At 71.4% G+C, this 112,725-nt stretch carries 106 protein-coding genes and 2 pseudogenes (1 of these 108 only partly in view); 46 read left to right on the top strand and 62 right to left on the bottom strand.

The window, feature by feature from the left end:
* Positions 1–157: the final stretch of a threonine aldolase family protein gene (locus ASD93_RS00540; RefSeq protein WP_056117580.1), read on the top strand. Its footprint begins 914 nt before the window's first position; 157 of the gene's 1,071 nt are visible here — the last part of the coding sequence; its start codon lies off the left edge, out of view; its stop codon occupies positions 155–157.
* 87 nt (positions 158–244) lie between these two features.
* Here ASD93_RS00540 and ASD93_RS00535 read toward each other — a convergent pair whose 3' ends face one another.
* The 8 genes from ASD93_RS00535 to ASD93_RS00500 form a co-directional block, all read right to left on the bottom strand.
* On the bottom strand, positions 245–1,789 hold the full coding sequence (locus tag ASD93_RS00535) for a hypothetical protein (RefSeq protein WP_056117578.1): 1,545 nt from the start codon (positions 1,787–1,789) through the stop codon (positions 245–247).
* Positions 1,790–2,098: 309 nt separating this feature from the next.
* Positions 2,099–4,012 carry a M3 family metallopeptidase gene (locus ASD93_RS00530; RefSeq protein WP_056117576.1) on the bottom strand — a complete coding sequence of 638 codons (1,914 nt, stop codon included), beginning with the start codon at positions 4,010–4,012 and terminating at the stop codon, positions 2,099–2,101.
* 263 nt (positions 4,013–4,275) lie between these two features.
* Positions 4,276–4,944: an NUDIX hydrolase family protein gene (locus tag ASD93_RS00525; RefSeq protein WP_056117574.1), complete on the bottom strand. Its 669-nt coding sequence runs from the start codon at positions 4,942–4,944 to the stop codon at positions 4,276–4,278.
* 120 nt (positions 4,945–5,064) lie between these two features.
* Positions 5,065–6,654 (bottom strand): dipeptide ABC transporter ATP-binding protein, encoded by a 1,590-nt coding sequence (locus tag ASD93_RS00520; protein ID WP_056117572.1) that lies wholly within the window; start codon positions 6,652–6,654, stop codon positions 5,065–5,067.
* Positions 6,651–7,508, bottom strand: a complete 858-nt coding sequence (locus ASD93_RS00515) for an ABC transporter permease (protein ID WP_056117570.1) — start codon at positions 7,506–7,508, stop codon at positions 6,651–6,653. Before ASD93_RS00515 ends, ASD93_RS00520 begins: the two co-directional genes overlap by 4 nt.
* A complete protein-coding gene (locus ASD93_RS00510; protein WP_056117568.1) occupies positions 7,505–8,461 on the bottom strand; it encodes an ABC transporter permease in 957 nt (318 codons plus the stop codon). Before ASD93_RS00510 ends, ASD93_RS00515 begins: the two co-directional genes overlap by 4 nt.
* 30 nt (positions 8,462–8,491) lie before the next feature.
* Entirely contained in the window at positions 8,492–10,135 is a 1,644-nt protein-coding gene (locus ASD93_RS00505) for an ABC transporter substrate-binding protein (RefSeq protein WP_056117566.1), read from the bottom strand.
* Positions 10,132–11,811: an amidohydrolase gene (locus ASD93_RS00500; RefSeq protein ID WP_056117565.1), complete on the bottom strand. Its 1,680-nt coding sequence runs from the start codon at positions 11,809–11,811 to the stop codon at positions 10,132–10,134. The genes ASD93_RS00505 and ASD93_RS00500 overlap by 4 nt, the downstream gene beginning before the upstream one ends.
* 161 nt (positions 11,812–11,972) lie before the next feature.
* Between ASD93_RS00500 and ASD93_RS00495 the strand changes: the two genes are divergently transcribed.
* From ASD93_RS00495 to ASD93_RS00485, 3 genes are all read left to right on the top strand, one after another.
* Positions 11,973–12,650 carry a TetR/AcrR family transcriptional regulator gene (locus ASD93_RS00495; protein ID WP_162253375.1) on the top strand — a complete coding sequence of 226 codons (678 nt, stop codon included), beginning with the start codon at positions 11,973–11,975 and terminating at the stop codon, positions 12,648–12,650.
* Positions 12,651–13,006: 356 nt separating this feature from the next.
* Positions 13,007–13,660, top strand: a complete 654-nt coding sequence (locus ASD93_RS00490; protein ID WP_056117560.1) for an alpha/beta hydrolase — start codon at positions 13,007–13,009, stop codon at positions 13,658–13,660.
* 250 nt (positions 13,661–13,910) lie between these two features.
* Positions 13,911–15,743, top strand: coding sequence for an ABC-F family ATP-binding cassette domain-containing protein (locus ASD93_RS00485; protein WP_056117559.1), 1,833 nt, complete (start codon positions 13,911–13,913; stop codon positions 15,741–15,743).
* 45 nt (positions 15,744–15,788) lie between these two features.
* On the opposite strand, the gene ASD93_RS00480 is transcribed toward ASD93_RS00485, so the two are convergent.
* Positions 15,789–16,799 carry a hypothetical protein gene (locus ASD93_RS00480; RefSeq protein WP_056117557.1) on the bottom strand — a complete coding sequence of 337 codons (1,011 nt, stop codon included), beginning with the start codon at positions 16,797–16,799 and terminating at the stop codon, positions 15,789–15,791.
* A 26-nt stretch (positions 16,800–16,825) separates the two neighbouring features.
* Positions 16,826–17,842 carry a hypothetical protein gene (locus ASD93_RS00475; RefSeq protein WP_056117555.1) on the bottom strand — a complete coding sequence of 339 codons (1,017 nt, stop codon included), beginning with the start codon at positions 17,840–17,842 and terminating at the stop codon, positions 16,826–16,828.
* A 125-nt stretch (positions 17,843–17,967) separates the two neighbouring features.
* Here ASD93_RS00475 and ASD93_RS00470 point away from each other — a divergent pair, with 125 nt between their 5' ends.
* From ASD93_RS00470 to ASD93_RS00400, 15 genes are all read left to right on the top strand, one after another.
* Positions 17,968–18,150, top strand: coding sequence for a PspC domain-containing protein (locus ASD93_RS00470; protein WP_056117552.1), 183 nt, complete (start codon positions 17,968–17,970; stop codon positions 18,148–18,150).
* 61 nt (positions 18,151–18,211) lie between these two features.
* Positions 18,212–22,966 carry a DNA glycosylase AlkZ-like family protein gene (locus tag ASD93_RS00465; protein WP_056117550.1) on the top strand — a complete coding sequence of 1,585 codons (4,755 nt, stop codon included), beginning with the start codon at positions 18,212–18,214 and terminating at the stop codon, positions 22,964–22,966.
* Positions 22,959–23,756: a DNA-formamidopyrimidine glycosylase family protein gene (locus ASD93_RS00460; protein WP_056117548.1), complete on the top strand. Its 798-nt coding sequence runs from the start codon at positions 22,959–22,961 to the stop codon at positions 23,754–23,756. The genes ASD93_RS00465 and ASD93_RS00460 overlap by 8 nt, the downstream gene beginning before the upstream one ends.
* Positions 23,757–23,835: 79 nt before the next feature.
* A complete protein-coding gene (locus ASD93_RS00455; protein ID WP_157536827.1) occupies positions 23,836–24,318 on the top strand; it encodes a hypothetical protein in 483 nt (160 codons plus the stop codon).
* Between the two features lie 15 nt (positions 24,319–24,333).
* On the top strand, positions 24,334–24,945 hold the full coding sequence (locus ASD93_RS00450; RefSeq protein WP_056117544.1) for a hypothetical protein: 612 nt from the start codon (positions 24,334–24,336) through the stop codon (positions 24,943–24,945).
* Complete coding sequence (locus ASD93_RS00445) at positions 24,942–26,024, top strand: hypothetical protein (RefSeq protein ID WP_056117541.1); 1,083 nt, start codon at positions 24,942–24,944, stop codon at positions 26,022–26,024. Before ASD93_RS00450 ends, ASD93_RS00445 begins: the two co-directional genes overlap by 4 nt.
* On the top strand, positions 26,015–26,653 hold the full coding sequence (locus ASD93_RS00440) for an ABC transporter ATP-binding protein (protein WP_056117539.1): 639 nt from the start codon (positions 26,015–26,017) through the stop codon (positions 26,651–26,653). Before ASD93_RS00445 ends, ASD93_RS00440 begins: the two co-directional genes overlap by 10 nt.
* Positions 26,650–27,723: an ABC transporter permease gene (locus ASD93_RS00435; protein WP_056117537.1), complete on the top strand. Its 1,074-nt coding sequence runs from the start codon at positions 26,650–26,652 to the stop codon at positions 27,721–27,723. Before ASD93_RS00440 ends, ASD93_RS00435 begins: the two co-directional genes overlap by 4 nt.
* A gap of 273 nt (positions 27,724–27,996) precedes the next feature.
* Positions 27,997–29,169, top strand: coding sequence for an ABC transporter ATP-binding protein (locus ASD93_RS00430; protein WP_056117535.1), 1,173 nt, complete (start codon positions 27,997–27,999; stop codon positions 29,167–29,169).
* A 69-nt stretch (positions 29,170–29,238) separates the two neighbouring features.
* Positions 29,239–30,423, top strand: coding sequence for a spermidine/putrescine ABC transporter substrate-binding protein (locus ASD93_RS00425; protein WP_056117533.1), 1,185 nt, complete (start codon positions 29,239–29,241; stop codon positions 30,421–30,423).
* Positions 30,416–31,366: an ABC transporter permease gene (locus tag ASD93_RS00420; protein ID WP_056117531.1), complete on the top strand. Its 951-nt coding sequence runs from the start codon at positions 30,416–30,418 to the stop codon at positions 31,364–31,366. The genes ASD93_RS00425 and ASD93_RS00420 overlap by 8 nt, the downstream gene beginning before the upstream one ends.
* Positions 31,363–32,283, top strand: coding sequence for an ABC transporter permease (locus ASD93_RS00415; protein ID WP_200950562.1), 921 nt, complete (start codon positions 31,363–31,365; stop codon positions 32,281–32,283). The genes ASD93_RS00420 and ASD93_RS00415 overlap by 4 nt, the downstream gene beginning before the upstream one ends.
* A gap of 64 nt (positions 32,284–32,347) precedes the next feature.
* The gene (locus tag ASD93_RS00410) at positions 32,348–34,003 is read left to right on the top strand and encodes an amidohydrolase (protein WP_056117529.1); all 1,656 of its coding nucleotides are present in this window, start codon (positions 32,348–32,350) and stop codon (positions 34,001–34,003) included.
* 201 nt (positions 34,004–34,204) lie between these two features.
* On the top strand, positions 34,205–35,638 hold the full coding sequence (locus ASD93_RS00405) for an NAD(P)/FAD-dependent oxidoreductase (protein ID WP_056117527.1): 1,434 nt from the start codon (positions 34,205–34,207) through the stop codon (positions 35,636–35,638).
* Complete coding sequence (locus ASD93_RS00400; RefSeq protein ID WP_056117525.1) at positions 35,635–35,985, top strand: cupin domain-containing protein; 351 nt, start codon at positions 35,635–35,637, stop codon at positions 35,983–35,985. Before ASD93_RS00405 ends, ASD93_RS00400 begins: the two co-directional genes overlap by 4 nt.
* Before the next feature lie 155 nt (positions 35,986–36,140).
* Here the strand turns inward: ASD93_RS00400 and ASD93_RS00395 are convergent, their stop codons facing one another.
* Positions 36,141–37,805: a PucR family transcriptional regulator gene (locus ASD93_RS00395; RefSeq protein ID WP_321163602.1), complete on the bottom strand. Its 1,665-nt coding sequence runs from the start codon at positions 37,803–37,805 to the stop codon at positions 36,141–36,143.
* 128 nt (positions 37,806–37,933) lie between these two features.
* On the opposite strand from ASD93_RS00395, the gene ASD93_RS00390 reads away from it, so the two are divergent.
* The 3 genes from ASD93_RS00390 to ASD93_RS00380 all read left to right on the top strand — a co-directional run bounded on the left by ASD93_RS00390 (position 37,934) and on the right by ASD93_RS00380 (position 40,624).
* Positions 37,934–39,340 carry an aspartate aminotransferase family protein gene (locus ASD93_RS00390; protein ID WP_056117523.1) on the top strand — a complete coding sequence of 469 codons (1,407 nt, stop codon included), beginning with the start codon at positions 37,934–37,936 and terminating at the stop codon, positions 39,338–39,340.
* A 162-nt stretch (positions 39,341–39,502) separates the two neighbouring features.
* Entirely contained in the window at positions 39,503–39,910 is a 408-nt protein-coding gene (locus ASD93_RS00385; protein ID WP_056117521.1) for a transferase, read from the top strand.
* A 135-nt stretch (positions 39,911–40,045) separates the two neighbouring features.
* Positions 40,046–40,624, top strand: coding sequence for a thermonuclease family protein (locus ASD93_RS00380; RefSeq protein WP_056117518.1), 579 nt, complete (start codon positions 40,046–40,048; stop codon positions 40,622–40,624).
* Between the two features lie 4 nt (positions 40,625–40,628).
* On the opposite strand, the gene ASD93_RS00375 is transcribed toward ASD93_RS00380, so the two are convergent.
* Positions 40,629–41,027 carry a DUF1304 domain-containing protein gene (locus tag ASD93_RS00375; protein WP_056117515.1) on the bottom strand — a complete coding sequence of 133 codons (399 nt, stop codon included), beginning with the start codon at positions 41,025–41,027 and terminating at the stop codon, positions 40,629–40,631.
* A gap of 34 nt (positions 41,028–41,061) precedes the next feature.
* Here ASD93_RS00375 and ASD93_RS00370 point away from each other — a divergent pair, with 34 nt between their 5' ends.
* Complete coding sequence (locus tag ASD93_RS00370; RefSeq protein WP_056117513.1) at positions 41,062–41,823, top strand: LysR family substrate-binding domain-containing protein; 762 nt, start codon at positions 41,062–41,064, stop codon at positions 41,821–41,823.
* A 339-nt stretch (positions 41,824–42,162) separates the two neighbouring features.
* Here the strand turns inward: ASD93_RS00370 and ASD93_RS00365 are convergent, their stop codons facing one another.
* The 4 genes from ASD93_RS00365 to ASD93_RS00350 form a co-directional block, all read right to left on the bottom strand.
* Positions 42,163–44,637 carry a CHAT domain-containing protein gene (locus ASD93_RS00365; protein ID WP_056117511.1) on the bottom strand — a complete coding sequence of 825 codons (2,475 nt, stop codon included), beginning with the start codon at positions 44,635–44,637 and terminating at the stop codon, positions 42,163–42,165.
* A gap of 35 nt (positions 44,638–44,672) precedes the next feature.
* The gene (locus ASD93_RS00360; protein WP_056117509.1) at positions 44,673–46,238 is read right to left on the bottom strand and encodes a S8 family peptidase; all 1,566 of its coding nucleotides are present in this window, start codon (positions 46,236–46,238) and stop codon (positions 44,673–44,675) included.
* A 145-nt stretch (positions 46,239–46,383) separates the two neighbouring features.
* Positions 46,384–46,854 carry a hypothetical protein gene (locus ASD93_RS00355; RefSeq protein ID WP_056117507.1) on the bottom strand — a complete coding sequence of 157 codons (471 nt, stop codon included), beginning with the start codon at positions 46,852–46,854 and terminating at the stop codon, positions 46,384–46,386.
* Positions 46,841–47,461 (bottom strand): RNA polymerase sigma factor, encoded by a 621-nt coding sequence (locus ASD93_RS00350; RefSeq protein WP_082569083.1) that lies wholly within the window; start codon positions 47,459–47,461, stop codon positions 46,841–46,843. The genes ASD93_RS00355 and ASD93_RS00350 overlap by 14 nt, the downstream gene beginning before the upstream one ends.
* 113 nt (positions 47,462–47,574) lie before the next feature.
* Between ASD93_RS00350 and ASD93_RS00345 the strand changes: the two genes are divergently transcribed.
* Entirely contained in the window at positions 47,575–48,321 is a 747-nt protein-coding gene (locus tag ASD93_RS00345) for a glutamine amidotransferase-related protein (protein ID WP_056117499.1), read from the top strand.
* Here ASD93_RS00345 and ASD93_RS00340 read toward each other — a convergent pair whose 3' ends face one another.
* The 7 genes from ASD93_RS00340 to xylA all read right to left on the bottom strand — a co-directional run bounded on the left by ASD93_RS00340 (position 48,322) and on the right by xylA (position 55,770).
* Positions 48,322–49,122 carry a tryptophan-rich sensory protein gene (locus tag ASD93_RS00340; RefSeq protein WP_056117496.1) on the bottom strand — a complete coding sequence of 267 codons (801 nt, stop codon included), beginning with the start codon at positions 49,120–49,122 and terminating at the stop codon, positions 48,322–48,324.
* A 121-nt stretch (positions 49,123–49,243) separates the two neighbouring features.
* Positions 49,244–49,729: a hypothetical protein gene (locus ASD93_RS00335; RefSeq protein ID WP_056117493.1), complete on the bottom strand. Its 486-nt coding sequence runs from the start codon at positions 49,727–49,729 to the stop codon at positions 49,244–49,246.
* Positions 49,726–50,934, bottom strand: a complete 1,209-nt coding sequence (locus ASD93_RS00330; protein ID WP_056117490.1) for a cation:proton antiporter — start codon at positions 50,932–50,934, stop codon at positions 49,726–49,728. Before ASD93_RS00330 ends, ASD93_RS00335 begins: the two co-directional genes overlap by 4 nt.
* Before the next feature lie 132 nt (positions 50,935–51,066).
* Positions 51,067–51,804: a GTP pyrophosphokinase family protein gene (locus ASD93_RS00325; protein WP_056117487.1), complete on the bottom strand. Its 738-nt coding sequence runs from the start codon at positions 51,802–51,804 to the stop codon at positions 51,067–51,069.
* A gap of 48 nt (positions 51,805–51,852) precedes the next feature.
* A complete protein-coding gene (locus ASD93_RS00320) occupies positions 51,853–52,686 on the bottom strand; it encodes a hypothetical protein (protein ID WP_056117484.1) in 834 nt (277 codons plus the stop codon).
* Between the two features lie 441 nt (positions 52,687–53,127).
* Complete coding sequence (locus ASD93_RS00315; RefSeq protein ID WP_056117481.1) at positions 53,128–54,432, bottom strand: xylulokinase; 1,305 nt, start codon at positions 54,430–54,432, stop codon at positions 53,128–53,130.
* A 150-nt stretch (positions 54,433–54,582) separates the two neighbouring features.
* The gene (gene xylA, locus ASD93_RS00310) at positions 54,583–55,770 is read right to left on the bottom strand and encodes a xylose isomerase (protein ID WP_056117478.1); all 1,188 of its coding nucleotides are present in this window, start codon (positions 55,768–55,770) and stop codon (positions 54,583–54,585) included.
* Positions 55,771–55,916: 146 nt separating this feature from the next.
* On the opposite strand from xylA, the gene ASD93_RS00305 reads away from it, so the two are divergent.
* The gene (locus ASD93_RS00305) at positions 55,917–56,921 is read left to right on the top strand and encodes a LacI family DNA-binding transcriptional regulator (RefSeq protein ID WP_056117469.1); all 1,005 of its coding nucleotides are present in this window, start codon (positions 55,917–55,919) and stop codon (positions 56,919–56,921) included.
* Between the two features lie 78 nt (positions 56,922–56,999).
* Here ASD93_RS00305 and ASD93_RS00300 read toward each other — a convergent pair whose 3' ends face one another.
* Genes ASD93_RS00300 through ASD93_RS00285 form a run of 4 tightly spaced genes read right to left on the bottom strand, consistent with a single transcriptional unit; the run spans position 57,000 to position 62,548 of the window.
* Positions 57,000–59,357, bottom strand: coding sequence for a beta-glucosidase family protein (locus tag ASD93_RS00300; RefSeq protein WP_056117466.1), 2,358 nt, complete (start codon positions 59,355–59,357; stop codon positions 57,000–57,002).
* Positions 59,354–60,244, bottom strand: a complete 891-nt coding sequence (locus tag ASD93_RS00295; RefSeq protein WP_056117464.1) for a carbohydrate ABC transporter permease — start codon at positions 60,242–60,244, stop codon at positions 59,354–59,356. The genes ASD93_RS00300 and ASD93_RS00295 overlap by 4 nt, the downstream gene beginning before the upstream one ends.
* A 1-nt stretch (position 60,245) precedes the next feature.
* Positions 60,246–61,244, bottom strand: a complete 999-nt coding sequence (locus ASD93_RS00290) for a carbohydrate ABC transporter permease (RefSeq protein ID WP_056117462.1) — start codon at positions 61,242–61,244, stop codon at positions 60,246–60,248.
* Between the two features lie 2 nt (positions 61,245–61,246).
* Positions 61,247–62,548: an ABC transporter substrate-binding protein gene (locus ASD93_RS00285; RefSeq protein WP_082569082.1), complete on the bottom strand. Its 1,302-nt coding sequence runs from the start codon at positions 62,546–62,548 to the stop codon at positions 61,247–61,249.
* Positions 62,549–62,681: 133 nt separating this feature from the next.
* Between ASD93_RS00285 and ASD93_RS00280 the strand changes: the two genes are divergently transcribed.
* From ASD93_RS00280 to ASD93_RS00265, 4 genes and pseudogenes are all read left to right on the top strand, one after another.
* On the top strand, positions 62,682–63,851 hold the full coding sequence (locus ASD93_RS00280) for an ROK family transcriptional regulator (RefSeq protein WP_082569081.1): 1,170 nt from the start codon (positions 62,682–62,684) through the stop codon (positions 63,849–63,851).
* Positions 63,852–63,936: 85 nt separating this feature from the next.
* The gene (locus tag ASD93_RS15815) at positions 63,937–64,200 is read left to right on the top strand and encodes a hypothetical protein (protein ID WP_157536826.1); all 264 of its coding nucleotides are present in this window, start codon (positions 63,937–63,939) and stop codon (positions 64,198–64,200) included.
* Positions 64,201–64,318: 118 nt separating this feature from the next.
* Entirely contained in the window at positions 64,319–65,722 is a 1,404-nt protein-coding gene (locus ASD93_RS00270; protein WP_056117450.1) for an aspartate aminotransferase family protein, read from the top strand.
* A 10-nt stretch (positions 65,723–65,732) separates the two neighbouring features.
* Positions 65,733–66,416, top strand: a pseudogene (locus ASD93_RS00265) (NADPH-dependent F420 reductase); the annotation flags it as partial.
* 246 nt (positions 66,417–66,662) lie between these two features.
* Here the strand turns inward: ASD93_RS00265 and ASD93_RS00260 are convergent.
* Both ASD93_RS00260 and ASD93_RS00255 read right to left on the bottom strand, forming a co-directional pair.
* Entirely contained in the window at positions 66,663–67,793 is a 1,131-nt protein-coding gene (locus ASD93_RS00260; protein WP_056117445.1) for a Gfo/Idh/MocA family protein, read from the bottom strand.
* On the bottom strand, positions 67,793–68,599 hold the full coding sequence (locus ASD93_RS00255) for a sugar phosphate isomerase/epimerase family protein (RefSeq protein WP_056117442.1): 807 nt from the start codon (positions 68,597–68,599) through the stop codon (positions 67,793–67,795). Before ASD93_RS00255 ends, ASD93_RS00260 begins: the two co-directional genes overlap by 1 nt.
* A gap of 112 nt (positions 68,600–68,711) precedes the next feature.
* On the opposite strand from ASD93_RS00255, the gene ASD93_RS00250 reads away from it, so the two are divergent.
* Both ASD93_RS00250 and ASD93_RS00245 read left to right on the top strand, forming a co-directional pair.
* Positions 68,712–69,350, top strand: coding sequence for a TetR/AcrR family transcriptional regulator (locus ASD93_RS00250; RefSeq protein WP_056117439.1), 639 nt, complete (start codon positions 68,712–68,714; stop codon positions 69,348–69,350).
* 9 nt (positions 69,351–69,359) lie between these two features.
* Positions 69,360–69,671 (top strand): annotated as a pseudogene (locus ASD93_RS00245) (hypothetical protein); the annotation flags it as partial.
* A 147-nt stretch (positions 69,672–69,818) separates the two neighbouring features.
* Here the strand turns inward: ASD93_RS00245 and ASD93_RS00240 are convergent.
* Together ASD93_RS00240 and ASD93_RS00235 are read right to left on the bottom strand one after the other, a co-directional pair.
* Positions 69,819–70,136 carry a hypothetical protein gene (locus ASD93_RS00240; RefSeq protein WP_056117437.1) on the bottom strand — a complete coding sequence of 106 codons (318 nt, stop codon included), beginning with the start codon at positions 70,134–70,136 and terminating at the stop codon, positions 69,819–69,821.
* 22 nt (positions 70,137–70,158) lie between these two features.
* Entirely contained in the window at positions 70,159–70,722 is a 564-nt protein-coding gene (locus tag ASD93_RS00235; RefSeq protein ID WP_056117434.1) for a TetR/AcrR family transcriptional regulator, read from the bottom strand.
* Between the two features lie 49 nt (positions 70,723–70,771).
* On the opposite strand from ASD93_RS00235, the gene ASD93_RS00230 reads away from it, so the two are divergent.
* Positions 70,772–71,842 carry an SDR family NAD(P)-dependent oxidoreductase gene (locus tag ASD93_RS00230; RefSeq protein WP_056117431.1) on the top strand — a complete coding sequence of 357 codons (1,071 nt, stop codon included), beginning with the start codon at positions 70,772–70,774 and terminating at the stop codon, positions 71,840–71,842.
* Between the two features lie 107 nt (positions 71,843–71,949).
* On the opposite strand, the gene ASD93_RS00225 is transcribed toward ASD93_RS00230, so the two are convergent.
* The 15 genes from ASD93_RS00225 to ASD93_RS00155 form a co-directional block, all read right to left on the bottom strand.
* The gene (locus tag ASD93_RS00225; protein WP_056117428.1) at positions 71,950–73,986 is read right to left on the bottom strand and encodes an NAD(P)-binding protein; all 2,037 of its coding nucleotides are present in this window, start codon (positions 73,984–73,986) and stop codon (positions 71,950–71,952) included.
* A 181-nt stretch (positions 73,987–74,167) separates the two neighbouring features.
* A complete protein-coding gene (locus ASD93_RS00220; protein ID WP_056117426.1) occupies positions 74,168–75,328 on the bottom strand; it encodes a cystathionine gamma-synthase in 1,161 nt (386 codons plus the stop codon).
* Complete coding sequence (locus ASD93_RS00215; protein ID WP_235566841.1) at positions 75,325–76,308, bottom strand: pyridoxal-phosphate dependent enzyme; 984 nt, start codon at positions 76,306–76,308, stop codon at positions 75,325–75,327. Before ASD93_RS00215 ends, ASD93_RS00220 begins: the two co-directional genes overlap by 4 nt.
* A gap of 193 nt (positions 76,309–76,501) precedes the next feature.
* Positions 76,502–77,086: an FMN reductase gene (msuE, locus tag ASD93_RS00210; protein WP_056117423.1), complete on the bottom strand. Its 585-nt coding sequence runs from the start codon at positions 77,084–77,086 to the stop codon at positions 76,502–76,504.
* Positions 77,083–77,709: an alkylhydroperoxidase domain protein gene (locus ASD93_RS00205; protein WP_056117420.1), complete on the bottom strand. Its 627-nt coding sequence runs from the start codon at positions 77,707–77,709 to the stop codon at positions 77,083–77,085. The genes msuE and ASD93_RS00205 overlap by 4 nt, the downstream gene beginning before the upstream one ends.
* Positions 77,706–78,326, bottom strand: a complete 621-nt coding sequence (locus ASD93_RS00200; protein ID WP_056117417.1) for a CMD domain protein — start codon at positions 78,324–78,326, stop codon at positions 77,706–77,708. Before ASD93_RS00200 ends, ASD93_RS00205 begins: the two co-directional genes overlap by 4 nt.
* A complete protein-coding gene (locus ASD93_RS00195) occupies positions 78,323–79,357 on the bottom strand; it encodes a putative FMN-dependent luciferase-like monooxygenase (RefSeq protein WP_056117415.1) in 1,035 nt (344 codons plus the stop codon). The genes ASD93_RS00200 and ASD93_RS00195 overlap by 4 nt, the downstream gene beginning before the upstream one ends.
* Positions 79,354–81,000: a dipeptide ABC transporter ATP-binding protein gene (locus tag ASD93_RS00190; RefSeq protein WP_056117414.1), complete on the bottom strand. Its 1,647-nt coding sequence runs from the start codon at positions 80,998–81,000 to the stop codon at positions 79,354–79,356. The genes ASD93_RS00195 and ASD93_RS00190 overlap by 4 nt, the downstream gene beginning before the upstream one ends.
* Positions 80,997–81,956, bottom strand: coding sequence for an ABC transporter permease (locus ASD93_RS00185; protein ID WP_056117412.1), 960 nt, complete (start codon positions 81,954–81,956; stop codon positions 80,997–80,999). The genes ASD93_RS00190 and ASD93_RS00185 overlap by 4 nt, the downstream gene beginning before the upstream one ends.
* Positions 81,953–82,933: an ABC transporter permease gene (locus ASD93_RS00180; protein WP_056117409.1), complete on the bottom strand. Its 981-nt coding sequence runs from the start codon at positions 82,931–82,933 to the stop codon at positions 81,953–81,955. The genes ASD93_RS00185 and ASD93_RS00180 overlap by 4 nt, the downstream gene beginning before the upstream one ends.
* 17 nt (positions 82,934–82,950) lie before the next feature.
* Positions 82,951–84,582: a TIGR04028 family ABC transporter substrate-binding protein gene (locus ASD93_RS00175; RefSeq protein ID WP_056117408.1), complete on the bottom strand. Its 1,632-nt coding sequence runs from the start codon at positions 84,580–84,582 to the stop codon at positions 82,951–82,953.
* Between the two features lie 278 nt (positions 84,583–84,860).
* Complete coding sequence (locus ASD93_RS00170) at positions 84,861–86,222, bottom strand: NtaA/DmoA family FMN-dependent monooxygenase (protein WP_082569148.1); 1,362 nt, start codon at positions 86,220–86,222, stop codon at positions 84,861–84,863.
* 23 nt (positions 86,223–86,245) lie between these two features.
* Complete coding sequence (locus tag ASD93_RS00165) at positions 86,246–87,103, bottom strand: sulfurtransferase (protein ID WP_056117403.1); 858 nt, start codon at positions 87,101–87,103, stop codon at positions 86,246–86,248.
* 130 nt (positions 87,104–87,233) lie between these two features.
* The gene (locus tag ASD93_RS00160; protein WP_056117401.1) at positions 87,234–88,040 is read right to left on the bottom strand and encodes a CPBP family intramembrane glutamic endopeptidase; all 807 of its coding nucleotides are present in this window, start codon (positions 88,038–88,040) and stop codon (positions 87,234–87,236) included.
* A gap of 44 nt (positions 88,041–88,084) precedes the next feature.
* A complete protein-coding gene (locus tag ASD93_RS00155; protein WP_056117398.1) occupies positions 88,085–88,945 on the bottom strand; it encodes an ion transporter in 861 nt (286 codons plus the stop codon).
* Between the two features lie 96 nt (positions 88,946–89,041).
* Between ASD93_RS00155 and ASD93_RS00150 the strand changes: the two genes are divergently transcribed.
* Positions 89,042–89,323 (top strand): DUF6412 domain-containing protein, encoded by a 282-nt coding sequence (locus tag ASD93_RS00150; RefSeq protein WP_056117395.1) that lies wholly within the window; start codon positions 89,042–89,044, stop codon positions 89,321–89,323.
* 97 nt (positions 89,324–89,420) lie between these two features.
* Entirely contained in the window at positions 89,421–90,170 is a 750-nt protein-coding gene (locus ASD93_RS00145) for a YidC/Oxa1 family membrane protein insertase (protein WP_056117392.1), read from the top strand.
* A 15-nt stretch (positions 90,171–90,185) separates the two neighbouring features.
* Here the strand turns inward: ASD93_RS00145 and ASD93_RS00140 are convergent, their stop codons facing one another.
* Complete coding sequence (locus tag ASD93_RS00140; protein WP_200950561.1) at positions 90,186–90,737, bottom strand: potassium channel family protein; 552 nt, start codon at positions 90,735–90,737, stop codon at positions 90,186–90,188.
* A gap of 152 nt (positions 90,738–90,889) precedes the next feature.
* On the opposite strand from ASD93_RS00140, the gene ASD93_RS00135 reads away from it, so the two are divergent.
* The 3 genes from ASD93_RS00135 to panB are packed head-to-tail and all read left to right on the top strand — an operon-like array spanning position 90,890 to position 93,398.
* Positions 90,890–91,642: a DUF2520 domain-containing protein gene (locus ASD93_RS00135; RefSeq protein WP_056118960.1), complete on the top strand. Its 753-nt coding sequence runs from the start codon at positions 90,890–90,892 to the stop codon at positions 91,640–91,642.
* Positions 91,639–92,490: a pantoate--beta-alanine ligase gene (panC, locus tag ASD93_RS00130; RefSeq protein WP_056117389.1), complete on the top strand. Its 852-nt coding sequence runs from the start codon at positions 91,639–91,641 to the stop codon at positions 92,488–92,490. Before ASD93_RS00135 ends, panC begins: the two co-directional genes overlap by 4 nt.
* Complete coding sequence (gene panB / locus ASD93_RS00125; RefSeq protein ID WP_056117387.1) at positions 92,487–93,398, top strand: 3-methyl-2-oxobutanoate hydroxymethyltransferase; 912 nt, start codon at positions 92,487–92,489, stop codon at positions 93,396–93,398. Before panC ends, panB begins: the two co-directional genes overlap by 4 nt.
* Positions 93,399–93,790: 392 nt before the next feature.
* Here panB and ASD93_RS00120 read toward each other — a convergent pair whose 3' ends face one another.
* A complete protein-coding gene (locus ASD93_RS00120) occupies positions 93,791–94,330 on the bottom strand; it encodes a YaeQ family protein (RefSeq protein WP_056117384.1) in 540 nt (179 codons plus the stop codon).
* Between the two features lie 213 nt (positions 94,331–94,543).
* Here ASD93_RS00120 and ASD93_RS16305 point away from each other — a divergent pair, with 213 nt between their 5' ends.
* Together ASD93_RS16305 and ASD93_RS00110 are read left to right on the top strand one after the other, a co-directional pair.
* Positions 94,544–94,804 (top strand): ROK family protein, encoded by a 261-nt coding sequence (locus ASD93_RS16305; RefSeq protein ID WP_056117381.1) that lies wholly within the window; start codon positions 94,544–94,546, stop codon positions 94,802–94,804.
* 1 nt (position 94,805) lies between these two features.
* The gene (locus ASD93_RS00110) at positions 94,806–95,924 is read left to right on the top strand and encodes a glycerate kinase (RefSeq protein WP_056117378.1); all 1,119 of its coding nucleotides are present in this window, start codon (positions 94,806–94,808) and stop codon (positions 95,922–95,924) included.
* A gap of 155 nt (positions 95,925–96,079) precedes the next feature.
* On the opposite strand, the gene ASD93_RS00105 is transcribed toward ASD93_RS00110, so the two are convergent.
* Together ASD93_RS00105 and ASD93_RS00100 are read right to left on the bottom strand one after the other, a co-directional pair.
* Entirely contained in the window at positions 96,080–96,361 is a 282-nt protein-coding gene (locus ASD93_RS00105; RefSeq protein WP_056117375.1) for a GlsB/YeaQ/YmgE family stress response membrane protein, read from the bottom strand.
* Between the two features lie 129 nt (positions 96,362–96,490).
* On the bottom strand, positions 96,491–97,063 hold the full coding sequence (locus ASD93_RS00100) for a M15 family metallopeptidase (protein WP_056117373.1): 573 nt from the start codon (positions 97,061–97,063) through the stop codon (positions 96,491–96,493).
* Positions 97,064–97,150: 87 nt separating this feature from the next.
* Between ASD93_RS00100 and ASD93_RS00095 the strand changes: the two genes are divergently transcribed.
* Both ASD93_RS00095 and ASD93_RS00090 read left to right on the top strand, forming a co-directional pair.
* Complete coding sequence (locus tag ASD93_RS00095) at positions 97,151–97,810, top strand: response regulator transcription factor (protein ID WP_056117370.1); 660 nt, start codon at positions 97,151–97,153, stop codon at positions 97,808–97,810.
* A complete protein-coding gene (locus ASD93_RS00090; RefSeq protein ID WP_235566840.1) occupies positions 97,807–98,883 on the top strand; it encodes a sensor histidine kinase in 1,077 nt (358 codons plus the stop codon). Before ASD93_RS00095 ends, ASD93_RS00090 begins: the two co-directional genes overlap by 4 nt.
* Here ASD93_RS00090 and ASD93_RS00085 read toward each other — a convergent pair.
* A complete protein-coding gene (locus ASD93_RS00085; protein ID WP_056117367.1) occupies positions 98,856–99,314 on the bottom strand; it encodes a VanZ family protein in 459 nt (152 codons plus the stop codon). The genes ASD93_RS00090 and ASD93_RS00085 overlap by 28 nt on opposite strands.
* A 101-nt stretch (positions 99,315–99,415) precedes the next feature.
* On the opposite strand from ASD93_RS00085, the gene ASD93_RS00080 reads away from it, so the two are divergent.
* Positions 99,416–99,847: a VOC family protein gene (locus tag ASD93_RS00080; protein ID WP_056117364.1), complete on the top strand. Its 432-nt coding sequence runs from the start codon at positions 99,416–99,418 to the stop codon at positions 99,845–99,847.
* A gap of 41 nt (positions 99,848–99,888) precedes the next feature.
* Positions 99,889–100,560 carry a VOC family protein gene (locus ASD93_RS00075; protein ID WP_056117361.1) on the top strand — a complete coding sequence of 224 codons (672 nt, stop codon included), beginning with the start codon at positions 99,889–99,891 and terminating at the stop codon, positions 100,558–100,560.
* A gap of 18 nt (positions 100,561–100,578) precedes the next feature.
* Here ASD93_RS00075 and ASD93_RS00070 read toward each other — a convergent pair whose 3' ends face one another.
* From ASD93_RS00070 to ASD93_RS00035, 8 genes are all read right to left on the bottom strand, one after another.
* Positions 100,579–101,100, bottom strand: coding sequence for a MarR family winged helix-turn-helix transcriptional regulator (locus tag ASD93_RS00070; protein ID WP_056117357.1), 522 nt, complete (start codon positions 101,098–101,100; stop codon positions 100,579–100,581).
* 137 nt (positions 101,101–101,237) lie between these two features.
* Entirely contained in the window at positions 101,238–101,984 is a 747-nt protein-coding gene (locus ASD93_RS00065) for a substrate-binding domain-containing protein (protein ID WP_056117354.1), read from the bottom strand.
* Complete coding sequence (locus ASD93_RS00060) at positions 101,981–102,952, bottom strand: aldo/keto reductase (RefSeq protein WP_082569080.1); 972 nt, start codon at positions 102,950–102,952, stop codon at positions 101,981–101,983. The genes ASD93_RS00065 and ASD93_RS00060 overlap by 4 nt, the downstream gene beginning before the upstream one ends.
* Positions 102,949–103,905, bottom strand: a complete 957-nt coding sequence (locus ASD93_RS00055; RefSeq protein WP_056117351.1) for a Gfo/Idh/MocA family oxidoreductase — start codon at positions 103,903–103,905, stop codon at positions 102,949–102,951. The genes ASD93_RS00060 and ASD93_RS00055 overlap by 4 nt, the downstream gene beginning before the upstream one ends.
* Entirely contained in the window at positions 103,902–105,254 is a 1,353-nt protein-coding gene (locus tag ASD93_RS00050) for a protocatechuate 4,5-dioxygenase subunit alpha/beta (RefSeq protein WP_056117348.1), read from the bottom strand. Before ASD93_RS00050 ends, ASD93_RS00055 begins: the two co-directional genes overlap by 4 nt.
* A 1-nt stretch (position 105,255) precedes the next feature.
* Positions 105,256–106,209, bottom strand: coding sequence for an amidohydrolase family protein (locus ASD93_RS00045; RefSeq protein ID WP_056117345.1), 954 nt, complete (start codon positions 106,207–106,209; stop codon positions 105,256–105,258).
* 1 nt (position 106,210) lies between these two features.
* The gene (gene ligK, locus ASD93_RS00040; RefSeq protein WP_056117342.1) at positions 106,211–106,909 is read right to left on the bottom strand and encodes a 4-carboxy-4-hydroxy-2-oxoadipate aldolase/oxaloacetate decarboxylase; all 699 of its coding nucleotides are present in this window, start codon (positions 106,907–106,909) and stop codon (positions 106,211–106,213) included.
* 15 nt (positions 106,910–106,924) lie between these two features.
* Positions 106,925–107,953, bottom strand: coding sequence for an amidohydrolase family protein (locus tag ASD93_RS00035; RefSeq protein WP_056117339.1), 1,029 nt, complete (start codon positions 107,951–107,953; stop codon positions 106,925–106,927).
* Between the two features lie 110 nt (positions 107,954–108,063).
* Between ASD93_RS00035 and ASD93_RS00030 the strand changes: the two genes are divergently transcribed.
* Positions 108,064–108,972 (top strand): LysR family transcriptional regulator, encoded by a 909-nt coding sequence (locus tag ASD93_RS00030; protein ID WP_056117334.1) that lies wholly within the window; start codon positions 108,064–108,066, stop codon positions 108,970–108,972.
* On the opposite strand, the gene ASD93_RS00025 is transcribed toward ASD93_RS00030, so the two are convergent.
* Positions 108,969–109,622: a hypothetical protein gene (locus ASD93_RS00025; RefSeq protein WP_056117333.1), complete on the bottom strand. Its 654-nt coding sequence runs from the start codon at positions 109,620–109,622 to the stop codon at positions 108,969–108,971. The two genes, ASD93_RS00030 and ASD93_RS00025, sit on opposite strands and share 4 nt — an antisense overlap.
* A 69-nt stretch (positions 109,623–109,691) precedes the next feature.
* Between ASD93_RS00025 and ASD93_RS00020 the strand changes: the two genes are divergently transcribed.
* The gene (locus tag ASD93_RS00020) at positions 109,692–110,444 is read left to right on the top strand and encodes an IclR family transcriptional regulator (RefSeq protein ID WP_056117329.1); all 753 of its coding nucleotides are present in this window, start codon (positions 109,692–109,694) and stop codon (positions 110,442–110,444) included.
* 95 nt (positions 110,445–110,539) lie between these two features.
* A complete protein-coding gene (locus tag ASD93_RS00015) occupies positions 110,540–111,721 on the top strand; it encodes a 4-hydroxybenzoate 3-monooxygenase (protein WP_056117327.1) in 1,182 nt (393 codons plus the stop codon).
* 133 nt (positions 111,722–111,854) lie between these two features.
* On the opposite strand, the gene ASD93_RS16095 is transcribed toward ASD93_RS00015, so the two are convergent.
* Positions 111,855–112,118, bottom strand: a complete 264-nt coding sequence (locus ASD93_RS16095) for an HNH endonuclease (protein ID WP_235566868.1) — start codon at positions 112,116–112,118, stop codon at positions 111,855–111,857.
* Positions 112,119–112,323: 205 nt separating this feature from the next.
* A partial coding sequence (locus tag ASD93_RS15645; protein ID WP_235566839.1) for a DUF222 domain-containing protein occupies positions 112,324–112,725 on the bottom strand: 402 nt, incomplete at both ends.

Here is a 112,725-nt window from a genome sequence, read left to right as displayed (position 1 = left end):
TCCCGACGGGGTCGCCGATCGGCTGCGCTCGTCGTTCCGTTTCTACGACTGGGATGCCGCGCGCAACGAGGTGCGGTGGATGTGCTCGTTCGACACGAGCGAGAACGACATCGACGCCTTCCTCGCGGCGATCGCCCGGGAGACCACTCGCGACTGACGCCGGGTCGAGCCGGCCCGGGGTGAGCGCCGGAGGGCCCGGGGCCGGTGCCCTCCTGCGGGTCGCCGCGGGAGGGATCCCGCCGGGTCAGCGCGAGGCGGACTCCAGCTCGTGGAACTCGTCGTCGGTGGAGGAGTCGGATGCCTCGTCCTCGTCGGCGTCGGCGTCGTCGGCGTCGTCGTCCTGATCGGTCTCGGACACGTCATCCGTCTCGACATCGACCTCGATCCCGTCCTCGACCTGCGCGGCGAGCTCTTCAGCCTCAGTCTCGTCGGCATCCGCCGCCGGCTGATCGTCGGCGGAGGGCGACGCGGCGGAGGGCGACGCGGCGGAGCGCGGTTCGCCGAGCAGACCCTCCGGTCGGATCATCTCCTTGACCTCGGCCATGAAGCTCGTGAGCTGGTGCTGCTGCCAGCGCAGCTGGCGGGTGCGGTCCTCGGCGTCGCGCAGCACGCTCTGCGAGTGGGTCGTGACGAGGTCGATGATGCGCTGCGCCTTGAGGTGGGCCTGGTCCAGGTGCTCGCGGGCTCGGACGTTCGCATCGGCCTCGATCTGCTGGGCCTGCGCGCGCTGGAGGCGCTCGAAGTCCTCCGCCTTGGCAGACACGCGCTGCGCGTGATCGAGCGAGGCAGCGACCTGGTCGTTCGCGTCCTGGGTGATGCGCTCGGCGTGCGCGACGGCCTGGTTGTGCAGCACGAGGAACTCCTGCTGCGCGTCGTCTTGGCGCCGGGTCAGCGAGGCCTCGAAATCGAGCGCGCGGACCCGCAGCTCGCGCACGGCCTCCTCGGCCTCGGTGCGCGCGTCGGTCGTCTCGCGGGCGACCATCGATCGCAGTGCCGCGGCGCCCTTCTCGGCCTCGGAGCGAATGGCCGCGGCCTCGCGCTCGGCCTGCGACACCTTCTCGGCGGCGTGGGCGGCCTCGCGCTCGATCATCGAGCGGTGGGCCGTCAGTTCGGTGTCGATGCGCAGCCGCACCTGCTGCGCCTCGTGCTGGGCCTGTGAGATGACGGCGTCCGCCTCGGCCTGCGAGTCCTTGCGGCGGTTCTCGATCTCGGCTCGGGCAGCCTCCAGCAGGCGCTCCCCCTGCACGGTGGCGTTGCGCAACAGGACGCTGGCCTGCTCCTCGGCGACGTGCAGCACCTCTTCGAACTGCTTGCGGTTCGGAGTCTCGCCGGCCGCTCCGCTGAGCTCGTCGCTGAGCGCCTGCACACGAGCCTCCGCGTTCGCGGCCCGAGCGCTGGTCGCGGCGAGTTCCGCCTCGAGGGCGGCCAGGGAATCGCGATCCTCGGCGACGGCATCGGCGATCGCGGCCTCGACCCGTTCGGTCGCGTCGTCGCGTTCGCGCTGGGCGGCCTCGATCTCGGACTCCAGGGTCGCCACCTTCTCGCGGCTCTGCGCCACCGCGGCGCTCGCGCGACGCTGGTTCTGCTTCAGCGCAGCGACCTGGTCGGCTGCCGCCTGCACGCGCGCTCCGAGCTCGGCCACGGCCGCATCGACCTGGTCCTTGTCGTAACCACGGAACGACATCGCGAACGCGGCGCCGGGTGCCGGATTCTGGTCGCCGCCGAGAAGGCGCTCGAAAGCAGCCTCGTCGTCGGAATTGCTCCGGGCCGGATCGACCTTCTCGGACATGGGGGGCTCCGCTTCTTCGGGGGATCTGTCGCCGACCGCTCCGGGTGACGGGGCGACGCGAACCCGGAACCGCACGCCGACCGACAACGAGGAGGGAAGGCGAGGGAGAACCGGAGCACGTCACGCCTCGACGACATCGGGGGGCGGTGTCGCTGCGGGTGCGCATTCGGCAGGGGAAGGATACCTGCCTGACCTGTGCGTCGGCGACCCTGTTCCCAGGATCGGTGCAGGGCGGTGGCGCTGCAGTTTCCGACGACCGCTGCACCGTGCGACGGCGCGCGCGTCGGGAACTGCAGCGCCCGGCGGGCGCTATGCCCCCGCGAGCCACTCCCGGTACGCGTCGAACGCGTACGGACGGCCGAGGAAGGCCTCGACGAGGTCGCCGGCATCGCGCGAGCCACCGCGCTCGAGCACCTCCGTGCGGTAGCGGAGCGCGGCATCCGGGTCCATCAGTCCGCCGGCGAATCCGGTGAGCAGATCCCGCGCGATCACGAGGCTCCACTGGTACGTGTAGTAGCAGGCGCCGTACCCGGTGAGGTGACCGAAGCCCGCGTAGGGGTGCAGGCCCGGCAGGGGCTGGACCGGTGTGGTCGTCGCATACAGTCGCTCGGTCTCGGCCTGCAGGTCCGCGGGGCGATCGACGTGCAGGTGGTACGACACCGACGCGTGCCCGAGCTGGCGGCGCACCTCGAGAGCACGGCCGAACGCGTCCGCCGTGCGCATCTTCGCCACGAGGTCGGCCGGGATGGGCTCGCCGTCCGCGTTCGCGGTGAAGGACGCGAGCACGTCCGCGTCCCACGCCCACTCCTCGAGGAGCTGGCTCGGCGCCTCGACGAAATCCCACTCGGTCTCGAACCCGGTGAACCGCGCGAAGGGCTGACGGCCGCCGAGGATCTCGTGCACCAGGTGGCCGAACTCGTGGAAGAAGGTGACGACCTCGTCGTGCTCGAGCAGTCCGCGCGAGAAGTTGCACAGCAGCGCCGCCTCGGGAAGGACGCGCCCCGGGATGCCGGGAGCCAGGGGGAAGCACGCGGCATGGCTGTACTTGCCGTCGCGCGGGTGAAGGTCGAGGTGGATGCGTCCGATCCGCTCGGCGCCCCGCACGACGTCGTACGAGCGCACGTCCGCGTGCCAGGCGGACGCGTCCACGGGCACGTACTCGACGTCGAGCAGGCGGCCCGTCACATCCAGCACGCCGCCGAGCACCCGTTCGAAGGGGAAGTACGAGCGCACGAGCTGCGCGTCCACGTCGTACTGCTCGCTCTTGACCGCGCCGAGAAGGTGCCAGAAGTCCGCGACCGTCACGGCCGCGGCATCCGGCACATCGCGGCGCAGCCGCTCCAGCAGCACGGGGTACTCGGCCTCGGCCGCCGCGCGCGAGGCTTCGTCGAGGCGGCCGAGGAACGCGGGGATCTCGGCGCCGCCGCCGATCATGCGTGTCTCGGTCTCGAAGTCCGCCCAGTCCGGGTAGCCGAGGAGGCGTGCGCGCTCGGCGCGCACGTCGAGGAGCTCGGCGAGCACGTCTTCGTTCTCGGGCCAGGCGAGGTCGTTGTAGGCGCTGACCAGCGCCGTGCGCGTGGCGCGGTCGGTCGCGTACTCGCGCACCGGCATGAGGTCGGTGTACTCGGTCGTCAGCGTGACGAAGCCGTTCTCGTCTGCGGGATGGGCGTCGAGGAAGTCCTGGGGCAGTCCGGCCAGTCCCGCCACCGGCACCTGGATCTCGCGGCGGCCCTCGCGGATGTTGCGCGAGAAGGTCAGCGACAGCTCGGTGTCGCGGTCGGTGAGCGTGCGCACGCGCTCGCGTCCGTCGTCGTCGAGGCCGACGCCCCCGCGGCGGAAGTCGCGCTGCACGTGCGCGAGCAGCCGAGCCTGATCGTCGTCGAGGCCGTCGGTCGCGGCATCCGCGAACGCCGTCCACAGACCGCGATCGAGCAGCCGCGCGGCCGACAGGGACTCGATCGTCTGGACCTGCGCCTCGGCCAGCTCGCGCACAGAGGCGTCGGGGTGGGCCTCGCTCACCACGTACGCCTCGCTCAGCGCCTCCCGAAGGGCGATGTCGGCGTCGTTCCACAGCTCGAGACGGTCGAAGACGGACAGGTCGGTCTCGGCCCGCAGCCGCGCGTCGGCCGCTTCCACGAGTGCGATGCGGGCGGCGGCCCGGTCGCTGGCGAAAGCAGTCCAGCCGTCGAGGTCGGACGGGAAGCTGATCGGCGCGATGGTCACCGTCCGAGCCTACGTCCGCGCCCGGCGCCGGCGCGGGATCCCGTCCCCGGGGCGCATAACTCCTGCACCACGGCGCGGCCGCACGACTCCACGGGCCGGGGAGCGGCGAGATTCCGGGGTGTGCCGGGTGAGACCCCGACCCCGCCGCACCGAAGTGCAGGAGTTATGCGCCGGAGGGCGAACACGACCGCGCGCCGGGCGCGGACCGCGGTCCGCGCCGGAGGACGAACCCGACCGCGCGCCGGGCGCGGACCGCGGTCGAGTCAGCGCAGGGCGCCGACGCTCGCGAGCGCCAGGCGCACCAGGGTGCCGCGGCCGCCCTCCATCTCGGCGGAGAGGGCATCGGATGCCGCTTCCTGCGGCGCCATCCACGTCACCTCGAGGGCGTCCTGACGCGGCTCGCACGTTCCGGTGACCGGCACGACGAACGCGAGCGAGACGGCGTGCTGACGCTCGTCGTGGAACGCGCTCAGTCCGGGCATCGGGAAGTACTCGGCCACCGTGAACGGGGTCGGCGCGGGCGGGATGAGGGGGAACGCCATCGGTCCGAGATCGTTCTCGACGTGGCGGAAGAGGGCATCGCGGACGGTCTCGCCGTAGCGCACGCGCCCCGACACGAGGGTGCGCGTGATCTCGCCCAGCGGCGTGGCGCGCAGGAGGATGCCGACCTCGGTCACCGCTCCCACGCCGTCGGTGCGCACCGGCAGCGCCTCGACGTACAGCATCGGCAGGCGACGTCGCGCCTCGGCGAGCTCCACGTCGGTGAGCCAGCCGGGGTTGGCGGAGCTTCCCGGTGCGGGGGATCCGAACGAGCCGTCGCCGACCGGACGACCGCCCTGACCGAACGATGCCCCGACGCCGCCGAGCGGATCGCGGGGCGTACCCGAGTCGTCGCGCTCGTTGGGGTCGGGGTCAGGGGTTCGGACCGGCATGCCTCCTGTATACCTCAGCTCCCTCGTCTGCACGTCCTTTCCGTTCGTGCGGGCGAAGACGCGCAACACGCGCGGCGCGAGCGTGCATTCCCCCGCACAACCGAAAGGGCGGGGGTGGGATCAGAGGGCGGCGGGAACCGAGGCGAGCAGACGACGGGTATACGGATGCTGCGGGTCGGCCAGCAGCCGCTGGGTCTGCCCCCGCTCCACGATCTCGCCCCGCGACATGACAACGGTCTCCTCGCACACCCGACGCACGACGGCCAGGTCGTGGCTGATGAACAGCAGCGTGAGGCCGCTCTCGCGCCGGACCGTGGAGACGACCTCGAGCACCTGCGCCTGGATCGAGACGTCCAGCGCGCTCGTGGCCTCGTCCATGACGAGCATCCGGGGCTTCACGGCGAGTGCTCGCGCGATCGCGACGCGCTGGCGCTGGCCGCCGGAGAGCGTCTTCGGCCGGGCGGATGCGTGCTTCTCCCCGAGGCCGACCGACTCGAGCAGCGCCAGCACACGCCGCCGCGCCTCGGCGGTCGTCAGTTTGGTGTGCAGCCGCAGCGCGTCCTCGATGGCCCGGCCGGCGGTGATGCGGGGGTCGAGCGAGAGGTACGGGTCCTGGAACACCATCTGCACGCTGCGCGCGTGCGCGAGGCGCTCGGCGCGCGTGCGCGGCACGGCGGTGCGCTCACGTCCGGCGATGGTGATGACGCCGGCATCCGCCTGCTCCAGCCCGACCACCATGCGCGCGAGCGTCGACTTGCCGGAGCCCGACTCGCCGACGACGGCGAGCGCTCCGCCCTCGGGGATGTCGATCGACACGTCCCGCACTGCCAGGACGGGCGCCTTCCCCCGCCGCTGGTACGCCTTCGACAGCTCGCGCGCATCGAGGAGCGGCGCCGCGTCGGCGTTCGCCGGCGGACGCGGCGGGTCCGCGAGCGGGCCGTCGAGCGTCGGCGTCGTCGCGACGAGGCGGCGGGCATAGTCCGTCGTGGGCGCGGTGAGCACCCGACGGGCCTCGCCCTCCTCCTCGATCGCGCCGGCCCGCATGACCACGATGCGGTCGCACAGCGACCCGGCCAGGGTGAGGTCGTGCGTGATGAAGAGCAGTCCCATGCCGCGGTCGTCGCGGAGCTCTTTGAGGAGGGTGATGATCTCGGCCTGGGTCGTGACGTCGAGCGCGGTCGTCGGCTCGTCGCACACCAGCAGGCGGGGGTTGCTCGTGAGCGCGCCCGCGATCATGACCCGCTGCAGCATCCCGCCGGAGAACTCGTGCGGGAACTGCCGCAGGTGCTCCTGGGGATCGGGCAGCCGCACGGCCGCGAGCAGCTCGATCGCGCGTTCCCGGGCGCGCGCGGTGCTCCACCCCTCGTTGAGTCGCAGCGACTCCGTCATGTGATCGCCGATCGTGCGCATCGGGTTCACACCGGCGCGCGGGTCCTGGAAGATCATCGCGGCTCCGTGCCGGCGGATGTCGAGCAGGTCGCGCTTCGATGCGCCGAGCACCTCGCGCCCGTCGAGCCGCACCGACCCGTCGGTGCGCGCGCGTTCGGGGAGGAGGCCGAGCACGGTCCGTGCGGTGAGCGACTTGCCCGATCCGGACTCGCCGACCAGGCCGACGGTCTCACCCGGCGAGACGTCGAGGGAGATGCCGCGGAGCAGCTCCGTCTCATCGGGCAGACGGATGCCGAGTCCTTCGATCTGCAGAAGCGTCATCGTGATCCTCCCCCGACGCGGCGGGAGAATTCCTCGCCGATGATGTTCACGGCGACCACGACGATCACGACAGCGACGGCGGGGGCGATCGCCGGCATGAAGTGGCCACCGGCCAGGCCCGCCTGGGCCTCGTTGATCATGGAGCCCCAGTCCGGGGTCGGCGGCTGGACGCCGAGACCGAGGAACGACAGTGCGGCGAGCTCGGCCAGGACGTACCCGAAGTTGAGCGTCGACTGCGCGCCGACGACGGGCGTCACGTTCGGGAGCACGCGGCGCAGCGCGATCCAGGACGCACCGAAGCCCTGCACCCGGTATGCCGCCACGTAGGGGCGATGCCGTTCGGCCGTGACCAGCGTGCGGGTCAGCCGTGCGACGAACGGGATGTAGGCGATCGTCATCGCGAGCACCGGCGCGACGAGGCCCTTCCCGAACAGCGCGACCGCCATGATCGCGATGAGCAGCGACGGGAACGCGAAGATCACGTCGAAGATCCGGCCGAGCGCGGCGTCGAGCCACCCGCCGCGCCATCCTGCGAGCAGTCCCAGGAGCGCGCCGAGGACGGTCGAGAGCACCACCACCAGGAACGGGGCGACCAGGGCGGTGCGCGCACCGAAGATGATCCGGCTCAGGATGTCGCGCCCCAGCGCGTCGGTGCCGAGCCAGTGCGACGGGCTCGGCGGCGCGTACACGGCCAGGAAGTCGACCGCGTCGGGCGGATAGGGGGCGAGGAACGGCGCGAAGACGGCGGCGAGCACGAAGCCGGCGAGCACGACCATGGCCGTGAGGAACACGGCATCCGCTCGGCGCGCACGCGGGGCACGCAGGACGCGGACGGCGATCGTCGGAGAGGTCATCGGGCACCCGCTCCCGCCGCCGTGCGCGGATCGATCCACGGCTCGAGCACGTCGATCACGGCGTTGACCAGCACGAAGGCCGTCACGATGAGCAGCACGATCGCCTGCACCACCGGGAAGTCGAGGCGGTCCACGGACTGGACGAGCAGCGAGCCGATCCCGGCGATGCCGAACGCGGACTCGACGATCGAGCTCGCGACGAGCAGGCCCGCCACGAGGATGCCGCTCACGGTGAGGATCGGCCACAGCGCGTTGCGGAAGACGTGGCGCCGCACGACGGCGCCGCGGCGCAGGCCCCGGCTCGTCGCGACCTCCACGTGCTCGCGGTCGAGCTGCTCGACCATCGCCGAACGGGTGACCTTCGCGACGAGCACGGTGAAGACGATCGCGAGCGCGGTCGCGGGCAGGACGAGGTGGTACACGGTGTCGAGGACCCCTTCTCCCGACCCGAACGACGGGAACCAGCCCAGCTGCACCGAGAACACCGCGATGAGCACGATCGACCCGACGAAGGAGGGGATCGCGCCGAGGATCGTCAGCGCGATCAGCACCAGCCGATCGCCGGCACGACCCCGGTAGAGAGCGGCGATCGCCCCGAACCCGAGCCCGGCCACCGCGATCGCGAGGCCGGCCATCACCACGAGCATCAGGGTGACGGGAAGCCGCTCGCCGATGACCGTCGACACGTCCTGCCGGTACTGCAGCGACCGGCCGAAGTCGCCGTGCAGCACCCCGGACAGCCAGGTGAGGTACTGCTGCCACGGCGGCAGGTCGAGCCCGTACATCTCCTTCACCTCGGCGATGGCCTCGGGGCTCGGCTTGCGACCGCGCAGCAGGAAGTTCACGGGGTCGCCGGGTACCAGGAAGCGGGAGAAGAAAACCAGGAGCGAGGCGAGGAAGAGGGTGAGCAGGAGCCCACCCAGCTTCCCCGCGACGCGGCGGACGGCGATCATCGGATGACGGTGTGCGAAGGCGATTCGGCGCTACTTGGCGCCGATGGTCGCCGCCCACGGGTAGTACATGAAGGCGATGGACGGCGCGACACCGGTGATCCGATCGCTCATGAACATCGACATCGGCGTGGTGTACAGCGGCAGCCAGGGCAGCTGGGCGTTCGCGATCTGCTGCGCCTTCGCCGTCTCGGCACTGCGCGCGGCAGCGTCGTCGATCGCGATGGCCTCGTTCACGACCGCGTCGAACTCCGGGTCGCTCCAGTTGCCGTAGTTGCTGAACTCGCCCGTGCGCAGCACCGAGTACATCTCCAGCGGGTCGGGGCTCGAGAGGTACCAGCTCGTGAAGAACAGGTCCACGCCCTCGCGCGCGCTCGGGTCCGAGAAGAGCGACGTGTAGGCGCCGGGCGTGACCGACTCGATGCGTGCCGTGAGCCCGATCGACTCGGCGGCCGCAGCGGTGGCCTGCGAGATGACGGCGAAGTCGCCCGAGATCGGCGCGGTCACGATCACGATCTCCTCGCCCGCGACACCCGCCTCCTCGATCAGGGCCTTGGCGGCCTCGACGTCGTACTCGTAGTGGTCGACGTCCTCGAACGCCGTGTCGACGGCGGCGGGATCGGCGCCGACCCAGACGGACTCGGTCGTCATGACGTCGGTGACCTCGCCCACGCCGCCCGCGCCGGCCTTGAGGATGCCCTCGCGGTCCAGTGCCATCAGCAGCGCCTGGCGCACGCGGAGATCGCCCAGCGGCCCCTCGAGGTTGCTCACGATGAGCTGGCCGACCGCGGTGGTGAGGCCGTAGTACACGTCACCGGCGTCGGATCCGCTCAACTGTCCGTAGGCCGTGGACGGCACCATCCAGGTGCCGTCGACCTCGCCCGACGCGAGGGCGTTGACGCGCGCCGTCGGGTCGGTCTGGAACACGAACTGCACCTCGCCGGACCGCGCGGTCAGGTCGGCATCCCAGTAGTCGTCGTAGCGCGCGAGGGTGATCGACTCGCCGGACTTCCACGCGTCGAGGCTGAAGGGGCCGGTGCAGTTGACGCCGCCCGACGAGTTGCCGTAGTCGGCGCCGGCTGCAGAGAGAGTGGCCGCGGACTCGACGACGCCCGCGGCGCCGCCCATCGCGAGGTTGAACTGCGACCCGGGCACCGACAGGGTGACCGTGACCTCCATGTCGCCGGTCTGCTCGATCGCGGTCACGTTCTGGTAGACGGAATACCAGAACGACCCGACGGCGGGGTCGAGGTGACGGTTCATCGAGGCCACGACGTCGGCCGCAGTCAGCGGGGTGCCGTCGTGGAAGGTCACGCCTTCGCGGATCGTGTAGACCCACGTGTTGGCGTCGGGCTGGGTGGCCGACTCGGCGAGCCCGGGGCTCAGCGTGAAGTCCGGATTGAGGCGCAGCAGCGACTCGCACACGTTGGCGAGCACCTGGTTGTCGGCATAGTCGAACGCGTAGGCGTAGTCGAGCGAGAACGGCTCGGCGTAGATCGACCACGTGAACGAGTCGATGTCGCCGGAGGGTGCCGGCGTCGTCTCGGTGAGCTCCCAGCCGGTGGACGTGGCGTCGGGCGTCGAGGCCGCAGGCGCGCACGCGCTGAAGGCGAGAGCGGATGCCGCGACCGCGGCCACGACGGCGAGGGAACGGGGGGCGCTGGTGAAGCGGGTCATGCGAGGTCCCTTTCAGTGGCGGTGGTGCGTTCGTAGACGGCGGCGCCTTCGATCCAGGTGGAGTCGACGGTCGCCAGGTGGATGTCCTCCGAAGGAAGCGAGAACGGGTCGGGAGAGAGGACGACGAGATTGGCGAGGTATCCCTCGCGCACCCAGCCGGTGTCGTGGTCGCGGTGGTTCACGTACGCGGAGCCCGACGTGTACGCCGCCAGGGCGGTCTCCAGGTCGAGGCGCTGGTGCGCGCCGCCGAGCGGGGCGGACTCGCTGCCCGGGTAGGCGCGGGTGACGGCGATGTGGATGGCGTCCATCGGGTCGGCGCTCGAGACCGGCCAATCGCTGCCGGCCGCGAGGCGCACTCCCGCGCGGGCGAAGTCGCCGAACGGGTAGTGGCGCTCCTCGGCGCCGTCGCGGAGGAACGGGAGCGTCAGCTCGTCGAGCTGGGTCTCGTGCGTCGCCCACAGCGCCTGCAGGTTGGCGACGGCATCGGTATGGACGAAACGCGGCACCTCGGCCGCGTCGACGACCTGCAGGTGGGCGAGGTGATGACGGCCGTCGCTCGGGCCGTTCGCGTCGCGGGCCGCCTGGACGGCGTCGAGCGCTTCGCGCACGGCGCGGTCGCCCAGCGCGTGGAAGTGCACCTGCATGCCCGCCGCGTCGAGCGCGGTGACGGCCGCGCGGACGACGGCCGGGTCGACGAAGGACAGGCCGCTGTTGCCCGTGACGTGGCCGTGCGGGTCCTTGTACGGAGTGAGCATCGCGGCGGTCTGGTTCTCGGCGACGCCGTCGACCATGATCTTGGTGGTCGAGATCGTGAGCCGGTCGGCGGGCACGCGCGAAGCGAGCTCGTCGCGCCTGGCCGTCATGCGCTCGACCTGCTCGACACCCGCATCGCGCTCCCACCATTGGGCGCCGACGACGTGCACGCGCAGGACGCCGTCGCGGATCGCGCGCTCGTACGCGTCGAGCGGATCGGCGATGATGCTGGATGCGCCGACCGCGGCATCCTGCCAGCCGGTGATGCCCAGCGCGATCAGCTCATCCTGTGCGGCGAGGAGGCCGCGATAGGCGAGTTCGGGATCGTGGTCGGGCCGGACCGCGGCGAACATCTCGCCCGCGCCCTCGTGGAAGGTGCCGGCAGGGGTGCCATCCGCTTCGCGCTCGATGCGCCCGTCCTCGGGATCGGGCGTGGAGGCATCGATCCCGGCCAGCCGGATGGCCGCACTGTTGACCCACGTGCTGTGGTGGTCGCGGCTGAGGAGCAGGACGGGACGGTCGGGGACGACCTCGTCGAGCAGTCCGCGCACCGGTGCACCACCGGGGAAGTGGTCCATCGACCAGCCGCCGCCGAGGATCCACGGCTCGTCGGGATTCGCGTCGGCGTAGGCCTTGATGCGCGCCACCGCATCCGCCGCGTCCGCGGCGCCGGTGAGGTTGCACTGCAGCAACTCCATGCCGCCCGAGACCGGATGCACGTGCGCGTCCTGGAAGCCGGGCGCGAGCAGCGCGCCGTCGAGGTCGACGACACGCGTGCCGTCTCCGACGAGCGTGGATGCCTCGCCCTCGGGCACGATCGCGGCGATGCGACCTCCGGTGACGGCCACGGCGACTCCGGTGAGGGGTCGGCCCTCGCCGACGAACACCGGACCGCCGACGAACAGCACTTCTGCGACTCCCATGTCGCCTCGCTTCCTCTGAAGGATCTCGATGGGGCCCGAGATTACGCGTGGACAACACTGGTGTCAACGGTGTTGACCGATTTGTGATCTGGCACGTTAGGGTGGTGTCGAAGGACGGTGTCCGACGGATGCCGCGCCAGAGCGCTCAGGGAGGAGACGAGGTGGCGAACGCGCAGACCGGCCGCACCACGCCGAACCGCAAGCCGCGCCTCGATCGCGACACGATCGTGGCCGCGGCGCTCGAGCTCGCCTCCGTACCCGGGGTGGGGAGCGTCTCGTTCCGCGACCTCGGAACCCACCTCGGCGTCGACCCCACGGCCGTCTATCGTCACTTCCGCAACAAGGACGAGCTGATGGGGGCACTGTTCGATCACCTCACCGAGCTCGGGCTGCAGGAGATCGACGTTCCGCCCGAGCAGTGGCAGGAGCGGCTGCGCCAGCTCGCGCTGAAGACGCGCGAGGCGCTCAGCCACTACCCCGCGGTGGGCGCGGAGGCGATGCTGCTGACCACCAACGGCAGGGCCGAGCACCGCGCGATGGAGATCATCCTCGACGCGTTCTCGCGCGCCGGACTCGAGGGCGACGATCTGGTGCGCCACTACGCGCTCTTCGCGATGCAGACGCTGTCGGGCAGCGCGAACGCGGCACGCGCCCGCGCTCAGCACCCCGGCGAGTCCGACACGCTGTGGCTCGACGCGCCGCTCCTCGTCGATCCGCGCGAGTTCCCGCTCGTCGCCGAGAACGGTGCCCGACTGGCCGAGATCCGCGACCAGGCGCTCTACCTCGCCGCCATCGACATGGTCATCGCCTCGGCCGAGCGCACCGCCGCCCGGGGCTGACGCCGACCTCGTCCCCCCTTCCCGCTCCCTGCGGTTGTGCGGGCGTTTGCACGCCTGCATGCCGAGCCGACCGTGCATGTGCCCGCACAGCCGTGCGGCCGGGTGGGGCCCGGGCCGGGTGGGGGCCGGTAGGGCGGGGCCACCCGGGGCTGACGCCGTCCTCGTCCCGCCCCCCGCGGTTGTGCGGGCGGTTGCGCGCCCGCATGCCGAGCCGGGCGTGCAATTGCCCGCACAACCGAACGGCCGGGCCGGGCGGGGCAGGAAGGGCGGGAACGGCCGGGCCGGGCGGGGCCGGAAGGGCGGGAACGGCCGGGCCGGGCGGGGCAGGGAAGGGCGGGGAAGGGCAGGATGGAGGCGTGAGCATCCCCCTCGACGCCGACGCCGTGCTGTGGTCCGCCGCCCCCGACGTCCGCGCCGGGCGGCCGCTGCTGGTGCTCCTCCACGGCTACGGCGCGGACGAGCGCGACCTGTTCGGGCTCACGCCGTACCTCCCGCCCCAGTTCGCCGTCGCCGCCGTCCGCGCACCGCTCGCACCTCCTTTCCCCGCGCCCGGCTACTCCTGGTACCCGATCGAAGGGCTCGAGAACCGCGATCCCGCGCACGTCACGGCCGCCGCGACGAGGCTGATCGAATGGGTCGATGCCGCGGCATCCGATCACCCGTCCATCGGGCTGCTCGGCTTCTCGCAAGGCGCGGCCGTCGCACTGCAGGCGCTGCGCCTCGACCCGGCGCGGTTCGGCTTCGCCGTGAACCTGTCGGGCTACGTCACGCCCGGAGACCTGCCCGGCGATGCCGCTCTCGCCGAGCGGCGGCCCCCCATGTTCTGGGGCCGCGGGACGAACGACGACGTGATCCCCGGATTCCTCGTCGACCACACGACCGCGTGGCTGCCAGGGCACGTCGACCTCAGCGGACGCGTCTACCCCGGCCTCACCCACAGCGTGTCGGAGCAGGAGCTCGCCGACGTGCGGGTGTTCCTCGACAAGCGTCTCGCCGACCTCGACGACTGACGAGTTCCCAGGCGGTCAGGAGCGGCATCCGCTATCGTGGGTCCTGCCTCTGTCCCGAGTGTGAGGAAATCCGTTGAAGCTTCTCGACGCGACCGCGCTGTAATCGCGCCGCTTCGTCGACCCTTCGACGTGCTGGCGCTTCTGATTCCGCGCTGACCGTCGATCCTGCCGCTTCATCCTCGGCTCCGGCATGCCTGCCGGCCGTTGCGCGGCTTCCGCGTGTCAGTGCATGACCGCTCCAGGAGGCCTCATGCCCGCCCACACGTCCACCCCGTCCGTCGTGCTCGACCGCGTCTCGTTCGCGTGGCCCGACGGCACCATCGCTCTCGACCGCGTGACCGGCTCGTTCGGCGCCGGCCGCACCGGGCTCGTCGGCCGCAACGGCTCCGGCAAGTCGACGCTGCTGCGCCTCATCGCCGGCGAGCTCACCCCCGACGGCGGCCAGCTCGGAAGGACCGCGGATGCCGCGTACCTCCCGCAGCGGCTGACGCTCGACATCCATCGACCCGTCGCCGACCTGCTCGGCGTCGGCACCGTGCTGCGCGCGCTGCGCGCGATCGAGTCCGGCGACCCCGACCCGAACCACTTCGACGTGGTCGGCAGCGACTGGGACGTCGAGGCGCGCGCGCACGCGGCGCTGGCCGAGGCCGGACTCTCCCCGAGCATGCTCGGACGCACCGTCGGGGGGCTTTCCGGCGGCGAGGCCGTGCTCACGGCGATCGCCGGCATCCGCCTGCGCGGTGCGCCGATCGCGCTGCTCGACGAGCCGACGAACAACCTCGACCGGGAGGCCCGCGCACGCCTGCACGACATGGTCCGATCGTGGCGGGGAGCGCTCGTCGTGGTGAGTCACGACATCGCGCTGCTTGAGCTCATGGACGACACCGCCGAGCTGTACGACCACGAGCTCGCGACCTTCGGAGGCTCTTACTCCGAGTGGCGCGCGTGGCTGGATGCCGAGCAGGACGCGGCCCGGCAGTCCGAACGCGCGGCCGCGCAGGCGGTGCGCCGAGAGAAGCGCGAGCGGATCGCTGCAGAGACGACGCTCTCGCACCGGGCCGCCATGGGACGCAAGGCGCAGATGGAGAAGCGGGTGCCGGGGATCGTCGCGGGCGGACGGAAGATGGCCGCCCAGGTCTCGGCCGGCAAGCTCCGCGGCGAGAAGGCGGACCGCGAGGCCGCTGCGCGCGCGGCGCTCGACGCCGCCGAGCGCCGGGTCCGCGACGACGACACGGTGAAGATCGACCTGCCCGACCCCGGCGTGCCCGCCGGCCGCCGCATCGCGACGATCGGCGACGGTGAGCGGTCGTGGATCATCCAGGGGCCTGAGCGGGTCGCGCTGATCGGGCCGAACGGCGCCGGCAAGACGACGCTGCTCGAGGTGCTGCTCGGGCGGGGCACCGGGGGCGGCCGCGGCCGGGCGGACGATGTCGAGAAATCAGGAGACTCGCCGTCGGACTGGCCCGCCACGGCGCTCGAACGCCCGATTCTCCTCGATTCTCGACGCACCGAGCTGCACACCGACCGGGTCGGATCCGGTCTCGCAGCGGCCGCAGTCGGTATCGGAGCCTATGCTGTCGAGAAATCAGGAGACTCGCCGTCGGACGGGCCCGCCACGGCGCTCGAACGCCCGATTCTCCTCGATTCTCGACGCCTCGAGCTGCACACCGACCGGGTCGGGTACCTGCCCCAGCGGGTGGACGGCCTCGATGAGACGGCATCGGTGCTCGAGAACGTGCGGGCGGCGGCTCCGGCCGTGCCGGTGCCCGAGCTGCGCAATCGGCTCGCCCGGTTCCTCATCCGAGGAGCGGCGGTGGACCGGCCAGTCTCGACGCTGTCGGGCGGCGAGCGGTTCCGGGTCGCGCTGGCCCGGCTGCTGCTGGCCGACCCGCCGCCACAGCTGCTGGTGTTCGACGAGCCGACGAACAATCTCGACCTCGACACGGTCGGGCAGTTCGTCGACGCTCTGGCGGCCTACCGCGGGGCGGTGCTCGTCGTGAGCCACGACGACGCGTTCCTCGAGCGCATCGGCGTGAGCCTCACCCTCGAGCTCGGTCGCGACGGCACGCTGACCGAGCGGTGACCCCGGCGCGGCACCGGCTCGTCCGCGGGCCGGTGCCGCGCTTCGTCATTCGAATCCGGATGCCGCGGCCGCAGCCACGGCGACGGCGAACCGTCGCTGCGCGTCGGTGTCGTCGATGCGCACCCAGAGGTCGATCCGGTTCACGCCGTCGGTGAGGATGTAGTCGCGCCCGCGATAGTCGTCCTGTCCGCCCTCATAGGCAGTGACTCCGGGGACGCCGAAGTCAACGTTCGTGGCACCTTCCGCGGCGAGCGTCTCGCCCAGGCCGGGCCAGATGGTGACCGACATACCCTGACCGCCGTCGGATGTGAGGTAGCAGTGGGCCTGACGCGAACCCCCCAGTGCCATCACATACCCGGTCGGCGGGCGGTCGGCGTCCCAGCCGGAGGCCCGACCGACGATCGGCACGCCCAGTTGCGCGCCGATCGCGTCTCCCACTTCTTCGCACGCCAGCGTCGGGAACCACGCTGTGCGATCGCGCGTCCAGGGGTCGTCGACTGCGGCTGAGTAGTTCTCGATGGCGAGCTGACCCAGCGCCTCTCCCCACCCGTCGACGTCTCCACGAGTCGTTCCCTCCGGGACGACGAGAGTGAGCGCGACCCACGCGATGTCGTCGCCACCCTGCCAGGCGCAGTACGAGCCACCCGTGCACTCGTCGAAGAAATTCGCGGCGAGTTCCTCTGGGAAGACCGCGCCGTCGAGCCCGACACGGGGGATGAAGGCGAGGATCACCGCGTTGCCGTTCGCATCACGCCACTCGCACTCCAGTCCGCCGACGTTCGCGATCGACTCGTCAAGCGTCCGCGGTCTTGGCACGACGGTCGTACCGAGCGCCTCCGCGATGTCCTCCGGAGTGAGCGCGTTCGCGCAGTCGCCGCCGAAGGCGACGGGCGGCATCTCGGCCGGTCCGATCACGACCGGCTCGATGGTCGGCGTGGGCTCGGCCGGCGAGGACGCGGCGGGGGTCTCCACCGGCGCGGGAGTCGCACAGCCGGTCATCGTCAGGATGACGGCGACGAGCACGGGCAGAGCTGCCGCGAGGGACGAGCGTCGCATCGGGTCTCCTTCGGATGGGTGGCGGTTCATTCGAATCCGGATGCTGCGGCCGCCGCGACCGCGAGGGCGAGCTCCTCCGGAGAGTTCAGCGCCGACGCGGAGGCCGAGAGGCGGACCGTGTTCACACCGTCACTGAGCACGTACCACTCGGTTCCGCCGCCTTCGTCTCCACCGAGGCTCATCGAGATGCCCGGAACGCCCGAATCGACCGGCGTCATCGTGGTCGACGAGTCGGAGACGTCGCCTACCCCGGCCCGCGTGGTCATCCGCACGATCTCCGCACCCTCGGGCGATGTGAGCGTGCATTGCGTTTCTCGGCTCGCCTCCCGCGCCATCTCGGGCCCGGGCCCACCCCGAAAGCCGTCGACCTCCCCGACGAGGAGAGCGTCACCTGCCTGAGCATTGACGGCCGCGGCGATCTGGGCGCAGTCGAACACGGGCCACCAGCCGCTGCGATCGCGAGTCCACGGTTCCGCCGCTGTCGCCGTGTGATTCTCGGCGACCCGTCGCCCGAGCTCCTCGCCCCAGACGTCGGCTTGTTCGCGAGTGACACCCGGCGTAGCGAAGTAGACGCTGGTCCAGAGGGCGTCTCCGCTCTGGTACCACCCACAGCCCGGGGCAACGCGATCGCACTCCTCGAAGTAGTCCTCTACGTGCGGAAACCTCGTGCCATCAAGCCCAGCTTGCGGGATCGTGTCCAGGTATACCTCGCTGTCGCCTCCCGCCCAGCTGCACTCCAGACCGCCGACGTTCGCGACGACATTGTCGGTGACAGGATTATCTTCGACCCCGTCCTGCAGCGCGAACTCGATACCGGTCACCTCGAAGAGATCGTCGGTCGTCAGCACTTTCGCGCAGTCGCCGCCGAAGGCGACCGGCGGCATCTCGGCCGGTCCGATCACGACCGGCTCGATGGTCGGTGTGGGCTCGGCCGGCGAGGACGCGGCGGGGGTCTCCACCGGCGCGGGAGTCGCGCAGCCGGTGAGCACGAGGCCCAGGGCGGCAAGGCCGATCCCGAGTGCGGCGAATGGCGAGCGTCGCATGATCCTCCTCGAATGGATGCGTTGAGAAAATGTATCCGTGCGCCGGGCGCGGCACGGCATCCGCTTTCCAACGATTCGGCAACGGACCCCTCCCGCGCCCGCCGCGAGAGGAGGAGGATGTCGCCATGAGCCGACTCGTACGACCCAGGGAGGGTCGCCTCCTCGCGGGGGTCTGCGCCGGGATCGCGGCGCGCTTCTCGACGAGCGTCACGGCGGTGCGCATCCTGACGCTGATCGGCCTGGTGTTCTTCGGACTCTCGTTCTGGATCTACCTCGTGCTGTGGATCCTCCTGCCGGACGAGGTCTGAGCGCCGCCGCGTTCCGTGTGAAGCCCGCCCGGATGTCGCCGGCAGCGACCAAGATGGTGGGATGAGCGACGTGCTCGAGCGGTTCGGTCCTGCCACGCAGGACTGGTTCCGCGGTGCCTTCGCAGCGCCGACCAACGCCCAGATCGGGGCGTGGGACGCGATCTCGCACGGCAAGCACGCGCTTGTGGTCGCCCCGACGGGTTCGGGCAAGACGCTCTCCGCCTTCCTGTGGGCCATCGACCGGGTGTTCCGCGAGAAGCAGGTCGAGTCGCAGCCGGCGAAGAAAAGGCGGGCGGATGCCGGGTCCTCCCCTACTCGCATCCTCTACATCTCTCCGCTCAAGGCGCTGGGCGTCGACGTCGAGCGCAACCTGCGCTCACCGCTGGTCGGCATCGGCCAGTCGGCACGGCGCCTCGGCGTCTCAGTGCCGGAGGTGTCGGTGGGCGTGCGATCGGGCGACACGACCTCGAGCGACCGGCGCAAGCTCGTGACGGCGCCGCCCGACATCCTCATCACGACGCCCGAGTCGCTGTACCTCATGCTCACGAGCGCCGCGGGCGAGACCCTCGCGAACGTGCACACGGTGATCATCGACGAGGTGCACGCGGTCGCCGCCACCAAGCGCGGGGCCCACCTCGCGGTCAGCCTCGAGCGGCTCGACGCCCTGCTCGAGCGCCCTGCGCAGCGCATCGGACTGTCGGCCACGGTGCGTCCGATCGACGAGGTCGCCCGGTTCTTGGGCGGCGCGGCGCCGGTGGAGATCGTGGCGCCCAAGGCGACGAAGGCGTTCGACATGCGCGTGGTCGTGCCGATCGACGACATGCTCAACCCACCCCCTCCGCCGGGCACCGAACCCTCGACTCCGGCCGAGGCCGGCCGGGCCACCGATCCCGAGACCGGCGAGGTCATCGACGAGGACTGGTTCGCCGACGGCCAGTCGAGGCGAGCATCAGGATCCGGTGAGACGGAGGTCACCGGCTCGGTCTGGCCGCACGTCGAGGAGGCGATCGTCGATCGCATCCTGCAGCAGCGGTCCACGATCGTGTTCTGCAACTCCCGGCGCCTCGCCGAGCGGCTCACCGGCAGGTTGAACGAGATCTACTCCGAGCGCCTCGGGCTCGACCTGCCTGAGCCGAAGGTCCCTGCCGCCATGCTGGCCCAGGCGGGCGCGACCGCCGGCGCCGACCCGGTGCTCGCGAAGGCGCATCACGGGTCGGTGTCGAAGGAGCAGCGGGCGCAGGTCGAGGAGGAGCTGAAGTCCGGCGTGCTCCGCTGCGTCGTGGCGACGTCGAGCCTCGAGCTCGGCATCGACATGGGTGCGGTCGACCTCGTGATCCAGGTCGAGGCGCCGCCGAGCGCGGCATCCGGCCTGCAGCGCATCGGGCGCGCCGGCCACCAGGTCGGCGAGGTCAGCCGCGCGGCCCTCTTCCCCAAGCACCGCGGCGACGTCCTGCACACCGCCATCGTCACCGAGCGGATGCTGGCGGGCCAGATCGAGGCCATCTCGATCCCGCAGAACCCGCTCGACATCCTGGCGCAGCAGACCGTCGCGGCGTGCGCGCTCGTGCCGCTCGACGTCGAGGGCTGGTACGAGACGCTCAAGCGCAGTGCACCGTTCCGGGCGCTCCCCCGCTCGGCGTACGAGGCGACACTCGACCTGCTGGCCGGGCGCTACCCGTCCGACGAGTTCGCCGAGCTGCGACCGCGGCTGGTGTGGGATCGCGACCACGGCACCCTCACCGGACGTCCGGGCTCGCAGCGCATCGCGGTCACGAGCGGCGGCACGATCCCCGACCGCGGACTGTTCGGGGTGTTCGTGGCCGGCGAGTCGCAGAACGCCCGCGTGGGCGAACTCGACGAGGAGATGGTCTACGAGTCGCGCGTCAACGATGTCTTCACCCTCGGCACGACGAGCTGGCGCATCGTCGAGATCACGCACGACCGCGTCAACGTGGTGCCCGCGTTCGGCCAGCCGGGCAAGGTGCCGTTCTGGCACGGCGACGGCATCGGACGACCCGCCGAGCTCGGCGAGGCCCTCGGCAAGTTCTCGCGCGAGGTGTCGACCGCCCCGCCCGACAAGGCGGAGGCGCGCCTGCGCGAGGCCGGACTCGACGACTACGCCCAGGTCAACCTGCTGGCCTACCTGGCCGAGCAGCGCGAGGCGACGGGCACGCTCCCGACCGACCGCCAGCTCACGGTCGAGCGCGGCCGAGACGAAGTGGGCGACTGGCGCGTCATCCTTCATTCCCCCTACGGCATGCAGGTCCACGCGCCGTGGGCGCTGGCCGTGAACGCCCGCATCCGGGAACGCCTCGGAGTCGAGGGCGCCGCTGTGGCGAGCGACGACGGGATCATCGCGCGGATTCCGGATGCCGCGGCCGACCCTCCCGGCGCGGACCTGTTCGTGTTCGATCCCGACGAGCTCGAGCAGATCGTGACCGAGGAGGTGGGCGGCTCGGCCCTGTTCGCCTCGCGTTTCCGGGAGTGCGCGGCGCGCGCCCTCCTGATGCCGCGACGCAATCCCGGTCGGCGCAGTCCGCTCTGGCAGCAGCGCCAGCGATCTGCCCAGCTGCTCGAAGTGGCACGGCGTCACCCGGCGTTCCCGATCATCCTCGAGACGCTCCGAGAGGTGCTGCAGGACGTCTACGACGTGCCGTCCCTGCTGCGCATCGCCCGCAGCATCGGGGATCGCCGCATCCGTCTCATCGAGACCGAGCCCGCTCAGCCCTCGCCCTTCGCGCGCGACCTGCTGTTCGGATATGTCGGCGCGTTCATGTACGAAGGCGACTCCCCGCTCGCCGAGCGTCGCGCCGCGGCGCTGTCGGTCGACCCCGCCCTGCTGTCCGAGCTTCTCGGCAAGATCGAGATGCGCGAGCTGCTCGATCCCGACGTCATCGCGCAGTTCGAGCGCGAGGCGCAGCGCCTCGATCCCGAACGACGCGCACGCGGAATCGAGGGCGTCGCCGACCTGCTGCGCATCCTGGGCCCACTGGACGCCGCCGAGGTGGCGGTGCGACTCCAGGCCGCCGACTCGGCCGGCGCCGCGGACGCGACGGCGGCCGAGGACGAGGCGGCCACTCTCCTGGACGCCCTCGTCACCGCCCGACGGGCGATCGCGGTCACCATCGCCGGCACGCGGCGGTTCGCCGTCGTCGAAGACGCCGGCCGCCTGCGCGATGCGATCGGCGTGGCGCTTCCTGTCGGCATCCCGACGGCGTTCCTCGAGCCGCTGGCCGATCCGCTGGGCGACCTCGTGGCGCGATACGCCCGCACGCATGGCCCCTTCACGGCGGATGCCGCAGCCCAGCGACTCGGCATCGGCGTCGCCGTCGCCCGGCTGACCTTGCAGCGGCTCGAGTCGCAGGGTCGCATCGCGAGCGGCTTCTTCCTTCCGGCGAGCGCCGCGACGGCCGGCGACGACACGGAGTGGTGCGACGCCGAAGTGCTCCGGCGCCTGCGGATGCGCTCGCTCGCCGCGATCCGCGGCAGCGTCGAGCCCGTGCCGCAGGACGCATTCGCCCGATTCCTGCCCACGTGGCAGCACATCACGCGGCCGCTCGAAGGAGTCGACGGGGTCGCTGCCGTGGTGGAGCAGCTCGCGGGCGTCCCGATTCCGGCGAGCGCGTGGGAGTCGCTGATCCTGCCGGCGCGGATCGCCGACTACACGCCCGCGATGCTCGACGAACTCACCTCGAGCGGAGAGGTCGCGTGGTCCGGACACGGCAGCCTCGCCGGCCGCGACGGGTGGATCGCGTTCCATCCCGCCGATACCCTCCCGCTCACCCTCACCACGGCCGACGACGAGATCGCACCCGATTCGCTCGACGCCCGGCTCCTCGAAGCCCTCGCCGCCGGCGGCGGATTCTTCGCCTCCCAGCTGCGGGCACTGACGGATGCCGAGAACGAGCAGTCCGTGATCGAGGCGCTGTGGCGACTCACGTGGTCCGGCCGGGTGACCAACGACACGTTCGCCCCGGTGCGCACGCTCGTCGGCGGCGGGTCCCAGTCGCACCGCGTCGCGCGCAAGGCACCGCGCACACGGCTCTACCGCGGGGCCGCGGTGCGGACGGTCGCGGCATCCGTTCCTCCCCGTCCCCCGGCTCTCGGTGGCCGGTGGTCGCTGCTCCCGGCGCCCGAGCCCGACGCCTCTCTGCGCGCGACTGCCGCGGCGAGCCTGCTTCTCGACCGCTACGGCGTCGTCACGCGCGGTTCGGTGCAGGCCGAAGGGCTTCCGGGCGGCTTCGCGCAGGCCTACCGGGTGCTCGCCGGCTTCGAGGAGGCAGGGCACTGCCGCCGCGGGTACGTCGTCGAGAAGCTCGGAGCGGCGCAGTTCGCGGCATCCGCCACCGTCGACCGCATCCGCGAGTTCGCCGGGCTCCCCGACCCGCCGCCGCTCCGTGCGGTCACCCTCGCGGCGACCGACCCCGCCAACCCCTATGGCGCTGCGCTCGCGTGGCCGGCGCTCGACGGCGTCGGGCATCGGCCGGGTCGCAAGGCCGGCGCACTCGTGGTCATCGTCGACGGTGCACTCGTGCTCTACCTCGAGCGCGGGGGCAAGACGGCGCTCGCGTTCACCGGCGACGAGTCCGCGATCGCCGCGGCGACACGAGACCTCGCGACGACCGCACGCGCACGGCGCCTCGACACGCTCACGATCGAGCAGGTCAATGGTGCGTTCGTGCACGGCACCGGCTGGGGCCGTGCACTCCGCGACGCCGGCTTCGTCGAGTCGCCGCGCGGTCTGACGCTGCGCCGACTGACGGCGGGCGACGCCGAGCGCGCGGCCCGTCAGGCCGCGGGACCGACGCGTGCCTGAGGGCGACACCGTCTTCCGCACCGCGCGGCGCCTGAACGAGGCGCTCGCCGGGGCCACGGTCACGCGGTTCGAGCTGCGGGTCCCCCAGCTCGCCACGACAGATCTGCGCGGGCAGACCGTGCACGATGTCGTCGCGCGCGGCAAGCATCTGCTGCACCGCATCGGCGACATGACGCTCCACACCCACCTCAAGATGGAGGGCGAGTGGCACGTCTACCGTCGCGGCGACCGCTGGCGCAACGCGGCGTTCAAGGCGCGCGCAGTGATCGGCGCGACTGCTCCGGACGGCACCGAGTGGGAGACGGTGGGCTTCGACCTCGCCGAGATCAAGCTCGTTCCGACCAGCGACGAGGATGAGCTCGTCGGCTACCTCGGGCCCGACCCGCTGTCTGATGTGTGGGATCCCGCCGAGGCCGCGCGACGACTCGGCGCCGACCCGCGCGCCGTGCATGTCGCGATCCAGGACCAGCGCAACATCGCGGGCTTCGGCAACGAGTACGCGAACGAGATCCTCTTCGTGCGCGGTGTGCTCCCGACCACGCCCGCAGAGCAGACGGATGCCGCGGCCCTCGTCGACCTCGGGGCCCGCATGATCCGCGCCAACCGCGACCGGTCGGGCCGCACCTTCACCGGCGACGCCCGCCCCGGACAGTCCACCTGGGTGTACCGGCGGGAGGGGCGGCCGTGCCGTCGCTGCGGGACCCTCATCCGTGGCGGATCCCTCGGCGCCGACCCGACGAAGGAGCGCATCGTGTTCTGGTGCCCGCGCTGTCAGGCCGACGCTGCCTGACTCGAGGAGGAAAAACATGCTGGCGTTTTTCCGCTTCTGTCTCTATGCTCGAACGATCGAGGACCACGAGGGGGCAGAGATGACGGGAACGGACAGCGGACGCCAGGACTCCGACACGAGGGTGCGACGTCGAGCGCGACGTTTGAGGGGCCTGCGGATCGCGGCGGGCGCACTCGCCGTGACGATGGGCCTGGCGCTCGGCACGGCAGGTCCGGCGAGCGCTCGCAACTTGAACGGCTGGGTGTGGTCGCACAGCGCGGGGCAGACCCAGCTCTACACGGTTCTCGGTGACACCAGCACCTACATGTCGAGGGCGAGAGTGCAGCACCTGCACGGGATCGGCCCCACCACCACGTACTGCGGCGCGCAGGCGAAGGTCTCCGGCACTCTGACCTCAGGGGCGAGGTGGAGCCGCATATTCGGCTACCAGTCCGGCTGCTGGTTCGTGATGGTCGACGAGGTCACCTATCCCGGTGCGTACTTCCGAGCCGGCTCAGCGTTCTCCGGCCAGGCCTATCACGACGGCGCCTGGTCACCCGGCACCGTGACCGTCCGCCCCTAGGCATCGATCCAGACGATGACGAAGACCTTCCCCGGCCTGGCCGGCCTCGCGATACTCGCCGTGCTCCTCGCCGGATGCGCGGCGCAGGGTACGGACAGCGCGCATGACACGCTCGACCTCGACGCCCTCCTGGAGGAGACGACCGACTTCCAGCGCGAGATCGTCGAGGACGGCGTCGTGACGGCGGCAGAGTTCGAGCGTGCGCTCCTGGCGCGTCGTGAGTGCGTCGCCGATGTCGGCGCCACACCCGGCGACATCTACACGGGGAGCAACGGCGAACTCACCTTCGACTACGACATCACCGCCGAGAGCGACGACGAGGCGCTCGCCATCCAGCGCGACGCCGATGCATGCCTGCAGGACTACTTCGCCGACGTGGGCACGGTCTGGGCCTATCAGCGACTGCTTTCGCCGGCCGAGCGCGAAGAGATGCGCCCGAAAGCGCTCGCGTGCCTGGATGCCGCGGGCCTGACGGAGTTGCCGGAGGAGGCGACGCTCGCCGAGATGGCGGCCGCGATTCGGGACGATGGTGAGATCTCGCCGGCGGAGCGGGACTGCCTGGTCCAGTACGGCTCCCTGTTCGCCACCTACGTCGAAGATCCGGAACCCGCCCACACCGACGAATGAGCAAGCGGACCAGCGGTGGCCGCGCGCGCGGCGATCTGCTCGCGTGGTCACTCATCGCCGTCTTCTTCGCCGTCCCCCTCGGCACGACGATCGCGGGAGCCGCGATGCTCGCGGCCGACCAGGCACAGGGCCCTCCTGCCCCCGAGCCGGTCTTCGCGCACATCGCGCGCAGGGACTTCGTCGACGCCCAGACAGTGTCCATCACACTCGCGTGGTCCGACGGCATCGCGCTCAAGGCGCCGGCCTGGGGTGGCCTCATCACCGAATCGGGCGTGAAGCCGGGGGACGTCGTCCGCTCAGGAACGCGAATCGTGCGCGTCGACGGAGTGTGGCGCGTCGCAGCCTCGACGCCGGCCCCCTACTACGCGCCCGTGAGCCAGGGGAGCTCGCCCGGGGACGTGAAGAGCGTGAACGCACTCCTTCGCGACATGGGATTCGACGCGCCGGGCGACTCGTGGTCATGGAGTACGTCCGTCGCCCTCCGGGAGTTCGCGCGCGGTATCGGTGTTCCGGATGCCGATGCCGTGTCCGCCATGGATCCCGCCTGGCTGGTGTGGTCCCCTACGGCCGAGATCGTGGTCGCCGCACTGCCGCTGACGGTGGGGACGGGTGCGCCGGGACAGGGAGAGGACGTTCTGCTCGGTCCGCCGCGGTTGGCGAGCGTGAGCGTCGCGGCGGAGGACGGCGCCACCCTCCCTGACGTGGACGCGGAGGGAGAGTGGATCCTTCGCGTCGCGGGAGAGTCGATGCCCTATCGCTCGCCGGAGATGACCGACGATCTCGCGGGGTCCGGCATCGAGCGCGCGCTGGCCGCGTCCCGTCCTTCGGAAGCGGAGGGCCTCGTGGAGCGCGCCGAGACGATCGAAGGCTGGCAGGTGCCGGTGAGCGCCGTGCACACCGACGCCGCGGGTGCGCACTGCGTCTTCCGCCGAGACGAATCGGACGCCGGATACCGCGCGGTCCGTGTGGACGTTCAGCGCGGCACGATCGGCACCGCTCGCGTGGACGGCCCGCTGCGGCCTCACGACGAGATCCTCGTCAATCCGTCCGCTGTGGCAGGAGATGCCGAGTGCGGCTGACGGCGGGCAACGTCGGATTCTCCTACCCGGGAAGTCGCGAACGGCTGTTCATCGGCGTCGAGGGCACCTGGCCTTCCGGAACGATGAGCGCGCTGATGGGCCCGTCCGGCTCGGGGAAGTCGACCCTGCTCGACCTCCTCGGCGGTCTCCGGCAACCCGATGAGGGCGCGGTGACGTGCTACGACGGCGATGAGAGAGTGGTGGCGCCGGCGCTCCACCGGCAGGCGTGCACCTGGGTCCTGCAGAGCAACATCGTGCTCGCGCAGCGGACGGTGATCGACAACGTCATGATCAGCGCATTGGTCGCAGGCGAGACCCCGGCGAAGGCTCGTCACGAGGCGCACGAGACGCTCGCGCGCTTCGGGCTCGGGGGCAGGGAAGAGAGAGTGGTCAACTCGCTCTCCGGCGGTGAGCAGCAGCGAGTCACGATCGCGCGATGCCTCCTCTCGCCGGCCGAGATCGTCCTCGCGGATGAACCGACGGGCAACCTCGATGCGCGCAACACCTCCCTGGTGATCGATTGCCTGCGCATCGCGGCGACGGCCGGCAAGACCGTGATCGTCGCCACACACGATCACGCGGTCATGGCGGCCTGCGATAGGGCACTGGATCTCTCGGAGGCCCGGTGATCGCCGCCGGTCGGCTCCGTGTCGCGCTGCGGGAGTCGCTCCGGACGACCGCCGCGCGCCCCTGGCGCTTCGCGCTCGGTGTCGCGATCGGCGGCCTGATCATGGCGGCGCCGGCCACCTTCGAGGTGACGGCGCTGGACAGCGTGACCGACGTGCTCGCAGACGAAGAGACCCGCGGGGCCTACGTGCTCATCGTCGAGAGCGAGGAGGGAGCCCTCGACGGTCGCGACTGCTCCGCAGTCGCCGGGCAGCAGGGCGTGGTCGCCGCGGGCGGGATGACGGCGCCGAAGGTCGTCTCGGTCGGCGAACCGGCGCTGACGACAGCACGCAGCGCGGAAGCCACTGCGGGCTACTTCGAGATCGTGTGGGGTCGAGAGCCTCGATCCAGCGAGCCGGCCGTCATCGTGGGCAGTGAGCTCGGTCGAGAGCTGAGTGTCGCAGATGGCGCGCAGATCACCCTCGGCGGCGATCAGCGCTTCGCCGCGTCCTCCGCCTCGGCGAGCGCGCGCGAGGACCCGCGTGGGCGCTGGCTCACGATTCCGGCGGCCCATCTGCAGAGTGTGCAGCAGTGCTGGGTCGAAGCGTCGCCGGAGAGCCTGGCCCCCGTGCGCGCATCGCTTCCCGCGCTGTTCCCTGACGCACAGGCTCTGTCGGTGACAGTGATGAGAGACGGTGCCCTCAGCGAGGCGGCGATCACGGGCTGGGTGAATCGGCCGGGTCGATGGCTGCATCTCGTGTGCGGCGCGGTGGCGGGCGCGATCGTCGGAACGCTTCTCTCGCCTCGTCGGGCGGAGTACGCGCTGTACCGGCTCCTCGGCTTGTCGCGACCCACCGTCTTGGTGATCGCGATCGTCGAAGCGATGCTCCTCGTGCAGCTCGCGCTCGTGCTGGGCGGTCTGATCTGCGCAGCCGTCGTTCCCGCCCTCGCCCCGCTCGCGCCGGCCGACATCCTCTCGAGCCTTCTGGTGCAGATCGCCATGACGGGAGCGGCCGCCGCAGCGGTGGCCGGGTTGACCTGCGTCCTGCTGACCTCGGGCAACCCCGCGCAGACGATCCGCAGTCACCGGTGACCGGCGTGCACGCGGCAGAGAGCGCGCGACGGACGATCTGTCGGCCTCCACCCCCTCGGGCCACGAGCCTCTTGCGTGTCCCCACCGAAACCCCGCGGTTTCCTGACCGTTACACAACTCCGGACGATCTGTCGCGCGGGCGCCTTCCGCGCCGCTAATCGTCCGGTTCGCCGAGTGGCACGTTGCGGGGCTGGACCGCCCGATATTGAATACCCACACCAGCCCACCCGGCCGCGCAACGTCGCGAGGCCCGCTTGCAGAGGACCTCACCAGGTGACCACGGCGACTGACGCAGAGACGGCCCCGGCGAACACACCCGCCCACACCGAAGGCCGCGGCGCGGTCGTCCTGGATGCCGTCACCAAGCGGTACGGCGATCAGGTCGCCGTCGACGCCCTCTCGCTGACCATCCAGCCGGGCGAATTCATCTCCCTCCTCGGTCCCTCCGGCTGCGGCAAGACCACGACCCTGCGCATGATCGCCGGGTTCGAGCAGCCGGACGAGGGCGACATCAGGGTGTCGGGAACCTCTGTCCGGGGCGTTCCGCCCTACCGCCGCGACGTGAACACCGTGTTCCAGGCCTACGCCCTCTTCCCGCACCTCTCGGTCGCCGAGAACGTGGCCTATGGCCTGCAGCAGCGGCGGACGCCGAAGTCCGAGATCCGCGAGAAGGTCACGCAGGCGCTCGATCTGGTGCAGATGCGCCGTTTCGGCGACCGCAAGTCGACGCAGCTCTCGGGCGGGCAGCAGCAGCGCATCGCGCTCGCGCGCGCCCTCGTCAACCGTCCCGCGGTGCTCCTGCTCGACGAGCCGCTCGGCGCACTCGACCGGCAGCTGCGCGAGGAGATGCAGCTGGAGCTCAAGCTCCTGCAGTCGCGGCTCAGCATCACCTTCGTCTTCGTCACCCACGATCAGGGCGAGGCCCTCTCGATGAGCGATCGCATCGCGATCATGCGCGCGGGCCGCATCGAGCAGCTCGCCGACGCCGACACCGTCTACGCGCGCCCCGCGTCGGCGTACGTCGCCGCGTTCGTCGGTCAGCAGAACTTCTTCCGCGGCGCGGTCACCGAATCCGGCGCGGCCGTCGACTCTGCGCACGCGCTCGTCCGCGGCGCCGAGGCGAAACTGCAGGCGGCGACGCAGGGCGAGGCCGCCGTGCGTCCCGAGTACATCCGGATCGACGCCGACACCGGCGCGGCCCTCCCCGACGTCAACGCGACCCGCGGCCACCTCATCGGCGTCTCGCACCTCGGCGACACGATGCAGTACCTCGTGCAGCTCGGCGAAGACCAGAGCCTCATCGTGCGGCGCCCGACACCCGACGCCCCAGCCCTGCAGGTCGGCGACGCCGTCGTATGCACGTGGGCCGCGCACCATGTGCTGCTCTTCCCCGCAGACGAGGCCGCCCAGGAGGGCGGCTACGTCGCGCCGCCGACCGCCGCCTAGACCACGCACCACGCACCACCGCAGCATCCGCCTTCACCGGCTCCCCGACCCGAAACCAGGAGACCCCCGATGACCGAATCCCGAAACCCGATCCGGATCCTCGCGCCCGAGGCATCGACTCCGGCCATCGTCCGCGAACTCACCCGACGCCGCTTCCTCAGCATCGCCGCGATCGCCGGCTCGGCCGCGGCCCTCGCGGCGTGCGCGCCGGGCGGCGGTGGGTCGCCGGCGCCCCAGGCGACCGGTGGCGAGCTCGAGGACAGCCTGTCGGTCTACACGTGGGCCGAGTACGACGCGCCCGAGGTCGTCGAGGCGTTCACCGCCGAGCTCGGTCCCAAGGTCACGCTCGACTCCTACGGATCGAACGAGGAGCTCATCGCCAAGCTCGTCGCCGCGAAGGGCACCTCCGGCTACGACATCGTCGTGCCGACGGGTGTGTTCATCCCGCAGATGATCGAGCAGGGACTGCTGGAGAAGCTCAACAAAGATCTGCTCCCGAACATCTCGAACATGGACCCGGCCTTCCTCGGGCGCGCGTGGGACCCGAACAACGACTACTCGATCTGCAAGGCCTGGGGAACGACGGGCTACGTCTACGACAAGAACGTGATCACCCGCGAGCTGACGACGTGGTCCGACTACTTCGACGCGGCCCAGAACGAGGCCAGCGGCAAGACCGCGATGTCCGACGACCCGGCGGGCGTGGTCGGATGCTACTTCTGGGCCAACGACATGGACTGGAACACCGACGACCCCGACGAGCTCGAAGAAGCGCGGGCCTTCCTCGTCGAGAAGATCGCCCCTCACGTGGCGGCGTTCGACTCCGCGGCGGGCGCCAACACGATCCCCCAGGGCACTCACGCGCTGCTCATGGCCTGGAACGGCGACGCGCGCCTCGGCATCCAGGAGTCGTCCGAGCCCGACCGCTGGCAGTGGGTGCTCCCCGGCCCGCAGACCGAGCTCTGGATGGACAATTGGGCGATCGCGACCGGCTCCGCCCACCCCGAGGCCGCTCATGCCTTCATCAACTTCGCCATGGTCCCCGAGAACCAGCTGCTGAACCTCGAGTGGGTCGGCTACAACGTGGGCGGCAAGGACATGGAGAGTGCCGCCGAGGCCGCCGAGGTCGAGCGGCTCGACATGATCTTCTTCACACCCGAGCAGCTCGAGACCATGCACGAGCAGGTCATGAACGACTCACTGAGCACGCGCGTCGAGATCTACAACGAGGTGAAGGCTGCCGCCGGTGCGTAATCGCGCCACCGGCGCGGTGGGACCCGCGCTGGCCGTCCCGGCCTGGGTGTGGCTCCTCATCTTCTTCGTCGCGCCGGTAGCGATGGTCGTGTGGTTCAGCTTCGGCTACAAGCCGGGCGTGTTCGGGACCCACGCGAACGACATCCTCTCGCTCGACAGGTACTTCGAGGCGATCTCGCCCACGTTCCTCGCGACGTTCCAGAACACGCTGTGGGTCGGGCTCATCGGTACGGTGCTGTGCTTCCTCATCGGCGCGCCGGTCGCGTACTGGATGGCGTTCAAGGTGCCTGCGTCGCGCCGTGGCATCCTCATCGCCCTCGTCCTCGTGCCCTTCTGGACCAACTTCCTCGTCCGCACGATCGGTTGGCAGGTGATCCTCGCCCCTGAGGGGTGGCTGTCGAGCCTGCTACAGGGGATCGGCGTCCTCGACGGGCCCCTCGAGCTGCTGTACACCCGCACCGCCGTCATCATCGGTGTCGTCTACAACTACCTGCCGCTGATGATCCTGCCCCTGTTCGTGGCCTTCGACCGGGTCGGCCCCGCACTGCGCGAGGCCTCCAAGGACCTCGGCGCGGGCAAGCTCGTGACCTTCTTCCGCGTCACGCTGCCGCTGTCGCAGCCGGGCATCGTGGCCGGCGTGCTGCTGGTGTTCATCCCGCTCATGGGCGACTACATCACCGCGACGGTCCTCGGCGGCGCGAAGGGCAACATGATCGGCCAACTCGTCGCGGGGCAGTTCCAGACCGCGCAGAACTGGGCGCTCGGATCGGCGATGGCCGTGCTGCTGATGCTCATGATCATGATCACCGTCGCGGTGTGCGCCCTGCTCCTGTGGCTCGTCGCGATGCCGTTCCGTGCCCGCAACCGGCTGGTCCTCGGACCCGCCACGGAATCCGCTGAGACGGATGCTGCACCCGCAGCCGCACTGGAGGCGACCTCGTGACCGCGCAGACTCAGACCGAGACGATCCTGCAGGCCCAGGCTCGAGACGGCCGTCGGGGTTCCTCGCCGCGGCGTCGCGCGCGCAAGCCGTGGTCGGATGTCGCGTTCGGCGTGTGGGGTGTGCTGGTCATGCTCTTCCTGTTCCTGCCGATCATCGTGATCGTCGTGCACTCCTTCAACACCGGGCGCCTGCTCGCGGTGTGGGACGGGTTCGGCTTCGACGCCTTCGGGACGATCCTGACGAAGCCGGCGATCCAGAACGCGGTGCGCGTGTCGCTCATCACGGCGTTCATCGCCGCGATCATCGCGACGGCGCTCGGGACACTCGCCGGCATCGCGATGGCACGCCACCCCGGCAAGTGGGTGTGGTGGTTCCTGGGTCTGCTGCTCCTCGTGTCGGTGACGCCCGAGATCGTCGACGCGGTCGCGCTGCTGCCGTTCATGGTGTTCCTCGGACAAGACCTCGGCATCACCATGTTCAACGACGGCATCGTGCGCCTGTCCGTCGGCTCGTCGCTGTTCGCGACGGCGGTGGTGTCGTACATCGTCCGCGCCAGGCTGGTGGGTCAGGACGCGCGCCTGGAGGAAGCATCCGCCGACCTCTACGCGAAGCCCTTCACGACCTTCCGACGGATCACGCTCGCGCTGGCGATGCCCGCGGTGCTCGCCGGGTTCCTGCTCGCCTTCACGCTGAGCCTCGACAACACGATCGTCGCCGCGTTCGTGCAGGTGTCGGGTACGACCCCGTGGCCGGTGTACGTGCTCAGCGCGCTGCGCACAGGTCTTCGGCCCGAGATCGCGGCCGTGTCGACGATCATGCTCCTGCTCACGCTCGTCGCCCTCGCGCTCGTCGCGCTGGTGCTCAAGCGCGCCGGAGACTCCGCGACGCAGATCGCCCGCACGATGACCGGCGGCTGACAGGCGCATCGTTCGCACCGCGGCCGAGCCGCGGCATCCATCCCCCGATCGCGGAGGTTCCCCCGTGCCGTACGCCGACCTCGTCTTCACGGACGGACCCGTCTTCACCGCCGACACCGTGCGCTCGCGCGCGCGGACGGTGGCGGTGAAGGACGGTCGCATCGTCGCGGTCACGGGCGACGACTTCTCCCATTTCGTCGGGCCGAAGACCGAGCTCGTCGACCTGCGGGGACGGATGCTGCTCCCCGGCTTCCAGGATGCGCATGTGCACCCGGTGTGGGGCGGACTCGACATGCTGCGGTGCGATCTGGCCGACTACGCCACCGCGGACGAGTACCTCGAGGCGATCGGTCGCTACGTCGCCGCGCATCCCGACGACGAATGGATCCTGGGCGGCGGATGGCAGATGTCGGCCTTCCCCGGCGGCACGCCCACAGCGGCGGCGCTCGACGCCGTGATCCCCGACCGGCCGGCCTTCTTCCCCAATCGCGACGGGCACGGCGCGTGGGTCAACTCGGCCGCGCTGCGCCTGGCCGGGATCGACCGGAACACGCCCGACCCGGCCGACGGGCGCATCGAGCGCGATGCCGACGGCTCTCCCTCCGGCACGCTGCACGAGGGGGCGATGGGCCTGGTCAACCGGCTGCTCCCCGAGGAGCCGCTGGAGCGGCTCACCGAGGCGCTCCTCGTCGGCCAGCGCTACCTGCACTCGTTCGGCATCACGGCGTGGCAGGACGCCATCGTGGGGTCGTACGGCGATGCCGGCGATCCCGGCCCCGCCTATCTGAAGGCCGCAGCCGACGGGACGCTGACGGCGCGCGTCGTCGGCGCGATCTGGTGGGACCGCACGAAGGGCCTCGAGCAGATCGCCTCGCTTCTGGAGCGTCGCGAGCGCTACCGGGGCGGGCGATTCGCCGCGACCTCGATCAAGATCATGCAGGACGGCGTCGCCGAGAACTTCACGGCGTCGATGCTCGAGCCCTACTGCGACGGGCACGGTCACTTCACCGACAACTCGGGCATCTCCTTCGTCGCACCCGAGGTGCTCAACGAAGCGGTGCCGATGCTGGATGCGGCGGGCTTCCAGGTGCATTTCCATGCCATCGGCGACCGTGCCGTGCGCGAGTGCCTCGACGCGGTCGAGCACGCGATCGACCGCAACGGCCGCGGCGACAACCGCCACCACATCGCGCACATCCAGGTGGTGCACCCGGACGACATCGGTCGGTTCCGCGAGCTCGGCGTCGCCGCGAACATGCAGTCGCTGTGGGCGGCGCTCGAACCGCAGATGGTCGACCTGACGCTCCCGTTCCTCGGCGAGCCCCGCAGCGCGTGGCAGTACCCGTTCGGCGACCTGCTGCGCTCCGGCGCCGTGCTCGCCGCCGGCAGCGACTGGTCGGTGTCGACTCCCGACCCGCTGGCGGCGATCCACGTCGCCGTCAACCGCACCTCCGCCCCCGGCCACGAGGAGGGCGAGTACGACGCGTTCCTACCCGAGCAGGCCATCGACCTGGCGACCTCGCTGACCGCCTATACGGCTGGTTCCGCGTGGGTGAACCACCTCGAGCGCACGACCGGCACCATCGAGGTCGGGAAGCTCGCCGATCTCGTCGTGCTCGACCGCGACCCGTTCGCCGCCCCCGCCGACGAGATCGGCGCGACGCGTGTGCTGCAGACCTTCATCGAGGGCGACCGCGTCTACGCCGCGCCCGACGCGTAGCCGCGGCATCCGCCACCGCTCCTCCCCCTCTGTTTGTGCGGGCGAAAGCGCGCTCCGCGGGTGGGCGACGCACTCTTCCGCCCGCACGAACGCAACACAGGGCGTCCGGCCGCGGCGAAGATTCCCGACACGGGCGGGGTCGTGCGCGGGGCGCGTCGCAGTCAGGATGGAAGCACCTCACCTGACAGGGAAGTGATATCCGTGGGCACGACCGTCTTCGAACGACAGCGGCCGGCAGCATCCGTCATCCGTCACGCGCTGGCGGACACCGCGCATTCGGTGTTCTGGCGCGACGACCTCCCGCCCGACCTTCTGCCCGACCGGCCCCCGCTCACGGGGACGCACCGCGCCGATCTCGTGATCGTCGGCGCCGGCTACACCGGGCTGTGGACGGCGCTGCTCGCCAGCGAGCGCGACCCCGGCGCGAAGATCGTCGTGGTCGAGGCCCAGCGCGTCGGCTGGGCGGCATCGGGCCGCAACGGCGGATTCTGCGAGGCGAGCCTGACCCACGGCCACGAGAACGGCATGGCGCGCTGGCCGAAGGAGATGCCCACGCTCGATCGCCTCGGGCTCGCCAACCTCGACGCGATCGAGGCGTCCGAGGCGCAGTACGGCATGGACTTCCACTTCGAGCGCACCGGACAGTTCGCACCGGCCATCGAGCCCCACCAGGTCGAATGGCTGCGGGAGTGGGCCGCCGAGGGCGAGGAAGGCGTCGTCTTCCTCGACCGGGCCGAGGCGCAGGCATCCGTCCACTCGCCCACCTATCTCGCCGCCGTGTGGGAAAAGAATGCCTGCGGGATGCTGCATCCCGCCCGTCTCGCCGCGGAACTCGCCCGCGTCTGCGAGGAGCGCGGCGTCGAGATCTTCGAGCGGACGCGGGTGACCGATCTCGAGACCCCGGGGCCGACCGGCGTCTCGGTCGTCACGGAGGCAGGACGCGTGGACGCGGCCCGTGCGGTGCTGGCCACGAACGTCTTCCCGTCTCTCATCAAGCGCAACCGCCTGATGACGGTGCCGGTGTACGACTACGTGCTCATGACCGAGCCGCTCACCGACGCGCAGCTCGCATCGATCGGGTGGGGCGACCGGCAGGGCATCGGTGACATGGCCAACCAGTTCCACTACTACCGGATCTCGAAGGACAACCGCATCCTGTTCGGCGGCTACGACGCGATCTACCACTACGGCCGGAAGGTGCGGCCCGAGTACGAGAACCGGCCGCAGACGTGGGAGACGCTGGCGAACCACTTCTTCACGACCTTCCCGCAGCTCGAGGGTCTGCGCTTCACCCACCAGTGGGCCGGCGCGATCGACACCTCGACGCAGTTCACAGCGTTCTTCGGCACGGCTCGGGACCGCCGCGTCGCCTACGCGGCCGGATTCACCGGGCTGGGCGTCGGCTCGACCCGCTTCGCCGGCGATGTCATGCTCGACCTGCTCGACGGCGTATCCACCGAGCGGACCGAGCTCGAGATGGTGCGCAAGCGCCCGCTCCCGTTCCCTCCCGAGCCCGCCGCCGCCATGGGCATCAATGCGACGCGCTGGTCGCTCGACCGGGCCGACCACAACCTCGGCAAGCGCAATCTGCTGCTCAAGACCCTCGACGCGCTCGGCCTGGGGTTCGACTCGTGAGCGGCCTGGCGGCCGGCGCGGGGACGGACGCCGCGTCCCTCGACCTCGCGCTCGCCCCGGTGCCCGCCGAGCAGGTCGTCGACGGCTCCCCACGGGCGGGATCCGTCGAGCTCGGCGAGATCGGCGGCATCGAGATCGGCGTGTGGGAGCACACCCCCGGCGTCTCGACCGACGTCGAGGCGGACGAGGTCTTCGTCGTGCTGTCAGGAGCGGCGACCGTGTCGTTCGACGACCCGGCTCTGCCCGACCTCGAGCTGCGCCCCGGGTCGGTCGCGCGCCTCACCGCCGGCATGCGCACGACCTGGACGATCCGCGAGACCCTCCGCAAGATCTACCTCGCGCCGTAGTCCTGCCGCCGCCTGGCCAGGGCTGGGGCGAGGCGGCGCGGTGAACGGTCGAGAAACGAGGAAACACGCCGGACGGCGTCGATCTCGCGCCCGCGCTCGCGGCGTTTCTCCTCGTTTCTCGACACGCGACGACCGGGACGAGACGCCCGCCAGGGTCAGCGGCCGGCGCTGCGGCGCACGAGCAGCGCGAGGTGCAGCGCCGTCTGCGTCTCGCCGTCGTCGAGGTCCGCCCCCAGCAGCTCCTCGATGAGCGCGATGCGCTGGTAGAACACCGAGCGCGACAGGTGCGAGGCGGATGCCGCCGCCGTGCGATTGCCCGGATGCGAGAGCATCGCCTCCAGCACATCGAGCAGGTCGCCCGCGCGTGTCAGGTCGTGCACGATCAGGGGCGCCAGCATCCGCTCGCCGTGCTCCAGCACCCGGTGGTCGTCGCGCAGCGCCGTCACCAGCTGCACCAGCGGGCGGTTCTCGGCCCGACGCAGGTGCGGTCCCTTGGCGCTTCGCCGGCGACGCCCGCGGGCGAGGTCGACCGCGTCGTGGAGCGAGGCGAGGGCCGCGTCGAGTCCCTCGGCCGCGCGGCCGACCGACACGGTGATGCGGTCCGCGTCGGTGCCGGGCTCGACGAGCGAACCGGCGAACGCGATCGCCGCCTCGTCGTCGAACACGGTGTCGGCGGGGAGCGACAGGAGCATCGCCGTGGCGGGAGCGCCGGCGCCGTCCGGGGCCGATCCGGCGAGGGCCCGGCCGCGAAGGGCGCGGGCTGCGGCATCCGCTCGCTCCGCGGGTACGGCCACGCCCGACGCGACGATCCCGTACAGGCGCGCGCCGCGCAGCGGCAGCCCGGCCGCCTCCAGGCGGGCCGCCGCACCGCCCGCGCCGGCGAACCGGCCGGCGAGGAGGCCGTCGACCAGGCGGCGTCGCCCGACCCTGCCCCATTCGTCGGACTCGCCGTCGGCGAGGCGTCCGACCGCGAGCGCGATGGCGCCCTGTTCGAGCACGGCGGTGCGTCCTGCCGGGTGGTCGGGCCCGGGAAGCGCGATCAGATTGCCCCACCGGACTCCGCGTGCTTCGACCGGCACGATGAGCCAGTCCTCCGGGCCGGCCGCGGCACCGCGTTCGCGCCGCTGCTCGGACCGGCGATGGGCGGACCGAGAGCGCAGCTCCCACTCGGTGAAGAGCTCCTCTTCGAGCGCGAGCGGCACCTCGGCCGCCACGACTTCGTGCCCCAGATTCTCGAGGATCACGGGGGCGCCGAGCGTCTGCGCCAGCTGGTGAACGATGAAGTCGGCGGGCGAGCCGCGCAGCACGAGGGCAGTGAAGCGCTCGCGCACCTCGTCGCGGGAGCGGAGGGCGTCGCTCTGGCCGGTGATGATACGCCCGTGCACGGCCTCGGTGATCGTGATGAACTTCAGCTCGCGATGCAGGACGATCAGCGCCAGGTTGCGCTCCCTCGCGGCCTCGACGACCACCGCGGGGACGTAGCGGTAGTGGGTGCCGAGCTCGAGGATCAGCCCCGACAGGCCCGCGTCGTCGAGCTCGCCGATGAAGCGGCGCAGGTCGGCGGGATCGGCCGGCCATGACGATCCGGTCGAGAGCAGGAGCTCGCCGCCATCGAGGAGGCGAGCCACTCCGGCGTTGTCGGACACGTGCAGCCAGCGCACCCGGGCGTCGAGCGCGTCGTCGCCGACGAGCACCTCGGGCACGCCCTGGACGACCGCGTCGAGCGAGATCACCTCGCGCACGGTCGGGAGGGTCTCGAGGGCGGATCCGGCGACCAGACGATCCGTCTGGATCGCTCGATCTTCGCGACGGTCGGGCACCGTTGCACCAACTTCTGCTCTGACAAACTGGGCGCACTCAGCCTAAACCATTCCCGGTCGATCTGTCCGGAACTCTCCCGCGAGGATGCCATGAGCTCGACGAATCGTCCGGCCGCAGGGACGACCCGATGACCGATCTCGCGTCTCGGCAGGCGGTCCACGTGGGCATCGGCGGCTCCGGCCGACCACTCCCCGACCCCGAGGCCGACGCCCGCGTCCGAGCGGACGATCGCGGCCACGTGTTCCACTCGTGGAGTGCGCAGGCCATCATCGACCCCCTGCCCGTGGCGGCAGGAGAGGGCGCGACGTTCTGGGACTACGCCGGCAACGCGTACCTCGATTTCAGCTCGCAGCTGGTCAACCTGAATCTCGGGCACCAGCATCCGGATCTCGTCGCCGCGATCCAGCGGCAAGCCGGCCGCCTCGCGACCATCCAGCCCTCGATGGCCAGCGACGTGCGCGGAGACCTCGCGCGAAGGATCGCCGCCGTCGCGGGCGACGGGTTCGAGAAGGTGTTCTTCACCAACGGCGGCGCCGACGCGAACGAGAACGCCGTGCGCATGGCGCGCCTGGTGACCGGCCGGCGCAAGGTGCTGTCGATGTACCGCAGCTACCACGGCAACACGTCCACCGCGATCGCTCTCACCGGCGATCCGCGGCGCTGGCCGAACGAGCCCGCCGACGGCTCGACCGCGAAGTTCTTCGGGCCCTACCCCTACCGCTCGGCATTCCACTCGGCATCGCCCGAAGAGGAGACGGCGCGTGCGCTGGAGCACCTCGAGCAGACGATCGTCCTCGAGGGCGCGAGCACCATCGCCGCGATCGTGATCGAGACGATCGTCGGCACGAACGGCGTGCTCGTGCCCCCTCCGGGCTACCTCGCCGGCGTGCGCGAGCTCTGCGACCGCTTCGGCATCGTCTACATCGCCGACGAGGTGATGGTCGGCTTCGGGCGCGTGGGCGAATGGTTCGCGTTCCAGGCGTTCGGCGCCGTACCCGACCTCATCACCTTCGCGAAGGGCGTGAACTCGGGCTACGTCCCGCTCGGCGGCGTCGTCATCTCCGAGCGCATCGCGGCGCACTTCGACACCCTGCCCTTCCCCGGCGGGCTCACCTACTCCGGACATCCGCTGGCCTGCGCGGCCGGAGTCGCGACCTTCGAGGTCTTCGAGCGCGACGGCATCCTCGCACGCGTGCGCGACCTCGGCACGCGTGTCGTCGAGCCCCGCCTGCACGAGATCGCGTCGCGGCATCCGTCCGTCGGAGACGTCCGCGGCAGGGGCCTGTTCTGGGCGATCGAGCTGGTCGCGGACCGCGAGACGCGCGAGCCGCTCGTGCCGTTCAACGCGAGCGGAGCGGATGCCGCGCCCGTCGCCGCCGTCGCCGCAGCGTGCAAGCGGGACGGCGTGTGGCCGTTCACCCACTTCAACCGGGTGCACATCGCTCCACCGCTCATCATCGGCGAGGACGAGCTCGTGCGGGGCCTGGACGTGATCGACCGCGCACTCGCGCACGCGGACGAACACGTCCGCTGAACCCGCCTGCTGCGCCTCCGGGTGCGGGACCAATCCGCCAGGTAGCCCCGCTCCGAAGAAAGTGCAACCCCCTGCATCCGAGACGTCCGATGCGCGGGAATGAATAGGCAGGAGTTGAGGTTATTCCTGTACTCGGCACCATCAGGTGCTCAGGAGGGGACTGTGGGCAAGAACTACGTCGACATCGAGAACGACCGCGGAGAGACGCTGCGCTACCGCAAGCACACCAACGGTCGTGGCCTGATCGCGCACGGCGCGAAGGTGCACCCGAGCGCCATCGTCGAAGCCGGGGCATATGTCGAGCCCGGGGTGCAGATCGCGGCGGGCGCACACGTCGGCCGCGGAGCATGGGTCGAGTCGGATGCCGTGATCGGCCCCGACGCCGACATCGCGCCGCACGCGCACATCGGACCGCGCGCCGCCATCGGCGCCGGAGCGAAGATCGGCGTGCGCACGCACGTCGGCAGCGAGGCGCGGGTGGCCGTGGGTTCCCTCATCGGCGACGACGAGACGATCGGCGACGGCGAGCGCGTCGCGACCGATCCTCGCGGCCTTCGTCTGGCCGCGTGATCCCGGGCGTCCGCGCGGCGTCAGCCCCGCGGGAGATTCCGGTCTGATTACGTGCGCCGCGCCGCGGTGGCGCCAAGATCTCCCCATCGTTTCACCCGAGGCCGAGCCGACCGCGACCCCGCTAGGGTGGCGCGGGTGAGGCGCGCGGTGTGGGCGGTGGTGGTGGTGCTCTGCGCGGCGGCGCTGATCGCCGTCGTCGTCTGGGTGTCGAGCACGGCTGAGGTGGGCGACGCCGGGCCGGTGACGGGTGCGACCGCCCCCGACCGCGTTGCACCCGAGCGCCCGTCCGACGCGTTCGCGCTGACCGTGCTCTACGTGTACGACGGCGACACCATCCAGGCGCGGATGCAGCAGCCCAACGACGTCGTCACCACGGCGAATCCGATCCGCGTCCGGCTGATCGGCATCGACACGCCCGAGGGCACACCGACGCCCGAGTGCTGGGCCGATGAAGCGCGCACACATCTGGCCCAGCTCCTGCCGGAGGGATCCACGGTCTGGGCGGCCCCCGACCGCGACACGTGGGACGACTACGACCGACGGCTCTTCAACCTCTGGACCGACGACGGCTCGTTCGTGAACCTCGAGCTGGTCACGGCCGGCGACGCCGAGGCGATCCGCGTGTGGCCGAACGTCGCGTTCTTCGACCTTCTCGCGGGCGCGCAGGCCGCGGCCGAGGCATCCGGCGCCGGCCGCTGGGGCGCGTGCGGCTGAGCCCCTATGCGAACAGGAAGAGCACGAAGCCGATCAGCGGCAGCGTGCCCTGGATCGCGGCGGCACGGACGTACTTCGCACCGGTCGTGAGCAGCACCAGCGCGGCGGCGACCATCGATCCCAGCGAGAACAGCACGAGCGCGAGGCCGGCTGCCCGCAGCGCCGAGTCCTCGCCGCCGGCGAGGAACAGCACGAGGCCGATCGCCGTGCCGATCGCGAGGAACAGGTTGTAGAAGCCCTGGTTGTACGCCATCGGCTTCGTGATGTCGGCCGCCGTCTGATCGCGAAGGCCGAACCGCTTCCAGATCCTGGGCTGCGACCACTGCACGCTCTCCATCACGAAGATGTAGACGTGGAGCAGCGCGGCGAGCGCGGCGAAGACCGTGGCGAGGATCGCGACCATGAGCGAACGATAGCGCCCGGCTACGCTGAGACGCATGACGAAGGGCGGCGGTTCGCACCCGCGCAAGGGCGCGAAGGGGCGGGATGCCGCATCCGGCCGTCCCGCGGGCAAGCGACCGTCGCAGGGGAAGACGCCGCCGAAGTCCGCCGCGAAGCGCACCCCGCGACCGTCTCCCGGCCCGTCGCCCGAGCCGCCCGCCCCGCCTGCCGAGCGCTTCGTGCTGGGGGCGATCCCGGGCGCGACGCCGGGCAAGTGGATCGATCTGTGGAACGAGCGGATGCCGCGAACGGCCCTCGAGCTGATCCCGCTCGCCGTCCCGGACCAGCGGCGCGCCCTCGTCGAGGGCGCGGTCGACGCGGCGCTCGTGCGGCTGCCGCTGGACCGCACCGACCTCCACGTCATCGCGCTCTACGACGAGATCCCCGTCGTGGTGACGGCCGCGGACTCCGCTCTGACCGCCGCCGATGAGCTCGACCTCGCCGACCTCGCGGGCGAGGTCGTGATCGTGCCGCACGACGACGTGCTGGGGCTCGAGGTTCCCGGCGCGGTGACTCCCGCGTTCGCTCCGCCGGCCGACACGGCCGAAGCGATTGCGACCGTGGCCGCGGGTGTGGGCATCGTGATCGTGCCGATGTCGCTCGCACGCCTGCACCGACGCAAGGACGCCGACTACCGGCCGCTCCGCGACGCGCCGACCTCGGCTGTCGCGCTCGCGTGGGTGGCCGACCGCACGACGCCCGAGGTCGAGGCATTCGTCGGCATCGTCCGCGGCCGCACCTCGAACTCTTCGCGCTGACCCGGCGCAGTCCGTTTGTGCGGGCGAAAGCACGCGACTCGCCCCCAGGATGCGTGCGTTCGCCCGCACAAACGGAACTGTGACGCGCGCACGAAGGCGGGGGATGTCGCCGACCTGGGTCTCTGCGACATCCCCCGTGTTCCTGCCCTGAGAGCCGTGCGTCCCCCGACGCATCCCCAAATCTGCGGCTCTCCGCTCCCAGTCGCCGTAGCCCCCAGAACTCCGGCGTGCGTGAGCAGTCCCGATGATCAAGAGCCACTCCCCTGAGGGTTGATACATCGATACTGAGGAAATCTTGAGGGAGGCCTCCGACATCGCGGGGGACGCCCCCAGGCCGGGTCAGAATCCGGCGCCGTGCACCTGGAACGGCGCGACGATACCGGTGCGAGCGGATGCCTCGGCCAGCGCCTCCGACGGTGCACGCCCACCGGCGAGTCCCTCGTGCATCGCCCCCAGCAGCTCGCAGGCGACATCGTCGGCGACGATGACGGGGGCGGCCACCACGCAGCGGGTGCCGGCGTGCAGCCAGATGCGCGTCATCCCGATCGCCTCCTCGCCCCAGCGCACCGACGAGCGCCCGACCTCGCACGCGGACAGCACGACGGTGTCGGGCAGCTCGGGCATGAGGTCGATGTCGTAGCCGAACAGCGTGCCGTCCGCGAGCTCGAGGCCGGAGAACAGCGGATTGTCGACGGCGTGACGGCCATGGGCGGCGACGTGCAGGACGTCGACGCGTGACGCCAGCTCGGTGACCCGGTCGACGGATGCCTCGGCGCCGCGGAGCACGACGGCGCCGCCCCATGAGCCCGCAGCCGTCTCCACCTCCTCTTCCCCGCGTGTGACGCGCGGGCCGACCGCGAACCCGGCCGTCTCGCTCGGGAAAGGGCCGTGCGGTCGCTGGTGCGCCCACCGGGTCGCCGAGACGGCGAGGGTGAACACCCGCCCGCGCAGCGCCGGGAGCATGGCCCACGGGATCGAACTGAGCAGGCCGGGAGTGGTGAGGACGAGGCGGCGCGTGCCGGCGATAGCGGCCGGACCGTCGAGGAGGGCGGCCGAGAGAGCGCGCAGGCGGTCGTCGAGTCCGCGCCGCACGACGTCGGCCATCGGCGGGGTGCGGATCGACGCCGACATGTCGAGATCGGCGCGCAGACCCGCGAGGAGCCTGCGCACCTCCGCGCCCGAGGCGACCGGCATGACCACGGTGCGCTCGCGCGTGCAGACGAGGGCCACGAGCGCTGCGCCCGAGTACACGTACGCGATCAATGCGGTGTCGTCTGCCAGTTCCCCGCGCAGCCGTTCCAGATCGATGCGATCCTCGCCGTCGACGGCGCCCGTCGACGACCACTGACGCTCGCGGGCGCGCTCCCGCAGCGCGGCGGCCCTCGGCACCGACAGCCAGTCGCCGCCGGGGTTCTCGGCACGGAGCATCCGCAGTTCGGCCAGTTCTTCGGCGAGGGCCGGATCGGGCGGCGGTCGCAGCGGCAGGACCTGCTGACTCAGATGGCGCGCGCGCTCCGACCATTCGAAGACGACGTCGGGCCGGCCGGAGCGCACCGCGGAGTCGAGGCCCGCGTAGACCAGGTTCTCGCCGTGCATCGCCACGGAGGTCTGGAGGTCGAGGCTGCCGAAGGTGCGCTGCCATCCCGCGAGCACATCGAGCCCCGTGGCGGCATGACTGCGGGCGGCCCCCCCGCGGTTCGCGGCGGCGGCCCGCGCGGAGCGCAGCTCGGCCGCGAGGAGCTGAACCTCCATGGGGGCGGACGACGGCACGCGGATGCCGCGGCCGGCGACTTCACGGCGGCGGGCGCGCGCCAGCGCGTCGGACATCCGCAGCGCCGCGGCCTCACCCCGGAAGCCGCGCGCGATGAGCTCGACGGCCACCGCCTCGACCTCCTCGTGCGAGGGGATCCGACGTCGGCGGCCTGCTCGACCCGCCTCCTCCACGCGGACTCCGCCCAGGAGCGCACGCAGACGGACGCCCTCCGACCGGGACGCCCACGTGGCATTGCCGACCATACGGAAGCGCGCGGCCGCGGCACGGGCCATCTTCGCCGCGCGCTCGTTGTCGTGCGAGAGCAGTGAGCGCGCGAGGTGGAACTCCGCCTCGGCGCGGGACTGCGGCATCCGGTGAGCACCGAACGTCGTCGCCGCGCGGGCGAGGATCTCCTCTGCCTCCGTGACGAGTCCGGCATCGCGCAGCACCTCGGCGCGGTCGACGTCGCCGATCGCCTCGGCGACCGGCGTCGAGGCGGCGGCGGGGCGGGCCGCGAGCATCTCCTGAAGCGCCGCCACGAGATCGCCCGACAGGAGGGCGGCGTAGCCGAGGTTGTGCCGCGCCTGCGCCTCATCCGTGGTGTGACCGCTGCCGGCGAATGTCGCTGCCGCCGTCTGGAGATCGTGCGAGGCATCCGCCAGCCGCCTCAGCTGCATGCGGACGAGGCTGCGGTTCACGCGCACACGCGCAGCCGCCACCGGATCGTCCGCGAGGCTCTGGATCGCCCGCGTCAGCCAGCGCTCGGCCTCGTCGAGCCGCCCGCCGTAGTTGGCGATCGCCCCCAGCTGCCCCAGCAGGATCGCCTGGGTGTGGGGCGTCAGGTGGCCGCTGCCGATGACGCTCCGCAGCAGCTCCTCCGCCTCGAGGGGGAACCCGGTGCGCTGCAGCGCGAGCGCGCGCGTCCCGGCGATCCTCGCCTTCAGGTCGGGATCGTCGGTGCGCGCGTCCGCCTGCGCGAGTACCCGCTGCGCCAGCGCGTACTTGCCGTTGATGCACAGGTCGACGGCGCGCTGATGCAGCTCGGTCGCACTGCGGGTCATTCCCTCATCTTGGCCCAGACCAGCGCCGCCCAGGGTCAGGCGGGAGCGCGCGTGAGACCGTTCCATTCCTTGAGCACGATCGCCCCGGCCTTCTCGAGCGCCTCGACGCGGGACGCGACGTCTTCCTTCGAGTGGCCGTCCATCATTCCGATGCCGATCATCTCGGCCACCGTGCCGGCGATGTACGGCGCCGCGAAGGACGTGCCGCTCCACACGACGAATCCGCCGGTGAAGTCGTCGGGGTCGATCGTCTCGCGACGAAGACCGAAGCGGTCGTTGCGGGTTCCGGCCTGGATGCCGCCATTCAGCGGCGGCGCGGAGCTGACGACCGCCACGCCCGGTGCATAGACGCGCACCCACTCGCCGACGTTGCTGAAGAGGGCGACACTCTTGCCGTTCGGGTTGAGCGCGCCGACCGACAGGTGCGGTGCGGCGTCCGCGGGGTCGTCGACCACGAAGTCGGAGCCGGGCCATGCCCACAGTGCCGCGGGGAATGACGGACGGTCGGTCGCGTCGTTGCCGGCGGAGCACACGATCGCGCAGCCGTGACGGCGGGCGGCGACCAGGTACTTCACGAGAGTCAGGTCGAACTGTCCGTCGGCCGGGGTCTCGTGGTAGTAGCCGAGAGACAGGTTGAGGACGTCGATCGGACGGCCGCCGATGCCCTTTGCCCAGCGGATGACGAGCTCGGCGACAGCGCGGACCGCTTCGAGGAACTCGCCCTCGAGCAGCGCGCCCTGGCTGTCGGCGACGCGGATGGAGATGAGGTCGGCGTCGGGGCACACCTGGCGGACGACACCCGCCACGAAGGTGCCGTGCCCGGCTGCAGCGTCGAGGAATCCGTCGTAGGGGCCGGCGATGTCGCCGCCCTCCTCGGGATTCGTGGCCGCGTCGGAGATTCCGATCGGCTCACCGTTGAGGTCGGGATGCCGGTCCACGATCGAGTCGGGAAGCCACGGGTGCCGACCGCAGCCCGTGTCCATGAACGCCACGACGGGCCTGCGGCCCTTGATCGCGTCGTCGTCGCGTCGAGGCGGATCGCCCACGTAGGTGACGACTTCGCGTCCGCCGGAGCCCGGGTAGGCGTACGACCCGGGGCCGGGGGCGTTCGTCGAGCCGTACGGGTTGGTCGAACCGTACGGGTTGGTCGAACCGTACGGGTTCGTCGAGCCATACGGGTTGGTGGAGCCGTACGGGTTGGTGGAGCCATACGGGTTCGTCGAACCGTACGGGTCGACCGTGATGACGTGGTCGAGGCCGACGCCCGACAGGTCGGCGCTGCCGCGCGCGCGGGCGCGCTGGAGGAGCCGCCACGCGTCGATCGGCGGCACGGGCTGGTCGTCGCGATCATCGCGAGGCTGGGGGAAGATGCGCGCGAGCAGCACGATCGGCAGGCCGAGCTCCCGCTCCGCCTCCTGTGCCCGCTGGTACGCCTCCTCGTCGGTCAGCGATGCCCCCTTGACCGACGTGAGCCGGACGCCCCAGCCGAAGTCCATCCCGGCCTCGCGCAGCTTCTCGAGCGTCGCCGGCAGCTTCGCGCTGTCGGTGATGAGCAGATGGTCGAGCGCGTACGCGGTGGGATAGGCGTCGACGCCCTCCACCGGAGCGCTGGCAGAGTCGAGGGGAACTCCCCGCGGCCTCGCCGCGTCGACCCGACTCCGCCACCCTGAGTTCGCACCGGGCTCAACCATGTCTCATTGCCTCCTCGAGCGCGCGGGCGACACCCGCACGTGCTGTCCTACTGGTTCACACCTCGAACTGCGGCGTCTGGAAGTCGCGCAGCTCCCCGGTGGCATCCTTCACGACCAGGCGCAGTCGCGCGACCCCCGGCGTGACCTCTTCGAAAGCGAAGCGCCCGTGCTCGCCGGGCTCGGCCGTCCACTCGCGGTCGTCGTGCACCAGGCGGATCGCGAGGGCCGCGGCATCCACCCACCCGTCGATGCGCCGTGCGCCGCTCTCGGTCGCGCTCACGTGAAGGAGCACGCTGGTGGTGCCGTCGCTGAACTGCAGCGTGGCGGTGTCGGCGTCGCCGCGCACGGCGGCCATCGCGCCCTCGACGAGCGTCAGCAGCGCGTACTCGCGCGACAGATCCTCGACGGCGACCGCGGCGACCATCCGGTCGATCAGATCGGCGGGCACCGGATCGATGTCCTCCCACATCCGGCGCATGCGCGCGAAGAGCGCCGCGTCCGCGGAAAAGTCCTCAGTCTCCATCATGGTCACCACTTCCCCATCCGTCGCCCTCGAGTACGGCGCGGAGCTTGGCGAGACAGCGCTGGCGCGTCGGTCCGATGGACCCGATGGGCATCGCCAGATCCTGGGCGATGCGCGCATAGTCGGGCCGGTCCTCGAACGCGACGATCCGCAGCAGGCGCTGGCATCGTTCGTTGAGCGTCTCCACCGACGTCCACAGGCGACGGGACTCGTCATCTGTCGCGGCGGTCTGCTCGGCGGATTCGTGGACGGGCAGATGGGGTTCGAGCGACTCGGCCTCGGTCGCATCGGCTCGACGGTGCTGCTTGCCGACGCGCCACGCCTCGCGGCGTGCGCACATCGTCAGCCAGCCCGATACGGCCTGCGGGTCGAGGATCGTCTCGTGACGGCGCACCAGCGTCAGCCACGTCGTCTGCACGACGTCCTGAGCGAGGGCGTGGTCGAGGCCGTACGCCCGCACGACGTGCCACAGCAGCGGCGTCATGAGGCGCACGAGTTCGTCCATGGCGCGGCTCTCGCCTTCCCGCCATCGCACGAAGAGCGCGGCGGCACGCTCCCACCGCGCCGGCTCGACCGAGTCGGCGCGGGCGTCGGGGCGCGCACGCGTCATAGGGCCCATTGTGTCCACACCTGACTGGAGTGCGATAGTGCGCCGGTGATACACGCCGTCACGAGGTTCTCGCAAGATCGCGCGAGCGGATGCCGCCGCCTAGACTTCACGCCATGACGACCGCGCCGCTGCTCTACGTGTGCGTGCGGCCGCAGCTCGGTGCGGCGGCCGCCGAGTACGAGTCCTTCCGTACCGCCATGCACCTCGACGAGGACAGCCTCGGGCACCACGACCTCGTGCGAGAGCCGCTCCCCGACGACGTCTTCGACCGCTACAGCGGCTTCCTCGTCGGCGGCAGCCCGTTCAACATCGCCGACCCCGAGTCGACCAAGACCGACGTGCAGCGCCGCCTTGAGGCCGACCTCGAGCGCATCGCGTCACGGGCGGCCCGCGCCGAGGGCCCGGCCGCCCTGTTCACCTGCTACGGGATCGGGGTCGTCACGCGCATGCTCGGCGGAGAGGTCAGCCGGGCGTATCCGGAGGACACCGGCCCGGTCACCGTCCAGCTCGCGCCGGCTGCCGCCTCGGATCCTCTGTTCGGCGGGCTCGCCGATCGCTTCACCGCGCTCACGGCGCACAAGGAGGGCACCGCCGCGCCGCCGCCGGGGTCGACGCTCCTCGCCGTCAACGACGCCTGCCCGGTGCAGGCCTATGTCGTGGGCGACCGTCTCTACGCGACGCAGTTCCATCCCGAGCCGACGACGAAGGCGTTCACCGAGCGCATGGCCGTGTACCGCGACGACGGCTACTTCGAGGCAGACGCCTACGACGCCATCGCGGGACGCGTGCTCGCGGCATCCGTCACCGAGCCGGTCCGGCTCCTGCGCGCGTTCTCCCGGCAGTTCGCTCCCGCCGCCTGATCACACCTCGGCGTTTCGGACGTCGGCCGCCCGGTGCAGCACCGTGCCCACCAGCGGCACCGCGATCACGATGACCGCGACGATGATCGCCGTCACGCCGATCGGCGTGCTCTCGGGCTCGAAGACGAGCCGGCCCACCCCGATCCACACCAGTCCCCACGCCATGGCGAGCCCGGGTGCGATGCGCCAGTGGCTCGCCCACGCGATCGCGACGCCGATCACCGCGACGACGACCAGCACCAGCACCCCCCACAGCGTCGCGGACTCCGCAGCCTCCTCGGGAACGATCGTGGTCAGCCAGGCAGCGGTGTTCGCGACCGTGGCGAGCGTGACCCAGCCGAGGTGCAGTCCCGTCACGCCGTCGATGAGCAGCGCGTCCGCCGACCCGCGACCCGGCTGGAGCACCGCCCGGCGGAAGGTCACGGCCAGCAGCGCGAGCAGCGCCACGATCGCCGCCACCGTGAGGGGCAGCGTCGCGAACTGCGCGGTGACGAGCCACAGCCCGTTGAGCACCATCGTGCCCGCGATCAGCCACCCGAGCGCCCGCTGGCGCGTGCGCGAACGCTGCCGCGGAAGGGCCTGCCACACCGTGTAGGCGAACAGCCCGACGTAGATCACCGACCAGATCGAGAACGCCGAGGTCGCCGGAGCGAGGTACGACCCGTCGGCGTCGAGGGCGCCGTCCTGCAGGTCCTGCACCGGCGTGCCGCCGAGGAGCCCCGTCCCCACCATCGCGGCGACGATCATGAAGCAGAACGCACTGATGACGACGATCTGGCGGGCGAGATCTCTGGCGGCCATTCCTCCACCGTAGGAAGGCGTCGCCCACGGCGCACCCCGTTGACAGCCCGGCGCGGCCCGACTACGACCGGCGGGCGGGCGTTTCGACTCGCTCCGCTCGCTCAACGACCGGGGGGTGAGCTCACGCGCCGGCGGGCGGGTGGGCGAGCAGCTCGATCCGCTCGTCGAGGTAGCGCTCGAGCGGGACGAATCCGCCCGACGCACTCCACCGCACGCTCGGCACCCCGTCGACAAGCGCGAGGGGACCGGATGCCTCTCCCCGGTCGACGGCGTCGGGCTGCAGCATCCGCCACCCGATGTGCACGATGGCGGCCTCGTCGAATCCGCCGCGTCGGGCGGCCGCCGCGAGCTCCGCCCGCAGCCGCTGGGACTCGGCCGTGTACCCGCGGCGGGCCTCGGTGCGCGCCCGGAGGATCTCGCCGGTCGCGAGCACGGCGTCGTCGGTGAGCAGCAGCACGCCGAGGTGCCACCCGGACCCGCGGGGCACGATGCGCGGCGCTCGGCCGAGGCCGAGGATCCGCCGCGACTCGACCAGCTCACCCAGCCCCTCGCGCGGGGCGTCCGCCAGCCGGGCGCGCGCGGAGTCGAGCAAGGCGGAGGTCGTCACGCCGCGTCGTCTTCGACCGGTGACGGGGCCGAGGTCAGGGCACGGCGCTCGCCGCGCAGGCTCATCGCGACGAGCGGGAAGAGGAGCACCGACAGCATGCCCGCTCCCACGAGCAGGGCCGACGTCGCCGAGGACAGAATGCCCTCCTCCACACCGATCGCCGCGACCGCGACGATGATCGGGAGCGCGGTCGCACCGAGGAGGGCCACGGATACGCGGTCACGGACGGACGATCCCTCAGGCGCCGCGAGCATGGACGGCAGCCCGCGCACGAGCAGCAGCGCGACCAGGACGACCGGCAGGAACAGGAACAGCACGGGCTGCGCGAGGAGCGCGGACAGGTCGAAGGTCACTCCGGTGTAGATGAAGAAGATCGGCACCAGGAAACCGAACGCCACGGCCTCGATCTTGCTCTCGACGGCCGCACGGTCGGGTTCGGCGGCATCGCGCATGAGCAGGCGCCACACGATGCCGGCCGCGAACGCGCCGAGGAGGATGTCGAGGTCGAGGACCAAGCTCAGCGCGATGAGCGCCGACAGGATGAGCAGCACCACCCTGATCGCGAACTGCCCGGACGTGTGGAGCGTCGAGTTGACGAACCGGTGCATCGCGCCACGCGGCACCCGCAGTGCGAGCCAGATCGCCAGCCCCGCCACCAGGGCGAAGAGGACGAGAACGATGGTCTCGATGCCCGGCGACTTCCCGCCGAGGAACAGCGAGATCGCGATCAGGGGTCCGAACTCGCCGACGGCGCCGATCGCGCCGATGGCCCTGCCGAACGGCGTCCGGAGCTCACCCGCGTCGCGCAGGACGGGCAGGATCGTGCCCAGGGCCGTCGAGCACAGTGCGATGCCGATGATCACGGCCTCCTCGCCGGGGACGAACACCCATGCGAGGCCCACGCCGATCGCAAGGCTGAGGAGCCACCCCAGCGACGCCCGTCTGCCGGTGCGCCCGCGCAAGGCGCTGAACTCGATCTCGGACCCGGCGACGAAGAACAGCATCGCCAGCCCGAACTCCGCCAGAACGTCGAGGAAGGCATCCGGCTGCGCCCAGCCCAGCACGCTCGGCCCGACGAGGATCCCGAGCACCAGCTCGAACACGACGATCGGAACCCGCACCCATCGGCTCAGCCCCCGCGCCATCAGAGGCGCGAGCACGCCGAGGATGGGGATGATGAGCATCGTCGGCTCGAGGTCGTCCACGCACACACCCTAGCGAGGGGCCGGGGAGGACGGCCCACCCGCGGCGGGTGATGCCGACGGGGGCTCGGCCGCGGCGCGAGCGCTGGCCAGCGGTCACCTGCGGCTCGCGGTCAGGCGGAGGGGACGGCGGCGTCAGGCCTCGATCGCCCGGCGCGGGCCGGCCGCGCGTAGTCGAGGCGGACGCACGTGGGAAGCCCCGCGGATCTCGCGGTGCAGCCGCTCCATGCGCTCGTCGAGCTCGGCGGCGGTGTGGGCGGCGTCCTTGAGGCTGTCGAGGAGCTCGCCGGGGACGTTGGTGTCGTACTTGTAGTAGATCTTGTGCTCGAGGCTGGCCCAGAAGTCCATTGCGATCGTGCGGAACTGCACCTCGACGGGAACCTCCACGCGGCCGCTCGAGAGGAACACCGGCACCGACACGATCGCGTGCAGACTCTTGTACCCGTTCGGCTTCGGGTGGGCGATGTAGTCCTTGACCTGCAGGACCTCGATGTCGTCCTGCGCGGTGAGCAGGTCGAACAGCCGATAGGCGTCGGCGACGAAGCTGCAGGTGACCCGCACCCCGGCGATGTCGGTGATGCTGTCGCGGATCGACGCGAAGTCGGGCTCGACACCCTTGCGCTGCACCTTCTCGACGAGGCTGTCCGGCGACTTCACACGGCTCGAGACGTGCTCGATGGGGTTGTAGTCGTGCACGAGCTGGAACTCGTCGCGAAGGATGCCGAGCTTCGTCTCGACCTCCTGCATGCCGAACCGGTACTCCATCAGGAAGCGCTCGAACTCGTCGCGCAGCTCCCGCAGCTCCGCCGCCGACACCGTGATCGCCGTCTCATCCGGACTCGCTGCGTGCGCCGAGGGCGCCGTGTTCGCCATGCCGACCACGCTAGGCACGCCGGCTACGAGACTCCTGTGAGACCGGCCTCAGTCCTCCAGGGCGTCGCGCGCCCGCTGCGCATCGACGGCGGTGGTGCGGGCACGGGATGCCGCCTCCCGCCGCTCCTCCTCGATACCGCCGAGTGCGGACTCGGCGGTCGCCCTGTCGGCCTCGAGACGCTCGAGATCGCGGCGCAGATCGTCGATGCGCTCGGTCACATGGTCGACGCGCTCCTGGAGCTTCTGGCGCTTCGCGTCGATGCGTGCGAGCTCGCGCTCCGCCTCGTTCGCGGCGCGGTCGGCCTCGCGAGCCGCCTTCTCGGCCGCCTTGCGCGCACGGCGCTCCGCGAGGTCGTCCTGCGCGGGTGCGGCCGCGACGCCCGGAAGCGAGCCACCGACGGCGTCGGCCAGATCGGACGGCTCGAACGTGCCGGCCTCGAGCGCCGTGACGAGGCGTGCCGTCATCACGGCGGCGGCGGCCGCGGCATCCATCACCGCGGCGTTCACCGTCTTCTCGACGTCGTCGCGAGCGGCGCCGCTGACCTCGACGCCCGCGTCCTTCGCCAGGTCGACGGCCTGTGTCGCGAGGGCCGCGACGAGCTGGCGGCGCTGCCGACCCAGGCGCGAGAGCTCGGCGGCGTCGAGGTCGTCCTGCGCCTCGCGCAGCGCCGCCGAGAGCTCGATCGCGTCGGCGAGCTGCCCCTGCCGAGCGAGCAGATTCACCGCCCATGCGGCCACGGTCGGCTTGCGCAGCGCCTTCACCTGCGCCGCGATCGAGCGGTCGGCCATGCCCGCCTCGTGATTGCGCGCCGCGGTGAACTCGGCGGGCGGGAGCGCGTAGAGCTCCGCCGCGATCGCGTCGAGGTCGGAGCGGTCAGCCACACGCCCATCCTGTCCCAGGGTGGGACAGGCGCGCGAGTGCGGGGCGCGGCGCGGCGGGCCGGGGCGGGGCGGGGCGCGGCGGGGGCCGGGCGGCGCGGGGTCGCGGCCGAGCGGGGGGGCGTGCCCGGCGCCCGGACGTGTGGACGGTCCAAGAACGAGGAAGAACCCGCCGAGGAGTCGCCGGCGGAGTTCGCCGCGCGGCGTGTCTCCTCGTTTCTGGACCGCGGAAGGCTGTCCCCGACATCCCGCCTACCGAGATCGGGCGCCTGGCGAGGTCACGCCGCCCACCGAGATCAGGCGACGGCCGAGATCAGGCGATCCGCCCGAGATCAGGCTGATCTGGGCGGAATCGTCCTGATTCCGGCGAATCACCGTCGCCGGGAAGCGAATGCCCCGGGCAGCGAATGGCCCCCCGGAAAGACCAAGCCAGGCCGAGCGGCCTCAGTCCGGGAGGACCGACGCGGCCTGACGTGCGGCGCCGACGGCGACGTACTCGCCCGGTTCGGGTACCTCGACCTCGAGCCCCAGCACGAGCGGCGCGATCGCCCGCACGGCCTCGGACTGCGCTCCGCCGCCGATGAGCAGGGCGCGCCCGAGGGGCACCCCCAGGCCGCGCAGCGCCTCGAGCCCCGCCGCGAGGCCCGACAGCATGCCCTCGACCGCGGCCCGCGCGAGGTTCTCGCGCGTCGTCGAGGCGAGCGTCATGCCGGTGAGCGAGGCGGTCGCATCGGGAAGGTTCGGCGTGCGCTCGCCCTCGAAGTAGGGCACCAGAGCGAGACCCCCCGCGCCGGGCTCGGCGTGCAGAGCGAGACGGGAGAGCTCGGCGTGGTCGACGCCGAGGAGGCCCGCGACCGCGTCGAGCACGCGTGCGGCGTTGAGCGTCGCGACGAGCGGCAGGAACCGTCCCGTGCAGTCGGCGAACCCGGCGACGGTGCCGGACGGGTCGATCGTGCGCTCCTCGCTCACCGCGAACACCGTCCCGCTCGTGCCGATCGACACGACGACGTCGCCCGGCCCTGCACCGAGGCCGAGGGCGGCACCGGCGTTGTCACCGGCTCCGCCGCCGACGCGGCGCCCGTCGTCGTCGAGCACCCACTCGTCGGGTCCGAGCACACGGGGGAGCACGGCGTCGCGCCCGAGCGAGGCGACGAGGAGCTCCCGGTCGTACCCGCCGGTCGCCGGGTTCCAGTAGCCGGTGCCCGATGCATCCGACCGGTCCGTCACGAGCTCGTCGAGCACGGGACCGCGCGGCGACTCGCCCGCCGGCCCGAAGCCGCGCAGGCGCCATGTGAGCCAGTCGTGCGGAAGCGCCACGGCCGCCACGCGTGCGGCGTTGTCGGGCTCGGCATCCCGCAGCCAGCGCAGCTTCGTGAGCGTGAAGGACGCGACCGGCACCAGACCGGTGCGCTGCGCGAGCACGTCGGCTCCGAACTCGTCGATCAGGTCGGCCGCGGCGGCCGCCGAGCGGGTGTCGTTCCACAGCAGCGCGTCGCGGATCACGCGTCCCTCGTCGTCGAGCACGACCATGCCGTGCTGCTGTCCGCCGACGGCCCATGCCTCGACGTCGGCGAGCCCGCCGGCGTCCGTGATCGCTGCACGCAGGGCCGCCCACCAGGCGCCCGGGTGCACCTCGGTGCCCGGCGGGTGCGACGCGCGCCCCTCGCGCACGACGGCGCCGGTGGCAGCATCCGTCACCACGACCTTGCACGACTGCGTCGACGAATCGACTCCCATCACGAGCGACATCGCTCCCGACCTTCCTTCGTGTCCCGATTTCGGCTCTTCATGTCCCGATCTCCACCGCTAGGCACCCCCTGTTCGAGCGAAAGTGGGACATGCACAGCCGCAGGGCGGGCCGCAGCGGCCGGATGCTGCGACCCGGCCGCTGCGGATGCGTCAGCGGGCGCCGAGCAGGTGCTCGGTGGCGAGCTGCTGCAGGCGCACGAACCCGCCGCCCTTGCCGCCGAGGTACACGCCGGCGTCGAAGTCCTCGTAGGCCGAGCGGTCGGCGAGGAAGTCGTCGTAGGACTCCCCCGGGTTCAGCGTCGGGGTCGAGAGCTCGTCGACCTTCGCGGCGGCGAGCGCCTCCTGCACCTCGGGATCGGCGCGGAAGGCCGCGGCACGCTCCTTGAGCAGCAGGTAGGTCTGCATGTTGGCCGCGGCCGACTCCCACACGCCCTTCTCGTCCTCGGTGCGCGAGGGCTTGTAGTCGAAGTGGCGCGGACCCTCGTAGGCGGGAACGCCGCCGGGGCCGCCGTTCTCGAGCAGGTCGACGAGGGCGAACGCGTTGTGGAGGTCGCCGTGGCCGAACACGAGGTCCTGGTCGTACTTGATGCCGCGCTGGCCGTTGAGGTCGATGTGGAAGAGCTTCCCGTGGAACAGCGCCTGCGCGATGCCGGCGGCGAAGTTGAGTCCGGCCATCTGCTCGTGGCCGACCTCGGGGTTGAGGCCAACGAGCTCGGGGCGCTCGAGCGAGTCGATGAACGCGATCGCGTGGCCGAGCGTCGGAAGCAGGATGTCGCCGCGGGGCTCGTTGGGCTTGGGCTCGATGGCGAAGCGGATGTCGTAGCCCTTGTCGGTGACGTAGTCCCCAAGCAGGTTCACGGCCTCGCGGTAGCGCTCGAGCGCCTGGCGGATGTCCTTGGCCGAGTCGTACTCGGCGCCCTCGCGACCGCCCCACATGACGAAGGTCTTCGCGCCGAGCTCGGCACCGAGGTCGAGCTGACGGAACACCTTGCGCAGCGCGAAGCGGCGCACGTCGCGATCGTTGGCGGTGAAGCCGCCGTCCTTGAAGACGGGCGCGGAGAAGAGGTTGGTGGTGACCATCGGCACAATCAGGCCGGTGTCGGCGAGCGCGCCCTTGAGACGGTCGATCTGGCTCTGACGCTCGGCATCGGTCGAGCCGAAGGCGAAGAGGTCGTCGTCGTGGAACGTGAGGCCGTAGGCGCCGAGCTCGGCGAGCTTCTCGACGACGTGGACGACATCGAGGGCGTGGCGGGTCGGGCCGCCGAACGGGTCGGTGCCGTTGTAGCCGACGGTCCAGAGACCGAACGAGAACTTGTCGTCGCGAGTGGGGGTGGGCATGACGCTCCTGGGTTCGACAGTGAACAAATGTTGTTGCAGACAACCTATACCAGATCGGATGCCGCGTCCACCGCCGCCCTCGCCCCTCGATGCGCTCCGAGAGATGCCGTCGCGCGTCCGATACTTTCGAGGGTTAGCATCGACGCATGTCCGACACTCCTCGCGTCACGCTGGCCGAGATCGCCGCCGAGGCCGGCGTCTCCCTCGCGACGATGTCGAAGGTGCTCAACGGGCGCACGGATGTCGCCCCCGCCACCCGCGCCCGGCTCGAGGAGCATCTCAACCGTCACGGCTACCGACGCCGCACCGCGGCCCAGCGCAGCGAGGTCGTCGAGCTGGTCTTCCATGAACTCGAGCCGAGCTGGTCCATGGAGGTCATCGAGGGAGTCGAGGAGGTCGCCCACGCGGCGGGTCTCTCCGTCGTGCTGACGGTGAGCGGTGACCGCCATGCGCCGTCGTCCGACTGGATCGACGGTGTCCTCCGCCGCCGCCCCGTCGGGGTCGTGCTCGTGTTCTCGGACCTCGAAGCCGGCTATCGCGAGAAGCTGCGCTCCCGGGGGATCCCGTTCGTCATCGTCGACCCGGCCGGCGACCCGTCACCTGACGTGCCGTCGGTGGGGTCGGCGAACTGGTCGGGCGGTCTCATGGCCACCCGCCACCTCATCGAACTCGGGCATCGGCGCATCGCCGCGATCACCGGCCCCGAGGACATGATGTGCTCGCTCGCCCGCGTCGACGGCTACCGTTCCGCGATGAACGCGGCGGGGCTCCCCATCGACCCCGAGCTGATCCGCTTCGGGGACTTCCACCCGGGCGGCGGCGAGCGCCACGCACGGGAGCTGCTGGACCTGGCCGATCCGCCGACGGCGTTCTTCGCGGGCAGCGACCTGCAGGCGCTCGGTGTGATCGCCGCGGGATCAGCGGCGGGCCTCAGCGTGCCGGAGGACCTCTCGGTCGTCGGCTACGACGACATCGCGCTCGCACGCTGGATGAGCCCGCAGCTGACCACCGTGCATCAGCCGCTGCGCCGGATGGGCGAGGAGGCGACCCGGCTCGCACTGCGGCTCGCCGACGGTGCGACGGTCGACACCCTTCGGATGGATCTCGCGACGCATCTCGTTGTCCGAGGCAGCACCGCTCCCCTCACCTGACCAGCTCGCCGAGAACGCGACTGTGTCTCTATCCGCCCCCCGGGCGGTGACACAGTCGCGTTCTCGGCAAGCGGGGGGTCAGGGGGTCAGGGTTACCGTGGGGTGGAGGCGGCGGGTGTGGTCGACGTAGAGGGGACGGCCGGTGATCCGCACCGTGCGGGTCGCGACGATCTCACCGCTGGAGCGGCCGAAGCCGAGCACGATCTCGCCGGGCTCGACGACGCGGCGGCCGTCGATGCCCGTGAAGGCCGCGAGATCCGCCGGGACCTCGAAGGTCACCCGCACGCGCTCCCCCGCCTCCAATGCGACGCGCGCGTACCCGATGAGCCGCTGCACGGGCCGCACGGTCGAGGCGACCGGATCGTGCAGGTAGAGCTGCACCACTTCGACCCCGGCCCGGTCGCCCGCGTTGCCGACCTGGATCGACACGGTGACGGCGCCCGTCGCCGGCATCTCGTCCACGTCGGCGGCGGCATCCGACCACACTGCCGGCGCGTAGCCGAGACCGTGGCCGAACGGATACGCCGGAGAGGGATCGATGCTCGACACATCGGTGCGACGTGCGAGCGTGGCCGCCAGATACGTCGAGGGCTGTGCCCCGGGATCGCGCGGGATGCTGACGGGAAGACGTCCGCTCGGATTCACCCGGCCGCTCAGCACACCGGTGATCGCCCCCGTCCCCTCCTCGCCGGCGAAGAAGGTCTGCACGATCGCCGCGGCGTGCTCGGGCGCGTCGCCGAGCGCGTAGGGACGGCCGGCGAGGAGGGTCACCACGGTCGGCACGCCGGTGGCGAGGATCTCGTCCAGCAGCTGCTGCTGCGCGCCCGGAAGGGTGAGGTCGGCCACGTCGCAGCCTTCACCGCTCGTGCCGCGCCCGAAGAGCCCGGCGCGATCGCCGAGCGCGAGGACGACGAGGTCGGCTCCGGATGCCGCGTCCCGCGCCGCCGCGAACCCCTCGGTCTCGCCGCCGTCGATCGAGGTGCCCGCCGCCCAGACGACCTCCGCCTTCGGGAACTCCGCGGCGACGGCCTCGCGCAGCGTCGGCAGATCGATCCCGATGGGAAGCTCCGGATGCCGCACCCCGACGTGGGCGGGGAACGAGTAGCACCCCAGCACGGCGAACGGATCGACGGCCGTCGGACCGATCACCGCGATCCGCGCGGCGGGCGCGATCGGAAGCAGCCCGTCGTTCTTCACCAGGACGACGGCCTCCTCCGCGATGCGCCGCGCCAGCGCCCGGTTGGCCGGAGGATCGAGATCGACGAGCCCCCGGACGTCCTCGGCGGCGGCATCCGGCACCTGGGCGAGCACGTCCGGGACCGGCGACCATTGCGGGTCGAGCATCCCGAGCTGCGCCTTCTGGAGCAGGACCCGGCGCAGGGCCCGGTCGACCAGGGCGGGGTCCACGCGGCCGTCCTCGACCGCCGCGACGAGATCGGGGCCGAAGGTCTTCACCGTCGGGAGCTCGACGTCGATGCCCGCCCCGAGGGCGGCGGCCGCGGCATCCGTCCATCCTTCGCTGTGGCCGTGCAGCTCCTTGAGGAACGCGACCGAGAAGTAGTCGGCGACCACCGTGCCGTCGAACCCCCACGTGTCGCGCAGGAGGCCGGTGAGGAGCGACGCGTCGGCCGCCGTGGGAACACCGTCGAGATCGGTGTACGAGTTCATCACCGACCGCACGCCGCTCTCGCGCAGCGCCATCTCGAAGGGCGGGAGCAGCACGTCGGCCAGCTCGCGTGGTCCGACCGACACCGGCGCCAGGTTGCGACCCGCTCGCGAGGCCGAGTAGCCGACGAAGTGCTTGAGCGTCGCGATCACGCCCGCCCGCTCGACGCCCTGGATGTACGCGGTCGCGACCGTCCCGACGAGGTAGGGGTCCTCGCCGATCGTCTCCTCGACGCGGCCCCAGCGGGCGTCGCGCACGACATCGAGCACCGGCGCGAGGCCCTGATGCACGCCGACCGAGCGCATGTCGGCGCCGATCCGCGCGCCGAGCTCGCGCACGAGGTCGGGATCGAACGTCGCGCCCCAGCTCAGCGGGACGGGGTACGCCGTCGCTCCCCACGTCGCGAAGCCCGCGAGGCACTCTTCGTGCGCGATCGCGGGGACCCCGAACCGGTTCGCCGCCATGATGCGCTGCTGGGCCCGCATGAGCGAGAGGGCACCGACGGCGGGATCCACCGGCGCCGTGCCGAATGGTCGTGTGAGCTGCCCCAGTCCCGCGGGCAGGAGCTGATCGAGGTCGACCGGGTCGCTCAGGTCGTGCTGATGCGGCGCGACGTCTTCGCCGTCATCGGATGCTCCGACCCACACGCCGTACAGCTGTGCGACCTTCTCGGCCGTGGTCATCGCCGCGATGAGCGCATCGACGCGCTCATCGAGGGGGCGATCGGTGTCGCGCCATGCGGCGTCGACATGAACATCGTGCAGCGTCATCCCTTCACCGCCCCGGTCAGTCCGCCCACGATCTGCTTCTGCATCGACAGGAAGAAGATGAGCGCGGGGATCATCGCGAGCGAGGTGTACGCGAGGACGGCCCCCGTGTCCTGCGAATACTGCGACGAGAACTGCGTCACTCCCAGCGGAAGCGGCCACAGCTCCTGGGGGAGCGTGCCGGTGCTGATCACCAGGAGCGGGAGGAGATAGCCGTTCCAGCTGCCGACGAACGCGAGGATGCCGACCGTCACCAGAGCCGGCTTCGAGAGGGGCAGAAGGATGCGCCAGAAGAAGCCGAGGCGCGACGCGCCGTCGATCACCGCCGCCTCCTCCAGCTCGGCCGGGATCGCCCGGAGGAAGGGCACCAGGATGATGATCGTCGTGGGCAGGGCGAACGCGATGCCGGGGATGATCACGCCGAGGTAGGTGCCGTGCAGGCCCATCGTCCGCAGCAGCAGCGTCAGTGGCAGCGCGGCCACCGTCAGCGGGAACATCAGGCCGGCGGCGAAGAGCGTGTAGAGGCCCTCGCGTCCCCGGAACGTGTAGCGCGCCAGGACGAACGCGGCCATGACCCCGGCGATCACGACGCCGACGGTGGTGGCGACGGCGAGGACAGAGCTCGCGAAGACGTTCCCCCAGAAGCGCGGCGCCGAGAGCACGGCGATCCAGTTCTGCACCGTCCACGGATCGGGCATCCCGGCCGGATGGGCGTTCAGGTCGGCCGTCGTGCGGAACCCGCCGATGAAGACGTACAGCACCGGCCCGACGGCGACGGCGACGGTCACGAGCGCGATCAGATAGACGAACGGCTGTCCCCAGTCGAAGCGACGGCCCGCGGGCTCGGCCGCGCGCGGCATCCCGGTGACGATCGTCGAGGTGGCGGTCATGTCAGCGGACTCCGCTCGTGAGGGCTCCGCGCAGGTCCCGGTGCAGCGCGAGACGCTGGTACACCAGGGCGACGACGAGCGAGATGACGAAGAGGATGACGGCGATGGCGCTGCCGTAGCCGGGCTGGCCGGCGAACTGACCCTGCTGGACCATGTACGTCGCCATCGTCTCGGTGGCCATGCCGCGCACCGTGGGCGCGACGGTGACCCAGACCATGTCGAAGACCTGCAGGGAGCCGATGATCGACAGGAACGCCCAGATGCGGATGGTCGGCGCGAGCAGCGGAATCGTGATGTAGCGCTGGATCTGCCACCACGAGGCGCCGTCGAGCTGAGCGGCCTCGGAGAGCTCGTCGGGCACGCCCTGGAGTCCCGCGAGGAAGAGCAGGATCGCGAAGCCGATGTACTTCCAGGTCAGGATGAAGAAGATCGTCCACAGCGCGATGCCGGGGTCGGCGAGCCAGTTGCGGGTCAGCGCGCCGAGACCGACGGCCTCGAGGATCGCGTTGACGGCGCCGTTGGGCTGGAGGAGCAGCTTCCAGGACAGACCGGCGATCACCTCGGCCAGGACGTACGGGACGAAGATGAGCAGCCGCAGCGCCCCCCGGCCGCGCAGCGGCCGGTTGAGCAGCAGGGCGATCCCGATCGCGATCGGTCCCTGCACGAGCAGCGACATCACCAGGATGAAGAAGTTGTTGCCGATCGCCTTGAGGAACTCCGGCGTGGTGAGCGCGCGGACGTAGTTGTCGAAGCCGACGAAGCGCTCCGGGTCGGCGAGGTCGTCCCACTGGAACGCCGGCGGCAGGTTGTAGAAGCTGTAGACCGCCGCGAGGATCACGGGCAGGATCACGAATCCGATGAACAGGACGAGTGCGGGCGCCACGAGGATGAGGATCTCGAGGCGCTTGCGCCCCTCGCGCCGTCGGACCGGGCGCGAACGGTCGGGGGTCGGGCCCGGGCCCGCGGAGACCGCGGGCCCGGGGTTGAGAAGAGCCGTCATCGTCAGAGAGTCGCCGCGGCGTCTTCCATCTTGGTGACGACGTCCTCGGGAGTTCCGACACCGCCGAACAGGTTGACGATGCCCTCGTTCATGGCGTTGCCGACCGTCGTGCCGTAGGCCGTGTCGAGCCAGAGCTGCACGAACGAGGCGGCGGCGAGTCCTTCGGCGACCATCTTGAGGTTCGGGTCCTCGAGGGCGGACTGCGCCTCGGGGACGGTCGGGATGCCGGACCCGCTCGCGGCGAACTTCGCCTGCACCTCGGGGCTCAGGATGTACGCGAGCAGATCGGCGCACTCCGGCGGTGCCTCGGCGGAGCAGCCGAAGCCGTCACCGCCGCCGAGCGCCGCCGTCGGGTCGCCCGCGGAGCCCTCGATGCCGGGGAAGGGGAACCAGCCGAGGAACTCCGGGATCTCCTCGTCGGGCGTGAGCCCGCCGATGACGCCGGCGTTCCAGTGACCCATGAGCTCCATCGCCGCCTGCCCGTTGGCCACGAGTCCCGCCGAGCTGCCGGCGCCGGTCTGTGCCGGCGTGCCCAGGAACCCCTCCTGGAACGGGTTGATGCCGAGGAAGTCCTCGAGCTGCTCGCCCGCCTCGACGAAGCACTCGTCGGAGAAGTCGAACTCGGTCTCTGCTGCCTGCAGCGTCTCGGGCGAGCAGGAATGCAGCGCGAACTGGTACCACCAGTGCGCGGCCGGCCACTTGTCGCCGGCGCCGACGGCGATCGGCGTGATGCCCGCATCGCGCAGCGCGCCGACGACGTCGATCAGCTCGTCGAGGGTCGTGGGGGCCTCGACTCCGGCCTGCTCGAACAGCTCGGTGTTGTACCAGAAGCCCTCGATGCCGAACGTGAACGGGATGCCGTAGGTCTCGCCGCCGACCTGCCACGGGTTGACCGTCGCGCCGACGGACGACACGGTGTCGCCGATGGCCTCGTCGAGGGGCATGAGATAGCCGTTCTCGACCTGGTCGCGCAGCTCGCCTCCCGGCCACACCTGGAAGAGGTCGGGCGGGTCGCCCGCGGCGAGCGCGTTGGGGATGAGCGTGCGCTGCAGCTCCTCGTTCTGGTAGCCCGTCTGCTCGACGGTGACGCCGGGGTTCGCGGCCTCGAACTCTGCGGCCACCTCCTCCCACACGGCGGGCAACGGGCCCGAGGTGGCGTTGTGCCACCACGTGAGCGTGACGTCTTCGCCGTCTCCTCCGTCCTCGCCGCCATCGCCGGAGCCGGCGCAGCCGCTGAGGGCGCCGATTGCGAGACCGGTCGCGGCGAGGCCCGCCGCGAGCCGCATCCTGCTGCGTGTGTTCATCTTCGAACCTCTCGAAAGTTTCGACGTCTGCGTCGAAAGTGATGTGGACGGTGCCAGAGTACGTCCGGGACCATTTGGAGTCAAGAGCAACAAATACCGAAGGGATGCTGCGCCCCCCCGTACAGTGAGGGGAATGAGCGATCCGTCCCCCGCCGAAGGCGTGCGCCAGCGCAACCTTGCGCGTCTGCTGCGACTCGTCCACCTCGAGGGACCCCTCTCCCGCGCGACGCTCACCGAGGCGACCGGCCTCAATCGCTCCACGATCGCCGACCTGGTCGCCGAGCTGGTACGGGCCGGGCTGGTCGAGGAGCGCGCGCCCGACCCCTCGCGCCGCGTGGGCCGTCCGTCGCCCGTCGTGGCGATCGCTCCCGGCGTGCTCTCCGTCGCCGCGCACCCCGAAGTCGATGCCCTGACCATCGCCGCCGTCGGCCTCGACCGCGAGATCGTGCGGCGCGAGCGCATCGACCTCGACCATGTGCTCAGTCCCGAGGAGACCGCCGCCCTGGTGGCCTCGAAGATCGCCCAGTGGCGTGCGGGGCCGCTCGCCCACGCGCGCATCGTCTCGGTAGGACTCGCCGTGCCCGGCCTCGTCCGTGCCGCAGACGGGCTCGTGCGCAACGCCCCCCACCTGCATTGGACCGACTCCCCGGTGCGCGACCTCGTCGCCGCCGCGACGGGCCTGCCGACCTTCGTCGGCAACGACGCGAGCCTCGGCGCCCTCGCCGAGCACCTCTACGGGGCGGCACGGGGCATCGACCACGTCGTCTACCTCAACGGCGGGGCGAGCGGCATCGGCGGCGGCCTGATCGTGCACGGGATGCCGGTGGCCGGCGCGGGCGGCTATGCCGGCGAGTTCGGGCAGAACCGGCCGGGCATCGCCGCCGAGACCGACCGTCGCGCCCGCGGCGGTGTGCTCGAGGACGAGGTCAGCCGCAGTCTCCTGCTCGCGGCCGTCGGACTCACCGCCGCCGACGAGCCCACGCTCGCCGAGGCTCTCGCGGCCTCGGACGATCCGGCCGTGACGGCGGAGCTCGCGCGGCAGCGCGGCATCCTCTCGACCGCCCTCGCCAACGCGGTCAACGTGCTCAATCCCTCCGTCGTCGTGCTGGGCGGGTTCCTGGCCACCCTCGCCGCCCACGACATCGACGGGCTCACCGCCGCGGTCGGCGCCCAGGCGATGCCCGCGAACATGGAAGGGCTCGGCATCCGCGTGGCCTCCCTCGCCGAGGACCGCCTGCTCATCGGGGCCGCCGAAGCCGCGTTCGAGCCACTGTTGGCCGACCCCGCGGCCGCCGCGAGCTGACCCCGCTACACCGCTGCGCTCAGGCGGTCAACGGGGGTGAGGGAAGCCGTCGACCCGCGCATGCTGAAGGCTGGAGGTCCTTCCCATGAGCGATCCGAACACCTTCCCGTCCGAGCCGCCGGCCCCGCACCCCGACGAGCCGCTGGCCCCGAATCCCGAAGAGCCGACGTTCCCGTCGCCCGGCGAGCCGACGGTCCCGACCCCGAGCGAGCCGACGGTCCCGACCCCCTCCGAGCCGTTCCCGACCCCGAGCGCGCCGCCCGCTCCGGCGCCGTCGCCCGGCCCCGGCACGCCCGGGCCCTCCACCCCCGGGCCGTCGACACCCATGCCCGACGCCCGCGCGGACTGACGCCCGGCGTCACGCGGCGGACGGTCCGCCGCATCCGGCGCGCGAACCGGACGAACCGTCATGGCCGCGGTGCGGGCGCGCGGGTATCGTCGGGGAAAAGCCCGACGGAAGGCCCACCATGTCGACCACGACCGAACGCCAAGCCCGCACCGAGGCGGAACTGCAGCAGATGGCCAAGGACCATCTGTGGATGCACTTCGCCCGCCAGTCGGTGATGACCGACGGGCCCGGCGTCCCGATCATCGTGAAGGGCGAGGGTCACCACATCTGGGACTCGCAGGGCAAGAAGTACATCGACGGCCTCTCGGGTCTCTTCGTGGTGGCAGCCGGTCACGGCCGCAAGCGCCTCGCCGACGTCGCCGCGAAGCAGGCGGAGCAGCTCGCGTTCTTCCCGATCTGGTCCTACGCGCACCCCGCCGCGATCGAGCTGGCCGACCGCATCGCGTCGTACGCGCCGGGCGACCTCAACAAGGTGTTCTTCTCGACCGGCGGCGGCGAGGCCGTCGAGACCGCGTTCAAGCTCGCGAAGTACTACTGGAAGCTGCAGGGCCAGCCGAACAAGCACAAGGTGATCTCGCGTGCCGTGGCCTACCACGGCACCCCCTCCGGAGCCCTCGCGATCACCGGCATCCCGGCGATGAAGGCGATGTTCGAGCCGCTGACGCCCGGCGGCTTCCGTGTGCCGAACACGAACTTCTACCGCGCTGAGGACATGGGGGCCCCCACGAGCAGCCTCGAGGAATTCGGCGTGTGGGCGGCGGACCGCATCGAGGAGATGATCCAGTTCGAGGGGCCAGACACCGTCGCCGCGGTCTTCCTCGAGCCGGTGCAGAACTCGGGCGGATGCTTCCCCCCGCCCCCCGGCTACTTCCAGCGCGTGCGCGAGATCTGCGACAAGTACGACGTGCTGCTCGTGAGCGACGAGGTCATCTGCGCGTTCGGGCGCATCGGCCACATGTTCGCGTGCGACGCGTACGGCTACCAGCCCGACATGATCACGTTCGCCAAGGCGGTCACCAGCGGCTACTCGCCCCTCGGCGGCACGGTCATCAGCGACCGCATCTACGAGCCGTTCGCCCACGGCGACCGCGCGTTCTACCACGGCTACACGTTCGGCGGGCACCCGGTCTCGAGCGCCGTCGCCCTCGAGAACCTCGACATCTTCGAGGAGGAGGGCCTCCTGGAGCGCGTGCGCGAGAACTCGCCGGTGTTCCGGTCGACGCTCGAGCAGCTCACCGACCTGCCCATCGTCGGCGATGTGCGCGGCGACGGGTACTTCTTCGGCATCGAGCTCGTCAAGGACAAGGCCACCAAGGAGACCTTCGACGACGACGAGTCCGAGCGCCTGCTGCGCGGGTTCCTCTCCAAGGCGCTGTTCGACGCCGGTCTCTACTGCCGCGCCGACGACCGGGGCGACCCCGTCATCCAGCTCGCGCCGCCGCTGACCATCGGACCGAGCGAGTTCACCGAGATCGAGCAGATCCTCCGCTCGGTGCTGACGGAGGCCTGGACCCGGCTCTGAGTCGGCGCGTGACGCCCGGTGGGAATGCCCGCCGGGCGTCCCGGTGTTGTGCCCCGTCATGACCACAGTGGGAATCATCGGAGCAGGACACATCGGATCGACCCTCGCGCGCGGCCTCGTCGACCGCGGCTACACGGTCGTGATCAGCAACTCGCGGGGGCCGGAGACGCTCACGGCGCTCGTCGACGACCTGGGCGCGAACGCGTCGGCGGCGACGGTGACGGATGCCGCGGCATCCGGTGACGTCGTCATCGTGACGGTGCCGCTCAAGGCGTATCAGGACGTCCCGGTCGAGCCGCTCGCGGGCAAGATCGTGCTCGACACGAACAACTACTACTGGGAGCGCGACGGGCACATCGCGGCCCTCGACGCGAAGCAGGCCACGACCACGGGGCTCCTGCAGGACCACCTGCCCGGCGCGAAGGTCGCGAAGGCCTTCAACCACATCACCTCGGGCGACATCCTCACCACCGGGGCGCCGGCGGGGACCCCCGATCGGCGCGCACTGGCCACCGCGAGCGATCACCCCGATGCCGCGGCCTTCGTCGCCGAGCTGTACGACGCCTTCGGCTTCGATGCCGTCGACATCGGCTCCGTCGACGAGAGCTGGCGCGTCGAGCGCGACCAGCCGGCCTACGTCACCCGCCAGACGAAGTCCGAGCTCGAGCAGAACCTCGCCCGCGCGACCCGCTGAGCCGGGGCATCCGGTCGGCCTCTCGCTCCGGTGAGCCGGTCAGCCGGGCGCGCTCGGCGCCCACGGCGCCCACGGCGCCCACGGCGCATAACTCCTGCGACGCGGCGCCGATACGGCGCATAACTCCTGCACATCCGCGCGCGGTGAGCCGCGCACCCGCGGGATTCCGCGCCCGCGGCTCAACAGCCCGGGCCAAGTGCAGGAGTTATGCGCCCGCGCGCAGGCCGCGCACCCCCGGATGCCGCGTCAGAGCGTCGCGGCGAAGGGGTCGAAGTCGGCCGGGAGAGAGCCGACCTCCTCGACGGTGCTCTCGACGGGGACGAATGCGCGCCGCTCCGCCGACTCCTCGATCGACAGGAGCGTGTCGAGCACATGGAAGCCGAACCGCCCCGTCGCGACGTGCGGGCGGCCGGCACGGATCGAGCGGGCCATGTCGAGAAGGCCGAGTCCGCGACCGGCGAGCACACCCTCCTGCGCCACGTCGACGATCTCCTGCACGACGGGCGCGGGCGGGACGATCATCTCGCGCAGCGGGCGCGTGATCGTGATCGCGCCGCCGAAGGTGTTCGGGTCGGGGATCACCAGGGTTCCCTCGGTGCCGGTGATCTCGACGATCCCCTGCCGCAGCAGCGGCGAATCGGTGCTGTAGAGGCTCTGCGCCTGACCGCCGCCCTCGAACTGGATGAGCGCCGACACGGTCGAGGGCACCTCGACGGGGAACTCGTCCCCGGCGAGCGGGCCGACCTGCACCGCGCGCGACTCGGACCCCTTGAGGCCGAGGGCGCCGACGGCCGCGACGGGCCCGAACACGTGCACCAGCGCCGAGACGTAGTACGGGCCCATGTCCAGGAGGGGCCCACCGCCCACGGCGTACAGGAATGCAGGGTTCGGGTGGAAGATCTCGGGACCCTGCCACTGGAACGTCGTCTGGGCGAACAGAGGGCGCCCGATGTCGCCGCGCGCGATCGCGCGCTTGGCGGTCTGCACCCCCGGGCCGAGAACCGTGTCGGGTGCGACGCCCACGCGGAGGGATGCGGCATCCGCCATCTCCAGCAGCCCGAGCGACGACCCACGGTCCACGCCGATCGGCTTCTCGGTCCACACGTGCTTGCCCGCGGCGATGATCGCCTCGGACACCTCGACGTGCACGGCCGGGATCGTCAGGTTGACCACGATCTCGATGTCGGGGTCGGTGAGCACGACCTCCACGCCGCCCGCCTTCGGGACGCCGTACTTCGCGGCCTGCTCGCGCGCACGATCCTCGACGAGGTCGGCGATCGCGATCACGGTCACGTCGGGGAAGCTCGTGAGGCTCGTGAGGTACTGATCGCTGATGTTCCCTGCGCCGATGATGCCGACGCCGACGGGAGCGCTCATCAGCGGGCCGCCCGCTCGTCGAGGAAGACGCGGCTCTGCTCGATGCCCTCGAAGAGGTCGCCCGAGTAGGCGTCGAACTCCACGATCGCGAATTCGAGAGCGGATGCCGCGTCCAGCGCCTCCGCGAGGGGAACGACGCCTGTTCCGGCGGGCACCTGATCGGCCGGCGGGTACGCATTCACGGCCTCGGGATCGAGCGTGCCGTCCTTCACGTGCACCGCGACCACGCGGTCGCCGAGCTTCGCCAGCAGCTCGGCCGGGTCCGCGCCCGCACGGGCCGCCCAGTAGAGGTCGACCTCGAGCACGACGCGCGGGTCGAGAAGCTCGGCGAGCAGCTCGAGCCCGGTCTGCCCGTCGATCTGCGCCTCGAGCTCATGGGCGTGATTGTGGTAGCCGACGCGCAGGCCGCGCGTCGCGGCGATCTCGGCGGCGGCGTTGAGCAGGCGAGCGGTCTCCTCGATCTGCGCGCGCGTCTCCCAGCGGGCAGGTTCCGTATAGGGGTCGATCACGGTGCCCATGCCGAGAGTCTCGGCCGCGTCGAACACCTCGTCGGGGCTGGGCACCGGGATCTTCGTCCCGCTGCCGTCGGGGTTGACGAACGACTCCGAGGCGAGGAAGGCGTGGCCGGTCGGCGCGACGAGGCCGTGCGCGGCGAGCGCCGCTGCGAGGGGCTCGGCACGGCGGACGAAGTCGTACGGCTCGACGGCGGTGAAGCCGCGGCGGGCGACCTCCGCGAGGGTGCCGTCGAGATCCGCCTCGAGGGCGTCCTTGACCGTGAACAGCTGGACGGATGTGAGTGCCGGCATGGGGGAACCTCTCCTCGGCGGTCGACGATGACGCGCGCCCGCTGCCGAGCGCTCGTCAGCACGTTACCAGAAAACCTCCACGCGGAGGTTTTCAATCGCATAGGATGCCTGCATGCCCGCAGACCCCGCACCGGACGACGCCGCGCCCCGCACGCGCGGGCCGTACGCGAAGGGACTCGCCCGGCGCCAGCAGATCCTCGACCTCGCCATCGACGTCTTCGCGCGGCGCGGGTCGGAGGGAACGAGCCTGCGCGCGATCGCGCAGGAGCTCGGCGTCTCGCATGCGGCGCTGACCCACTACTTCACCTCCCGGGAGCAGCTGCTCGTCGAGGTGTACCGCGAGGCCGAGCGGCAGAACGCCGCGGCGCGACCGCACGCCGCCGACGCGTCGCCGGTGGAGATCATGACCGCGTCGGCTCAGCGGAACCACTCCGTGCCCGGACTGGTGCAGCTGTACTCGACGCTCGTGGCCGCCGCCCTGGAGAGCGGGCACCCCGACGCGACGGAGTTCGCGACCGAGCGCTTCGCGCGCGTACGGGCCGACCTCGTGCAGCGCGTCGAACGCAATCAGGCGGCGGGACGCCTCCGCACGGACGTCGATCCCGAGGCGGTCGCCTCGCTCGTCATCGCCGCCTCCGACGGGCTGCAGGCGCAGTGGATGCTCGACGATTCGGTGCCGCAGTCCGGTGCGCTCGATCTGCTGGCGCGTCTTCTCGCCCCGGACGACTCGGATGGCGCCGCGCAGGATTAGAATTCCTGCGTGGGGACCATCTACTACGGAGGGTCGGCGACCCCGATCCATATCGAGGACCGCGCACTCGCGCACCTCAAGGTCGTCGTCGCGACGAAGCTGCGTCGCGACGAGAGCTTCACGCTGTCATGGCGCCATCCGGACGACCAGCCCCAGGGTCGCACCACGATCTGGCTGCACCCTTCGATCCCGCTGCGATTCGTCTTCGACGATCCCGAGCCGGTGAGCCTCAGCAGGGAGTGGATCGAGGATCTCGCCAACTCGGCGAACTCCTCGGGCGGGATCTCGCTCGTCGCCGAGCACTTCGATACGGGACCCGAGCCCGTCGCGGGCGCGGAGAGCGGGGCGGATGTCGCACTCGGCACCGTCGAGGTCGAGAGCCTCGACGTCGAGAGCCTCGACGTCGAGAGCCTCCGCGTCGCCGGTGAGGACGTCACCGCCAAGGACGTCCCCTCGCGCTGAGGTCGGTCACTCGGGCGCAGTGACGATCTCCTCGGCGGGCTCGGGCAGGATCGTCAGGCCGGCGGGGCCGCTCGCTGCCTGCATCAGCTCTTCGACCCACGTGCGGTTGATGCGCGGCAGCCGGCTGCCGAAGAAGTGGAATTGGAGCGGCACGGAAGGGTGGATCCAGAAGCTGCGACGCCCGCTGCCGTCGCCGACCTCGACGTCGAACATGAACGGCTCGGCGCGGCGCAGCTTGTTCATGACGACGATCCGCAGGTGCGCCAGCGTGCGATCGTCGATGTCGACCGCGTTCGCCGCGGTGTCGTAGATGAACCTGCCCATGCGAGGAGCTTACGACGCGGGGTCAGCGCGGTGTGAAAGCCGCGTGGAAGAGCGCGCGGGCACGGTCGGCGACAGCGGGCCGTGAGGGAGGATCCGCCCGCGCGATCTCGGTCGCGAGCATGCCGACGGCCATCATCACGTCCTCGGCGTCGATGTGCGCGCCGATGCGTCCCGCCGCACGCTCGCGATCGACCAGACGGGACACCACGGCCGCGAACCGCTCGCCCAGCGGAAGCACCCGCACGTCGTGGAGGTCGGCGGTGATCAGGTCGATGAGCGCGGTCGAGACGACGGCCTGGTCGACCACGCGATCCATGAGGTCGTCGATCGTGCGCTCGGGCGGCGAGGTGTAGGCCTCGAGGTCGCGGACGTTCTCCTCGAAGACGGCGACGGCGAGCGCGGTGCGATCGGGGAAGTGGCGGTAGAGGCTGCCCTGCCCCACGCCGGCGCGCTTCGCGACCGCGCTGAAGGGTGCGTTGAGGCCCCCGTCGGCGTACACCTCACGGGCGGCGGCGATGAGGGCTCGACGGTTCTCGGCGGCGGCGGCGGGACCACGGTTCGCACGGGGGGATGCGGTGCTGGGCACGGGTGTAGCCTAATACCGGACATTGCTGTCCGGTCGAAAGGAAGACAACATGGGCAACCCGAAGCCGCTCACCGGCGACTCCTCGATCGCAGACTGGCTGGCCGATCCGGCCGGAAACGCGATCCTCACCGACATGCTCGCCCAGGGCGGGCAGACTCCGGACGTGTTCAAGCCCGTCCGCCGCCTCGCCATCAAGCGTCTCGTCAAGATGAGTCGCGGCGCCTTCACGCAGGAGATGCTCGACGACCTCGTGCGCCGGGTCGCCGCGGGCGAGCTCCCCGAAGGCGGCGGGACCGCGGCCGGGACCGCGGCATCCGTCGATTCCGACGTCGACACCGGCGAGGGCGTCGCCCTGCGCGAGTGGACCGAGCGCATCGACCAGGGCCGCTTCTCGGGTCGCACCGTCATCGTCACCGGTGCGGGCTCCGGCATCGGGCGCGCGACCGCGTCGCGCATCGCACGCGAGGGTGGACGCGTGGTCGCCGTCGACGTGAGCCAGGAGCGCCTCGACGAGTTCGCGGCCGATCACGCCGGTTCCGACATCGTCGCGCTGGTCGCCGACATCACCGACGACGCGGGCGTGGCGCGCATCGTCGAGGCGGCGGGCGACACCATCGACGGCCTGGCGAACATCGCCGGGATCATGGACGACATGACCCCCGTGGCGGACGTGACGGATGCCGTGTGGCAGCGCGTCTTCCGCGTGAACGTCGACGGCACCATGAAGCTCATGCGCGCCGTCGTGCCGACGATGCTCGCCCAGGGCGGCGGATCGATCGTCAACACGGCCTCGGAGGCCGCCCTCCGCGGCTCTGCGGCGGGCGTCGCGTACACCGCGTCGAAGCATGCGGTCGTCGGGCTCACCAAGTCGAGCGCGTTCATGTACGGCCCGAGCGGCGTGCGCGTGAACGCGGTCGCGCCCGGCCCGACGATCACCAACATCGAGGCCAGCTTCGGCTCCCCGCTCGGCGCGGACCGCATCCAGACGGCGATGGCGGTCATGCCCGATCCCGTCGAGGCCGACGCGCTGGCAGCATCCATCACGTTCCTGCTCTCGGACGACGGCGTGAACGTCAACGGCGTCGTGCTCGCGAGCGACGGGGGCTGGTCGGCGGCCTGACGCCTCACTGACCCCTTGAGTCGCCAAGACACGCCGTCGCCGCGACGAGCGGTCGGCGTGTCTTGGCGACTCGGTGCTGCGTGGCCCGCGAGGCCGGCTCGGGCGCGTCAGCCGCGCAGCACGGCCAGACCGGCGACGTCGTAGGCCAGCTCGACGGCCTCGAAGATCGCGGCGTCGATCGTGCGCGGCGCGAAGGCGTCGCCGATGGTGACGATGCGGGGGGCGGCATCCGCCAGTCCGTCCAGGACCACGGACGCCCGCGGCTCGATCGCCACCACGGCGTCGAGCCCGTCGATGCGCGTGCGCTCGGCCGTGAGAACGTCGCCGAGCTCGATCGCGCCGGGGGCGACGGCGTCCACGAGCACCGACGTGCGCCGGCGGAATCCGCCGTGCGCACCGAGTCGCTCGAGCAGCAGCGGCCGGTCGTATCCGGCGCCGATGTGGGGGAACACCGTCTCGAAGGGCGTGATCAGCTCGAGCTGGTCGACGCCGCCGCCGAGGAGCGTGAGCACGATGCCGGCGGCGTAGGCGGTGCCGTCGGCGTCGACGACGGCGATCCGGCGGCCCAGGCGAGCGGGCTCGGCCGCGGCCGTGAAGGCGTCGACGGTCCCGGCGGCCGGGAACCCGCCGCGGTACGCCCCGCCGAGCGCGAGCGACGTCGTCACAGGGGCGAGCGCCCCGGTCGCCACGACGATCCCGTCGGCACCGGCCGTTCGCAGGTCCGCCGCCGACGCCGTGACGCCGAGCCGCACGTCCACGCCGGCGGCCTCCAGGTCGCGGACGAGGTCGTCGACGAGCAGGCCCACGCTCTCGCGACCGGGCACCCGGCGCGCGAGCCGCAGCTGTCCGCCGAGCTCGGCGCCGCGCTCGAGCAGCGTGACGTCGTGGCCGTCCGAGGCGAGCTCGACGGCGGCGCGCATGCCCGCCGGACCGCCGCCGACGACGACCCACCGCTGCGGTGCCGTCGTCCGGGGCCGCTCGCCACGAGACTCTTCGCGCCCCGCGAGCGGGTTCACGGTGCACGACATCGGGAGTCCGCGGCTGCCGCGGCCGAGGCATCCCTGGTTCAGGCGGATGCAATGACGGATGCCGCTCCCCACGGCCGCCGTGCCGTCGACCAGTTTGCGCCCGAGGTCGGGGTCGGCGATCTGAGCCCGGGTCAGCGCGACCATGTCGGCGATGCCCGACGCGACGACCTCGTCGGCCTCCTCGACGGATCGCGCGGCACCCACCCCGAACACGGCGACATCGGGATGGGCCGCCTTGATCGCGGCGACCTCGTCGCGCAGCCAGGCGTACGGCATCGGCGACGACGGGAACACGTAGTGCACGTTGTGGTAGCCGCCGGCCGCCACGTCGAGGAAGTCGATCCGCGCTTCGTCGCGCAGGCGCGCGATGATCTCGAGCATCGCGGCTCCGTCGAGACCGTCGGGGTGGAACTCGTTCGCCACGATCCGGATCCCGACGGGATAGTCCTCGCCCACACGGTCGCGCACCGCGCGCAGCACCTCGCGGGGGAAGCGCGTGCGACCGTCGAGGTCACCGCCGTACGCGTCGAGGCGCGCGTTGTACAGCGGCGAGAGGAACTGGTGCAGCAGGTAGCCGTGCGCCATGTGGATCTCGACGCCGTCGAAGCCGCCGTCGCGGGCGTGCTCGGCCGACACCGCCCACCCGTCGACGACCGATCGGATGTCGTCCCGGCTCATCTCGCGCGTGGCGTGCGCGGTCGAGGGCGACAGTATGCGTGACGGGGCATACACCGTGCCTGGACCGTCGGGGCGGTCGGGCTGTGCCTGTGCCCCGTGATGGTTCAGCTGCACGAAGACGCGGGCTCCGGCATCCCGGATCGCATCGGTCATGCGCCTGCTCGCCGCCACCGACTCGGGGCGGAACGCGTCCTGGAACCCGCGGATCGATCCGGACGGATGCACGAAGTGGTTGCCCGCCACGAACAGGCCGCAGCCGCCGAGCGCCCGCCGGACGAAGTAGGCGGTCTCCCGATCGGACTCCACTCGGTCGGAGTACTGCTTCGAGTGCGCCGTCTGCATGATGCGGTTCGGCACGACGACCGAGCCGATCTGCAGCGGGGCGGCGAGCGCCGACTCCCCGGACGCCGCCGTCGTGATGCCTCCGGTGCCGCTCATCCTCCGAGACTACGACCCGGCGCCGCTCCCCTCCCCTCCCCTTCCCTTCCGTTTGTGCGGGCGTAGGCACGCCTGGCGCTGCTCACCTGCGCGCATTCGCCCGCACAAACGGAAGAGGCCGGGGCGGGAGGGCGGGGGCGGGGGGCGGGGCGGGGGGGGCGGGGGCCGGGAGGGCGGGGGGTCAGAGACCTGCGAGCGCGCGGTCGAGGTCGGTGATCAGGTCGTCGACGCTCTCGATGCCGACCGACAGGCGCACGAGCTCCTCGGGCACGGCCAGCTCGGTCCCTCGCACCGACGCGTGCGTCATCTCGTCGGGGTAGTTCATCAGCGACTCCACGCCGCCCAGCGACTCCGCGAGCTGGAAGAGACGCGTCGACTCCGCGAACCGACGAGCAGATGCCGCATCCTCGAGCTCTGCCGAGACGATCCCGCCGAAGGAGCGCATCTGCTGCGCGGCGAGGGCGTGCCCGGGGTGACCGGCCAGACCCGGGTAGTGCACCCTCGCGATCTTCGGGTGACGGTCGAGGAACTCCGCCACGGCCTGCGCGTTCTCGCTATGCCGCTGCATCCGCAGGGCCAGCGTCTTGATCCCCCGGGTGGTCAGCCAGGCGTCCATCGGCCCCGACACGGCGCCGGCGGCGAACTGCAGGAACTTCGCCTGCTCGAAGAGCGCGTCGTCGTTGAGCACGAGCGCGCCGCCGACGACGTCGGAGTGGCCGCCGAGGTACTTCGTGGTCGAGTGCACGACGACGTCGGCGCCGAGCGCGAGCGGCTGCTGCAGCGCCGGGGTCGCGAAGGTGTTGTCGACGACGACCAGCGCGCCGGCCGCGTGACCGAGCCGCGCGAGACCGGCGATGTCCGTGATGTGCAGGAGCGGGTTGCTGGGCGTCTCGACCCAGACGATGCGCGCCGGGCGCGCGTGCAGGGCCGCTTCGACGGCATCCAGATCGCGCATGTCGACGACCCGCACGCCCACGCCCCACGGTCCGAGGACGCGGGCGATGAGGCGGTAGGTGCCGCCGTAGACGTCGTTGCCGAGCAGCACCTCGTCGCCGGGCTCGAGCACGGCGCGCAGGAGCGCGTCCTCGGCGGCGAGACCCGACGCATAGGACAGTCCATGGGCTCCGCCCTCGAGCGCGGCGAGCTGCGTCTCGAGCGCGGTGCGCGTCGGGTTGCCGCTTCGGCCGTACTCGTACCCCTCTCGGAGGCCCCCGATGCCGTCCTGGGCATACGTCGTCGAGAAGTGCACCGGCGGAATGACCGCGCCGGTCGTCGGGTCGAACCGCTGACCGGCGTGCACCGAGCGGGTCTCGAAGCCGGGGAACTGGGTGGGGTCGCTCATGCGGGGCTTCCTTCGGATCGGTCGGCGGTGCCGAGGGCGTCGTCGACGTCGAATCCGCGCGCGCGCATCCAGTCGTCGTCGTAGATCTTGCTGAGGTAACCGCGGCCGTGATCGGGCAGCAGCACGACCACCACGGCTTCGGCGGGAAGGTCGCGGGCGACGCGGAGCGCGCCGACGGCGGCCATGCCACTGGAACCGCCCACGAACAGTCCCTCCTCGCGGGCGAGCCTCCGGGTCATCGCGAAGGACTCGGCATCCGCGACCCGCTCGTAGGCGTTCACGACGGCGGGATCGTAGGTCTCGGGCCAGAAGTCCTCGCCCACGCCCTCGACGAGGTAGCCGTGCACGGGTCCGCCCGAGTAGATCGAGCCGTCGGGGTCCACGCCGATCACCCGCACGGCGTCCTGCGAGACCTCGCGCAGGTAGCGGCCGGTGCCGGTGATCGTGCCACCGGTGCCGATGCCCGCGACGAAGTGCGTCACGCGTCCCTCGGTGTCGCGCCAGATCTCCGGGCCGGTGGTCTCGTAGTGCCCACGCGGTCCGTTCTGGTTCGCGAACTGGTTTGGCTTGAACGCACCGGGGATCTCGCGTGCCAGGCGATCGGAGACGCCGTAGTACGAGCGGGGATCGTCCGGCGGCACGTCGGTGGGGGTCATCACCACCTCGGCACCGTAGGCCTTGAGCACCGACACCTTCTCGCCGGCGAACTTGTCGGGCACGACGAAGATCATGCGGTATCCGCGTTCGACGGCGACGAGCGCGAGGCCGACACCGGTGTTGCCGCTCGTCGGCTCGACGATGGTGCCGCCGGGGCGGAGGAGGCCGTCGCGCTCCGCGGCATCGATGATGTTGCGGGCGATGCGGTCCTTGGCGGAGCTGCCCGGGTTGAAGTACTCGACCTTGGCGAGCACCGTGGCGGCGATGCCCTCGGTGACGCGGGTGAGCTGGACGAGGGGGGTGTTGCCGACGAGATCGGCCACGCTTCTGGCGTAACGCACGGATGTGTCCTCGGTGTGGCCGCGCGGACGCGCGGGGGTGCTGTCGGGGTCGCGAAGGGGTGCGCGGGGCACTCAGCGACAACAGCGACAGGTCAACACGGGACGAGTCTAGCCCGATGGCTCCTCACCGTGGGGGTGGCATTCATCTCATCGCCGCTCCGCGACGCGCGACCGGTCACCACGTCGCGACGTACTCGGACGGCCGCAGGCGCGCGGACCGCTCGATGAGCGGAAGCGACCTTCCCACCGCCTGGGAGACGCGGCGTCGCACGTCGGCCGACGTCAGTTCGTAGGCCTCGAAGTCGCTGTCGGACCCGTAGACCCCCACTGGCAGCGTGAGCGCCTGGAAGAACCCGAACAACGGGCGCAGCTGATGCTCGAGGATCAGCGCATGACGCTCGCCGCCGCCCGTCGCCGCGAGGAGCACGGGCTTCCCCACCAGTTCGTACTGGCCGACGAAGTCGAACAGGTGCTTGAACAGCCCGGTGAACGAGGCGCGGTAGACCGGGCTCGCCACGACGAGCACGTCGGCGGATTCGATGCGCTGCAGCGCCTGCTCCACGGCCGGTGCGACATCGTCACGTCGCAGCGCTCCCGCGAACGACGGGCCGAGCGCCGCCACCTCGATCAGCTCGGTCTCCGCGTCGGCGCGCGCCGCCACCTCGTCGAGGATCGCCCGCACGAGCGCGGTCGTGCGGGACGGCTCGTGGAGCGACCCGGAGACTCCGACGACCTGCAGCGGTCGCGCCGCCGCGGTCACGGCGTCTCGGCGACGGGCGCGACGGGACGGCCGATCGACAGCATGAGCCGGTTGGCCCAGTTGAAGAACGCCGCCCCGTGGATCACATCCGAGATCTCGAGATCGTCGAGCCCGGACGCGCGCAGCCGCTCGACGTGCACCGTGTCGAATGCGATCGGGGTCGCGGTGAGCGCCGCCGCTGCCGCCACGATCGCGTCCCACCGCTCGCCGAGCTCGGCCGAGATGCCCTCGTCGAGCAGGAGGTCGACGAGGTCGGCGCGCTTCGAGTAGTGCGCGGCGAACCGCGCATGCACCGAGGCGCAGAACACGCACCCGTTGACGCGGGATGCCGCAGCCGCCGCCAGTTCCCGCTCGGCCCGCGGGAGACCCTCCCCGACGTTGTAGAAGATGTCCTTGTCGACGAGCGTGCGAGCACGCAGGATCTCGGGGTCGCGCACGAGCAGCCGGAAGTAGTCGCTGGACGCGCGCGGGCGGTCGACGAGCCCGTCGTAGTGACGCTCGGTGAGCTCGTCCTCGGGGAACGGCTCCAGCCACGGCACCCACCCCACTTCGGCGCGGGTGAACGCGTGCGGATGCGGCTCGTCGTGGACGTAGGTGCGGATGTCGGTCGTGGTGCCGGTCATGCCGGGACCTCCTCGAGGGTGGGGGTGGACTGCTCCAGCACACGCAGGCCGGCGGCCACGCGCTGCTGGAAGGCGAGGAAGGAGACGAGCTGCGAGAGCGTGACGATGCCGTCGACGCTCCAGCCGGCATTGAGAAGGCGGTCGAGGGCGGCGGATCCGGCCTCGCGCGGGCGGGCGGTGAGCAGGTGCGCGTGCGCGATGGCGGCGGTGAGCCGCTCACCGAGCGCCGCGCGGACGGCGATGCCCGGTTCGTAGCGCCGGCCATCGGTGCTCTCAGCCCGCAGCCCTTCCTCGGTGTAGGCGCCGAACGGCCCTGCCGTGGCGGAGGCGGATGCTTCGCCCGCGACGACCTCCGCACGCCCGGCATCCGCCGCCGAAGCCCGCGCTGCGTAGTGCGCGGCGGTGGCGTCGTCGGCGGTGAGGCGGGTGGCGAATGCGGCCACGAGCAGCCGCTCGGTCAGCGGGAACTCGCGATCGTCGAGGGGTGCGAACAGCGCGTCGGAGCTGGCCTGCAGCTGCTCGCGCGTCACCGGGCGTCGGCGGCGCAGGTGCGCGACCACGCCATCGGGGCGAAGGCCGGCGAGGCCGTCGACGGTGTCAAGGGTGGGGGAGGTCATGCGTTCTCCGTTTCGAGGGGGGTGGGTGAGATATCGCGGGTGGACCAGCCGAGCGCGGGGGCGACCTCGCCGGCGAAGAGCTCGATCGACCGCAGTACGAAGTCGTGGGAGGCATCGACCGAGTGCACCTGGAAGGCGACCTCGGTGGCACGGGCGAGGGTGGCGTCGGCCGCGAGCGACTCGGCGACCTGCTCGGGGGTGCCGAGGTGCGTGTCGAGCGACGCGATCAGTTCGTCGAGGGTGTCTCCGGGGATCGTCTGCCCGGCGCGGCGGAACCCTTCGGCGGCGCGGCGAAGGCCCACCTCGGCGAACCGCAGGGCGTCGGCCCGATCGTCGGCGACGAACACGGTGCGCGAGGCGGTCACGCGCGGCGCGATTCCGGCGGGGAGCGCGTCCAGGTACGCGTCCACGATCGGATCCTGCAGTCGCGCGAGCGGCGCGGTGAGGTCGTCCGCCGGGCGGGGCTGCGTGCGGGAGAGCAGCAGGCCGTGACCGTGCACGCCGGCGCGCGCGCCGCCCGGCACGGAGAAGGTCGCCTGCCACAGGCGATCGGCGAGGGACGAGGCATCCGGATACAGGGTGTTGCCGCCGCCGATCTCGCGCCCCGCGAGCGCGTCGAGCAGGACGCCGAGCTTGCGGTCGTACGCGGCCGCCTTGTCGGCCACGTCCAGGCCGAACGGGACGAAGGACGACGGGGTGCCGCCGCTGCCGAGACCGAGGTCGATCCGGCCGCCCGAGAGCAGGTCGGCGACGACCGCGTCCTCGGCGACCCTCACCGGATCCTCCAGGGGCAGCGTGACGACCCCCGTCCCCAGCCGGATCTCGCTCGTGGCCGCGGCCGCGTGGGCGAGGAAGACGAAGGGCGACGGAAGCCCTCCCTCGGCGGCGCGGAAGTGGTGCTGCGCGACCCAGGCGCGCTGGATGCCGAAGCGCTCGGCGTGACGCACCTGGTCGGTGGCGAGCCGGTACCGCTCCGCCGCGGGCGCGTCGTCGAGAAGGCGCGTGAAGAACGCGAGAGTGGGTGCGGTCATGCCGCGACCTCCGATCGTCCGGGCACGGCGGCCAGCAGCTCGCGCGTGTAGTCGTGGGCGGGGCTGGTGAAGATGTCCTCGGTGGTGCCGGCCTCGACGACGCGTCCGCGCCGGAGCACCGACACCGTGTGACTGAGGCGGCGGACCACGGCGAGGTCGTGCGAGATGAACAGGTACGTCAGTCCCAGTTCCTGCTGGAGCGACTCGAGCAGCTCGAGGATGCGCGCCTGCACAGTCACGTCGAGGGCGGACACCGCCTCGTCGAGCACCACCACGTCGGGGTCGATCGCGAGGGCGCGGGCGATCGCGACACGCTGCCGCTGACCGCCGGACAGCTCGCGCGGTGAGCGCTCGAAGACGTCGGCGGGCAGGGCGACACGGTCGAGCAGGGCCGCGGCGCGCTCCCTACGGGAGGCGCGGGTGCCCTCGCGGAAGTTGTGCAGCGGCTCGGCGACGATGCGCCCCACGCTCTGCCGCGGGTCGAGCGACGAGAACGGGTTCTGGTACACGAGCTGGATGCGTCGACGCAGGTCCCGCAGCGCGGGGCCGCGCACGCCGGCGACGTCCGAGCCGTCGAGCTCGATGCGTCCGCGGTCGGGCTGGAGGAATCGGGTGACGAGGCGGGCCGTGGTGGTCTTCCCCGATCCCGACTCCCCCACGAGCGCGTGGGTCGTTCCTCGGCGCACCTGGAACGAGACGTCGTCGACCGCCCGGAACGGCTCGGCCCCCCGCACCGCGAACTCCTTCACGAGACCATCGGCGAGGATCGCATAGGGGTTCTCGCCCGCCGCGGCAGCGGCATCCCGCAGGAACAGCGGCGGTGCGGGACGACGGAAGCCCTCCGCGGCGAGCGCCGGCGCGTCGGCGAGGAGCTGGCGGGTGTACGCATCGGACGGGGCGGACAGGATGCTGTCGCTCGGCCCCTGTTCGACGATCTCGCCGTCCTTGAGCACGACGATCCGCTGCGCGCGGTCGGCGGCGACGCCGAGGTCGTGCGTGACGAGCAGCACCGACGTGCCCTCCTCGCGCCGGAGGTCGTCGATCAGGTCGAGGATGCGTCGCTGGACGGTCGCGTCGAGCGCGCTCGTCGGCTCGTCGGCGATGATGAGCCGCGGCCGCAGCGCGATGGCGATCGCGATGAGCACGCGCTGGCGCATCCCGCCGGACAGCTCATGCGGGTACTGGCGCGCCCGCAGCGCCGGATCGTCGAGACCGACGCGCTCGAGCAGCTCGAGCACGCGTGCGCGGACCGCGGCGCGGTCGCGCTCCCCTCCGGCGGAGCGGCGGTGCAGGCGCAGGATCTCGCCCACCTGCACGCCGATCGGTCGCACCGGGTCGAGCGAAGCGGCGGGGTCCTGCGGAATCAGTCCGACCTGCACGCCGCGCACGCTCTGGAGGCGCTTCGAGGACCAGCCCGAGATGTCGACGCCGCCGAGCGTGACCGCGCCGCCGTCGACCCGCCCTCCCTCGGGGAGCAGGCCCAGCAGAGCGTGGGCCGTCGTCGACTTGCCGGATCCGGACTCGCCCACCAGCGCGACGACTTCGCCCTCGCCCACCTCGAATCCGACGCCGTGGACGACCTCTCTCCGGCCGGTGCGGGTCGCGTACGAGACGCGCAGGTCTTCGATGCCGAGCACGCTCATCGCGGGCCCCTTCCGATGGACTGGCTGATGCGGTTGGCGCTGAGCACCACGATCACCACGACGAGGCCGGGGAGAGTCGTCAGCCACCAGGCGGTGGCGACGTAGTTGCGGCCCTCGGCGATGAGCAGACCCCACTCCGGGGTGGGGGGCGGGGCGCCGTAGCCGAGGAAGCCGAGGGTGGAGATCGCGAGGATCGCGGCGCCGAACTGCAGCGCGGCGAGCCCGACGACGGCCGTGAGCGAATTGGGCAGCACGTGGCGCGAGAGCACCGAGACGAACGTCCCGCCGCTGCCGAAGGCGGCTTCGACGTAGTCGCTCCGCCGCACCCGCACGACCTCGGAGCGCGATAGGCGGGCGAAGGAGGCCACGCTCCCGACGCCGACGGCGATCGCGGCGTTCACGGTGCCGAAGCCGAGCAGGATGATGATCGAGAGCGACAGCAGCAGGCCGGGAATCGAAAGCAGCACGTCGACGACGCGCATGAGGATGTCGTCGAGCACTCCCCCGACCGAGCCGGCGACGACGCCGATCAGGGTCCCGGCGGCGAGTCCCACCGTGACGGCGATGAGCGCTCCCGACAGCGAGTGGATCGCCCCGTAGACGACGCGCGCGTACAGGTCGCGGCCGATCGCGTCGGTGCCGAACCAGTGCGCCGTGCTGGGCGGGAGCAGCTTGTCGGCCGGGACGCCCTCGATCGGGTTCTGGGTCGCGAACAGCCACGGGACGATCGCCCACAGCACGGCCACCACGACCACGACGATCGCGAGCACGAGCGTCCATGAGGGACGGCGCCCGAGCGCGAACAGTCGCGCGGCGCTGGACCGTCGCTCCGGCTGGCGGGCGGGCGCGCCGGCATCGCGGGCGAGGGGATCCAGGACGGTACCGGACGCCTCGTCCTCCGCCGCACGGCGACGGGCTGCGGCATCCGCGCTGTCCGTTGTGAGCTGCGCGCTCATGCGGGAACCTCCACGGGGGTGGGGCGAGATGCGTCTGGCCGGGCGCGGCGCGAGGTCTCCCGCAGGCGCGGATCGAGCACCGGATAGAGCAGGTCGACGACGAGGTTCACGACGACGAAGGTGAACGCCGCGAGCACGACGATCCCCTGGAGGACCGGGATGTCCTGGTTCGCGACGGCCTGCTCCGTCACCCGGCCGATTCCCGCGCGGCCGAACACCGTCTCGGTCACGACGGCGCCGCCGATGAGCTCGCCGAACAGCACGCCCGCGATCGTGAGGGTCGGGAGGATCGCGTTGCGCGCGACCGAGCGCCACAGCACCCACGACGGGGACGCCCCCTTCGCGCGGACCACCGTCACGAACGACTGCAGCTGCACGTCGTCGATGCCGCGCACGAGGATCTGGGCCAGCGGCGCCGAGATCGGCACCGCGAGCGTGATCACGGGAAGGATCAGCCCGGCCACCGGGTCGGCGCCGACGATCGGCACCCACCCCAGCCCGAACGAGAACACCTGGATGAGCAGGATGCCGAGCCAGAACACCGGCACCGAGACGAACACCCCCGGCAGCGACCGCAGGGCCGAGCGCAGCCAGGCGAACGGCGAGAGCGTCGACAGGAACGCGATCGCCGCCGCGATGACGGCTGCGAGGAGGAACCCGAGCGAGGCCAGCGCCGCCGTGGCGGGCAGCGCCTCGCCGATCAGGTCGAGCACACCCGTGCCGTACTGCGTCGAGTAGCCGAAGTCGCCCTGGGCGTACCCGCTGAGGGTCGCCCAGTACTGCTCCCACCACGACGAGTCGGCCCCGTACGAGGTGCGGATCTGCTCGACCTGCTCGGCGCTCAACCCGAGCGACGGGTCGTCGTACTTGATCAGGATCGCATCGCCCGGCAGCAGCTGCAGAAGGATGAAGGTGGCCGTGAAGGCCGCGATCAGAACGATCGCGGCCTGCCCGGCGCGTCTCAGCGCGTAGCGCATGCTCTGGCTCCCGCCGCCTACTGCTTGTCGAGCCAGACGTCGTAGAAGAGCGGCCGTGCGACCGACTCGAACTCGACGCCGTGGACGTAGGGGGCGGTGCCGTAGACCTGCGGCTCCTCGAACAGCGGGATGACGTAGGCCTGCTCGGCGAGGTAATCCTGCACCGCCTGCGAAGCCGCGATCCGCTCGTCGGGGTCCGGCGTGGACGCGACGACCTCGAGGAGGCGGTCGAGCTCAGCGTCGTCCGACAGCAGGGTGTTGCGGTTCTTCGTGTGGTACTGGCTCTTGATCACGTCGAGGTCCGCGCGGCCGACCATCGAGTGGTACAGCGGGGTCTTGAGCGGATCCTTGATGTCCTCGGCGTAGGTTCCGGCATCCGCTGCCTTCACGGTGAGCTCGACACCGACCTCCTTGAGCTGCTGCGCGACCAGTTCGAGCGTCTGCTTCGAGAGCGGCTGCGGCGCGGCCTCGTAGACCGTGAGCGACAGGCGCTCGCCGTCCTTCTCGAGGATGCCGTCGTCACCCGCCGTCCAGCCCGCCTCGTCCAGCAGCGTGGCCGCCTTCTCCGGGTCGTACGTGTAGGACTCGGACTCGTCCTTATAGCCGACGGCCGACGAGCTGAGGGCCGAAGTCGCCACGGGGTAGTTCTCGGTGAAGATCGTGTCGACGACCTCCTGCGCATCGACGGCGGCGACGAGGGCCTGGCGCACGCGGATGTCGCTGAGCAGCGGATTCGTGAAGCGCAGGCTCAGCGCGTTGTTGACGCCGCGGGTCTGCGGCGCGTGCACGTCGAACCCGGCGGAGGCCACGCGCTCCTCGTCGAAAGCCTGCACATAGCGGATGTAGTCCGCCTGACCGGCGAGCAGCGAGCCGATGCGCACGCTGTCCTCGGGGGTCACGATGAGGTGGATCTCGTCGAGGTACGCACGACCCTGGTGGTCGAAGCTCGGCGGCGCCCAGTCGTAGTCCTCGCGCGCGGCGAGGGTGAGCTCCGTGCCGAGCTTCTCGTCGGTGATGACGAACGGCCCGGCGCCGACGATGTCGGTCGCGTTCCCGGCGCCGAACTCCTCCAGGGTCAAGTCGAGCGTGTCGGGCGAGAGCAGGCCGGAGTTGATCGTCGACGTCGCCTGCAGGAAGCCGGGCGCCGGGGCCGAGAAGCGGAACGTCACCGTGTCGTCATCGACGACCTCGCTCGAGGCGTAGTTGTTGATCGCCTCCGAGACCGTCAGCCCGAGGTCGGCGTTGCCGAGACCGTAGGTGTCGAAGTTCTTCGCCACGGCCTCCGCATCCAGCGGCGTGCCGTCGGAGAATGTGACGCCGTCACGGAGTTCGAACGTGTACTCGGTCGCGTCCTCGTTCACCGTCCACTCGGTGGCCACCCACGGCTCGATCTCGAGGGTCTCGGGGTTCTGCCACGTCAATCGCGCGGCGATGTTGTTGACGAGCCCTCCGTTGGGATAGAACCCGGCCTGCGGCGGGTACAGGTTCGTGTAGGTCTGGTGCTCGAGATAGGTGAGCGTGCCGCCGGTGACGGGATCGCCGGCGGCCTGCGGGTCGCTCGAGGCCGCGCCGGAGGCGCAGGCGGTGAGCGAGGCCGCGACGGCGACCGCGACGACGCCGGCCAGGGCGCGTGCTGCGGGACGGGACATGAGTACTCCTCGGATGGGTGTCGGACGCCTGGTGCGGCGGGACGGTGTGGCCACGCTACGGACGCTCGCCGGGACCTCGCTCGGCTGTGTGTCACCGCCCGTCACCGCCCGCACCGGGGCGTCACGCCGCTTCACGGGGCGTAACACTGCGGCCGCGTCAGGGCCCGCCTCTGCACCCCTCCTGCCCGTTCCGTTTGTGCGGGTGAAAGTGCGCCCGACGGAGTGGTGGAGCGCACTTCACCCGCACAAACGGAAGGGGGCCGGGCTGGGGGCGAGGCTCAGGCGACGCCGACGGGGTCGTGGGCGAGGCGCGGCGCCCCCAGCGAGAGCCGGTCGCGAAGGGACGCCCCGCTGCGGCCGAGCAGGCCGCGGCGTCGCAGCTCCGGCGCCGCGAGCGTCGTGAAGGCCTCGAACTGCGCCGGCTGGAACGCCGACAGCACGTTGAAGCCGTCCGCGGCGGCCGCATCGCGCCACTGCTCGAAGTGATCGGCGATCGCCGCGGGGCCGCCGACGACGAAGGCGGCCGGCACGGCGTGCGCCGCGATCAGGTGCCGCCATGTCAGGTCGATGCCCGCCCTGCGACCGGCGCGGTCCTGCACGAGCCGCAGCGTGTTCGCCCCGGCGTCGGCGAAGGCCCGGGCTGTCGCCGAGGGCACCGTGTCGTCCACGGCGGCGCTGCGCGCCGGATCGTCCCCAGGGACGCCCGCGGCGTCGAGGAACGATCCGAGCGACCTGTTCGGCGGGAAGGCCACCCGGTCGCGATGCGGTCCGCCGTCGTCGATCGGGACGAGCAGCAGCAGCCGGTCGACGATCGCGCGGGCGGCAGCATCCGACTCCGCCACGACGGGCAGCACGGGCACGATGACCTTCAGCGTGTCGGGGTCGCGTCCGGATGCCTCGGCCAGGCCCCGCAGCTCGGCGCGCGCGTCGACGGCCGAGGCGAGAGTCGGCGCGGCGATGAGCGCGAGGTCCGCCTCGGCTGCGGCGAGCGCGCGCGAGCGCGGCGACGTTCCCGCGTGCACGAGCGGAAGGTGACCCTGCGGCGGCCGCGCGACGTTCAGCGGCCCCTCGACCCGCACGTGCTCGCCGTCGAACGCCGCTGCCCGCAGTCGCTCGGGGGCGATGAGCACACCGGCCGCGGCATCCGCGATCCAGGCGTCCTCGTCCCACGATTCCCAGAGGAGCCGCAGGGCGCGCACGAACTCCTCGGCGCGGTCGTAGCGCGCGGTGTTGTCGGCGTGCGCGTCGCGTCCGTGGTTGGCGGCCGCGCGCGGCTCGGCGCCGGTGACGAGGTTGATGCCGGCGCGGCCTCCGGTGAGGAGGTCGAGGGATGCCGTCGCCCGCGCGGTCGCGTACGGATCGGCGTACGTCGAGTTCACGGTGGCGATGAGGCCGATCCGTTCGGTGACGCCGGCGAGATACAGCACCGCGCTCAGCGGATCGATGCGAGCGAGGAGGTACGGGTCGCGGTACTCCAGGTCGGGCCCCGTCGCGAGCCAGTCGCCGAAGAACAGGTAGTCGAGCCCGGCGTCCTCGCCGAGCCGAGCGACCCGACGCAGCACCTCGGCATCCGTGTGCGGATCGGAATGGGCACCCGGATGCCGCCACCCCGACGGGTATGCGCCGAGGGTGCGGACCATGGCACCGACGATCAGCGGCCCGCTCACAGGCGCGAGACCTCCGCCGACGGGGTGGTGCCGACGGCGACGAGGCGGCCGCGCGAGTTCGACCACTGGCTCCACGAGCCGGGATACACCGTCACATCGATGCCCGCGATCGCGCCGGCGAGGGCGGTGTGCGACGCGGCGATGCCGGAGCCGCAGTATGCGGCGACGGCCACGCCGTCCACGACTCCTGCCGCGGCGAACTCGGCGCGGATCTCGTCGGGCGAGCGGAAGCGCCCGGCGACGAGGTGCGTGGTGGTCGGCAGGTTGACGGCGCCCGGGATATGACCGGCCACGGGGTCGAGCGGCTCGGAATCGCCGCGATAGCGCTCCGGCGCGCGCACATCGAGGAGGACGCCCTTCCACGGCCAGTCCTCGACGTCGTCGATGTCGGCGACCCCGTGCTCGATCTCCTGCAGCTCCACATCGCCGCGACGGGGAAGAACGTCGCCGGTGTCGAGCGGCAGCCGTTCGGTGAGCCAGCCGCGCAGGCCGCCGTCGAGCACGCGCACGTCGGGGAGGCCCGACCGCGTCAGCACCCACCATGCGCGGGCGGCCGCAACCGAGTGCAGATCGTCGTAGGCCACCACGACGTCGCCCGAATTCACTCCCCACCGGCGGGCGGCCTCCTGCAGCTGCTCGCGCGGAGGAAGCGGATGCCGACCCTGCCGCGGGTCGTCGCGCCGGGCGAGCTCGCGGTCGAGGTCGACGTACACCGCGCCCGGGAGGTGGCCGTCGAGGTACGCCGGGCGCCCTTCGGGCGCGTCGAGACGCCAGCGCACGTCGAGCAGCCGGACGGGGCGATGCTCGCGGATCAGGTGGGAGAGCTCGAGGGGCGAGATGAGCGGGGAGGCCATGCGCCCATGCTCACGTCCTGGGTGAGCGCACGGAACCGCGGGCCGTCATCCACCGCGACGAGACGTCACACGCCGTGATGCGGCGCAACACGGCGTCACGCGGGAATCTCTCCGAACGCCGCGCGCGGGGTCAGGAGAGCGGGGAGGGGGCGGGGGCGACCCGGCCGCGGATGAAGAACAGCATCACCAGGCCGGCGATGATCACGGCGATGTTGCCGAGGCCGGCGATCGCCGTCAGCGGGCCGTCCGCCGGGTACGCCGTCTGCAGGAAGATCGACGGGTCGGTGCTCGCGTGGATCAGGATCGGAGCGATGATCGTGCCGGTGACCCGGAGCGCGAGGTACATGCAGATGCCGAACCCGAAGGTGTAGAGCACCTGGAACGCGGTCGCGAAGAGCGACTGCCCACCGAGCAGATTGCCGATGTGGAGCCCGGCGAAGAGCGCCGCCGACACCAGCGCCACCGTGATCTCGCGATGCCCGGCCTTGCGCATCATGTTCACGACGTATCCGCGGGTGAGCACCTCCTCGGCGAAGCCGATGAACAGGCCCGTGAGCAGCCAGACCGCGACGTACTCGAATCCGGCCGCCCCGTAATCGATCGAGAGGAAGCGGAGCACGTTGAACAGCAGGACCACGGCGACCGCGATCCACATCCAGCCCTTGCCGCGGATCGGCTGCGGACCGAACACCGCCTTCAGCCATCCGACGGAGAGCCCGAAGACCACGAGGATCACGCCCCCGAGGAGGATCGGCAGGGCGAACACCACCAGCACGTACGTCGACGTCCCCGGCTCCAGCCCTCCCACCAGCGGAAGCACGAGAAGCGAGGCTGCCTGATACAGCACGAAGTACGCGGCGACGAGGATCACCGCCCGCCACCAGTCCCCCTTCTCCCAGAACCGCTCCCAGCCGGACGTGGTCGTCTCGCTCGTCATCGGTGGTCACCCTTCGGTCGGCTGCGGCAGTCCTCCCAGCCAACCTAACGGCCGCCGAGCACCGCCTTCATGCGTGCCAGGCTCGCCTCGGACTCCGCCAGGAGGCCCCGCAGCTCGTCGACGGTCGCGGTGTCCGCCGCCGGTTCGGGCGCCACGGGCGCGGCATCGGTGACGGATGCTGCGTCCGGCGCGTCCGAAACCGCCGCCGCTGCGGCATCCGTCGACTCCTCCGCCGGCGCGGGTGTCCGGTCGCCCTTGCGCGGCGCGAGGAAGAGATTGGCGAGGTAGCCCGTGAACGTGCCGAAGATACCCACGCCGACCACGATCACGATCGTGCCCACCAGTCGCCCCCGATCGGTGACGGGATACTGGTCGCCGTAGCCGACCGTCGAGATCGTCACGATGACGTACCAGAGGGCATCCGATGCCGAGGTGATGTTGGCTCCGGGGGCGTACTGCTCGATGCGCAGGATCGCCAGGCTGCCGAACTCGAGCACGAGGATGCCCATGAGCAGCAGCACCAGCAGGGCGCTGTTCGCACGGTCTCGCACGATCGTGTTCCACACCGCGCGGATGCCGAGCTGCCGCAGGAGCCGGCTGACGCGCACAAGGCGGAAGACGCGCAGGATCTTCGCCTGCGGGAACGGCAGGCTCGCGAGCAGGTCCGCCCATCCGAAATGGCGGAAGAAGTACGCGCTCGCCGACGGGGCGGTGAAGATCCGATAGAGGAAGTCGCCCAGGAAGATCCCACTGAAGAGGGCGTTCATCACGTTCAGGATCTGCTGCAGCCCGGGATCCTTCACGAAGGCGTAGACGAGGACGAGGTTGAAGATCGAGAGCACCGACAGCACGCCGATGAAGATCTCGTACGAGGTGTTCTTGAGCTCGGAGCGAGGTGCGGACATGCCAGGATTCTGGCACCGCGGGCATCGCCGCCTGGGGGTGATCTTCTCCGCGCGTGAAGTGTTAGCGTGAGGCCAGTCCGACGAGAGGCGGTGGGCATGACCGAGTCGATCGGCGTGATGCTGCGTCTCCTGCTCGAGGTCTTCGCCGGGGTCGCGATCCGCGAACCCAGCGCCCTCGCGTTCGCCGCTGCCGCCGTCGCGGCCGTCGCCGTCCTGGCGATCACGCTGACCCTGGTCGAGCTCCCGGTCTCGGCGACGGGGTCGTCGCCGCATCCCCTGCGCGCGATCGACGTCTCGGTGCGGCTCACGCAGAGCCACCCGGATGCCCCGGGTCACTCGCGTCCGCGAGCTCCCGGCGCGGCGGCTTCGGCCGCCTGACCCGGAGTCCGTCTCCGCCCGCCTGCGGGCGCTGTTCGGCGCACCCGGTGCTCTCGTGGCCCTCTGCCGCCACCAGACACCGACCGAACGGACTCCCATGGACATCTACGCCTTTCCCCCGATCGCGGCGATCCTCGACGCCGCCTACTCCGGGCTCCTCCTCCTCGCCGAGCTGCTCCAGCCCCTCGCCGGCGATGCTGCGGCCGCGGCATCCGTCATTCTCGTGACCCTGCTCGTGCGCGCGGCGCTCATTCCCGCCGGCGTCGCGCAGGCCAAGGCCGAGCAGAGCCGCAGCCGCCTCGCCCCGCTGCTGAGCGAGCTGCGGCGGCGCCACGCCCGTGACCCGGAGCGACTGCAACGCGAGACGATGAAGCTCTACGCGGACGAGGGAGTCTCACCCCTCGCCGGATGCCTGCCGATGCTCGCCCAGGCCCCCGTGCTCGCCGTGGTCTACGCGCTCTTCGCCTTCGCCGCCATCGCAGGCCACCCGAATGCTCTGCTCGCAGAGCACCTCGCGGGGGTGTCGCTGGGGACGAGCCTGTTCGGCGCGGCAGCCGGCGGCACGGCGACGGTCGCGACGTTCGGGGTGTTCGCGGTGCTGATCGCCGTGATCGTCGTCATCGCGGAAGTCACGCGGCGCACCTTCCGGCCGCCTGCGGGTATCGAAGCGGATGCCTCGCCCCTGGCGGGCAGGGCGGGCGCACTGGTCGGCGCGCTGCAGTTCACGACGGCGGTCGTCGCCCTCTTCGTCCCACTGGCCGCGGCGCTCTACCTCGCGACGACGGTCGTCTGGACGCTCCTGCAGCGCGTCGTGCTGCGGCGCCGCTATCCGCTCGCGGCCGGCTGAGCGTCGCGGCCGGCCTCAGGCGTCGGCGGGCTCCTCGGGCTTCTCGCTCCGGCCGTGCTTGACCGCCATCGTGAGCAGACGCAGACCCGCGCCGAGCAGGATGAGGTTCAGGACCATCTGGATGGTGACGATCACCCGGGCGGTCTGACTCACCGCCGCGATGTCGCCGAACCCCACCGTCGCGAACACCGTCACCGTGAAGTACAGGGCGTCCATACGGGTGAGCTCCTGCGTGAAGCTCGACGGGTCGTTGTGGCCCATCAGGAAGTAGACGGCGGCGAATGCGAGGAGGTAGAGGGGGGCGATGACGGCGAGCGCCTCGATGGCCCGAAGGCCGGGTTCCTCGGAGCGGATGATCGCGATCACCTGCCACACCGACACTCCCACGAGCACACCGGCGGCGACGATGATCGCCATCACCGGCGGGAGGTCGTCGATCCACTCGAGCGGGACCACGAAGTAGAGGAAGACCAGCACCACGGCGGCGATGAACGCGCGCAGGATGCCCCACGCGACCACGCGGCGCCGCTGCGACCTGCTCAGCCGATCGATGGGACGCTCGGTCATCCGTCTCCTTCCGTCGGGTCAACGTTGGCGGCAGAACCGCTCAACCGTCGTCACCCACGCCGAGTGACATGTCCTCGGCGCAACGAGTTTTCCCGCGTGCGCCGTCGATGGGATACTCGACGGGTGCCGCAGCCGTCCCGCGGACCACGACCATGAGCATCCCGGATCACCGCACCGTCGCCCGCATCAGCGTGGTCGGACCGGGTCGCGTCGGTCGGGTCGCCACCCTCGCCTTCGCCGCCGCCGGGTATGACGTCACCGGACCGTTCGGACGCGGCGAGACCGTCGCCGAGGCCGACGTCGTGCTGCTCTGCGTGCCCGACCGTGAGCTCGGCGCCGCCGCCGCGGCCCTGCGCGGACGTGGACGGCTGCTCGCCCACACGTCGGGTGCGACGCCGCTGGCAGGATCCGGCGTCGACTTCGGCCTGCATCCGCTGCGCTCGTTCGCCGGAGCCGAGGGAGCGGACGCGTTCGCCGGCATCGGCTGCGCGGTGGCGGGGGTCTCCCCCGACGCGCTGCGTACGGCCGAAGAGCTCGCCCGGGCCGTCGGAGGACGCCCGTTCAAGGTGACGGACGAGCAGCGGGCCGGATATCACGCCGCGGCATCCATCGCCTCGAACTTCCTCGTGACGCTCGAGGCGGCCGCCGAGCGGGTGGCCGAGGCGTCGGGGCTGCCCGCCGACTTCCGCGCGCACCTGGTGCCGCTCGTGCGCGGGACCGTCGAGAACTGGGCCGCGCACGGACCGCGGGCGGCGCTCACCGGCCCGATCGCACGCGGAGACGAGGAGACCGTCGACCGTCAGCGGGACGCCGTCGCCGCCGACGCGCCCGAGCTGCTGGCCCTCTTCGACGAGCTGTCCGACCGCACCCGCGCGCTGGCGCGCACCGAGGAGTCACCGGCATGAGGATCGTCCGCACCGTCGCCGACGTGCGCGCCGCCGTGCGCGCCGCCCGCTCGCGAGGCGGCTCGGTCGGCCTCGTGCCGACGATGGGGGCGCTCCACGACGGCCACCTCTCGCTCGTCCGCGCCGCGCGGGCGGCGAACGATCTCGTGGTGATGTCGCTCTTCGTCAATCCGACGCAGTTCGGACCGAATGAGGACCTCGCCGCGTATCCGCGTGACGAGGAGCGCGATGCGCGCCTCGCCGAAGAGGCGGGCGTGGACGTGATCTTCGCTCCGTCGGTCGCCGAGGTGTATCCGCACGGGTTCGCGACCAGCATCCACGTATCGGGGCTCACCGACGTGCTCGACGGCGCCGCGCGCGGAGCCGGTCACTTCGACGGCGTGGCCACCGTCGTCACGAAGCTCTTCCAGATGGTCGCGCCCGACGACGCCTACTTCGGGCAGAAGGACGCCCAGCAGGTGCTCGTGATCCGCCGCCTCGTGCGCGATCTCGACATGCCCGTCACCGTGGTGGCCTGCCCGACCGTGCGCGAAGCCGACGGCCTGGCCATGAGCTCGCGCAACGTCTACCTCGACCCGGAGTCCCGCGAGCGGGCGACGGCGCTGGGCCGCGCGCTCGAGGCTGCCCAGCAGGCCGTGACGGAGGGACGGACGGATGCCGCGGCCGTCCTCGCCGCGGCATCCGCTGTGCTCTCCGCAGCCGCGATCGAGCCCGAGTACCTCGAACTGCGCTCCCCCGACGACCTCAGCGAGGTCGCGCGGGTGAGCGGCCCGACGCTCCTCGCTGTCGCGGCACGCGTCGGACCTGCGAGACTGATCGACAACCGCATCCTGGAGGCTGCCCCATGAGCACAGGACCGCTGACCCCCGCCGCGCCGGGGTCGCGCCCGCGCGTGACGTTCGGCGCCCTCGCCGCACTCAAGGCGAATCGCGATCCCATCGTGATGGTCACCGCGTACGACTACCCGAGCGCTCAGATCGCCGAAGCAGCCGGCGTCGATGTGGTGCTCGTCGGCGATTCCGCCGCGATGACCGTCCTCGGGCACGAGAGCACCGTCCCGGTCACGGTCGACGAGATGATCATGCTCACTGCGGCCGTGCGCCGCGGCCTCTCGACGCCGCTCCTGGTCGCCGATCTTCCGTTCGGCTCGTACGAGGGCTCCGACGAGCAGGCCGTCGCGACGGCGCAGCGCTTCGTCAAGACCACGGGCTGCGACGCCGTGAAGATCGAGCGCGGCGGGTCGTCGGTCGACCGCGCCCGCGCGATCGTGGGAGCCGGCATCCCGGTCATGGGTCACGTCGGGCTGACGCCGCAGACCGCGGCGACCATCGGCGGCTACCGCGCACAGGGGCGCACCGCCGAGGAGGCGGTCGCGCTCTGCGAGAGCGCGGTCGCGCTGCAGGATGCCGGCTGCTTCGCCATCGTGTTCGAGGCCATCCCGTCCGCCGTGACCGAGGCCATCATGCCGCGTCTGGCGGTGCCGGTGATCGGCATCGGCGCGGGGCCCGCCGCCGACGGTCAGGTGCTCGTGTTCCACGACCTGCTCGGCATCTACGACGGCCACGCCGCCCGGTTCGTCAAGCGCTACGCCGACGTGCGGTCCGAGATGCTCGCCGGCGTCACGGCGTACGCCGACGAGGTGCGCTCACGCGCCTACCCGCAGCCCGAGCACGGGTACGGGATGCCGGCCGAGGAGGCCGCGCGCCTGAGGGCGATCCTCGACGCCAGCACGCCGCCCCGCGCCCGCCGCGCGTAGCCCGGGGCGGGCGTAGCCCGGCCGGGCGTAGCCCGGTGCGCGTAGCCCGGGTCGGGTAGCCCGGCCATCCTCCCGGGTTTGGGGCGCATCCCGTCCGTTGGGGCGCACCTCTCGCGCCCCAAGGGACGGATCGCGCCCCGAACCCGAAGCGGGCCTAGCCGGGGTCTGGCGCCATGCCTCCCGGGTTTGGGGCGCATCCCGTCCGTTGGGGCGCACCTCTCACGCCCCAAGGGACGGATCGTGCCCCGAACCCGAAGCGGGCCTAGCCGGGGTCTGGCCGCCATGCCTCCCGGGTTTGGGGCGCATCCCGTCCGTTGGGGCGCACCTGTCGCGCCCCAAGGGACGGATCGCGCCCCAAACCCGACCGAACCCGAAGGTATGCCTCGCCGGGGTCAGTCGATCCGGTGCTCGTGCACGGCGCTGTTGAGGGTGGTGCCGTTGAGGTCGAGGTAGAGCTCGCGCTCCGTGACCGACAGCGTCATCGTGTTGCGCCGGTCGATGACCGCGACCGCGGCATCGATGAACCCGGGGTCGAACGAGAACAGCCGGATCGCTTCGGCGTCGTGGATGCGCTTGCCGGCCCACGGCGCCATCACCTTGGCGGGATCGCGGTGCGTGTAGACGACCGTGCGGTCGGCGAGCTTGCTGCCGTAGTGCAGGCGCTCGGCGTCGGGTGCGCCCACCTCGATCCACGCCGTGACACGACCGGTGAGGTCGCGGACGAGGACCGCCGGCTCGTCGCTCGCCGAGACGCCTTCGGTGAACACGATGCCCTCTTCGTACTCGAGGCAGTAGGCGAGGACCCGCGTGAACATGAAGGCGGCGGTCTCGGACGGATGCCGCGCCACCCGCAGCGGCAGCTCGTCGTAGACGCCGCGATCGACATCGGCCAGCTGCACCGTGAAGGTGTGGATCGTCGCCCCGAGCGCCATTCCTCCAGCGTAGGGTGCTCGGGAGGCGCGCTCGCCATGCGCGACTCCCGTGCCCCCCGAGCAGCGAGGCGCATCCCCCCGGATTCGACCTCGCCTTCCAAAGACACCGGCATCCCGTAGCCGGTGTCCACTTCTATGAGTCCTCGGCGGCGCGAATCATGACGGCGGGACGGATGATCGCGGGCGAGAGCGCTCGGGCGTCAGGGGCGCAGCGTGTGGCGCATCCGTGGGCGCTCGCTCTGCGCCATCACGGTTTCGTCGGATTTCGGAACCGGCATCGTGATCGACGGTCTGGTCTATCGTGGAGCCGGCAGCGGGGCCGGTGACGGCGGCCGCGTGAGATCGCGGGGGGACAACGACATGGTCTGTCAGTGCGGTGCGCACGGATCCCTTCCCCCGGATGCCTCGAGGCGCGCGCTCGTCGTGGACCGCGAGTACTCGGCAGCCGCCGTCGATACCGCTCTGAGCCGCTGACATGGACGCCGTCGTCCTCGCACTGGACTCCTTCAAGAGCTCGATCGGTGCTGCCGATGCCGTCGCGGCGCTGCGCGACGGCTGGATCTCGGTCGATCCGCACCGCGAGATCACACTCCTCCCGATGGCGGACGGCGGCGAGGGCACGCTCGACGCGTTCGCCGCGGCAGTGCCGGGCGCCGAGCGCGTTCCCGTCACGGTCACCGGGCCCGAAGGGGACCGGATCGCGGCATCCTGGCTCCTCCTTCCCCCCGCCTCGGACGCACCGGACGGGACCGCCGTGGTCGAGCTCGCCTCGACGTCGGGCATCGAGCTGCTGGGCTCCCCGTCGCGCCTGCGTCCGCTCGACGCCGACACGCGCGGGTTCGGCGAGGCGATCGCCGCGGCACTCGCGCACGGCGTCTCGCGCCTCGTGCTCGGCATCGGCAGCAGCGCCTCGACGGACGGGGGAACCGGCATGCTGTCGGCCCTGGGCGCGCGGTTCACGGATGCCGCATCCCGCCCGATTCCGCCGGGCGGACGCGGTCTGGGCTCGCTCTCGTCGGCCGACCTGACCGGCCTGCCGGCTCTCCCGGCGGGCGGGGTGACCGTGCTGACCGATGTGACGAATCCGCTGCGGGGCGACCTCGGCGCCGCGGCCGTCTTCGGTCCGCAGAAGGGTGCGGGACCGGACGAGATCGCGCTCCTGGACGCGGGGCTGGGCCGGCTCGCCGCCCTCGTCGACGTCGATCCCGGCACTCCCGGCGCGGGCGCGGCGGGCGGTACCGGGTTCGGGCTTATCGCGTGGGGCGCGAGGCTCGTCCCCGGTGCCGACGCGGTAGCAGAACTCATCGGGCTGCCTGCGGCCGTCGGGGCGGCATCCGTCGTCGTCGCCGGCGAGGGCTCGTTCGACGGGCAGTCCGCGGCGGGCAAGGCCCCCGACCTCGTCCGGGCCCTGGCCCGGGCTGCCGGCGTGCCCGTCGCACTGGTCGCCGGAAGGATCGCCGCGGACGCCGACGTGTCGGACTTCGCCGATGCGGTCTCGCTCACCGAACTCGCCGGGTCCGGCGAGGCCTCCCTCTCCGACCCGGCGCGCTGGCTGTTCGCCGCAGGCGCGGAACTGGCGCGCCGCCTCGCCTGATGCCCGGCCGCCGCCACTTCTCCGGAGATCGACGCATCTGCGGAGGCATCCGCCCGGTTTCGTCCTGAGAACGGCCGATCTCCGCAGAACCGCCGCCCGGACACGCACTCACGCCCGCCACCCGGTGAGGGGCGGCGGGCGCGAGAAGAGGGTCGTCAGCTGCGCGTGACGCTGCGGCGACGCGTGACCATCACGTAGATGCCGAGCACGATGATCGCACCCAGGATGGAGCCGATGATGCCGGCCGCCTGCAGGAATCCGCCGTTCGGGTCGGCGCCGAACAGCAGGTAGCCGAGGAAGCCGCCGACGAACGAGCCGACGATGCCGAGCACGATGGTGAGCAGGATCCCCATGCTCTGCTTGCCGGGGATGACGGCACGAGCGATGAGACCGGCGATGAGGCCGATGAGAATGAGGCCCAGGATTGTCCAGAGCATGATGTCCTCCAATGTCCGCCCTTGGTGAGGGCTAGAAGGACGTTAGCGGGCGCGTTCGGAGCCGGATTGCCTATTGATTACCAGGCCCGCAGGCCCTATCATCGCGCGCCGCGGCCGTGACGCGGGCCGTCAGGAGGCGGCATCCGCCTTCATCTCGGGGCAGGTGCCGCCCGGCTCGGTCGCCAGCTCGAAGTGCCACCGTTCATTGGCGTAGGTCTGGCAGATGCCGTACCGCCAGCCGTGCTGCGATAGCCACAGCTGGGCGTCGAGGGAGCCGATGTCGATCGCGTCGCCCGTGACATGGCGCGACCCGTCGGGGGTCGCGACATACTGCCGCGCGAGCTCCTCACTCCCGTAGCGCTCGATCGCGTCGTCGAGAAGCCACTGCTGATAGCGGGCCGACCGCCAGCCGCTCGTCACGTCGAACGCGACGCCGTCGGCCGCGGCATCCGTCTCCGCCTGTCGCATCGCGTCGAGCAGCGCCGCATCCAGCTTCGCGATGGCGGGGAGCCCACCCTCGGCCAGCGTCACCGCCGCCCCTTCGACGATGTGGCCCGCCGCTTCGCTGGGGAGGAACGGACCGGATGCCGCAGCCGTCGTCGCCCGCACCCCGACGACGACGAGCACGGCCAGGAACGCGGCCACTCCCACCCCGAGGGAGAGGAACACGAGGCGGCGGAGGCGCAGACGGCGATCGAGCATGGGTCCATCCCACGCGGGCGCGTGTTGCGACGCCGTACGCGCATACGCATACGTCCGCGATATGCGCCCGCGCCTAGGCTGGGGCGCATGCGGGTGCTGATCGTCGAGGACGAGCTCTTCCTCGCCGAGGCGATCCGCGACGGGCTGCGCCTCGAGGCGATCGCCGCCGACATCGCCGGCGACGGCGACACGGCGCTCGAGCAGCTCGCCGTCAACGCGTACGACGTCGTCGTGCTCGACCGCGACATCCCCGGGCCGAACGGCGACGAGATCGCACGACGCCTGGCCGTGGAGCCCGAGAGTCCGCGCATCCTCATGCTCACCGCCGCCGACCGGCTCGACGACAAGGAGAGCGGGTTCGAGAGCGGAGCCGACGACTACCTCACCAAGCCGTTCGCGCTGCGCGAGCTCGTGCTGCGCCTGCGCGCGCTCGACCGCCGCCCGGCGAAGGGCGCGCCGCCCGTCGTCGAGATCGGGGGCGTGCGGCTCGACCGGTTCCGGCGCGAGGTGTTCCGCGACGGCCGGTACATCGCCCTCACGCGCAAGCAGTTCGCGGTGCTCGACGTGCTGATGGCCGCCGGCGGCGGTGTCGTGTCGGCCGAAGACCTCCTCGAACGGGCGTGGGATGAGAACGCCGACCCGTTCACGAACGCGGTGCGCATCACGATCTCGACGCTGCGCAAGCGTCTCGGCGAGCCGTGGGCCATCGAGACGGTGCCGGGCGTCGGCTACCGGATGAGCGCATGATCGAGCGTCCCCGCGGAATGTCGGTGCGGGTCAAGCTCGCGCTGAGCTACGCCGGCTTCCTCGTCGTCGCCGGGATCGCCCTGTTCGCGGTCGGATTCCTGCTGCTGCGATTCGTTCCCAACGGGAGCCTCACCGTCGACGGCGGCGGCTGGGCGCCCAACCGCGCCAACCTGCTCGAGGTCTTCGTCCGCTACGCGTGGTGGGCGCTGGCGCTGCTGCTGGTCATCGGCCTCGTCGGCGGCTGGCTGCTCGCCGGAGTGGTGCTGCGGCCGCTCGATCGCATCACGGACGCCGCGCGACGCGTGCGCGACGGACGGCTGGACCATCGCGTCGACCTGCCGGGGGCGGGCGATGAGCTCACCGACCTCGCCGACACGCTCGACGCGATGCTCGACCGCGTGGAGCACACGGTCGAGGAGGAGCGACGCTTCGCCGCGAACGCCTCGCACGAGCTGCGCACGCCCCACGCGATCATCCGCACCGTGGTCGAGGTGGCCCAGGCCGACCCCGAGGGGCGTGACGTCGACGAGGTGCTCCGCCGCATCGGCGCCACGAACGAGCGGGCCATCGCGACCACCGAGGCCCTCCTGGCGCTCGCCCGCGTGGCGCGGGGCGGCACTCTCGACAGCTCCCCCGTCGACGTCGCGGCGATCGCGGCCGAGGCGGTCGAGGAGGAGCGAGCGGATGCCTCGGCCCGCGGCATCCACCTCACGACCGCCCTGGAGCCGGCATCCGCCACCGGCGACCGGGCGCTGCTGGAACGGCTCGTTGCGAACCTCGTGCGCAATGCCGTGGTGCACAACGCCGACGGCGGGTGGGCGCGTGTCGGCGTGACGGCCGGAGCGCGCGCCGAGCTGGTCGTCGAGAACGGCGGACCGGTGCTGGATCCGGCGGTCGTCGCGACGCTCACGGAGCCGTTCGTCCGCGGGGCCGGCCGCACGCGGGGTCCCGGCGACGGGTCGGGACTCGGGCTCGCGATCGTCGCATCCATCGTGCGCGCCCACCGCGGCGAGCTCGCCGTGACCGCACCGCCGGACGGCGGTCTTCACGTGCGGGTGACGCTTCCGCGCTGACGCCGGGCGGCGGCAGCCAGGAGCCGCGGGATCGCCACTGCGAGCACGCCGACGGCCGCGCCGACGGTGTTCCAGAGCACGTCGTCGCCGTCGGGGACACGTCCGGGGATCGAGCGCTGCGCGAACTCGACCGCGACCGACAGTGCGAGCGCGGCGAGGATCGCGACAGGCCAGAGCCTGCGCGGGAGGAGGAGTGCGAGCGTCGCACCGAGCGGCACGAACAGCAGCAGGTTCAGCGCGTCGTCGATGTCGCCGAACGGCAGGGCGACGAGGAGCGGATGCCCCACCTCGACCAGCGATCGCACGAAGAGGCCGCGCAGCGGAGCGGCGATCGAGGGCGGCGCGAGCGTGAGCAGTGTGACGATGGCGGCGATCGCTCCGGCGAGGAGCAGGCGGATGCCGCGCCCGCGCGTCGTGCTGATGTCGGTCATGCGCCGATCTCACACGGAGCGATGTTGCGGGAGCGTATGCGAACGGTGTCCGAGCCGTGGGGTAGCGTCGCCACCACGCCGACCCACGCGAGGAGGCCGTCATGGCATCGAAGCTCGGCAACATCACGTTCTATGCGAACGACCCGCGCCGGCTCGCCGAGTTCTGGGCGGGCGTGTTCCGCTACCCCCTCTCGGACTGGGACGAGCCGACGAAGACCCAGCTCCTGAGCGCCGGGCTGAACGAGTCCGATCTCGACAAGCGCGCTCTGGCCGAACCCGCCGAGGGCGAGTCGGGCCCGCGCCTCTTCTTCCACCACGCCGACTCGGCCAAGGCCGAGCGCAACCGCCTCCACCTCGACATCCAGGCGACGCCCGGGCACGCGCCGACCCGCCAGGAGCTCGAGGACGAGAAGGATCGCCTCGTGGCCCTCGGCGCCGAGGTCGTGCGGCTCGTCGACCAGCGCTGGGGCCCGTGGCCCGAGATGTACTACCAGCTGCGCGATCCCGAAGGCAACGAGTTCTGCCTGCAGTGACGCCGCGGCAGCCGAGATTCTGAGAAGAGAGAAGTGTGTCGATGAGCGAGACGACAAGCCAGCCGGAGACGATCTCCCCGGCGGAGTTCCATCGCGCAGCCGGCGTCACCGACTGGCGGGTGACGGGCACCGGCCCGCAGGCCGTCTTCCTTGCGACCTCGCTGGCGCACGCGGCGAGCCTCGTCGCCCCGATCGTCACGGCCGCCGAACGATTCGGGGTGCTGCCCGACATCGACGTCCGCCCCGAGGCGGTGCTGGTGCGAGTGCCGTACCGAGACTCCGACGGCATCCCGGGCGCGTCGACCGGATTCGCCGCGGCGGTGTCAAGCCTCGCCGCCGACCTCGGGCTGCACGCCGACCCCGCCCGTGCACAGACGGTCGGCATCTATGTGGCCCAGCACTCGCAGGCCGACGTGAGGCCGTTCTTCACCGCGGCTCTGGGCTACGAGCCGCTGGGCGATACCGATGCCGTCGACCCGCTCCGCTGCGGGCCGCAGCTCGCCTTCAACCCGATCACGGGCGACACCCCGGCGAGAGGGCGCACCCACTTCGACGTCTTCGTGCCCGCCGACCAGGCACAGGCGCGAGTGGACGCCGCGCTCGCCGCCGGCGGACGGCTCGTCGACGATTCGCACGCCCCCGCGTGGTGGTCGCTCGCGTCCCCCGACAACCACGGCGTCGACATCGCGTCCTGGACCGACACCTTCGAGTGACGGGGCGGACGCGCCCGGTCAGCGCTCCAACGCTGAGCGCCGCTTCTTCGACTGCTCGGCACCGTCGAGGAGCTGCCGGAGTCCGCGCTCGAGGCCGGCCATGTCGTCCGAGGAGAGCGGAGCGAGCATCTCCCGCTCCCGCGCGATGAGACTGGCCATGGTGGAGTCGACGCGGGCCCTGCCGGTCGGGGTGAGCGTGATGAGCGTGCCGCGCGCGCCGTCCGATGCGCTCTCGCGGTTGACCAGCCCCCGGCCGAGGAGCCGGGCGATGCGCCGCTTGAGCGTCGTGATGTCGCACGTCACGAGTGCGAGCAGCCGGGTCGGGCCGACGCCGTGCGGGTCGATGCGACGCAGGGCGGCGAGAACCTCGAACTCGCCGTCGCCGAGACCGGCCTCCTTGAAGACGTCGTGGCGCACTTCGGCGAGGGCGAGCGCTGCGCGTCGAAGCCGCGACATCACATCGAGCGGGGTCAGGTCCACGCTCTCGAGGCGATCCGACCACGAGTCGATCAGCAGATCGACGTCGTCGTCACCGGACATGGCGCATCCCTTTCCTGCTGATCCCGCCAGGCTACCGGGCCCTCAGGCGCCCTGGGCCGAGTGCGCCCCTCGCAGCCAGCGACCATCGCGCACGTCTGCCGGCGTGATCGACCGGCCGCGCGAGGGCCGTCACGGGTTCATCGCTCGCGCCGAAGGATGCCCGCTGACGATCGCGCCGCCGTGGATGTCGGCACGCTGAAGCTGTGGCCGGTGATGACAGGCGCGGCGCCGGGCGACCGAAGGAAGTCGAGCAGCTCGCGCCCTGCCGCGGCCACGTTCGACACCGAGGCGACCGCGCCGGCGAAGACCGTCTCGATCGCGCAGTCGGCGGGCAGGGTTCCGAGGATGCGGATGCCGGGCGCCCCGATCAGTTCGCTCAGCTGCTGCAGTCCGAGATCGACCTCGTCTTCGGCCAGCAGCCGTGCCACCGGGACACCGGGCCGCGCTTGCACGAGGCGATCGCCGAGCTCGTCGGTCAGCCCCCACCGGGCGATCATGTCGATGAGCGCGGTGCCGCTCGGACCCGTCGAGTAGCCGATGCGTCGCGCGGCGCGGAGGGCCGCCCGCACCTCGCGGGCATCGCGGAACGCGGAGCCCTGTGGCGCAGCGGCCTCGTCGGGCGCGCGGGAGGGAACGGCGACCGCGACCTGCGACACGAAGAGCGGAACGAGTGTCGCGGCGTCGACATGACCCGCGTCCGCCAGGCCGCGCAGCGCCGGTTCGGCGAGGAAGACGAGGTCGAACGCCTCGCCTCCGGCGACGCGGTGCGCGGCATCCACCCCACCGACGGACTCGATCTGCAGCGTCGGGAGCCCGGCGAGCGCTGCCGCACGGGCGAGATCGGCGAGCACCGACCTCGTCGCCATCGACGAGATGGCTCTCATGCCGCCTCGACGGACTCGGCGTCCACCTCGGCGGACTGGGCCGCGTTGTAGCGGGCTCCCGAGACCGTGCCGGTGTCGATCAGCTCCCCCGCGCGCGTCAGGATCGCGGGGTCGACGACGAGGTCGACGGCGGCGAGGTTGTCGCGCACGTGAGGCACCTGCGTGGATCCGGGGATCGGGACGACGTGGTCGCCCCGCGAGAGCAGCCACGCGAGCGCGAGCTGGGCCGGCGTGCAGTCCGCCTGTGCGGCGAGCGCCCGCCAGGCGGGGAGGAGCGCCGCATTCACGGGCCAGTGCTCCGCGTGGAATCGCGGCATCGCGCGCCGGATGTCCTTCGGCGCCAGATCGTCGGGATCGTGCACGGCATCGGCGAGGAACCCTCGCGCGACGGGAGAGAAGGCCACCAGCGCGACCCCGGATCGTCGCGTGGCCTCGAGCATCCCCCACTCCGGGTTGCGACTCCACAGCGAGTACTCGTTCTGCACGGCGGCGACGGGGGCGACGGCCTGCGCCTCGAGCAGCCGTTCCACCGAGACCTCTGACAGCCCGATGTGGCCGATCTTGCCCGCATCCACCATCTCCGCCAGCGCACCCACGCTCTCGCCGATGGGCACCTGCTTGTCCCAGCGGTGCAGGTAGTAGAGGTCGATGTGCTCCACCTCGAGGCGAGCGAGCGAGGCGTCCACCTGCGCGCGCAGCGTCTCGGGGCGCCCGTCGATCGTCTTGACGCCGTCCACCAGGGCCATGCCGCCCTTGCTCGCCAGCACGACTTCGTCGCGGCGGTCGGCGATGGCACGGCCGACGAGCTCCTCGTTGCGGCCGTCGCCGTAAAGCGTCGCGGTGTCGAGGAGCGTGACGCCGTGGTCGAGCGCCGCGCGGATGAGCGCCACGCCGTCGTCCGCCGACGGGGACACCCCGTACGCATGACTCAGCGCCATGCAGCCGAGGCCGATCCGGGGAAGGATCACGCGAGCTGCTCCTCCAGTGCACCGAGGACCCGGTAGCAGTCGATGACCTGGCGGAGCGAGGAGTTCGGTTCGCGTCCTTCGCGGATCGCGGCGACGAACTCCCGGTCCTGCAGCTCGATGCCGTTCATGCTGACGGCGACCTTCGACACGTCGATCTGCTCGTCGCGGCCGTTGTAGAGGTCGTCGTAGCGCGCGAGGTACGTCTCGGTGTCGCCGATGTACCGGAAGAACGTGCCGAATGGGCCGTCGTTGTTGAACGACAGCGACAGTGTGCAGATCGCCCCGGACTCGCTCTTGAGCTGCACGGACATGTCCATCGCGATCCCGAGGTCGGGGTGGATCGGTCCCTGAATCGCATTCGCCTGGACGATCCGGCCCGCCTGGTAGGCGAAGAGATCGACGGTGTGCGCGGCGTGGTGCCAGAGCAGGTGGTCGGTCCACGACCGCGCCTCGCCCTTGGCGTTGGTGTTGGTGCGGCGGAAGAAGTACGTCTGCACGTCCATCTGCTGCACGGCGAATTCGCCGGCGAGGATCCGGTGGTGGACGAGCTGGTGCGAGGGGTTGAACCGGCGGGTGTGGCCGACCATCGCCACCCGGTCCGACGCCTCCGCCGCGGCCAGGGTGGCCTCGGCATCCGCCTGCGAGTCAGCGAGCGGGATCTCGACCTGCACATGCTTGCCGGCCGCGAGCACCGCCTGCGTCTGCGCGGCGTGCTGCTGCGTGGGGGTCGCGAGGATGACCGCGTCGACATCATCGCGCTCGAGCACCGCATCGAAGCCGACCACGGCGTGGGGCACGCCGTACCTCTCGGCCACCGCCTGCGTCGGCTCCGGGCGCGTGCCGCTGACCACGGTCACCTCGGCATCGGGGATGTTCGCCAAGCCGTCGAGGTGCTTCATCCCGAAGGCGCCGGCGGCGCCGACGACGGCGATGCGAACCTTGTCGCTGCTCATGAACGGACGTCCTCCAGATGCGTGCTCGCCGTGTCGGATCCGACCGCTCGCGGTGCGGTCGGGTTGCTCAGGACGAGGTGGCCGACGGCGGTGTTGGATGCCGGCACGTGATAGAACCGGTGCCCGACCGAGGGCGCCTCGCCGCCGAACTGGTCGTCCATGGCGCCGCGCGCGATCAGCCAGTCGACGAGCTCGATGCCCTCCGATCCTGCCTCATCGACGTACTCCATGTGGGGCCACTCGGTGAGCCCCATCGGGTCGGCGATCAGGTGGTCGAGGAACGCGTTGTCCCACTCCTTGTTGATGAGGCCGGCGCGCGGACCCTGCAGCTGGTGGCTCATGCCGCCCGTGCCCCAGATCTGCACGTTGAGCTCGGGGCCGTCCCACTTGTCGAGTGCCCGGCGGATCGCGCGGCCGAGCTCGTAGCAGCGGCGACCGGAGGGCACGGGGTACTGCACCACGTTGACCGGAAGCGGGATGACGCGGCACGGCCATTCCTCGACGTCGCCGAAGACGAGCGACAGCGGGACGGTGAGCCCGTGATCGACGACCATCTCGTTGACCAGCGTCAGATCGAAGTCGTCCTGGATGACCGACTGCGCGATGTGGGCGGCGAGTTCGGGATAGCCCTTGACGTCGGGCACCGGGCGCGGGCCGTAGCCCTCGTCGGCGACGGGATAGTGCGCGCCGGTTCCGAGCACGAAGGTCGGGATGATGTTGGAGTCGAACGCGGTCGCGTGGTCGTTGTAGACCAGGATGATGACGTCGGGCGTGTTCTCCTTGGCCCACTCCCGCGTCCAGCGATACCCGTCGAACACCTTCTTCCAGTACGGCTCCTCCGTCTTGCCGAGGTCCATGGCCGCGCCGATGGCGGGCACATGCGAGGTGAAGAGAGCCGAGGTGAACCTCGCCGGCGCGTCGGGCCGCATCACCTCCGACTTCTCCGTCGACGGCGGCGTCCAGCCGTCGAGGTCCTTCAGCCGGTTGCCCTCCGGACGACGTCCGCCGCCGACCATCATGTCCCGATAGGCGGCCTCCGACATCCCGGTCATTGATCCGGCCATCTGCTGGAAGCTCAGGCCGTGGGTGGCGCCGATTTTGCTGAGGAAGTAGATGTTCCCGCCCTCGCGGATGCAGGCATTGAGGTCGAGGTCGAGAACGCCCTGACGCTGGGCCGGGGTGAGCGGCCACTCGTCGAGGTACGCCTCGCGGTCGTCGAGATACCGCTCGCGGTTCTCGGGCTTCATGAGCGACATCGAGAACTGGTTGAGGTGGTAGCCCTTGCGGGCCTGCTCGGCATCGAAGATGGTCGTGCCGGGGACGTCCTGGTAGGGCTTGTCGAGCGCCATGTCATGCTCCTTCTGGCCAGTACAGCCGCGCCGGGTTGTCGACCAGCAGCTTGCTCTGCAGTTCGGGGGTCGGGGCGATCTGCGGGATGTAGTCGACCAGCAGCCCATCGTCGGGCATGTGGTCCTTGAGGTTGGGGTGGGGCCAGTCGGTGCCCCACAGCACGCGGTCGGGGAACTCCTCGACCACGCGGCGCGCGAACGGCACCACGTCGGCGTACGCCTGCTGCTCGCCGTCGAGCGCACGGGGGCCGGTGACGCTCAACCGCTCGGGGCACGACACCTTGGTCCAGACGTGGGGGTTCTCCCGCAGGAATCGGAGGAACAGGGCGAACTCGGGTCCGTCCGGATCCTTCGTCACGTCGGGCCGGCCCATGTGGTCGACGACGACGTCGGTCGGGATCGCCGAGAAGAAGTCGTAGAGCTCGGGAAGATCCTCGGCCTCGAAGTAGATGACGACGTGCCAGCCGAGCGGGGCGATCTTCGCGACGATCGCATCGAGCGAGTCGGCGGGCACGCGATCGACCAGGCGCTTGACGAAGTTGAAACGCACGCCGCGCACTCCCGCCTCGTGCAGTTCGGCCAGCTCGTCGTCGGTCACGTCGCGGCGCACGGTGGCCACGCCGCGGGCGCGGCCGTCGCTGCGATGCAGAGCGTCGACGAGCGCGCGGTTGTCGGCGCCGTGGCACGTGGCCTGGACGATGACGTTGCGGTCGAAGCCCAAGTGGTCGCGGAGGGCGAAGAGCTGCGCGGCGGACGCATCGCACGGCGTGTACTTGCGCTCGGGAGCGAAGGGGAACTCGGCGCCGGGGCCGAAGACGTGGCAGTGCGCGTCGACGGCGCCGGCAGGCATCCGGAACGTGGGGGCGCTGGGGCCGTCGTACCAGTCCAGCCACCCCGGGGACTTCTCGAAGCCGCCGCTCGTGACGCCGTGGACGGAGGTCGTGGTGCCGGTCATGTCAGTCCTCCACGTACTCGAGGCCCGCCGCGGCCAGCGGGTCGCGCATGCCGTAGAGGTCGAGTCCCAGCACGCCGTCGCGGAACTTCTGCCGCTTCGACTCCTCGTTCGCTTCGCGGAGAGCGGATGCCTCGGCGACCGCCCCGACGAGCTCGCGGGGGACGACCACGACGCCGTCGACGTCGGCGACGACCACGTCGCCGGGGTTGACCACCGCGTTGGCGACGACGACGGGGATGTTGACCGAGCCGAGCGTGGCCTTGACGGTGCCCTTGGCGTTGATGGCGCGCGAGAAGACGGGGAAGTCCATCTTCTCGAGGTCGGCGACGTCGCGGACGCCGCCGTCGATCACGAGTCCCTTGCAGCCGCGCGCCGTGAGGGAGGTCGCGAGGAGCTCGCCGAAGAATCCGTCCTCGCTCTCCGTCGTGCAGCCCGCGACGATGACATCGCCGTCCCGCACCTGCTCAGCCGCGACGTGGAACATCCAGTTGTCGCCCGGCTGCAGCAGCACGGTGACGGCCGGACCGCACAGCTTGGCTCCGGTGTAGGCGGGGCGGATGTAGGGGCGGAGGAGGCCCACTCGACCCATCGCCTCGTGAATGGTGGCGACCCCGAACTGCGACAGGCGCGCGACGTCGGCGGGATCGGGCCGCTCGATGCGGGTCCGGACGATGCCGAGGTTGTTCAGTCGTTGCGTCATGGGTTCTCCCGGGGCTCAGAGGCCGCGCGCCGCGAGGGCGCGATCCAGGCGGGGGTACACGCGGCGCGCGTTGCCCTCGAAGACGGCGGCGCGCTGCGCGTCGTCGAGATGGGGCGTCGCGTCGACGTACCGCTTGGTGTCGTCGAAGTGGCGACCGGTGCGCGGGTCGATGTCGCGGACGGCGCCGATCATCTCGCTGGCGAACAGGATGTTGTCGGCCGGGATGACGCTCGTGAGCAGGTCGATCCCGGGCTGGTGGTACACGCAGGTGTCGAAGAACACGTTGCTCAGCAGGTGCTCCTCGAGCTCCGGCTTCCGCAGCGCCATCGCGAGCCCGCGGAAGCGTCCCCAGTGATACGGGGCCGCCCCGCCGCCGTGCGGGATCACGAGCTTCAGGTCGGGGAAGTCCCGGAACAGGTCGCCCTTGAGGAGCTGCATGAACGCCGTCGTGTCGGCGTTCAGATAGTGGTCGCCGGTGGTGTGGAACACCGGCTTGCATGAGGTGCTGACGTGGATCATCGCCGGCAGCTCGTACTCGACGAGCTTCTCGTAGATCGGATACCACGACCTGTCCGTCAGCGCGGGTGCCGTCCAGAGCCCACCGGAGGGGTCCGGGTTGATGTTGACGGTGACGACGCCGAGCTCGTTCACGGCGCGGTCGAGTTCCGCGAGGGTCGTCTTCTGGTCGACGCCCGGCGACTGCGGCAGCATCGCCCCGGGCAGGAACCGGTCGGGGTAGAGCTGCGAGACGCGAGCGACGAGGTCGTTGCAGATGCGCGCCCACGTCTCGCTCACGGCCAGATCCCCGATGTGGTGGGCCATGAAGGACGCACGGGGGCTGAAGACCGTGAGGTCGCTGCCGCGCTCGTCCATGAGCTTCAGCTGGTTCGCCTCGATGGTCGCGCGGATGTCATCGTCGCTGATGCGCAGCGCCGCGGGATCAGGAGCATCCGCAACCCCGTCCGCGAACGCGATCTGCAGGTCACGCCACTCGCCCAGCTGTGCCGGTGCGGTCGTGTAGTGGCCGTGGATGTCGATGATCAACGCGCGGGTCCTCGTCGCTGCGGAGCGGATGCTGTCGCCACGACTCTAGATCGCGCCGAATCTGTGGTCCAATAGATTCCAGTGCCGTTGTGCATAGATGGGATCTATGGATGCCGCTTCCTGATCTGAACCAGCTGCGCACGTTCGTCGTGCTCTACGAGCTGCGCAGCCTGACGGCCACGGCCGACCGGCTGCACGTCACGCAGCCCACCGTGAGCTACACGCTCCGGCAGCTGCGCGCGCGTTTCGGCGACGACCTGTTCCACCGGCAGGGCCACGTGATGGTGCCGACTCCCCGTGCGAGCCGCCTGTTCGGGCCGCTGCACGAGGCGCTCGCGCAGATCGACGCCACGGTGAGCAGCCCGGACGAGTTCGATCCGGCGACCTTCGACGGCGAGCTCGCCCTCGCGCTCACCTCGATCGGCGAGCAGACCTTCCTCCCGCCGATCATGCCGGCGCTCGCGCGCGCGGCGCCCCACCTGCACCTGAAGGTCGAGCGGCTCGACGCCGACCTGGTGGCGGACGGCCTGCTGCGCGGAACCATCGACCTCGCCGTCACCGTGTCGCTGATGGAGTCGCCGCACCTCTGGCGCACCCCGATCCGCAGCGTCGAATACGTCGCGCTGTCGTCGGCGGCGCATCCGCTGCCACCGACGGATCCGGCGATGTTCGCCGGGCGCCGGTTCGTCCGCGTCTCGGCCCGCGGCGGGCATGTCTATCCGCTGCAGGCGATGATCGAGCAGGGGCTGATGGCGCAGGTGAAGCTGACGGTCGAGGAGTACGCCACGGTGCCCGCCGTGCTCGAGGCGACCGATCTGGTCGTCCTGCTGCCGCGGCATGTCGCGGACGTCTTCTGCGGCTGGTTCCCGGGGCTGCGCATCGCCGAGCTCCCGTGGCCTGCGCGCAGCACTCCCGTGGCGATCTACTCGCGCGGGGAGGCGAGCCTCTCGCCCGCGCAGCGATGGTTCCGCTCGGTGATGTTCGAGGCGGTCGCCGCCGGCGAGTACCGCGTGGCCTAGTCCTTCCGGCGGTTCCAGCTCGCCTTGGCGGGGGCGAACGGGCTCCGCACGTGGATCGACCACGTCGAGTGCGGGTGGACGGTGAGGATCGCCCGCTCGAACCACGCCTGAGCCTCGTCGGAGAGGCCGGGGAGCACCGCATCCTTGTCGATGTCGTCCTGAGGGCGAGGGCGCAGTGCCTTCCATGTCAGCTGGACCTCGGGGGCACCGGTCGGGATGCCCTCGATCTCGAGGACCGCGCGATCCCACGGCAGCTGCAGGCGAGGATCACGGCGGTACAGCCACGCGGCATCCGTACCGTCTTCGACATTCAGCTGGAGAACCCAGGCGTCCGCCTCGTCGTCGCGGATGCGGATCGGCTGCAGGTCGGTCTCGATGTCGGCATCGGCCCACGGGACGACGGCGTCCTCACCTGCCGGCGCCCAGGCGCTGAACCTGTCGGGGAGGGCTTCGATCAGGGCCCCCAGGTGCCCCGCCGTCGTGCTCGCATCCGTATTCGGGCGTTCGCGGATGGGCCGGCCGAGCCAGTGGTCGAGCGCGACCCCGCCGGACAGCCACCAGCGCGCAGGACCGTCTCCGAGCAGGTCCGCGGTGGCGCGTGCCGACAGCAGAGCCCAGGGCGTCGCGGGATCGGGGGCGGGAGAGGGCATGCCCCGAGGCTACTGCCGCCGACGACACCGGGGCATACGGGCCGGCGCGACCCGTGCGATCCTTGGCGCATGGCCAACTCGCCCTCCGGCGACTCGATGACCGAGCGCATCGTGCGCGTGCTCGAGACGTTCACGGCCGACCGCTCGATGCAGTCTGCGGCCGAGATCGGGCGCCGCGCGGGCCTCCCGTCGTCGACGGCGCATCGGATGGTGGAGGAGCTCGTCGACGCGGGCCTCCTCGAAAGAGACCAGGATCGCCGGGTGCACCTGGGCATGCGCCTGTGGGAACTCGCGTTGCGCGGCTCGACCGCGCTGCGGCTGCGCCAGGCCGCACTGCCGTTCATGGAGCAGGTGCAGGCCGATATCCGCGAGCACACGCAGCTCGCCGTGCTCGAACAGGATGAAGCCCTCTTCCTCGAACGCCTCTCCCACCCCGACGCGGGCGCCAACATCACCCGCATCGCCGGTCGGCTGCCCCTGCACGCCTCCTCGTCGGGGCTGGTTCTCCTCGCCCATGCGCCGGCCGCGCTGCGCGAGCGCGTGCTCGCCGGACCGCTGCGGGCGCTCGCACCCGAGACCGTCACGAACCCCGCGCTCCTCCGACGTCTGCTCACTGACGTGCGACGCACCGGGGTGGTCATCGCCCCGGGGTCCGTCGAGGCCGTCTCGACCGGCGTGGCCGTGCCGATCCGCGATGCCGGCGAGGTGATCGCGGCGCTGTCGGTGGTGCTCCCCCGTGATACGGCTCCGGATGCTGCGATCGCCGCGCTGCGCGCTGCCGCGGCCGGCACGGAGGCGACGCTCCGCGCCGACCGGCGCTGACGGGAAGTTCCCGTTCAACGGGAACTTATGCATGTGCCGCGGGCGACGGGCGACACTGGCCTCCAGCATCCGACCTGCCGTCGAAGGAGACGCTCATGCCCACCACCCGCACTCGAGTCGCCATCGTCGGCGCGGGACCCGCCGGGCTGCTGCTCTCCCACCTGCTCGCGGCATCCGGCATCGAATCGATCGTGATCGACAAGCGCAGCCGGGACGAGATCGAGTCCACGATCCGGGCGGGCATCCTCGAGCAGGAGACCGTGCGCGTGCTCACCGAATCCGGGGCGTCGGACCGCGTGACCACCGTCGGGAGCCGCCACGACGGGGTGGAGCTGCGGTTCGACGGCCAGGGTCACCGCATCGACTTCCCCAGCCTCACCGGTCGCGCGGTGTGGCTCTACCCCCAGCACGAGGTGCTGAAGGACCTCATCGCCGCGCGCCTCGCCGGCGGTCAGGACATCCGGTTCGAGACGAGCGCGCTCCGCGCCGAGGGCATCGACTCGGACCGGCCGATCGTGACGGCGACGACCGCGGACGGTGAGGAGCTTCGGATCGAGGCCGACTTCGTGGTCGGCGCGGACGGGTCGCGCAGCGTCGTGCGCGAAGCGGTCACGGGAGCCTCGCGTGTGGGCGGGTACTTCCGCGAGTACCCGTTCGCCTGGTTCGGGATCCTGTGTGAAGCGCCGCCCAGCGCGCACGAACTGATCTACAGCAATTCGCCCGACGGGTTCGCGCTGATCAGCCAGCGCAGCCCCTCGGTGCAGCGGATGTACTTCCAGTGCGACCCGGACGCCGACCCGAATGCCCTGTCGGACGCGCAGATCTGGGAGACGCTGCAGGCGCGCGTTCCCGGCACCACCCTGCTCGAAGGGCCGATCTTCCAGCGCGACGTGCTGCGGTTCCGCAGCTTCGTCGCCCACGAGCTTCGCCGCGGCCGCGCGGCCCTGGTCGGCGACGCCGCGCACACCGTGCCGCCGACCGGCGCGAAGGGCATGAACCTCGCGGTGGCCGATGTCGTGCTCCTCGAACGCGCCCTGCGGGCGCTGCTGCTCGAGAACGACGAGCGGCTCATCGACGGCTACGCCGAGAAGGCGCTGAAGCGCATCTGGAAGGCGCAGCACTTCTCGTGGTGGATGACGAGCATGCTGCACGTCACGGCCGACGCATCCGACTTCGACCGACTTCGCCAGCTGGGCGAGCTGCGCTCCGTCGTCGAGTCCGAGGCAGGACAGACATACCTCGCCGAGGCGTACACCGGGTGGCTGCACGAGGCGTGATGTGGGCGCGGGCGTCGCACCCCGGCGCGCGCGGCAACGCGTGCCCGACGCGGCCGGCAACCCGCACGGCAACGCGGCGTCTCGGCCGCGAACACGCGTGCTGGCCGGCGAGTGCTTGCCTGCCCGTGCATGTTCAGCCGTCGCCGGCTGCGAGGCGTGTGGTGAGTCGTTGTCGTAGGCGTAGGGGTGATGAGGTGACGGGTCGCCAGCGCATGGTGGCGTCCCACCAGTACGGGCCGCGGATTTCGGGGATGCCGTTTCTCATCCGGATGGTCCAGCCGCTGGTGTCGAGTGTGCGGTGGTGGTGCCAGCACAGCAGCACGCCGTTGTCGGTGTGGGTCGGTCCGCCGCGGGAGTGTTCTTGGACGTGGTGGATCTCGCACCACGCGGCGGGCACCGAACAGCCGGGGATGAGGCATCCGCCGTCTCGGAGGGTGATTGCCTTGCGCTGGGGGCCGAAGACGCGCTCGAGGGTGTGGATCGCCCGGATGCGTCCGGCCGCGTCGCTGGTGACCCGCTGGATCGTGCCGCTGCACGCGACGTGGCGTGCGACGGCGAGCGACACTGGCTCTTCGGTCCCGTCGAGGTGGGCAAACCCTGCNGTCGCTGGTGACCCGCTGGATCGTGCCGCTGCACGCGACGTGGCGTGCGACGGCGAGCGACACTGGCTCTTCGGTCCCGTCGAGGTGGGCAAACCCTGCTCCTGACCGCAGGTCTTGCTCGGTGACGGACACGACGAGGGTGGGCGCGGTACCGCCGATCGTGGGAACTTCGCCCGAGCGCGCGGCGACCGTCAGGACTGTCGCGAAGGCGTCGTGCTGCCGCTGCGTGCGGGTGCGCGGATCAGCCTGCTCATCGACCGGCGCGTGCGGATCAGCGGCCACCGTCTCGACGAAGTGCGGGCCCGCCGGCGCCACTGGGCCATCGCCCTTGGGGTTGAGGATCGCGTGGAACAGGGTGTTCAGCTGCCCGGCGACTTCGGGCAGCAGCTGACCGCGCACCGG

This window comes from Microbacterium sp. Root180, assembly GCF_001428485.1.
In the GTDB taxonomy this organism is placed as follows: Bacteria; Actinomycetota; Actinomycetes; order Actinomycetales; family Microbacteriaceae; genus Microbacterium.
This window is presented reverse-complemented; position numbering and strand designations above follow the sequence as displayed.

Excerpts from the sequence above, each read along its gene's own strand:
- ASD93_RS00535 (WP_056117578.1), bottom strand. The coding sequence starts at position 1,789 with ATGTCCGAGAAGGTCGATCCGGCCCGGAGCAATTCCGACGACGAGGCT.
- ASD93_RS00525 (WP_056117574.1), bottom strand. The coding sequence starts at position 4,944 with ATGCCGGTCCGAACCCCTGACCCCGACCCCAACGAGCGCGACGACTCG.
- ASD93_RS00520 (WP_056117572.1), bottom strand. The coding sequence starts at position 6,654 with ATGACGCTTCTGCAGATCGAAGGACTCGGCATCCGTCTGCCCGATGAG.
- ASD93_RS00515 (WP_056117570.1), bottom strand. The coding sequence starts at position 7,508 with ATGACCTCTCCGACGATCGCCGTCCGCGTCCTGCGTGCCCCGCGTGCG.
- ASD93_RS00510 (WP_056117568.1), bottom strand. The coding sequence starts at position 8,461 with ATGATCGCCGTCCGCCGCGTCGCGGGGAAGCTGGGTGGGCTCCTGCTC.
- ASD93_RS00505 (WP_056117566.1), bottom strand. The coding sequence starts at position 10,135 with ATGACCCGCTTCACCAGCGCCCCCCGTTCCCTCGCCGTCGTGGCCGCG.
- ASD93_RS00500 (WP_056117565.1), bottom strand. The coding sequence starts at position 11,811 with ATGGGAGTCGCAGAAGTGCTGTTCGTCGGCGGTCCGGTGTTCGTCGGC.
- ASD93_RS00485 (WP_056117559.1), top strand. The coding sequence starts at position 13,911 with ATGCCCGCCCACACGTCCACCCCGTCCGTCGTGCTCGACCGCGTCTCG.
- ASD93_RS00480 (WP_056117557.1), bottom strand. The coding sequence starts at position 16,799 with ATGCGACGCTCGTCCCTCGCGGCAGCTCTGCCCGTGCTCGTCGCCGTC.
- ASD93_RS00475 (WP_056117555.1), bottom strand. The coding sequence starts at position 17,842 with ATGCGACGCTCGCCATTCGCCGCACTCGGGATCGGCCTTGCCGCCCTG.
- ASD93_RS00470 (WP_056117552.1), top strand. The coding sequence starts at position 17,968 with ATGAGCCGACTCGTACGACCCAGGGAGGGTCGCCTCCTCGCGGGGGTC.
- ASD93_RS00465 (WP_056117550.1), top strand. The coding sequence starts at position 18,212 with ATGAGCGACGTGCTCGAGCGGTTCGGTCCTGCCACGCAGGACTGGTTC.
- ASD93_RS00455 (WP_157536827.1), top strand. The coding sequence starts at position 23,836 with ATGACGGGAACGGACAGCGGACGCCAGGACTCCGACACGAGGGTGCGA.
- ASD93_RS00450 (WP_056117544.1), top strand. The coding sequence starts at position 24,334 with ATGACGAAGACCTTCCCCGGCCTGGCCGGCCTCGCGATACTCGCCGTG.
- ASD93_RS00445 (WP_056117541.1), top strand. The coding sequence starts at position 24,942 with ATGAGCAAGCGGACCAGCGGTGGCCGCGCGCGCGGCGATCTGCTCGCG.
- ASD93_RS00425 (WP_056117533.1), top strand. The coding sequence starts at position 29,239 with ATGACCGAATCCCGAAACCCGATCCGGATCCTCGCGCCCGAGGCATCG.
- ASD93_RS00390 (WP_056117523.1), top strand. The coding sequence starts at position 37,934 with ATGACCGATCTCGCGTCTCGGCAGGCGGTCCACGTGGGCATCGGCGGC.
- ASD93_RS00375 (WP_056117515.1), bottom strand. The coding sequence starts at position 41,027 with ATGGTCGCGATCCTCGCCACGGTCTTCGCCGCGCTCGCCGCGCTGCTC.
- ASD93_RS00370 (WP_056117513.1), top strand. The coding sequence starts at position 41,062 with ATGACGAAGGGCGGCGGTTCGCACCCGCGCAAGGGCGCGAAGGGGCGG.
- ASD93_RS00365 (WP_056117511.1), bottom strand. The coding sequence starts at position 44,637 with ATGACCCGCAGTGCGACCGAGCTGCATCAGCGCGCCGTCGACCTGTGC.
- ASD93_RS00355 (WP_056117507.1), bottom strand. The coding sequence starts at position 46,854 with ATGATGGAGACTGAGGACTTTTCCGCGGACGCGGCGCTCTTCGCGCGC.
- ASD93_RS00350 (WP_082569083.1), bottom strand. The coding sequence starts at position 47,461 with ATGACGCGTGCGCGCCCCGACGCCCGCGCCGACTCGGTCGAGCCGGCG.
- ASD93_RS00345 (WP_056117499.1), top strand. The coding sequence starts at position 47,575 with ATGACGACCGCGCCGCTGCTCTACGTGTGCGTGCGGCCGCAGCTCGGT.
- ASD93_RS00340 (WP_056117496.1), bottom strand. The coding sequence starts at position 49,122 with ATGGCCGCCAGAGATCTCGCCCGCCAGATCGTCGTCATCAGTGCGTTC.
- ASD93_RS00325 (WP_056117487.1), bottom strand. The coding sequence starts at position 51,804 with ATGGCGAACACGGCGCCCTCGGCGCACGCAGCGAGTCCGGATGAGACG.
- ASD93_RS00315 (WP_056117481.1), bottom strand. The coding sequence starts at position 54,432 with ATGTCGCTCGTGATGGGAGTCGATTCGTCGACGCAGTCGTGCAAGGTC.
- xylA (WP_056117478.1), bottom strand. The coding sequence starts at position 55,770 with ATGCCCACCCCCACTCGCGACGACAAGTTCTCGTTCGGTCTCTGGACC.
- ASD93_RS00305 (WP_056117469.1), top strand. The coding sequence starts at position 55,917 with ATGTCCGACACTCCTCGCGTCACGCTGGCCGAGATCGCCGCCGAGGCC.
- ASD93_RS00300 (WP_056117466.1), bottom strand. The coding sequence starts at position 59,357 with ATGACGCTGCACGATGTTCATGTCGACGCCGCATGGCGCGACACCGAT.
- ASD93_RS00295 (WP_056117464.1), bottom strand. The coding sequence starts at position 60,244 with ATGACCGCCACCTCGACGATCGTCACCGGGATGCCGCGCGCGGCCGAG.
- ASD93_RS00290 (WP_056117462.1), bottom strand. The coding sequence starts at position 61,244 with ATGACGGCTCTTCTCAACCCCGGGCCCGCGGTCTCCGCGGGCCCGGGC.
- ASD93_RS00285 (WP_082569082.1), bottom strand. The coding sequence starts at position 62,548 with ATGAACACACGCAGCAGGATGCGGCTCGCGGCGGGCCTCGCCGCGACC.
- ASD93_RS00280 (WP_082569081.1), top strand. The coding sequence starts at position 62,682 with ATGAGCGATCCGTCCCCCGCCGAAGGCGTGCGCCAGCGCAACCTTGCG.
- ASD93_RS15815 (WP_157536826.1), top strand. The coding sequence starts at position 63,937 with ATGAGCGATCCGAACACCTTCCCGTCCGAGCCGCCGGCCCCGCACCCC.
- ASD93_RS00270 (WP_056117450.1), top strand. The coding sequence starts at position 64,319 with ATGTCGACCACGACCGAACGCCAAGCCCGCACCGAGGCGGAACTGCAG.
- ASD93_RS00260 (WP_056117445.1), bottom strand. The coding sequence starts at position 67,793 with ATGAGCGCTCCCGTCGGCGTCGGCATCATCGGCGCAGGGAACATCAGC.
- ASD93_RS00255 (WP_056117442.1), bottom strand. The coding sequence starts at position 68,599 with ATGCCGGCACTCACATCCGTCCAGCTGTTCACGGTCAAGGACGCCCTC.
- ASD93_RS00250 (WP_056117439.1), top strand. The coding sequence starts at position 68,712 with ATGCCCGCAGACCCCGCACCGGACGACGCCGCGCCCCGCACGCGCGGG.
- ASD93_RS00240 (WP_056117437.1), bottom strand. The coding sequence starts at position 70,136 with ATGGGCAGGTTCATCTACGACACCGCGGCGAACGCGGTCGACATCGAC.
- ASD93_RS00230 (WP_056117431.1), top strand. The coding sequence starts at position 70,772 with ATGGGCAACCCGAAGCCGCTCACCGGCGACTCCTCGATCGCAGACTGG.
- ASD93_RS00225 (WP_056117428.1), bottom strand. The coding sequence starts at position 73,986 with ATGAGCGGCACCGGAGGCATCACGACGGCGGCGTCCGGGGAGTCGGCG.
- ASD93_RS00220 (WP_056117426.1), bottom strand. The coding sequence starts at position 75,328 with ATGAGCGACCCCACCCAGTTCCCCGGCTTCGAGACCCGCTCGGTGCAC.
- ASD93_RS00205 (WP_056117420.1), bottom strand. The coding sequence starts at position 77,709 with ATGACCGGCACCACGACCGACATCCGCACCTACGTCCACGACGAGCCG.
- ASD93_RS00200 (WP_056117417.1), bottom strand. The coding sequence starts at position 78,326 with ATGACCTCCCCCACCCTTGACACCGTCGACGGCCTCGCCGGCCTTCGC.
- ASD93_RS00195 (WP_056117415.1), bottom strand. The coding sequence starts at position 79,357 with ATGACCGCACCCACTCTCGCGTTCTTCACGCGCCTTCTCGACGACGCG.
- ASD93_RS00190 (WP_056117414.1), bottom strand. The coding sequence starts at position 81,000 with ATGAGCGTGCTCGGCATCGAAGACCTGCGCGTCTCGTACGCGACCCGC.
- ASD93_RS00185 (WP_056117412.1), bottom strand. The coding sequence starts at position 81,956 with ATGAGCGCGCAGCTCACAACGGACAGCGCGGATGCCGCAGCCCGTCGC.
- ASD93_RS00180 (WP_056117409.1), bottom strand. The coding sequence starts at position 82,933 with ATGCGCTACGCGCTGAGACGCGCCGGGCAGGCCGCGATCGTTCTGATC.
- ASD93_RS00175 (WP_056117408.1), bottom strand. The coding sequence starts at position 84,582 with ATGTCCCGTCCCGCAGCACGCGCCCTGGCCGGCGTCGTCGCGGTCGCC.
- ASD93_RS00170 (WP_082569148.1), bottom strand. The coding sequence starts at position 86,222 with ATGGTCCGCACCCTCGGCGCATACCCGTCGGGGTGGCGGCATCCGGGT.
- ASD93_RS00165 (WP_056117403.1), bottom strand. The coding sequence starts at position 87,103 with ATGGCCTCCCCGCTCATCTCGCCCCTCGAGCTCTCCCACCTGATCCGC.
- ASD93_RS00160 (WP_056117401.1), bottom strand. The coding sequence starts at position 88,040 with ATGACGAGCGAGACGACCACGTCCGGCTGGGAGCGGTTCTGGGAGAAG.
- ASD93_RS00155 (WP_056117398.1), bottom strand. The coding sequence starts at position 88,945 with ATGTCCGCACCTCGCTCCGAGCTCAAGAACACCTCGTACGAGATCTTC.
- ASD93_RS00150 (WP_056117395.1), top strand. The coding sequence starts at position 89,042 with ATGACCGAGTCGATCGGCGTGATGCTGCGTCTCCTGCTCGAGGTCTTC.
- ASD93_RS00145 (WP_056117392.1), top strand. The coding sequence starts at position 89,421 with ATGGACATCTACGCCTTTCCCCCGATCGCGGCGATCCTCGACGCCGCC.
- ASD93_RS00140 (WP_200950561.1), bottom strand. The coding sequence starts at position 90,737 with ATGACCGAGCGTCCCATCGATCGGCTGAGCAGGTCGCAGCGGCGCCGC.
- ASD93_RS00135 (WP_056118960.1), top strand. The coding sequence starts at position 90,890 with ATGAGCATCCCGGATCACCGCACCGTCGCCCGCATCAGCGTGGTCGGA.
- panC (WP_056117389.1), top strand. The coding sequence starts at position 91,639 with ATGAGGATCGTCCGCACCGTCGCCGACGTGCGCGCCGCCGTGCGCGCC.
- panB (WP_056117387.1), top strand. The coding sequence starts at position 92,487 with ATGAGCACAGGACCGCTGACCCCCGCCGCGCCGGGGTCGCGCCCGCGC.
- ASD93_RS00120 (WP_056117384.1), bottom strand. The coding sequence starts at position 94,330 with ATGGCGCTCGGGGCGACGATCCACACCTTCACGGTGCAGCTGGCCGAT.
- ASD93_RS00110 (WP_056117378.1), top strand. The coding sequence starts at position 94,806 with ATGGACGCCGTCGTCCTCGCACTGGACTCCTTCAAGAGCTCGATCGGT.
- ASD93_RS00105 (WP_056117375.1), bottom strand. The coding sequence starts at position 96,361 with ATGCTCTGGACAATCCTGGGCCTCATTCTCATCGGCCTCATCGCCGGT.
- ASD93_RS00100 (WP_056117373.1), bottom strand. The coding sequence starts at position 97,063 with ATGCTCGATCGCCGTCTGCGCCTCCGCCGCCTCGTGTTCCTCTCCCTC.
- ASD93_RS00095 (WP_056117370.1), top strand. The coding sequence starts at position 97,151 with ATGCGGGTGCTGATCGTCGAGGACGAGCTCTTCCTCGCCGAGGCGATC.
- ASD93_RS00090 (WP_235566840.1), top strand. The coding sequence starts at position 97,807 with ATGATCGAGCGTCCCCGCGGAATGTCGGTGCGGGTCAAGCTCGCGCTG.
- ASD93_RS00085 (WP_056117367.1), bottom strand. The coding sequence starts at position 99,314 with ATGACCGACATCAGCACGACGCGCGGGCGCGGCATCCGCCTGCTCCTC.
- ASD93_RS00080 (WP_056117364.1), top strand. The coding sequence starts at position 99,416 with ATGGCATCGAAGCTCGGCAACATCACGTTCTATGCGAACGACCCGCGC.
- ASD93_RS00075 (WP_056117361.1), top strand. The coding sequence starts at position 99,889 with ATGAGCGAGACGACAAGCCAGCCGGAGACGATCTCCCCGGCGGAGTTC.
- ASD93_RS00070 (WP_056117357.1), bottom strand. The coding sequence starts at position 101,100 with ATGTCCGGTGACGACGACGTCGATCTGCTGATCGACTCGTGGTCGGAT.
- ASD93_RS00065 (WP_056117354.1), bottom strand. The coding sequence starts at position 101,984 with ATGAGAGCCATCTCGTCGATGGCGACGAGGTCGGTGCTCGCCGATCTC.
- ASD93_RS00055 (WP_056117351.1), bottom strand. The coding sequence starts at position 103,905 with ATGAGCAGCGACAAGGTTCGCATCGCCGTCGTCGGCGCCGCCGGCGCC.
- ASD93_RS00050 (WP_056117348.1), bottom strand. The coding sequence starts at position 105,254 with ATGGCGCTCGACAAGCCCTACCAGGACGTCCCCGGCACGACCATCTTC.
- ASD93_RS00045 (WP_056117345.1), bottom strand. The coding sequence starts at position 106,209 with ATGACCGGCACCACGACCTCCGTCCACGGCGTCACGAGCGGCGGCTTC.
- ligK (WP_056117342.1), bottom strand. The coding sequence starts at position 106,909 with ATGACGCAACGACTGAACAACCTCGGCATCGTCCGGACCCGCATCGAG.
- ASD93_RS00030 (WP_056117334.1), top strand. The coding sequence starts at position 108,064 with ATGCCGCTTCCTGATCTGAACCAGCTGCGCACGTTCGTCGTGCTCTAC.
- ASD93_RS00025 (WP_056117333.1), bottom strand. The coding sequence starts at position 109,622 with ATGCCCTCTCCCGCCCCCGATCCCGCGACGCCCTGGGCTCTGCTGTCG.
- ASD93_RS00020 (WP_056117329.1), top strand. The coding sequence starts at position 109,692 with ATGGCCAACTCGCCCTCCGGCGACTCGATGACCGAGCGCATCGTGCGC.
- ASD93_RS00015 (WP_056117327.1), top strand. The coding sequence starts at position 110,540 with ATGCCCACCACCCGCACTCGAGTCGCCATCGTCGGCGCGGGACCCGCC.